This is a genomic window from Marinomonas sp. 63XJN7_7_ISO-PGPR-S23-202, from assembly GCF_056173505.1.
Genome location: NZ_CM149677.1, coordinates 692,059 through 807,401, shown reverse-complemented (window position 1 = coordinate 807,401; position 115,343 = coordinate 692,059). Strand labels below are relative to the sequence as shown.

Sequence of the window (115,343 nt, the reverse complement as noted above, 5' to 3'; positions counted from 1 at the left end):
AAAAGCAGATACCATAAACCCTTGGTACTCTTACCCTGCTGCTCGCAAACAAGGCCAATCAAGCCAAAGCAGCTCATTGCGATACATCGATGATCAATCTGTATTGGTCATCTGTTGTTAGTAATGGGTTGGCGTTAGCAGAGTGCAATTTGGTGCCAAAAGCACACTACAAACGAGGTGAACCATGAGCAAATCCGTTTTTTTCCACCACCTTAACGAACAACTTGAATCCCTTAAAAGCGATGGACTCTATAAAGAAGAGCGCGCACTGATTACACCACAAGCCAGTGAAATCACCACGAAAGACAACAAACCACTGATTAATTTATGCGCGAACAACTACCTAGGGTTAGCCAGCGACGAGATGGTCACTCAAGCCGCCCATCAAGCCCTTGATGATTTTGGTTACGGTATGGCCTCCGTTCGCTTTATCTGTGGCACACAAAATATCCATGAAGAATTGGAAAAAAGCCTAAGCGACTTTTTGCAAATGGAAGACACCATTTTGTACTCTTCTTGTTTTGATGCAAACGGTGGTCTTTTTGACACCTTGCTTAATAAAGACGACGCCGTCATCAGCGACGCTCTTAACCACGCCAGCATCATCGATGGCATTCGCCTGTGTAAGGCCAAACGCTACCGTTACGCTAATAACGATATGCAAGAGCTAGAAGCCAATTTACAACAGGCGGATAAAGATGGCGCTAAAACGAAACTGATTGTCACCGATGGGGTTTTCTCAATGGATGGCATCATTGCCAATTTACCCGCCATCTGCGACCTTGCTGATAAATACGATGCCTTAGTCATGGTTGATGACTCGCATGCAGTTGGCTTTTTAGGAGAAAATGGCCGAGGAAGCCACGAATATTGCGATGTTATGGGACGTGTCGACATCATTACGGGGACACTGGGCAAAGCCCTTGGCGGCGCATCTGGTGGCTACACAAGTGCTTCTAAGCCCATCGTAGAATGGTTACGTCAACGGTCACGCCCTTATCTGTTCTCTAACTCTCTGTCGCCCATTATCACGGCAACCACCTTAACCATTCTGGAATCCCTTAAGAAGGGTCAAGCGGCGCGCCAACAACTCAAAGACAACAGTGCTTATTTTCGCAAGAAAATGGGAAATTTGGGATTTACCTTAATTCCAGGTGACCATCCTATAATTCCTGTTATTCTCGGTGATGCGAAGCTTGCCACACAAATGGCAAACGCACTCTATAAAGAAGGCATCTACGTAACAGGCTTTTCTTACCCGGTTGTCCCTATGGGTAAAGCCAGAATTCGTACGCAAATGTCAGCTTCCTTGACCAAGGAACAGTTAAATCATGCCATTGACGCCTTTGCCAAAATTGGTCGTGATTTACATATTATTGAAGGACCCAAGCAATGAAAGTACTCGCCAAAACCCATGCTAAACAAGGCATCTGGATGTCAGAAGAGAACTATCCAGAATGTGGTCACAATGACGTCATCATCAAAATCCGTAAAACAGCCATTTGTGGAACGGACATGCATATTTATCACTGGGACGAGTGGGCACAAAAAACCATCCCAGTGCCGATGACTGTCGGCCATGAGTTTGTTGGTGAAATTGCGCAAATTGGCGAAGAAGTAACAGGCTTTACTATCGGTGACCGAGTCTCTGGAGAGGGCCATATTACTTGTGGACAATGCCGCAATTGCCGCGCAGGACGTCGTCATTTATGTCGTCAGACACAAGGCGTAGGCGTCAATCGTACTGGCGCTTTCGCTGAATATTTAGCCATTCCCGCCAGTAATGCCTTTAAGATTCCTAACAACATAAGTGATGATCTCGCTGCCATTTTTGACCCCTTTGGTAATGCGACACACACAGCCCTTTCCTTCGATTTAGTGGGGGAAGATGTGCTCATCACAGGTGCTGGCCCCATTGGTGCCATGGCCGCCGCCATTGCCAAACACTCGGGTGCCCGTAATGTTGTCATTACCGACGTCAATGATTATCGCCTTGAGCTTGCCCGAAAAATGGGCGCTACTCGAATTGTCAATGTCGCGAGAGACCCCCTACGCGATGTCATGATCGAGTTAGGCATGCTAGAAGGGTTCGATGTTGGCCTGGAAATGTCAGGCAACGGAATGGCTTTCCAATCCCTCCTTGAATGCATGAATCATGGAGGAAAGGTCGCCATGCTGGGTATTCCCAGTAAAGACACAAATGTCGATTGGAACCAAATCATTTTTAAAGGTTTGGTTATCAAAGGCATTTATGGACGAGAAATGTACGAAACCTGGTACAAAATGGTTGCCATGTTGCAATCTGGACTAGACCTTAGCCCAATTATTACCCACCAGTACAGTATTGAAGAGTTTCAACAAGGTTTTGATGCCATGGCGTCTGGCCAATCCGGAAAAGTCATTTTAAATTGGTGCTAACCCCCCACTTTAGTTGCGTCATTACGAACTTCGCGTTAGTTTAAACTTTTCAGACGCAACTAGAGTTTTCTCATGTTAGAAATCGGTACCCATGCGCACCCTTCACCTCATCAAGATGCGCTGTATATTTTATTGTTTAAAAACCAAGTATTGATTGAACAAGACCATCAATTTTTAGTCCCCTTTGATCACTTCCAGCCTGATAGCAGTATGCGAGCCATCTATTGCGGACAATGGAATCCACAAAGCAATGATCAAAGCAACCCAGAGAAGCAAGAGGCAACCAATCAAGATGTCTTTGTATGCCGCTTCGAAAACCGCCCCAGAGGCTTTACGGAAATAGATCTACGCGAACTACTGTTTATGCAGGATGAGGCCAACTACTTACTGTTAAGCCGCGCCCATCAACTCTCTACTTGGGACAGAGATCATCAATTCTGTGGTCGCTGTGGCACCCCCATGAACAACAAACACACGACGGAACACACCAAAATTTGTCCAAAGTGCAATCTCCGTCATTACCCTCGAATATCCCCTTGTATCATTGTTTCGGTGCGAAACGGCGACCATTTGCTTCTAGCCCGTGGCCCACACATGCCCAAAGAAAGATTCAGTAATATCGCAGGATTTGTTGAAGCAGGTGAAACGTTAGAGCAAGCCGTCGCCCGAGAAGTGCGAGAGGAAGTCGGCATTGAAGTCACCAACATACGCTATGTTAGCAGCCAGCCTTGGTCGTTTCCTCATCAAATGATGGTGGGCTTTTTTGCCGACTATGCTGGAGGCGAGCTCACCCCTGCCCCAGGCGAAATAGAAGAAGCGGCATGGTGGCACATTGATAGCCTCCCCAACACCCCAAACTTAGTCACTATATCAGGGCAAATTATTGCTCAACACGTAGCTCATATAAAAAACAGCCCCACCTAGCGGGCACGGATGCCAACAAAACATTTTTGGGCTGTCATTCGGAGCTAGAATTTTTATAACAAACCCCTATACTAGCTCGCCAACCAATCATCATCGCGAGCTTGTTTGTTTTGAATGAATTATTACAGACCATCGAAAGAACCGTGCGGCCACTGATCGGCTCAGGAAAAGTAGCCGATTATATTCCCGCCTTAGCCAATGTGAACCCGAATCAATTTGGTATCGCCGTTTACAGCAATGAAGGTGAATTATTTCAGGCAGGGCAAGCCAAAGTCGACTTTTCCATTCAGAGTATTTCCAAAGTCTTTAGCCTTACTCTTGCGATAAAACATCATGGCGAAGACATGTGGCAGAGAGTGGGTCGTGAACCCTCTGGCAATCCATTTAACTCCCTTGTACAGCTGGAATACGAAAGCGGTGTGCCACGTAATCCTTTCATCAACGCTGGCGCGCTGGTGGTATGCGATATGAATCAATCTCGTTTTGCCTCGCCTCACTACGCCATGCGTGAATACATCCGTCGCCTTGCAGGGAATCCTAAACTCAAATCCGATAAAGTCGTTGCCCGTTCCGAGTTTGAGTTTCGCTCACGCAACGCTTCCATGGCCTATTTAATGAAAGCTTTCGGTAACTTTGAAAACGACGTGGAAACGGTATTACACAATTACTTTAATAACTGTGCCATGCGCATGAACTGCATCGATCTGGCGAAAGCGTTTAGTTTCTTAGCCAATAAAGGCTACTGCCACCATAGTGGCGAACAAATCATCAGCGCCCGTGAGGCCAAGCATGTAAACAGTCTCCTTGCCACCAGCGGCTTATACGATGAAGCTGGCAACTTTGCTTATCGTGTGGGATTACCTGGAAAAAGTGGCGTCGGTGGTGGCATCATTGCCATTGTGCCGAATCGTTTTTCAGTATGCGTGTGGTCACCTGAGCTGAATAAATCCGGCAATTCTTTAGCGGGCATTGCCGCCCTTGAAGCTCTATCAGATCACATTGGCTGGTCTATTTTTGGCTAATCAACCAAAGAAATCACTGTCATTCCCCCATATAAATAAGAAAAGGGCCATCTGGCCCTTTTCTGTTACTGCATTATCACCGCTTAATTTGTGATGACTTTATAACAAGGAATATACTCACTTCCTGGCAATTTCATCCGTTGCTGGGCAACAAATGCTTGCAGCAGCGCATCCAGTTTTTCAAGTATCAGCTTATCCCCATGGATATGGAACGGCCCGTGCTCTTTAATGTAAGCCACACCTTGTGCTTTGACATTGCCAGCCACAATAGACGAGAAGGCTCGACGCAAATCCGCTGCCAATAAGTGGGTTTCTTGATTAAAGTTCAAACTCAAACCCAGCATATTTTCGTGGGTCGGCTCGAATGGGTGTTGAAACTCTTCCGGAATATGCAGCTTCCAATTGTAGTAAAACGCATCATGATGGGCTTTACGGTAATGACGTACTTCTTCCAAGCCTTGTTTCATGGCTCGCGCCACTTCGACCTCATCATCAATAATGATGCGGTATTTCTGTTGCGCGGCCGCCCCCAGCACATCACCAATAAAGGCATGAATCTGCTCGAAATAGTTGGCACTTTCTTTGGGGCCAGTAAACACCAATGGGAAGGGGACATCCGCATTTTTAGGATGCAATAAAATCCCTAAAATATACAGAATCTCTTCCGCTGTCCCTGCCCCACCAGGAAAGACGACAATACCGTGACCTGTTCGAACGAACGCCTCTAAGCGTTTTTCAATGTCGGGCATAATCACTAACTGATTAACTATCGGATTAGGAGATTCAGCGGCAATAATGCCAGGTTCAGTGAGTCCAAGATACACACCATTACGAATGCGTTGCTTAGAGTGAGCAATCGCTGCCCCCTTCATTGGGCCTTTCATCGCACCTGGGCCACAACCCGTACAAATATTCAGCTCTCTTAAGCCAAGCTCATGGCCGACGCGTTTGGTATAATCGTATTCATGACGGGCGATTGAGTGCCCACCCCAACAGACCACCATGTCTGGGCTTTGAATACGACGAAACACATTGGCATTACGTAACAATTCAAATACTACGTTGGTAATTTTATTCGAGCTCGCATTTTCAAGATTACGCGCTAAGTGATACTCATGGTAGGTAAAAATAATGTCACGTAACACACTAAACAGCATTTCTCGAACACTGCTGATCATCTTACCGTCAACAAATGCACTGCCTGGGGCATTCTTTAATTCCAGTTTAACGCCACGTTCTTGCTGAATAATATTAATTTCAAAGTCATTAAATTCCTTCATCACAGCTTCGGCATCGTCGGTATCACTACCACAATTCATAATGGCCAAAGCACAACGACGAAACAGTTCATGAAGCGAACCTGAATCTTCTGACATGCGAGAGATCTCATCTTGCGATAACATCTCTAATGCTCCTTTGGGAGCCACTAATGCATCTACGCGATCTTCATACTGCATGATCGCCCTCCTTAATTATTGGTATTGTTGTCATAATCGCTATGTTGTTGTCTTAATAGTTATATTGGTCACTGATGGGCACTTTATCAAGCACAAACAATAAACTAACCATTCACCATCAGTGTGAAGAGCTACGTAACGACTGATAATACAAAGATTGCATTTCAATTAAACGACTGTAGGTTCGGCGAAACTCAAACAATAACGAGCCGTTTTGATATAACCGATCAAGCGGCAAAGCCGCACTTAAATACAGCACCACCTGATGGTCATAACATTCATCCACAAGACTAATAAAGCGCCGTACCGCATCGTCATTGATCCCATAGGACACCACTCGCTCGCCTGTCGAGCCAGAACCCAACGCACTGTCTTCCGTCCCCCGCGCTTTAATATGCTCATAAGGCTCACTGCTCAAAGGGGGAATGCCTGACACCATCATAATAGGAAAGAGAGTGGCCAGCTCGATATAATCCAGCGAAGAGCGGGGTCCATCACATAAATCAAAAAAATCAAACCACGCCACATTCTGAGAAGCCTTCATAACCGGAATCTGGCGATGACACACTGTCAAAGGCTCCACCGTGATTGGCCCCTTGGATAAAGTGAAGAACGCCAACTCTAATGCACTGGTATCTTGCACAAAATACACGGGATCAATGCCCTTATGACGTAATCTGTGGTCTTCTTTTCCATTGAGGTTAACGCTTTGAAGTTGGCCATTCAGTCTTTTGACAACTGGCTCAAAACGCGCCGAATCCAGTAAGGTATCGAATAAATGATCAATGGCAATATTCGACGTAGCCACCAATACCACGCCCTCTTCAAACAAGGCATCCACTAAGCCACTCAGCAGCATGGCATCGCCCACATCAGACACAAAAAACTCATCAAAACACAACACCTTACATTCGTTCGCGAGCCTTTTCGCAATGCCTTTTAGCGGATTCGCCTGACCCGAAGCGAGGTTCAATTCGCGATGCAAACGCGACATAAAATGGTGAAAATGCAAACGTAGGCCAACCCCTTCAGGCAAGCAGTCGTAAAACAAGTCCATCAAAAAGGTTTTGCCACGTCCCACGTCTCCCCACATATAAACGCCTTTAGGAGAAGAAGATTGAGAAGCGGAAGTGAGTTGTTGGAACAAGGCATCAAGTAACACAAGCGCTTGACGCTGAGTAGCATCGTCAACAAACCCTTGTTGGCTTAAACGTGCTTTATATGATGAGAAAGGTGAAACCATTAAGACTGTCGCTACTCGTAAAAATATCCCATCATTTTCCCTTAGAAATTGATGTGGGTTCAAGCACCCACATCAGCTAATCACTATTTAGTATCCACTTAAACAACAATTTCTAAGGCTGTCTTTTTCCCAAGCGTCAAACGACACTCGCTACAACGTTGTAAAGGCCCCACCCTTTTTAATGGCCGCTTGGAAGCTGGTTTCCCCTTTCACCCGTTCAACAAACGCGGCAATATTAGGGTAAGCTGATAAGTCAGTTCGTGTACTAGCGGCCATCAGCGGAAAACTCATTTGAATATCGGCGGCACTCAACGTGTCCCCCGTAAACCAAATACGATCAGACAGGGTCTCTTCAATAAAATCCAACTGACCTTTTAGACGAGGAGAGATAAAGTTCTCCTGAACTTTACCACTTATTCCTTTGGCAACAGGTTTCACAAAAAATGGCATTGGACTTTTGGGTATCTTCATCATCACTAACTTCATGACCAACAGGGGCATCAACGAACCTTCGGCGAAATGAAGCCAATAACGGTAATCTAACAAGGCTTGCCCTTCGGTTGGCCTAAGGCGAGATTCACTATCATAACGATCCAGCAGATACTCAATAATCGCCCCAGACTCCGCCACGGTAAGCCCTTTATCGGTAATCACAGGAGATTTCCCTAACGGATGAATTTTCTTAAGCGCCTCAGGTGCTGCAGAGGTTTCCGGATCGCGCTTATACTCAATCACGTCATAATCTAACTTCAATTCCTCAAGCAACCATACGATGCGCTGTGAACGAGAGTTTTCCAAATGATGAACCGTTATCATGCAATCCCCTTCTGCCGTTTAAAGATAAAGCCTACAACAATACTAGGCTAATTACACATTATACGAAGCAAAATAGAAAACAGATGAATTGTCAAAAAGAAACATCATCAACGCCAGATCGGTCTACCACCGCCATAAACCAAAGTGTAAAACTTTCCAATAGTCGAATACTTTGCGTTATGGTTGTGCCTTTCACCATTGATAGACTCACCGATAGGACTGCATACGGCACATGAAAAAAAGCCTAAACTATATTCTAATAGCGCTGGCGAGTATCAGCTCAGCTCTGGTTCAAGCCCATTCCCCCAACAATGAAACACAAAGATACCAACCAACAACACACCAGCCTCACCAAGAAAAGGCCTTTTTTCAAGCGGTTGATAAACACTACCACTCACAGACAAAGCGCATCAACGCCATCAGTGCCAGCTTGCTGGGGTTACCTTATTTGGACAATGACACAGGTAAAGACAAAACCGTCAAACAAACGGGTAATCCTTTGTACCGCTTTAGCTCTTTCGACTGCATGACCTATGTAGAAGCCGTACTGGCTGGCGTGATGTCTCATTCCAAACAATCGTTCGGACCAAAGTTAGTCGATATCCGTTACAAACATGGAAAAGTGTCTTTTATTACCCGCAATCATTTCCCCAGCGCAGACTGGTTTCCCAATAACAAGGGCAAGTTAATCGAAGCGACTTATCGAGTCAGTGGCAAAGCCACCAAAATTGCCAGTGCCCTCATCAATAAACGTGCTTGGTACCATCATTTTACACTGGATAATATTCAAGATGGCGACCTTGACATCTCGCAACGGCAACACTTGTTGGCGAAACTGCGGCGAGAAAGCAATAAAATGCCAACCAAAATGGTCCACCTGCCTTATGTGCCTTTAACGGACTTGTTCGTTAAAACCACGTCACACCATATCAAGGTGAACACGGCTTTGTTAAAACGCATCCCCGATGGCAGTATTATCAGCATGGTCAGACCAAACTGGCCCATTAAAAACCGCATTGGCACCAATATGAATGTTTCCCATATGGGCTTTGCCATTCGTAAACAGGGTAAACTTTACCTCCGCGAAGCCAGTGAGATAAAGGGCAAAATAGTGGATGTGAACTTTGTGCAGTATCTTTATTACTATTACCGAGAAAGTAAAACACTAAAAGGCTTTAATGTTCATGTGCTGGCGCCTAAATACCACGTCTAGCACGCTCTCTAACGGTTTTGTGTTGTCATCCCTGTTTAGGAAATTGCCCTTCTCTAAACAGGGATTACTCTCTTATCTATTACACATGAAGCATTTTGGTGGCTACTTCTTCCAAGGTGTGTTTTTCCAGATTTGGCCCGCAATCTTATTTTGCTGCGTTGCTAAATTCTCATAAGCCTGACCGCTTGAATACACCACTGGTGTACCGCGTTCCGCCATGTCCTTACGAAAGCTAGGGTCTTTAGCCATCTTATCCAACGCTTTTTGCAATTTCACACGGATAGCTTCTGGCAAATTAGCCGGTGCAACAAGGCCTCGGTAAGAGCCCATTACTATATTCAAACCCAGTTCTTTAGCGGTCGGGATGTTAGGCGCTTGCGGTAATCGCTTATTAGACAAAACGGCTAAAATGCGTAATTGATCTTGGAAACCCACTACCTGGCTAAATGACATTGTCCCCATATCCACATGCCCCCCTATAATAGAGGTTCGCGCCATTGCGCCCCCTTTAAAAGGCACATGAATCAGTTTTACATGAGCGGCATTTTCAAATTGAATGGCGGAAAAGTGATCATTACCGCCTAAAGATGACAAACCAACGGTCATAGTGCCGTGTTTATCTTTTGCGACTTTAATCAGTTGTTTGACCGATGTGATGCCAGAGTCTTTTCTCACGACGAGCGTATTTGGATCAGAAACAAAATTAGCGAGCCAAGTGAAGCTTTTCTCATTGTAATGGGCCACTCGGTCGTAAGTTAATGCTAACGCCGCCGGTAAATTCATAGTACCTAGGGTGTAACCATCCGGATCGGCCGTCGCCACTTTGGTAAAACCAATTTGCCCCCCTGCGCCCGGATAATTTTTCACAATAACCGACGCTCCCTTCCCTAAAAATGGCTCTAAATGTGACGCAATCGTTCGTGCCATCACATCGGTACCACCACCAGCAGAATAGCCAACGATAATTTCAATTGGCTTTTGCGGATAATCTTCCGCAGCCGCCATTTGCGAAAACCAAGCACTTGAAACCACAAGCAATGACGTGAACGCAACTCTTAGTAATTTTTTCATGACTCACCTTTTATAGTTATTGTTTATATGACTAACAATATCGAGCACAAGACTGTTAGCGCCCGAATAAAGAATTGAAAACTCGACTCGTTTAACGCTTTAACCCAAGGATATTTGATAAACTCGCAGTGCATTTTGGCTAAAAACCTTCCTCCTTTCTTCGTCTGACCAAGACTCACTCGCTCGGTAAAATGCATTCCAAATAACCGCATACGAAAAACTGCCTTTATCCACGGGAAAGTTGCTTTCAAACAAGCAACGTGAGTGACCAAACAAATCGATGCAAGTATCGATATAAGGTTGAATGGTATGGGCGAGAGCCAATGATGTCGGTGGCAACGCTTGCTCAGAGAATCCCAACCCCATAATGGGCATGCCAAATCCACCCAGCTTGATGACCACATTTGGGCATTGCGCTAGATGGGATAAACTGTCTTGCCATGCTTGAAAATGAAGGGAACGATTTTGTGCGTACGGCCCCACCCCTAAAGGCCCACCAGCATGGTTAACCACCAGCGGCAAATCAGGAATTAACGTGGCAAGCGCCGTAACCTCTTCCAATTGAGATTGGTACACCCAAAGATCCAAAACGAGGTTACGTTTCGACAGTTCACGAGCGCCCTCTATAAAAGCCTTGCTTAAAATCAAACCTTCAGGTGCAGGGACTGGATTGGAGCGAACGGCGGGATCAGGGTGTGCCGCCACGGGTGTGCGAACCCCTTTGAATAACTTACCACCTGCTGACATCATGGCATCCAATACGGGGGCAACGTCTCGACCTAGTAACAAGTCCGCCCCTCCCACGATGGCCGCTGCTACCCGTGTTTTTCCATAGCAACCACTGCGTGCTTGTGCGGCGATACCACGCACAAACTCCACTTCACCAATGGGTTGTTCCGATGTCGGCCCATCGGCGCGATACATACTGCGACATTGAACAAACACTGACGCCACCACATTGTGCCCACTTTCACCGATGTCATCGGCGTACTCTTCCAGCAAATAGCGAAACCCTGCTCTGTCCCATAAATGATGATGGGCATCGACAATAGGCATGCCTTCTGTGAGTGCAGGTTCATTTACCAAATTAAGCCAATCCTTGCGAGGCTGCGGATTAGGCGATTCGACTTGTAGGGGCTGACGCCAAGGTTTTTCAGATTCAGTTGACATTGATCACCTCTTCTCTTCCCTTCTCGTGTCACAGCAATGACGGCTCAAAACCTAAAGGTCAAAACCGATACAACCTCTCTGGGTTATCACTTAAGCAAGCTAAAAACTGCTCTTGTGTCAGCGCTCGTGTCATAAAATCCAGCATATCGCTTGTCTTTGGCAAAGGCTCTGCCGTCATGACATGAGGCCAATCACTTCCCCAAAGACAACGTTCTGTGTATTGACTGGCAAGCGTTTCTACTAAGCCAAAAAGGTCTTGATATTGGCCCACTTGCTTACTGACTCTCGTAGGGGCCAGTTTTACCCAGATGCGACCACTGTCCAATAAGCGGCACAGCCCCTCAATGTCGGAAGTGCTATTTGGGTCACAATGCCCAAAATGGTCCAATACCAACTGTTGCCCCTGAGGTAATCCCTTTAGAAGCGCTTGCAGACGCGAGTATCGAGCCGGCTCGGTATTGAGTTCCACATGCCAATCGACTTCAGCCGCGCGGTTTGCCAATTGAGGAAGACGTTCTAAATCATTCAGTCCTAAGCGCGTTCTATCTTGAATACGCAACGCACGAACGCCGGCTTTGGCTAAGCTTTCTAAATCCTGAGTCTGCTCATCAATCATGGCCACCCCGCGCAGCTCAATGGCCTGTTGCGCGGTTAATGTGTCAACCAACCGAGAATTATCCACCCCATCCACAGACGCTTGAATGATCACCGCTCGCCCAATTTTGCCTAAACTCGCTTCCTCTAAATAATCATTTAGATCTTTCGCTGGCGGTACGTAACTTGCCCCAGCAGGCACAACTGAACGACTAAAAACGTGCATATGACTATCGCATAGAATTGGTTTCACACTATTTGCTCCCTGTCTTTGGACGACGTTTTACGAAATCGTACGCAATACTGGCAACGACACACAAAATCGTGATCACGATAAAGGTCATTGCAATCGAGGAATGGAAAAAAATCCCCACACTGCCATTACTGGTTAACAACGCCTGACGTAAGCTTTGCTCAAGGGGCTTACCCAATATCAAACCAATCAATAAAGGCGGTAAGGGAAAACCACTGCGACGCAATATAAACCCAACAAAACCCGCTCCTAACATCACCCACACATCGGTCAAACTGTTGTTCACAGAAAAGGCCCCCAGTAACGCCAGTATGATCACGCTTGGGAACAAATGACGTGGCTGAATGCGAATAACGTGTACCGCGACTTTAAACAGTAACAAACCGAATAAAATGGTAGGGATAGAAGATAAAATTAAGGCTTCAAATATGGCATACACTTCGACGCCATAGTCACGGAACAAAAATGGCCCAGGTGCAAGACCTTGTAACATAAAAGCCCCAAGAATTACCGCCGTCACTGCATCCCCTGGAATCCCTAATGCTAAAGTGGGGATTAATGCACCGCCCGTCACCGCGTTATTCGCCGCCTCCGGTGCCGCCACGCCTTCATCGGCGCCACGGCCAAAGGTCTCAGGCTTACGAGAACGAGAGCGAGCCAAGCTATAACTCATAAACGCCGGCACAGTGGAACCAATGCCAGGGAGAATCCCCACGAAGGTACCAATCAAAGACGACCATAATAAGGTGACACGCATACGCCACATGTCAACGAACCCCAGCTTGCTTGGTAATAATTCGGGAATCTCAGCCTTCTGCGCATCGGAATGTTTGCTCTTAAAAAGCTGTAAAAACACTTCCGACATGGCAAACAAACCGACCAAAACAGGGATCAGCTGCAAACCGTTTTCCATGGCGAAACTACCAAACGTGAAGCGAGGGGTGCCTTCTATGGGATCCAAACCAATAATGCCTGCAAAAATCCCCAATAACGCCATGATCGCGGCATCCAAACGCACACCACCGCCGAATAAGATGATGACTGTTAGGGCAAACACCATCAAAGTCGCCATTTCTGCAGGGCCGAAATCCAGCGCCATGGATGCCAGCGGCTGCGCTAACATCATCAGCACTAAACAGCTAAAAATATTACCCGCCACACTGGCGAAAAGTGCAATCCGTAAGGCTCGGCCCCCTTCTCCTCGGCGCGCCATAGCATAGCCATCTATCGCCGTTGCCGCAGAAGATGGCGTGCCCGGAACATTCAATAAAATAGCGGAAATCGATCCCCCAAAAATCGCACCTTGATACACCCCTAAAAGCAGGGTAATGGCAGGAATTGGCGCCATCGAAAAGGTAACGGGAATCAACAAAGCAATCGCCATTGTTGGCCCAAGGCCGGGAATGGCACCGATGATAATTCCAATCACAATGCCAGCCACTGCAGCGATAAGTACCCAGATATTCATCAGGGCATGAAAAGCATCCAAAAGCATTAAAAAGTCCCCACGTTGATCATCAAGGAAGCGGTATATTGAGGCCCTTGTGGGCACCCAATGAAACCAATGCCGCAACCAGTAGTGGCAGCCCTAAACAGAAAATAAGCTTACGCTCCCCTAACGCCAATGCCGTTACCGCTGCGGCAAAAAAGGCACCAGCAAGGAAGCCGATCGTTGGCATAAATCGTAACGCCAGTATCATAGCGATAACGACTAGGAAAACGCGGAACCAACTGCGTGGGCTTCCTATCGGCGTTTGCTGTTTACCGCGGCTAACAAGCAAGCGCAGCGCAGCACTGATGACAATCAGCCAAAGGATGATGCGAGGAAAAAAGCGCGCATCGAAGACAGAACTGCCAAAGCTATAAACTTCCACCTGAGCGTCAAGCACCCATAAACCCAAAGAAGCAAACACAACTAATAAAAGACACGTTAGTGTTGCCATACCAAAGTGTCTTTTGGTGATTTCATGCTGATTCATTAGTGATGACTCAACCTTTTAGCAACTTGACGATAATTCGCTAAATTGCGTTTGATGACCTGCTCCAACTCTTTGCCTGTCATATAGCGCACAGGCTGGTTCAATTTTGTCATGAATTGCTTAAATTCAGCGGACTTCACCACTTGCGTAAAGACCTTAGTCAACTTGTTGACGATGGCTTTATTGGTTCCTGCAGGAGCTAATAGACCAACCACAGATGGAAACTCTACGTCATAGCCTGCTTCTTTAAGTGTTGGGACATTTTTGAAATCAGGATCTCGACTACCATCCAACACAGCCAGCAAAGATAATTGCCCACCGTTTACTAGGTCTCGATAAGCTGGCACCAGTGCAACATCCACATGCCCCCCTAATAAAGCAGCTGTTGCTGACGCCGCACCATTAAATGGAACGTTGCGTAATTTTGCCCCGGTTTTAAGAGCAACCGATTCGAAAGATAAGTGTGGGCCACCCATAGCGCCCGCAGTGGCGAAGCTAATGGTTTTGCCCGATTTTGCGGCATCAATCAGCTCTTTCAAAGTGTGATATGGACTGCCCGCTTTCACTAACACGCCATGGTAAGGGCCAGAGTAGTTCAGTAAAGGAATGAAATCTTTAACCGGATCGTAGCCCACTGGCCGAACCGCTGGTGTCACAAATAATGGCGACGACGTGCTAGCAATTAATGTATAACCATCTGGCTTAGCTCGAGCAACCATACGCATTGCATTGGTACCGCTACCGCCGGGATGGTTTTCTACAACGACAGGCTGCCCCAATAAAGGCTCAGCCATTGACGCTAATTTGCGGGCAGAAATATCTGTGGTGCCACCAGCTCCATAGGGAACAACAATGGTCACAGGGCGAGTAGGGAAATCTTGCGCCAACGAGGTTAATGAGGTCAAACTCAAGACGCTCGCTACGGCAATGTGTTTCAAGCACTTTATATTTAAGCACTTTAGATTAAATAGATTCATTTTTATTATCCTGCATTCGCTATGTTATTTTTATTCACGCTTTCATCCGTGCAAGATTGGACTGCAAGGGTGGGATTTGTGATTATCAACGAATATAATCAATCAATTCCAATCGTTATTTTTTTATGATTCATAAATATGACTGATCAATTAGATTTACGAGACTTACTCTACTTTCAAACCATTGCCACTTTAGGTCATGTGGGAAAAGCGGCGGACCAACTGCATCGTACCCAACCCGCATTGACAGGCTGCATCCGTCGTATAGAGCGCACATTAGGAACCGCCGTTTTTGAGAAAGATGGGCGCAATATTCGTTTAACGCCTGCTGGTGAACTTTTGTTGGTCAGAGCGAAAAATATTCTCAGTAATGCCCAGGACATCATTAGAGAAATACGCGATTACGACAAAGGTCTTTCAGGGCATATTCGGCTTGGCGTGGTGCCGACCGCCGCACATCACCTACTTCTACCAATGACGCGCATCCTGACAAAAGACTTTCCCGATGTGCAGCTAAAAACCGTTATTGGCCAAACTGACCTTCTCTACGATCTACTCAATAAGCGCGAGTTAGACCTAGTAATCGGATTAAGTACAAGATTGGAAGAAGAATTCGAAGCCGTGCCTTTCTATCAAGACACCATGGTGGTTGTGGCGAACAGCGAACACCAGATTTTTAACGAAGCCATCAGCTTAAAAAAACTGCTCGATTATAAATGGGTTCTTGCGCCCACTTCCGTCGTCAGTAGACAATGGCTAGATCGAGCGTTTGAACTACAAGGTTTGACCAAACCCGATGTACAAATTGAAACCAACTTACTGCTTATGATCCCTTCCATGATCATGCAAACAGAGTTGCTAAGCTTTATTTCGCGACGCAACTTAGAAGCAGACGATGCGCAATCTACCACTAAACAGCTGAAAGAAGTGCCCGTTGAAGAGTTCAGAATGAAGCGACATTACAATGTTATCAATGTTAAAAAAGGCTATTTACCCCCTGTCGCCAGACGTTTACGCGAAATTCTGATCAAAGAAGGACGTAATATTTTTGAGAGTGGAAAAGCAAACTAAAGCAGTAAGTGACAAAAACCAGGCCCTTTCGCCTTTGAAAGAGCCTGACCGAATTATCGTTTTGTAATCACTTAGCCTTGATAGCCTGAGTACATAGGATGTCCACTGATGCCTAACGCGTCATCGAACGTGACTTTTAGAATGCTTCCTGTGTCCGACTCGGTAATAAAGAGGGTGCGCAGCCCTTCGCCACCAAACGCACAGTTGGTGGTGCCCAAGCCTTTGGGAGAACGGATCACCGCAATCGGTTGGCCAAGTGCGTCGTATACCCAGACTAAGCCCATGCCTGTTTGACAGACAACAACGCCATTTTGCGCCGTTAGAGCCAAGCCATCTGGACCAGCGCGACCACCATTGTATTGCAAGAAAAGCCCTGCCTTATTCACGCGACCACTTTGCGACAATGGCAAGCGCCACACGGCATTGGCGCGAGTCACTGCAAGATAAAGCACATGACTGTTTACATCCAACACCAAGCCATTTGGACTGGGCACCTTATCTATCAGGCAAGTTAGCACACCACTGTCTGGCTGCCAGCGGTAAACGCGTCCGGTTGGGTCTTGTAGACCCGTTTGCCCTTGATCGGTGAAATACAAAGCACCGTCCGACCCAAAGTGCAGATCATTACAGCCTTTGAAACCTTCCGAGTCGCAATCTTTCAATGCCGCTTCAACTTGGCCCGTTTGCGGATCCATCACCATAATGCCGTTCTGGAAATCCGCAATAAAAATGCGTCCATCTTGATGGATTTTTAAGCCATTGGGTTGACCATTGTATTCAGCCACTTGGCGTACCTTACCCGTCGGATCAGCACATAAAATGCGTCCAAACGGAATATCGACAAACCATAAATTGCCGTCTTTATCAAAAGAGGGTCCTTCGATAAAGCTATCAACCGCAACGCCCCGTTTATTTCGTTCAGCCCAGTAAGAACTGACATTCGGGCGGCGTAATTCATCAGGTAAAGAAGTGAATACTTCAGCATCTAACACAACAGGTTCTTTTGGAGGGTAAGTCATAGCATCAACTCATAGTCAAAGACGGTAAATACAAGGCAATTTGAGGAAACTCAATCAGTAAGAACAAGAAAGCAACGATGGCAATAAAGAAAGGCAAGGTGCCAAGCACGACATCTTCAACTTTGGCTTTTTCTGACGAACTGGCCACCACAAACAAAATCACGCCAAGTGGTGGTGTTAACTGACCAAGCTCCACCAAGATCACCACAAATACACCGAACCAAATCAGATCGATATGGAGCGCATTCAAAGCAGGGAAAATGATAGGCACAATAATGGCGATCATTCCTAAGCCTTCCATAAAACAGCCCAGAATGGCGAACACCACCATTACAATCAACAAGAAAACAAAGCGTGATACATTAGCGTCTTGCAAATAAGAGACTAACGTCTGTCCGACTTCCGACAAAGTCGTCGCGTAGGCAAAAATCATCGATGTGAAGACAATAAACAAGATATTGCCACTCATCTTAATGGTTCTAGCAATGGCGTTGCTCATCAGTTGTTTTGATAAACGGCCATAAATACCAGCAATCAGCATGGCCCCCACAACACCGACCGCACCCGCTTCAGTTGGTGTGGCGATCCCGCCGTAAATACTACCCAGTACAATACCGATGAGCAGTAAGAACGGTAATATGTCTAAACCTGCTTTACATAGCTCATTGAGCGTTAACTTGGTGTTGTCTACTGGCACCAGATTGGGCTGTAATTTGCAGCGAATAACAATTAAGGTAATGTAAAACAACGCAAGTACGACACCCGGCAACATCCCAGCTGAAAATAATTGCGCGATGGAGGTATCGGTAAAGGTTGAGTAGATAATCATAGTGATCGACGGAGGAATCAAAATGCCGAGCGTACCACCTGCGGCAAGCGACCCCGCGACCAAGCGAATGTTATAACCACGAGCCGCCAACTCAGGCAAGGCCACGGTCGACATAGCGGCTGCAGTTGGTGCACTGCCACCGGAAATCGCTGCAAAGATACCACTGCCCGCAATATTGGTATGTAACAATCCTCCCGGTAAGCGGCGCACAAAAGGCGAAACGCCGTTATAAAGCCGCGAACTTAATCCTGACCCCAACAAAATCTCCGCCATGAGAATAAACAACGGAATGGCCGCCAGGGTAAAACTGTTGGCAGAGCCCCAACTGACGAGGCCAAGCGCGCGCCAGCCGTGGAATCCTTGTAAGGCAAACAAGTAGACTAATCCAGCACTTGCCACCGCAAACTGAACCCACATGCCGCCCATAATCAGGCCGACTAAAAGACCAAAAATTAAAATGCCTTCCATTCTTAGCTGCCTTCTGTGTGACGAAAAATGTTAAGGATGTGCTCGATAAGAAAGAGCCCAATCACTGAAAAGCCAATGGGCATAACCAATTGTGGAATCCATAAAGGCGTTTTTAACACCGTCGGAGCAAACTTACCCCGGATAAAGGAGCTATCGACCAGCAGGCTTGTCTTCCAGATAAAAACCAGGCAAATCGCCAATCCAATCAGAGCAAAGAGCACACGTAAAATACGGCGTAATGACGAAGGAAAGGCATCGAAAATGACCTGTACCTTAAATAAAGAATCCGAGCGAACCGCTAGCGCTGCCCCAAAAAGCGTAATCGCAACGACCAAATAACCCGTTACTTCTTCGACAAAACCAAGGGAGGTACCGAAAACCGAACGTAAAAACACTTCCAGCACCACCAAGGAAACCAACACAACAAGCACACTATGAGCTAAAAACGTCACCACGGCAGCAAGCCAGTTGAAAAAAACATCAACAGGCTTGGTTGCACGGGTTACCGACTTTTCGGTATACATATTACTTACCTATCGCCTTTAGAACGATGTTCAATGCTTTGGTATATTCTGGACCATTTTCTTTCGCCCATTGTTTCCAGTATGGGCGCATCAGCTTACGGGCCTTCTTCAGATCGGCTTCTTTTGGCATATGAATAGCCATACCTTTCTTCTGCTGCAATTCCATCTGAGTTTTTTCGTCCACCAAGAAATCCGCTGTTATTTTTGGGCCTTCATCCGCCACTACTTTACGCAGAACAGACTGATCTTTTGCACTTAAACTATCAAAAGAATCCGTGTTGGCGATAATCATTGAATTGCCGTAGTTCACTGGGAAACGGTAGTTGCTGGATAGGAATTCGCTCCAATTTTTCGCACCACCAGCGCTGGCAGTTAATACACCATCGATCACACCGCGTTCCAATGCCGTTGGCACTTCACTACCCGATAAAGTAATGGGCAAGCCACCAAAAGCTTTCACGAAGTAACCTTGTTCAGGTGAGGTAACACGAATTTTTTTACCTTTTATATCGCTGAGCTTCGTCATGGGGAAGGTTGTGAAGAAAACTTGTTGCGGGTAGCGATACCCCCCTAATAGCACCACACCTTGTTTATCAAATGCTTTTTTAAGAATCGGTGTGATGGCTTTATAGGCTTTCTGCCATTCCGCATTATTTTCAATCAACATGGGCAGGTTCAGTACGCGCGCAATAGGCACGCTACCGGAAAAGAAAAAATCTGCCGCAAAATCCACATAACCTTCACCCACTGCTTGAGTAATATCAGAGGACTTAATTTGCAGCGTTTTCCCAAGGTGAAGCTGGATATTCAAATCGCCATCCGTTTCTTTCTTCACACGCTCGGTAATACGCTCCATCCCTTTCACCGCCGCCGTCGTTGGAACGGAAGAATAGGTATAGCCAGTCCAAGTGGTTGCTTGAGCGGATAAAGAACAAGCACACAACACAGTCGCTAATAATGTTTTGATTTTCATAATGATATCCATAGCATTTCGTTTATTGTTATTAAGTAAGATTGCTGCTCCTGAGACAATCTTCTAAAAAAAGAGAATGCAGACCTGTAGATGATAACCAGTCTACATTCTCAACCCTCACATCATGCGGATTGCTGACGACGAGATTTGCTTAAGCGACGTTTGATCATTGGCCCAACAATCACGGCAATGGTCAAAGCCACTAGCACCAAACTCGTTTTATTGGCAAACAACGCACTCCAGTGACCTTGGCCAATTAGTAGCGTTAATCGTAAGTTTTCTTCGGCAAAGCCACCCAGAATCAGCCCTAACACCACTGGCGGTAATGGAAATTCAAACTTATCCATGACATAGCCAATCAAGCCGAAACCAAACATTAAATACACATCAAACATTCGTTCGTTAATCGAGTAAACGCCGATAAACATCAGCACAATGATAATGGCGCCTAGTACTGGTCGAGGCAATTTCAAAAGGTGCGCAAAGGTGTTCGTTGCTAAAGCACCACCCAAGAAAATCAATAAGATAGCACCAAATAGGAACTGCCACATAAAACCAAAAACGATATTAGCATTATCACGGAACAGCATGGGACCGGGCTGTAATCCATGGATCAAAAGACCACCCAGCATTACCGCCGCTACCGCCGTTCCAGGGATTCCCAAAGTCAGTGCGGGAATCAAGGCGGATGCCGTATCTGCATTGTTTGCCGTCTCCGACGCCGCGACGCCTTCAGGCTCTCCATTACCCCAGTCTTCAGGGTTCTTACTGGCTCGACGCGCCTCGTTATAGGACATAAACGCCGCCATCGAACCACCCGCTCCCGGCAAAATGCCGATCAAGATACCAATTACAGAAGAACGAAGCCAGGTTTTCCAAAAGCCAAACATCTTGGGCAGGTTGCGTAATATGGATTCTGTTTTTAGCGCTTTACCAAGACCTTTCGCCTCCAGTGGCGTTTCCAGTAAATCGATAACGGGTGGCATAGCATAAAGACCCACCAACAAAATGACCATATTGATGCCATCCAACAGTTCGAGGTGGCCAAACGTAAAACGATCTTCACTGGTAATCGGATCGGCACCGACAATCGACACCAAAACACCGAAACAGGCGCTAATCAAACCTTTGATTGGGCTGTCGCCGAGCAAGAAAACAATGCTGCATAAGCCAAATACGGCAATCCAAAACACTTCAGCTGGACCAAATAACAAGGTGACTTTTGCCAAAGGCGGAGCTAGCAACATCAAGGCCAATGCACTGGCGATACCACCAAATGCAGAGGAAATCACCGCGACTTGCAAGGCAAAGCCGCCCTTGCCATTTTGTGCCATTGGATAACCATCAAAGGTGGTGGCAACTGCAGCAGGCGTGCCCGGAATGCGTAGTAAGACCGCCGGAATCGCACCACCATACATGGCGCCGTTATAAATTCCCGCCATTAAACCAAGTGCCACCAATGGGTGTAAACCAAAAGTAAATGGAATCAGCACCGAAATGGCCATGGTTGCACTTAAGCCTGGCATAGCCCCAACAGCAATCCCCGACAACACCCCAATAACAATTGCCAAGAAGTTGGTTAAGTTCAGAACATCTGGCAAAGAAGATAACAAATCAGTGTACATAGATAATCACTCTCACCAAATTGAACCCGTTGGAAAGCCTTTCGACATGGCTAAGCTAAAGACCACGTAAATCACGGCGACCACGATGACATCCGCCGCAATCAGCACTTTTACATTACGACAACCGAAGCAGTACGCGCACGTAGGCAGGAAAACGGCCGTCGATAAGTAGAAGCCCAGATAGTCCACGCTCAACATGAAGAGGAAAATGGATACCATGGCACCGACAACACGGTTGGGTGAGTTGATTTTGCTTTTACTAGGAGCTTTCTCCGTGCGCGCTTTTCTCAGCTCTTGGATCGCTAAGATCACCGTAAGCACCATCATGGCCACCAGCATAAACACTGGCAGCATGGCGGCTTTTTGACTCAATTTGGTCGCAGGAAAAAGAAGTGCAGCAGACGCTACAAACAAACATAATGAAATGATGATCGTCGGCCGAAACAATGAGATTGAGTTATTATTATTCATCATATGCCACTTAAAAATGAGTGAGATTTGGTGCGAGAAAACTCGCACCGCTTCGTTTTATTTCCAGGGAGTGGTTTCCCAGACCTTCTTCGCAAGATCGTAGACCACACCATTTAGTTGTCTAAAATCTTTCCCAATAGAAGGTTCAACTGGATTTGCTGTTGCTTTCATTTTGGCCAACATATCTGGATCGCTCGCCGCTCTTCTAAAAGCCATCAAGAGTTTTTCTTTCACGTCTTTCGGCAAATGGGCTGGTGCAACAAAGCCCCTCATGGCGGCATTAGTGAAATCAATCCCTTGCTCTTTAAAGGTTGGAACATTTGGCGCAAAAATAGAGCGTTTATCCTGCGCCACCCCGATCACATTCAACTCACCTTTAAAGGCCGCAATTTCCGACACGTTTAAAACGCCAGCCGCCACATGACCACCTAGAATCGCGGTACGTGCGGCGGAGGAGCCTTTGAAAGGAATGATAGTGTATTTGGTGTGCGTCATGTCTTCAAACTTAGTCAGAGCTAAGTGATCGTCCCCCCCCAAACTGGACATACCCACCGTGATGGAGCCAGGCGCCTTTTTCGCAGCGGCGATGAACTGTTTTAACGTTGTAATGCCCGTTTTTTTCGCGGTAACGAAAACATTTGGGTCACTGACAATGTTCGCCAAATAGGTAAAACTGTTCGCATTGTAATCCGCCTTACGGTCTAACGTACGCGCCATCATGCCTGGAAGGTTATAGGTCCCCAGCGTATAACCATCGGGTTTAGCGTGGGCAACTTCCGTGATACCAATTTGCCCACTGGCTCCAGGTACGTTTTTAATAACAATACTGGCACCGTTGCCTAGGTATTTTTCTAGGTAAGGGGCAACATTTCTTGCCATTACATCTGTACCACCGCCAGCAGAAAAACCAACAATCAAAGTGATCGGCTTGTCTGGATATTCAGCGAATGCAACACTTGTCGTTAGTAATAAAGCACCTGCAAGCGCAACTTTTTTCTTATAATTAAACATGCGTCTTCTCCTGTGACCTACTTTTATTAGGGACATCCCCTTGCGCCGACACCATATTGAAAAATATTTCCCAACATGGTGATGAACGACGGTAACAACCAAACCAAAGTCATGAGTGATTGCTAATTTGGTAACTTACAACCTTTCGCTAATAACGCCGCGTCCACCCAACTACGATCGTTGGTACGGTTTTTGATGGCTGCCATTTGTGTGACTTCTTTGTCTTGTTTTTCTAGCGTACTTTTTAGAATCTCTTCTGCGTGATCCAGCGGCACGGCCAATACCCCATCACAATCGCCGATCACGATGTCACCCGGCTCAATAATCATGCCATCGATACTCACTGGCACATTGATTTCCCCTGGGCCATCTTTGTACGGACCACGGTGATTCACCCCCGCTGCGAAGGTCGGCAAATTCGTTTCGACAAATGCATCAAGGTCGCGAATCGCACCATTCAAGACAAAACCCGCCACACCACGGTTTACCGCATGCGCCAGCATTAACTCGCCCATCAACGCATTGTTTAGATCGCCCCCCGCATCCACGACAATGACATCACCAGGTTCTGCCATATCGATCGCTTTATGTAGCATTAGGTTGTCCCCTGGGCGGGATTTCACCGTAATGGCAACCCCAATCAAAGCGCCAGAAGCGTGCATTGGTCGAAGGCGTGGGCCAGCGGAAAATACACGACTCATAGAGTCCGATACGTTTGCAACAGGAAGCCCTGTAAACGCCTTAATCAATTCTGCTGATGCTTTGCGCTTACGTTCTAAAATCTGAAAACCAATACCCATGACTTACTCTCCTTCCAATACAAACTGTGTTTGATCTGCTAACAATTGACGGTTGATAATGCGATGTGCTGGCAGCTTCTCTTGTTCAGCAATAGCAACGATGCCTGTCGCCGCGTCTTCGCTAACCCGCGTGCTGCCTTCTTTGGTCACACCACCGATGTGGGGCGTCACGACAATCGCATTTTCTTTAAGATAGGGATGATCAGCAGGTGGCGGCTCAACAGCGAAAGTATCTAAGCCTGCCCCGGCTAAATGACCGGATTGGATGGCCGCAACTAACGCCTCTTCGTCAATTAATCCACCACGAGCGGTATTCACGATATAACTGCCCTCAGGCATCTTGGCGATATTTTCGGCATTGATAATGGCGCGGGTTTGCTCTGTTAACGGACAATGCAAACTCAATACATGGCTGTTTGCTAACAGCTCATCAATGCTGTTGCAGCGTGTGACGTCATGCTTTGCAAACATGGCATCACTGGCATAAGGGTCATAAGCAAACAGGGTCAAACCGAAGCCTTTCGCCATACGAGCAGTCGCTTGCGCAATCGCTCCCATACCAAATAAGCCCATGCTTTTACCCGCAAGCTCTACACCAGAAAAGTTTGGTTTTTCCCAAAGACCAGCACGTAATCCCTGATCAAGGGGCAATACACGCTTCACTGCTGATAACATTAGGGCAATGGCGTGTTCCGCAACGGAAATGGCATTGGCACCTGAGGCCACAACGACGGGAATATTGCGTTCAGCAGCCGCGGCGATATCGATGTTATCGACACCGACACCATGTTTGGCAATGACTTTGAGATAAGGAAGGCCTGCGTCAAGAGTTTGCGCATCCAATCGACCCATTCGAGAAATGATGCCAACCGCTTTGGTCTCGCGTAGCAAGTTAGCGATTATTTCACTGTCCGCATAAGGCGGCGTGTGAATGGCGGTAAATCCTTTTTCGTCAAGAAATTTAGTGGCACTAGGCGCAAGGCTTGGGCCAGTAACTAGAATATTTTTTGTAGTCATATTGTTCTTATCATTATTTGTTAAAACACACCTTGTTGGCGACAATCCAATAAGGTTCAACGGATGACATGGATAACCACTAACTACCCTGTCGTATTGATAGGAAATAGACTACGAGATAGATTTTCTTTATGATAGCGAATTATATTTTACATTATATAAAGGAATTCTTTACAAAATGGACACGAGACAACTTAAATCATTGGTTGCAATCAAGAAATTCGGCACATTTGCGCAAGCTGCAACACAGGTTAATCTCACCCCAGCGGCCGTAGGACAACAAATTGCAGCATTAGAACAAGAGCTAGGCACCGAGTTGTTTGACCGTTCGACACGACCACCGACCTTCACCGTGCAAGGTCTGCAAGTGGTCGACATGGCTTGGCAAATTTTGCGTTTAGAAGAAGAAACCAAGCTCTCGCTTAAAGGCGATTTGATTTCTGGTACCTTATTAATCGGTTCCGTTCGCTCCAGCTCCATCAATTTGCTCCCGCAAGCTATGATTAAGATGAAGTCCAAATATCCAGAACTGAAAACCAGCTTGCGTATCGGTTTCTCATCTAACTTGGTTTACGACGTGTCGGCAGGACACTTAGATGCTGCCGTGATCGCTGAGCATGTCAGTATTCCTCAAAATCTCATATGGCAGCCTTTTTTAGACGAACCTTTGTGGATTGTCGCGCCTGAAAATTCCACGCTCACCTCACCAGAAGAAATGCTCAGAACTCAGCCCTTTATTCGCTTTAAAAGCGCCGTGCCGTTAGCCAATCTGATCGATACAGAGCTTTCAAAACAAGGGGTTAAAACCAATGATGTAGCAGAAATGGACACTATCAGTGCACTCATGACTTGTGTGCGAAATGGCCTTGGCATCTCGGTGGTGCCGCATATTTCCATACTCGAGCCAGAACTCACTCACTTGAAAAAATTGCCCTTTGGAGAACCTCAGCTCACTCGAAAAATCGGCATAGTGCAACGTATAAACAATCCAAGAAAAGCCATCATTGAAGAGCTACATAACTACATAGCACACCAATGTGGCAGCTATGGTATTTTTTCAAAATAAAGAAAAAGGATGGAGATATTGATAAAAATGCTCCCCCGAGGAGCGGCGAATTCTTTAGATTCATTAGCAATAAACGTTGACCAGTACAGCATGTTGAAAGGCCCGTCCCCACTTTATATTTTCAAAAACACCAGCAGTACCTCTGCGCTATCTTTTATTTCAATTAATTGAAATATATAGATTTTATTTGATAGATACCGCTTATCGATTGGTTGTTAATATCGATTGGAACCTGTTATAAGAATACGTTATCTTTCTCTCAAAGACGGTTTCTGTACCCCTTCTTTTCAGCGCCTTTTCTTCATTTCGCATGCCTAGCAACCATACGGTTTTATTAAAAAGCGATGGCTTGGTTATTGCGCTGTACAGAGATGGTCTAATGAATCAAACCTCTTCGGGAGTTAAGCATGAGTAACAGCGACAACATTAAAGAGTACTCTGGCCCTGCGGCAGGCTGGGGAGCGTTAAAAGGCGTTACCAAAGCTTGGGTAAGCAGCAAAAAACCGATCAAAAACCTCAGAGCCATGCTAAAAACCAACCAAAATCATGGTTTTGACTGTCCGGGGTGTGCTTGGGGTGACGTACCAGAAAACCACATGGTGAAATTCTGTGAAAACGGCGCCAAGGCAGTTAACTGGGAATCCACAGGCCGCTTAGTGACACCTGAGTTTTTTGCGAAGCACTCTGTCGCTGATCTTCTTAAGCAAAGTGATTATTGGCTTGAATATCAAGGCCGTATCACGCACCCGATGCATTACGATGCGCAAACCGATCATTATGTTGCCGTGAGTTGGGACGACGCTTTTGAGTTGGTTGCGAAACATCTAAACGACCTAGAGTCACCAAACCAAGCGGAGTTTTATACTTCTGGCCGCGCCTCCAACGAAGCCGCTTATATTTACCAGCTATTTGTTCGCGCGTTTGGCACCAATAACTTCCCTGACTGTTCTAACATGTGCCACGAAGCCAGCGGTCAAGGCATGAGCTCAACCATTGGGGTGGGCAAAGGCACCGTGGTATTTGATGATTTTGCCAAGGCCGATGCCATTTTTGTGATAGGACAAAACCCCGGAACCAATCATCCGCGTATGCTGGAACCCCTTCGTGAAGCGGTAGAACGCGGTGCGCAAGTGGTGTGTTTTAACCCTCTTAAAGAACGTGGACTTGAGCGTTTTCAGCATCCACAACGCCCTTTTGAGATGCTAAGCAATGGCAATGAGCCAACCAATACCGCCTATTTCCGACCTGCATTGGGGGGCGATATGGCCGCCATGCGAGGTATTGCGAAGCTCTTATTGCAATGGGAAAGAGAAGCGCAAGCGGCTGGCAAAGCCCCCATTTTTGATCATGATTTTCTTCAGCAACATACCACGGGGTTGGATGCCTACCTTGCAGAGGTTGATGCCACCTCATGGGCACATATTGTTGAACAGTCTGGATTGAGTATTAACGACATACAGCTCGCTGCTGATATGTATGTCCGCGCTGAACGCGTGATTATGTGTTGGGCAATGGGCGTGACACAACACAAGCACTCCGTTCCGACGGTTCAAGAAATCGTTAACCTACAATTATTGCGTGGCAATGTGGGCAAGCCTGGAGCTGGGTTATCTCCTGTTCGAGGCCACAGTAATGTTCAAGGTGACCGTACCATGGGCATCGATGAGCAACCACCGGAGTGGTTTTTAGACGCTATTGAGCAACGCTTTCAATTTAAGGTGCCCCGTCAGCACGGTCATAATGCGGTTCAGGCGATTCAAGCCATGGAAGAAAAGCGCGCGAAGGTCTTTATTGGCCTTGGTGGCAACTTTGCTCAGGCGACGCCCGATTCTCATCGAACCCATGCGGCCATGAAAAACTGCGATCTTACTGTTCAAATCAGTACCAAGCTCAATCGTTCCCATTTAATTACGGGCAAGGACGCATTGATTCTCCCATGTTTAGGTCGCACCGAGATTGACCGTCAAGCAGATGGGCAACAAGGCATTACCGTTGAAGACACTTTTTCTATGGTGCATATCTCTTTTGGTCAACTAAAACCTTGCTCAAAAGAACTGCGTTCTGAACCCGCTATTTTAGCGGGGATAGCGAAGGCCACCTTGGGAAACCACCCCGTCGATTGGGAGGATCTGATTGCCGATTACAGCCGAATTCGCGACCTTATCGCAGACACCATTCCAGGCTTTAAGGACTTCAATAAAAACCTGCAACAACCTGGCGGCTTTTATTTAGACAATGCCGCAGCAACGCGTCAGTGGCATACGCCAACAGGCAAAGCGCAATTTGCCGCCGCCCCATTGCCAAAACAACTGATAAACCAAGCCGTGACGGACAAAGGTGAAAAGCCAGACCTTATATTGCAAACACTACGCTCTCACGATCAATACAACACGACTTTATACGGACTTGATGATCGTTACCGTGGCGTCTTTGGTATGCGAGAGGTACTGTTTGTGAATGCTGAAGAAATTCGTCGCTTAGGTTTTCAATCTGGCGATAAAGTCGACATGATTTCTCTTTGGGAAGACGGAGTAGAACGCAAAGTAAAAGGCTTTGAATTGGTGGCATACGACATGCCAACCGGCCAAGCGGCGGCCTACTACCCAGAAACCAATCCATTGGTTCCGCTTGAAAGCTATGGGGATGGCACCTTTACGCCGACGTCAAAGTTTATTGCCATTAAATTACAGAAGTCTGAGCCAGATAACCTAATTGCCTCATACAAAAGTCACTGAGAGTCGTGATCAAGTAGAGGTTGCTGGGTAAAGAGTTCCGTCGCCTCTTTAAAACACTGTTCAGCAAGGGCGGACCTTGGCACGGATTTGCGAATAATCAGACCAATTTGAGAAGGCGAAAGGCCATTTTTTATAGGCTTTAATTTAAGATTGTCACTTAACGCTTCAATGCCTTCTTCCATCGGCATAATTGTGCAACATAATCCGGATGCCACCGCCTGAATAAGGTGGTAACTGGAGTCGCTCTCAAGAATCACATCGGGCGTTAAGTGCCGGTTGCGTAAGATATGGGTAATGGATTGACGAAAGCTCATTGTCGCATCCAGAAGACCCAGCGGCTTTTCTATCACCTCTTCCCATTCAACCTCTTCACTGTCAAATTGAAAAAACTCACCGGAATACATAAGGCCCATTTGGGTGATGCCAAGATCAATGATATCGAATTGCCCTTGATCCACTTCATCAATATAACAAATACCGAGATCCAATTGATTGCGCATCAGCTGATCGATGATGGCCTCTGAACTCAGCGATGAGAGCGAATAGGTCAGTTCTGGATAACGCTGAGACAAAGGCTTTAGCAAACGAGTGGGATCAAAACAGGAAAGAGGCACCATACCAATGGATAAATTACCAACCAATTTCCCTCGACAGTTTGCGGCTTCTGCCAATAAGCCATCGTGTGTGGCTAACAGGGTTTTTGCCCAAGCCAGAATGCGCAAACCTGGCTCTGAAAAACCTTCAAATCGGTGGCCTCGAACCACCAACTCCAGCCCCAACTCTTCCTCTAAATTACTGATTCTCATGGATAAGGTTGGCTGTGTGACATGACAAAGCTCGGCCGCTTTCCCAAAGTGTCTGGTTTGCTCAAGGGCTAATAAAAACTTCAGTTGCTTAATGTCCATGCGTCCGCTCTACTGGGATTGGATAGGTGTCGTCACTATTTGACCATAGTAACGTAAAAATTGGATGTTATTGGTTTATTTTGCCACTTAATAGCATCATTGATTTTGACTTTCTTAAAATATCTTGGATTTCTTGCCTCCTCTGGCATATTGCTGTGTGAACAATATGCCTTTATGACGTTTATGCCACCTTGTCGTACAAAAACAGCCCTCGCATAGAAAGCTTAGTTCTAAGTATTTTTAATTGAAATCAATAGCTTAAACCCTATTAACACTCACTTGGTTACGTCGTATGGCTTCCGGTAACCAAAGGTTTAAGCGCATTAGCAATTCGTGTTCAGGAATGCCACATAGGCTGGCAATGGCGGTCCAATTTACCTCGCCTGTCGTCTGAAAAACTTTGATAATAGATGCCTGCCAAGATTCAAGGCGAACAACATTAACGCGATAGTGCTCACGAAATACCAATAGCGCTTGGGATTCTAACGCAGGTTTGTCTGGCTTGCTTCGCTTACCTTCTGGGCTAGCACCATCATCACTATTGTCTTGCTGTGCAAGATAGCTTTCGACTTGTTGTAGATAAGTCAGTAGATCAAAGTCTACCTCGACCAGTTGGCTGGTTTCAGGCAGGGAAAGATTGGGCCAAGTCATAATCTGAAACCCTAGCCCTCCTACAGCCAAATCTTCTTGGCCCTGTGCTCGAATACTTGTGGCTTGGGCACGTTCCAGCTGGGCTAACTGCTCTGGCAATGCCAAATAGAGAGCCATTTGTTCTGGCATATTGGCTTGCTCTGGCGTTGGACGTGTGTCCCTTAAAAAAGCGGCGAAGTGTGCGCCAAGATCGTAAAGGCTATAGTGCCGAGACGGCATTTGTTGCAAATAGCCCAACGCAAACATTCGAAACACGTCATCCCCTAGATAAACATGCAACGCGGGGAATTCCACTTGCATGCATTCTAGTAAACGCAAGCGATAGCCCGTTTGATACACGCTTAAACGTTCTTCCACTGGAAAGGTTTGTGAACCGTTAATCCACTGTGAGGAATTCACGTCAGGTCGTCCCTGTAAGATTTGTCGAAACAACCATTGCTGCTGTTGTTGCAAAGTGGCCTGGGCTGACTGTAGAGCCTCTTTGGCTTTATGATTCTTGGTCATTTCACGGCCTCACGGTTTACAACATCAAGGTGAGATCGCTCAAGATGAGCAGCAATAGAAGTCGATAGAGCATTACTGTCTTGTGTACAGACCCGTTGCGGCATTCGGCCTTGTAACGCTTCTTTCGCCAGATTTAATTCTGCAACTAACTCTGGGAACGAAGGAATATTAGCATCCCATTCAAGTAAGGTTGTGACGTGGCTACCACGCGCTTTGATAAACGCCTCATACAATTGCCAAACCGGTGTTGGAACAGGCTGATCATGGGTATCAATCATATGTGTGCCACAGTCTGATGGCCCTGCTAAATGGCATTGAACCACTGACTGTAATGGGATTCCAGCTAGGTATTCATAAGGATCAAAGCCAAGGTTAAAGCCACTAACATAGATATTATTCAAGTCCAACAGGAGCTGACATCCCGTTTGCTTAACGAGCTCTGACAAGAAATCCCATTCGCTATAATCGTTCTGGGCAAACTCAAGATAGCTACTTGGGTTCTCCAATACCATGGGCCGCTCTAGTATCTCTTGTGCTTGATGAACCTTGTGTACCACATGCTCAAGACTTTCATGGGTTAGGGGCATGGGTAATAAATCATGGGTGTTCACTCCCATGATTCCGGTCCAACATAAATGATCGGAAATCCACTCTGGTTGTAGCGTTTGGGACAAGGCTTTCACCTTATTTAAGTAATCGAGATTCAGTGGATCCGTTGAGCCAATCGATAAAGATACTCCATGTAGCACAATCGGGTAATGTTCACGCAGCTTAAACAGCAATTGCCGAGCATAACCGCCATGATCCAGTATGTTTTCCGTAATGGCTTCAAAAAAATCAACTCTCGTCTGCGCTGGCAATAGGTTCCGTTCTAACCAAGCAAAATGACATGACCGTAACCCCACTCCATAACCCAACGACTCTTGAGTAGCGACATTATCAAACGCGACTCCCTCTCCATTGGTCATATAACACCTCCACACTATAACCTCGCCAAATGTAATGCCATTTCCGTTTGCCAAATAACAAGCGGTTCTTAACGAACCGCTTTCGCCATCTGGCAGTACAACGGGCGCATAGCCCTCAATCAGGTTGAAGGAGGGAATACCAAACGTAAATCAGACACTTCAGGTTTCGGCTCTGGTGTCTTGCTTGGATCTTCTGCTGCAAGCGCTTTGGCGTATGCTTCCCAAGCGATATCGTACACACCTTCACCCCGTTTAAAGGATACGGTTTCCTCTTCTTTACAGGGTTCAAGCGTTTCAGGGTTGAATGTGAACACCGCCATTTCACCGTCTTCTGGATAAAGCTGAGAAGCTGAAATGGGTACTGCACAACCTCCTTGCGCTCCACAAGCATTATCAGCTGGAGCAGAGTACAAAGTAGAGTCCGTATTGCCAGACCCCGTTTTGATTTTCACACCACCACAGCCACCGCCGCTGTTACCAACTTTTTGTACGAAGCCACAACCTCCTTCGCTTTTGCATTGGTTCGAACCACGGCAGGTATGAAACACTTCTTTTGAAGCACACTGGCTTAAATCCGTATCTGGCTGTGGCATTAACGCCATGCCCTGACAGGCATGGTAAAGATAAGGTGGCTTATCTTTCAGACGCTCTTTTTCACCAATACGATGGTATTCTCCCAAGCTAAGATCCGGCGCTTTACCAAAGATCGCCCAGCAAATAGACACGCGATCACCTGAGCCAGACATAGAAGGGAATGGAAATTCCCCTTTTGGATTAGTCCAGTAGGTGTTGAGCACAGTAGTGATTCCGGCGATCGCGCCAGCTGCCACACGGCTCATTTCTTCAAAGTTTAATTTGCGTTTAACCTTATCTGGTGTATTCATGTTATTTAAGGCATTAGCAACAGCCTCTGCACTTGGAATGGCGTCTTTAAGGGGGTTATTTTCGAAATCAGGCGTCGCTAGGTCACTTGCTTTCCAAGTATTGCCTGCTTTGTGCCAGTCTGCCCATGTGGTGATCTTGCCCCTATTCATCAGCTCTTTCACTTCCGTAAAGCGCTCATAATGGTCTTTACTAGCATTGCTATAACGTGCTTCAGCGCTGGCTGATATTGGTAATTGTTTACCGTCTTCCCCGTACTGTATGTACCCTGCTCGTAACGCACACAAATCTGGCTGATAGTCTTTTTCAACACTGCGTAGCATGCCCGGTACAGACTTATACATAGGTGTTGGCTCAATCTTCATGGTTGAGCCTTCACCCTGATCAGTAATGGCATTCATCATTTGGAAGATTTGTAGCTTAGCTTCTTCGGCGCTGATACCCGCGTCTAAACGAGTTTTCAGTTTAGGAAATTCAGCTAATGGATGACCTGTGCCTTCTGTATTAAATAGATCCTGCTGTACTGAGTCAGGATTAAAGACTAAATCAAACAAGTGAACCGTCTGATCTTCACGGACAAACCGTTCTTCTATTTCAATGCTTTCTTCGCCTTGGCCATCAATATCAATAGTAATTGACAGCTTCTCTTCGAACTCACTAATGTCATAACTTATATTCAGATAAGCGGCAAGGCATTCATACATGGCTGCTATCGAGCCAAACATGGGCAAATTGGCTTCCGTCGATATTACTTTCCAGTCTTTAAACGGAACATTGTCCATCACACCACCTGCCCGCGTAGCGATATATTTGTCTCTGGCATCAAGCTTAATCTTGGCAGCCAGCTCGTCTGCATCTTGCTCAATCGCCAGCGCCAAGTTAATACTGTTCTCATCAAGACCACCTAACTTGACCTTAATTTTGCTGTATATAGGGTTATCTAAGTCAGTCAGATCAAGAATATGTGGAATGGTTGTTTTATCTGGGCCATAGCAAGTCCAGCCATTATTCTTGTTAACCAGCAAAGGCGAGGTAAATACCGGATGTAATTTATCACCACTGGTATAGCGACTAGTAAGAGCATAGTTCTTTTTTAACTTTTTGTTATTGCCTAGAGCACTGCAAATGTTAGAGGCCAATTGCAAATGCAGCATTTCTTGAATAAAAACGCTGAAGTACAAGTTACAGGCCTTTTCGTTCTCCGTTGTCGGGTTTGGCGCTGGTGTAATCCCCGGCCAACGACGGCCATAGTAAAGTGGTTTTTGGCCTTCTGGTGGTTTTTCCGTGATGCTATGCATTCCCTGAATGGAATACATAGTCGTCATATACAAAGGGATGGTAAATAACTCCACATTCACTGCGGCTTGAGCCAAACAGTGTAACGCGTTCATATCAGCTAAAATATGCTTTGGGTTTCGCTTTGTGATATTAGGGTTATGTTTCAAATGCGCCGCTGCCAGACGTTGAAATTCCATTATATCTCTCCTCTATGATGTTAATGGGCCTGTCTTGTTTACCAAATGAAGAGCTAGATAACCGCTTAACTAACTCCACTCAACTAGAAGATGGTATACAGAACCTTTTCGACCATAGAGCAATCTGCCTTCACTTACAGTGTCACTTTGGTATCAGATGCAAAGCACACGGAGATCGTCATGGGGAAATTCATGGTCATCTTGCCTAAGAAGATCGTATAGAGCAGACTTTTTTCGCTGAGATCAGCCGTTTGGGGAGGTACTTGATTCTCTTTATTTGGACTTAAAGAAAAGAAGTGATTATTCAGAGGGGTGACTAAAATATCATAGTGTATTTTAGTCCTAATAAGTAAATAGACAAATTACGTAGACATATCGTGTATCAAGGCCACGGGGTTAACAAAATGACAGACTAAAAAATTTTTATATTTCAAATAGATAGAAAAAAAATAAGATGGTACGCCCGAGAGGATTTGAACCTTTTTAAAGTCGCTAGTAGTGAGTAACAATGAGCAGTAACCAGCACTATTAAAGGGCTAAAGCTTACCTAAATGATCATTACGGCTCTTTGTTACTCAATTTTGTAGTCACGATGTAGGCACTAATGACTGTCGATCAACGCTTAGTTAGGCATAAAACGTTTCCACTGTAAGCAACACTTGCATAGCCATCTTTGTTCAGAACTTGTGGCTCGAAGTGATCAACTAGCACTGCCCCCTTTTTCAAACCATTATCCTTGAAGAACTTATAGCAAATGTTAAAGAAATCTCTTTTTGCAACGCTAAGTGACTCTATATAAAAACCTTCATGTGTTGCTATCGGGGTTGTAGTTCCACTTTTTTTTATCAAATAGAGATCTCCAGCCCAATTAAATCCAGATTTTGCTTCAATGTATTTCACCTTAAACTCGTCAAAGATCTTTGGCCAATAATCCATAATCGAGCCTTTAACCATATACAAAAATTCAACGTCTGGCCCCTTACTTTTCATCTCACTGTTAGTGGAATTTTCAGCAGAAATGGACGTAAGGGGAAACACCATGAAGTAAAGACATATTGGAAGATTTATTAAAGCCTTTTGAAAAGACATATCAATTCCTTTTTGATAATAATTTGAAAGATATTAGATTCTCACAATACAAACTAAGGATCAATTGGATGGAAAGCTATGATTATGGATACCTAAATGACTCCTTGCTTCTAGATGAATCTCTGATTGTTAAGGAATACATAGGAGTGTCAGAAAAAGAACTTTCAAATGCACTCGTGGTTTATCGTGAATATTACATTCGTACAATCCCAGACATTAGAGAGCAAGTTAGAAATGTTAACAACAAAATAAGTTGAATGGCTACAAATACGTTTGCGCAACTCTTGCAATTGAAGCAAGCTGCTTTATATCTAGATGAAATAGTCATTGATTATCCTATATTCGAGTTTGCTAATCGAATAGATCCCAATTCATATGCTATGAATTCTTACCTTGGCTTAAACCCTACTACTAAGCGAACATAAAAAAGCCCTTGGTGAGAGGGCTTTTGATGGACCCTGTAACAGATTCTGTGTAACTGCCATTTAGTTAAGGTGCTTTTCGAGACGCTCCTCGAACTCAATAATAAATCGACTCATTGCTTGGCGCCAGTTCTGAATTGGCATCGTCCATTTCTTACTGGCTTCTTTAATGGCAAGGTATACCATTTTCCTCGCAGAATCATCGCTTGGGAAGACTTTACGTTTTTTAATGGCTCTACGGATAACACTGTTCAGGGACTCAATCGCATTCGTTGTGTAGATCGCTTTTCGGATATCGTCAGGGTAATTAAACAACGTATTGAGGTGATGCCAGTGATTGCGCCATGATTTGGTAATTTGCGGGTATTGATCGTCCCAGATGTCGCCGAAACGATCTAACTCTAGCAAGGCTTCTTCTTCCGTTGCGGAGCGGTAAACTTGCTTTAAATCCGCCGTCACTGCTTTATAGTCTTTCCATGATACATATTTCAATGAGTTGCGTACCATGTGTACGATGCACAGTTGGATGTTAGTTTGTGGGAAAACAGCATTGATGGCTTCTGGGAAGCCTTTTAGACCATCAACACAAGCGATGAGAATATCTTCTACGCCGCGCTGCTGAAGCTCAGTGAGGACGTTGAGCCAGAACTTCGCACCTTCGTTCTCCGCAATCCACATGCCCATGAGTTCTTTATGACCTTCAGTGTTGATACCGAGTGCCAAGAAGATCGATTTATTGATGACGCGTTTATCTTGGCGGATTTTCAACACAATACAATCAAGATACACAATGGGGTAGATGGCATCCAAAGGGCGTGCTTGCCATTCAGTCACTTGCTCAATGACCGCATTGGTAACGCGTGATACCAGTGTTGGAGATATCTCGGCACCATACCATTCATCGAAGGCATTGACGATGTCTCGGGTACTCATGCCTTGCGCATAGAGCCACAGGATTTTATCGTCCATAGAAGTGAATCGGGATTGGTGTTTTTTGACCAGCTTGGGTTCAAAAGAGCCTTCTCGGTCACGAGGCGTATCCAGTTCAAACTCACCATCTTCCGTCTTAATACGCTTGCTATTCTTGCCATTACGACTATTGGTTGAGGTGGACTTTTGATGTCTCTCGTAACCCAGATGGTCATCCATTTCTGCATTCAATGCCGCTTCAACGGTAATCTTCTTCAGCATTTGGCTAAATTCGTTGAGATCCTCAGGCGTTTTAATTCCCTTGGCGGCTTCTTTTGCGAACGCTTCAAGTTCTTTTTTGTTCATTTGCATCTACCTATCCTTAATTCTTAATAGAATATGTTGTGGTAGGCAGTTACACAAAATTAGTTACAGTCTCCTTTTGATGGTGAAGTAAAGCAACCGTTTAGGCAAAAGAAACTTCCATTTTTCTGCCTAGTGCTTTGGCGGCTCTTTCAAGCGTGCTCATTTTTGTCTCGTGGCGTAGGTCTAACATATATTTGATGTTTTGCTTTTTAACATCAATGAGTCGTGCTAGATCCGCTCGCGTTACATGTTGCTCTACCATTAAGTTAAGTAGCAACACCTTTGCCCATGTTGTAGCTGGTACCTCTACATAATCTTCACCTTTAACGGCAGATGGTAACGGAATGGCTCGCTCGTCATCGAAGTAGAATTCAAACGCTGTTACCAGTGCGTCCAGTGCTTCGGCTAATGCATCTTCGGGATCATCCCCACATGTTAATGCTTCGGGTATATCTGCGAATGAGACGGAAAAGCCGCCATTATCTTCAACTGTAAGCGTTACTGGATATTTCATATTTCACCTTTATTTTACTCTTTTTATTCATCTTATCTTTCAACGTGTTTACACTTTTACATCGTCATCTATCTAGTTAAATTCATTTCAAACCAATGCTCTCTTACCCCAGACCACTGCGTGGCAGGGGCAAGAGAGCATTGTCTTAGAGCACTGTCGTTTTAATAAAGACCATCAATTCTTTCTGACCTTTCTCAACGCTTTCTGAGCGAAAAAGAGCGCCGAGTAGCGGAATATTCATTAGTCCAGGGACTCCAGTTACCGACTTTCTAGCTTCATCTGAAATTAATCCACCTAGAGCAACCGTTTCCCCATCTGAAACTCGTGCCATGGTCGAAATGGATCGTTTGTTGGTGATGATATCTCGTGCTTGAGCGCTGCTGGTCACGCTAGAAGATTCTTGTGTGATTCTAAGAATAACCTCACCAGAGCCTAATACATGAGGCGTTACAGCAAGGCTAACACCAACATCTCGACGTTCTATGGATTCTGTTTGTACGCCGCCATCGGTTGTTTGTGTGGATACGAGAAAAGGGACATTCTGACCAACCGAGATTTGGCCTAGCTCCCGATCCATAACCAAGATGTTAGGCGTAGACAGGATTTTAGTTTTCTCATTATTAACAAGGGCGGAAATAAGGCCTGTCATGCTTCCACCTGATCCAAGTAGTGCATATCCTCCAAGAGATAGAGAACCTAAATCGCTTGGTTGAGACGAGTTCGTGGTCGATTGCACAGCAAAGCCATTTTTAGATAATGACGATCCTAAATTGACTCCTAATGCTTTTCTGTCTGATATATCCGTTTCAAGAATGATTGCCTGAATCATTACTTGCTTCACATCTACATCGATTTTAGATACAAGGTCATCTAAATAGGCAAGTTGCTTTTTCGTGGCAATAACCAATAACGAGTTAGAGCCTACCAGTGGATCGACAGAGTGGCGCGATACAACAACATTAGCCGTGTCACTCTTTTTGTCATCAGAGCTTTTAGCTTCTGCCGAACTAGCCGCTAACAATATGGTATTAAACAACTCTACTACCTTTGTGTTTCTCAGATTCTTTAAGGTGTAGACCTTAGCATCAAGTATTGGCAGGTCGATTTGAACACTTGTATCAATTGTTACAACAAGGTCATTATTTTCTTCTTTTACACTATAACCATTTGCCGCCATGACCTTTTTGAAAAGCGGAATCACATCTTGATCATCTAATTTGCTGACATTGATAGAAATGTCCCCTTCCACGCCTTTCCCTAGGATGACGTTTTGATGCGTTTGATCTGCTACCCATTCAGAAAAGTCACTAAGTGGTGAATGCTTAATCACAAACGGATCAAGCGGATAAGCTTGAGCAGCAGAGCATGCGAATAAGAAGCTAATTACAATAAATCGAAACATAGTCGTCTCCTTTTGTAATCAAGGCTTCGCATGCACCTCTCGACTTCACAACATAGCCTTTTTGCCTTAGCAAATCGGCCGTTTGGTTTTTGCCTTCTGAGTCTCTAAATTGGTAGTTTGATAGCTTATTCGGTAGATTGGAGTACCCCGTTATTGCCCAGCCTAAGAACTGCTCTTTTAAGGGCTTTTTGACTTCCACTACATTTACCGTTTTAGGTTGAAGGTCTCCTTTGTTTACAAAGATTTCTAAGACCGCAAAGCAAGATAGAACGCCAAGTGCAAAGAAGGTGACGCGCGACCATTTCCGAAAATAGATTTTGGATATACGCATAATGTTCCTAATGGTTTTAGGGACGGAATAGCGTCCGTGAGTGTAATAAGGGGGAAGAACGGTGTAGACACCATGTTCATAATGATCAGTGAACATCTGTTTAGTGTCGTAACAGGCATACAGAGAAGTGCCGACTGTTACCCATGTATCTACTTTGATTGCGGTGGGTGAGTCACCATAGCGAATAATGCCTAAGTGGACTTTGGGGAGTGGCATCTTTCCACCTGTTACAATTTTGAAAATTGTGCCAATGAATGGGAGTGTAGCCCTGTCTGTCCGACGACAGTAAACAACATGCTCAGCCAAGGCTAAACGAGCTTGCTTATCCACTAGGCTTAAATCCTGAATAATGAATATGACATCCCAGCCTTTTTTTCTGGCATGTAGAAGCCAGTTAATGACGGATTGCCGACCTTTATCAGCCCATGTTCTAGAGTTAAACCAAGTGCCGCATTCATCTAGTACGAGAAGTCCATTTAGACTTTCGTCATAGGACTTGTTCCCAATTCCAATAGCTTCTAAATCTAAGATTTCAGGTTTATCTGGCACTCGATAAAGGCGAGTGTTTTTCTTGTCTCTACCAAGCATATTTTTAAGGTTGATATCCAGATTGGTTGCCACTGGAAGACCTTTATTAAGCCTATCTCTAATGCGGCCAACAGAAACTAGACTTTTGCCTGCACCAAGCTTTCCAGTTACAAAATAGATTGCCATCTTGCTCCCCTTAATGACCTGATGAGTAGTATTCGATAAAACGTACCTGCCAGCGCCAAACCCATTTAATGGTGTGTGCGGCTATTAGTGCAGACATACAAGCTGGGGCATTATCAGGAACAACAAGACTTATAGCCTGTTCATAGAACGGTGGGGCGACTAGCACGAGGCTTGCAATCAGTCCCTTGATAGTTGTAATCATGCCTATCGTGAGAGCAGCAATTGAAGCAATGACACCTAGCTGTGTGGCTGTTCTTGCCGTAAACCATTTCGCAATGAAGGCAATGCAATTTCCAAACATAGTCGCAAAAAATGTTGCTAATGCAGGCAGTCTTAACAAAGAGCCAACAGCGGAAATTAAAGGTAGTAAAAATGACATGCTAAGCTCCCTCGCTCTTAGGTGATGCAGTTGAAAGGACTATTCCAATGAGACTTTGAATGGTGTAAATCGCGATTAGAAAGCCAAAAATCCTTTTAAACTTGTCTGAGAACTCACAGCTAATAGTGAAACTGTAGGGCTTTGATGGATCACCGAAGACAATCGGAATGCATTCCTTGGGCTGTGGAATAATGTTTAAAATTGGATCAAACAGACCATCTAGGACACTGCTATCTAAGGGAGAGGAATCTTGAATAGAAGTGACTTCGCCCTTAACACTTTCTAAGGCTTTATCATTTTCGTCATTGAATAAGCTTTGCAGTGTGTCCATTACATTAGTGATGAAACCACTGGATATACCATGTTCCCCTTCACAGCTTTTAGGGTCTGTATTCGGATCACAGGGCTTAAGATTATCTAGCTTAGAAGATATGTCTGAAAGCTGGCCTGATAAGACTGCATTTCCTGACACGATAGATTGATTCGCCTTATTAACCGAATCGATTACGCCATTAGAACCATCTGCAACGGTGTTGGAAATATCAGAGGCGGATTGATTAATAGAATCTATAATATTGCCTGATCCATTGTCGGCTTCATTCCCTTGTTGAATGGCTGTTTTGATATCAGTCAGAGTACTATCTAAATCGGATTGAGCCTTGTTAATTGCGTCAATCGTTCTATCAGTATTTGAACTAGCTGAACTGATACTGTCACGAACAGCCCTTTCGACATTACCAAAATCGCCCCTTAACTCAGAACCAATTGCTGAGGCTAATGAGGAAAGATCAGCATTGCCAGAAGTGGTTGTCTCTGGGCTCTGAGGGTCATTGTATTCATTGCCATCCGCGTTCCCGCCATTATCTGGATGGTCAGGGGAGCTAGGATCAATTGTGCTGCAAGAGAAATCAAAGCTGGTCGGATCTCGATAGTTGAAATTAAAGACTGAGGGACTATCGGAACAGCTAGCTTGGCTTTTGGCATACTGATAGCAGGTATCATAATCACTACACACACCAACAGATACAGGGCAATAGCCAGTCGCTTTAACATAAGTACCAGCATTGCATTGTTTAGGCGTTGGTCTATCGCAATTATCCTCATATCCATAAACGTTAGGAGGATAGCCATCAGAACAAAGTTCAACAGGCGGTTGATAGCCAGCTTGGCATACATCAAGTGAAGAGGATGATGTACAGGCCGACTTAACAATGTTCCAAGAACTATAAGTCGAACCGCTTGAGCGATAGCAAGTCATTTTATAAGCAACAGGATCACCGAAAGCAGTCAAGCCATATGTTGCACAATAGCCCGAACCAACTTGCGTTTTAATTAGTTCCGCAACGACTTGAGGTGTTGAACCCTCTTGATTACTCCATTTCCAGTAATATCCAGCAACAGGTGATTCATCTGCATACGCGTTTATAGCGGTTAGAAAAGCTAACACTACGACACACTTAAGCATTCGTTGAAAGGAAGAAAATAACATTGCGAATCCTTCTTTAAGCTTAAAAAAAGAGGAGGCAATGCCTCCCCTATCCATAGGAAATTCCAAATGGATTAGCTCGCTTTGTTAGTGAATTTCTTCACAAGTTTAATGATGATACCGGGGACAAGTACGGCACCTAGAAGAGCATAAGCAGCAGTCGAAACATCACTCACCGAAGCTGTTACAGAATCAAAAGCGGCTTGTGCAGCTTCTGGAAGTGCGGCATTAGCAGTAGAAATCGATGCAGCAACAACTACAGCGCCAAAAAGAAGTTTTGTTTTTTTATCATTTATTTTCATGATGTAGATACCTCAAGTAGTTTTTTGAAATACAAGATTGTTGAGCCAAACGCCCATCCTAGGGCGTAGGCAGTAATTAGGGACGAGATAACAAATTGTGTATCAGTCATCGTTGACCCCCTTTGATTGCACCAAGCCCGAAAGCAATTACGAGCGAGGCACAAAACCCTAAAAGCCAGAGTTGGTCATACTGATCAGAGGACATGACTAACTGGCCTTTTGAATTGGTGCTGATTTGTTATAGGGAACTAGATCAAGCTGAAAAGGGTTCAGCTCAAGGTTCTTATAGCGCCCGATTTGAAACGTCGATAAGGCCAAGGTGTATTCGCCAATAGGCTTCGCTTCGGCGGGGTTGCGAAGAGGAATTTCGATCTCTTGAGGGAATGCCCCACCCATATCGGCGTACGCCACCTGATAGTAACGAGCACCGTTTTTGGTATTACGAGTAAGTGCGCCATGATGACCTTCAATGATTGAAATTTTTAACATCTGATATCTCCATTATTTTCGTTTGTGTGTACTGCGTAGAGTTATTGAAACAAGTCCAAGGCTCCAGACTTCGTCTGTCGCAATGGCGCTCTTTGCCGCGCGGGCAGAACCCCACTCTTCGAAAACAAGTTTTCATCAGAATGCGGTTTTGAAATTTGTGTGTGGCCTATGTCATAAGTGTTTTGTTTACAGATCTCGGATATAAGATCGACAACACCAGTCATAATTTTCTGGCGAGCAATTTTGATTTCTTCAGTATCTTTTATTTCCCAAAAGTTGATTCGGCTAAGAACGGTCATACCTGCGTACAGCACACCAATGACTCTATCTTTCGCATCGTCACCGTATCTTGTTTTAAGGACTGGAATGATTTCACCAGTGTCTTTGTTTAGCTTGTTGCCTTTACCATAGGCAATGGAAACCACCTGTTCTTTTCTAGGAACAAATGGACCACCCATAGCGATAACAAATGCAGCCCAATCACCATCGGCAGCAGCTTGTCTAATCGTTTCCAAATGTCCTTCTTGCTCTCCTAATCGTCTGAATTCTCTATATAGCTGCACGCTAGTCACTCCTAGTCTTTGAAACTGTCTAATGCCGTTATCTCTTGCCCATGTTTCTATTTTTTCAGCACTTTCATATGGGTTTGTTTGATGCCAATCTTTATGTGTTTCGGTCATGTGAATTTGGTTGTCGATCATGTAACCATCTACGTTTTTGCATATATATTTGATGACATAGCCAACAGCTGAATACTCAAGGCCTGTTTCAGGGTTAACACCTTCTTTGATTCGTTCAAAAGTAATGCGGCGCTCACTTGCTCCTTTTTCATCAGGATCAGTACGAAGTGCGTATTCCGTTAGAATTTCTTTTAAACGCTCATAGTCATCAGGGAATATAAAAAGAAGTAGGTGCCAGTGAGGCGTTCCATCGTGATGTGGTTCAGGGACTCGAAGGCCAAAATATTGGATGTTGTTTCGTTTAAGCTTGGCTGAGGCAGGTTGCCAAAATTTCTTAAGCAAATAGTTATGGCCGTCTTTTGGGGTCGATCCATCCCACTTAGGATTAGGAATGACTTTAATGACCTTCCCTTTTTTATCAGTAATTTTGGTCATACGGTGCATCGCTGAATGCAAAGTAGGAGTGATGAAAACCGCCATCATTCCCAATGATTTCGCTAAAACCTCTTGACCTTTAGTGGTAACAATTAGCTCTGTACGTCGATGTTTAGGGTTAGATGTTGATCGGTCAGAAAGATCTAAAAGAGTAGCTTCGTAGCCATCTTGATTTACTGCAATCTGGCTTTCTAAATAGGCTTTGTTGTTGGCTTTACGCTGCTTATGCCTTTTAAGGGATAAATCTGATGAATAAGGTGAGCGTAAATAATGAACTTGACGAAGCTCTCTACAAACGTTTTGAAGGGTGATTTTTTGCAATGAGAGAAGCTTGCGCTTCCAAATGCGATAATCTAGAAAGCGATTAAGGATTGGCTCTAGTTCAAGATCGTCAAAATCAAATTCAAGATTGTATTGAGCAGCCAGCTTGTAACAATAATCTACCACAAAGGCATGATTGGCCGGATTATAAACTTTTGCTTGTCGGCATTTATTAGAAAGCGCTTTGGACAGGTCTTGAAGGGATTCGGGAGACGCGCATAAGCTGAAACCGTTGACTGTTAGCTTTTTATCAAGCTCTAGAAAACGTCGATTGGCTTTAACGTACCCTTGGTTTTTCGCTATATCTTCATACTCAGCACGAAGCGCAGAAGCTAATGCCAAGTGCTTTGAAATGATCTTGTCACGAAATTTAATACATTCTTTGGTACCAAACAAGTCAATCGTAGACGAAGCCTTATTACTACCATCATGCCCCGTGAATGATTTATCACCAAACATAGGTTTTTTGAGCTTGTATAAGGTCGCTTTAGGCGCGACAAATTGCAAATGACTCGCAGAATGAGCTAACATTAACGTGTTCCTTTTTTCGCGATTTGGGACAAATTCAGGCTAGAAACATTGCCGTGTTTCTTTCCTATGAGGTCGTACTCGATTGCCGTCGGGTATGGCCTTTTTAATGTTCTGAAATCATCTCTTGCATTAGCTTTGCTACGTTAACCATTCGCCTTTTTCCTACTTTAACAGTTGGTATATAGCCGTTTCTGATCCAACTTCTAATAACATCTTCCGTTAAGCCCGTCAGTACAGAAAAGCGTTCCTGAGACATAATCGGAGACATAACAACTAGCATGTTATTTGTGATCATTAACTTCACCTTTACCAAGAAACAGCCTTTCCAGATCGAAATCTAAACCATCTACGCTATCAACAAGTAATCGACATAACTCCATAGTGAGGGCTACCCCTTGCACTTGATTAAGAGCTTTTTTCTTAGCAGCTTTTCTTAAAATTTTGGCATGCCGTTCAAAAAATTCTGCTTCTGTATTTGACAGTATGATTTGCATTTTCTACTTCCCATAAGCATTGACGAGACCGAATGTAATAGCTCAATATGCGGCTGTCAATAGCACGTAAGCTATTGATTTGTATGCATAATATGTACATACATTAAAATTATTAGCTGTGCATACAACTATGTAAGCAACTGAAATGCTTCAAAATTTTTCGAGCTTGTGAACGGTAAACTTACAAAACGATTAACGTAAATCTCGAAATTTACGCACAAAAAAAATTAAAAATATTTTGCTGGTTAGGAGAGATCTCGTGACGATCAAGAAAGACTCAAGCAACAAATGGCTTGTTGATGTTTACCCAAATGGACGAAACGGAAAGCGAGTTAGAAAGAAATTTGATACTCGTATAGAAGCTCAACGCTTTGAAAAATACGTACTCAATAAGTCATTTAATGATAAAGAATGGAATCCCACGAAAGAAGACAATCGTACACTAAGAGAGCTAATTGATTTTTGGTATGACAGTCACGGTAAGTTTTTGAAAGGTGCGTTACCACGGAGAAGAACTCTTCTGAACATTGACCAAAGACTAGGCTTTCCGATTGCCAAGAAAATTGATCCATCACACTATTTAGCTGAGCGCGCAGAAAGGATTGAAGCAGGTGTGACACCTAAAACTTGCAACAATGAACTAGGTTACTTAAATGCAGTTTTTAATGAATTAGAACGAACAGGTACCATTGCCTACCCCAATCCTCTTAAATCTATAAGGCCAATTAAAATAAGTGAAAAGGAGCTTAGCTGGCTTACTTCAGCTCAAATTGAAGAGCTTCTGTCTACATTAGACAATATAGGAAATGAACATGTTAGTTTGATAACTCGTATTTGCCTATCTACTGGCGCTAGATGGGGAGAAGCTGAAGGACTTAAAGCCCAAAACATTAGAAATGGTCAAGTTGAGTTTACTGATACTAAAAGTCGCAAGAACCGCTCTATTCCAGTAAGCAATGAACTATTTAAACAACTCGAAGAGCACATGAGAACTCATGGTAGATTCTTTGACTGTATCAAATCTTTTCGGAAATACCTCAAAACAACCAGTATCAAGCTACCTCAAGGTCAGTCATCACATGTTCTTAGACACACTTTTGCAAGCCATTTCATGATGAATGGTGGAAACATACTAACGCTACAGAAAATTCTTGGCCACTCTACAATCATCATGACAATGAGATATGCCCATTTAGCACCTGAGCATTTACAAGATGCGAAAAAGTTCAATCCAATAGCAAAAAAGCCCTCTTAATTAGAGGGCTTTTTGGTGTGACAATCTAAAATTAGCGAGGTAATGATCGCTTATGTTTACATACGGTCTCATCTCGTCCATTACGACGACGAGTATATGAGCATACATCAACAACTTTTGGTCCAGCCATGCTGATTCCTCCGGTAAAGGTGGAAGGATCGTATTTGCATTCACTCAAAACCAGTGCTACTCTCTGTTTACCACAACTTTGAATTGCATTGTTTTTGAGATTTACGAGGGGATCCTTGTAACCCCATAAATAATCTATTTAATTATAAAAGAAGGCCGCTTAATTAAGTGGCTTTTTTTTGTCTCTTATTTTTTTAAATTTATACTGCGCAGCCATTTTACTTACACCAAATAAGTGCATCGCGACGTGTATATTCATATCATCACTAATCAGCCTAGAATCCATAAGCAATTCACTTGCAAACGTATCTGCTTGCCACTCACTATCTTCAAAGGTTTTATGTTCTGTAGCCCCTCTAGCAAAAGTTACTGGAGATTGACCTTTATGAAGATATAAGTGACCTAATTCATGGGCAAGAGTAAATCGACAATGACCATCGCCATCACAAGCAGCATTATAAATCCCTTCTCGAATCTGAATGCACCCTGTATCAGGATTTGTTTGCGCTTCAACAGAAAGTGCATTATCTTCAACTACTTCAAAGCTAAGCTTCTCTTCACACTGTAAAAATTCATACAATTCACAAACGTTCAAATATGGCTTTTTAAGCCCTAGTTCATCCCTCAAACGTCGAGCTAAGGTTTGGATACTTTTTGCATTTCTAGGCTTAACTTTTGTGCCACTATTCCGTTTATGCATATGTAATCATCTCTCCAATAAATCCATAAATGCTTTCTTTTTTTCATCAGTCATTGATTGGTAACTTCTTGCAAAACTTGATACCAGCCTACGGTCTACTTCTGTAGCTTGGGTTAAATCAATTTTTTCCTGCGTTTTAGATATATCAGCCAAGCTTCTAATTTTTTCTAATTCTTCTTCGCTTAAGCTATATGCAGCACCTATTGAAGAAATTAATGAATCAGACACATTTTTTTTGCCTAATTCAACAGATGATAAATAAGCAGAACTAACACCCAAAGTGTCGGCCATCGCTTTTAAAATCACTCCATGATCAATTCTGAGTTTTCTCACGAACTTGCCAAATGGTGTGACCTTCATATTTTTCTCCTTGTAATCCCGCAATTTAAAGGTGTAAGGAATGCCAATTAAAAGCACACTCAATCACCTTACACCATAATGATAACCTCTATACAATATAAAATCAACCTTAAAAAGGTTTATTTTGTATTTTTTTACTGCCTTATTTTTTTCGTTACTGGAAAATAATTCTCCACTTAACGATATAGATAACAGTGTTAACAGATAAAATTAATGCTGTGTAGGCATAATGTAGGAAAGAGAGTTTTTATGAGGAATAAGATAGACAAAAAAGCCAAATAAAACAATAACTTATGAATATATGAAATGGTACGCCCGAGAGGATTTGAACCTCCGGCCTTCGCCTCCGGAGAGGGAAACAACTATACTGTAAACACTACATTTTTTATTTATTTTCTATATAGAACAATGAATTAGAACACCCTGTGTCACTGTAGATCACTCTACATAATTCTAATGATGTCCCAAAATTGTCCCAATTTCAATCTGTTTAAAAGACTGGCCAAGGTCCTCATAAAAGCCTCATAGCAGAAAAATCTCAATAAAATGATCTAAACCAAGCTAGTAGGATATCATTTGTAGAGCAGAACAAACGCATAGATGAACGTTTTTTAATCAGCTGAAACGCTTATAATGACCAATCAATGGTATATTCTCGGTAGAAATAGGTTACTAACAGTCAGCCAAGAAGGCTCAATGTATTGCTATGGGATCAAAAAAACGATATTTTCTTAACTAAATAAGAATATTTATTATACAAATTATGCTCATGTGTTTACCCTGATCTGAAGAGGCTTTTCTTATTAGAACTGAATGGGGAAAGTGAAAGGAGTGACTAATAAAACAATTAGGAATGATCAAGTAGATTTCACAGATATAATAAAGTGGTAAAAAGATCTACCACAGTCAATGAAACCTTATTCAAGCAATTTGAATAGAGTTATAGGCTATATGCTTGTATCAAGTTTAAATAAAAGCCGATCATATACACATTTTTAGACACTTATTTGCAAGCTACCTCATAACAATTAGAGGCAATGCGCTAATACGATAAAAATACTTGGTACGGCCATATAGCTTTCTATTCTTTAGCAGTGAAAATTTTATAGAATACACAGCTATAAATCATACTTACTTAATGCTATCTCTAAAAAACTCACAATATCAGAGATTTTCTTGTTATGTTTTTCATGCATACAATCATTTTTATAATCAAATTTCAATACCGATATTAAAAAAGATCTAGTTCCTACAAGTTTATTTTTAAGCTGATTATTTGCATACTTTACTAGAAATTTATCCTTATTAGGATATTTCAACTCCACCCTTCGAATATCTTCATCATAAATTTTTTTTAAGATAATTTCTGGTTTTTCATCAATCCTTAAGAAGTAACACAACTTAGCATATTTCTTTAATATTTTATTTGACAGCCTAAATTCTCCTTTAGAATCTTGTGAAAGAGTGAAAAAATTAGGCTTTAAAGCGGTTGTATCTATAGTGTAACCATTCAAAGACAAAATATATCTAGATTTTATAGTTTTTTTATTATTTAACTTTAATCCTAGAAGTGATATATAATATGAAATCTCTGAAACAAACTTATCATTATGTATCATACTTTTACTTGAAGAAAAAAGCATATCATCAGCATATCGAGTATATTTCACATTCAATCTTTCACACTCCTTCTGAATTAATATATCAATCCGTCTAAATAAAATATTAGAAAGTGCCGGAGAACTAGGAAACCCCATAGGAAGAATTTTTTTATTTCGAATTGATTTATTTTTATGACTATCTGAAACATTAAATGTGAGAACATTAAAAGCTATCTGATAAGGGGATAATATTTCCTTATTATTAGATTCAGGGAAGATAGATTTTAGAGTTAACTCTATTTCATTTTGAGGTATTGAATGGAAAAATTTTTTAATATCAAGTCTTAAAAAATATTCACTATTTAAATGAGGTTGAAATAAGTCTAAATAGCTACAACCTTTTTTAAAACCAACCGAGCAAAAATTAGTTGGAATTTTTGACAAAATTAGTGAGGTTATTTTTTGATTGATTCTATAATGAGAAGACAAAGGATTTATTGAAAAAACATCATTATCAAGAAAACAAAATTCTCTAACATCTTGTTTAATTGACTTATAAGAGTTTTTTTTATTAGAAAGAATAGCTTGATTAAAATAATTTACACTAATTTCATTCATATTAATGCTTCGACCTGATACAAAGAGCAAAATTACACCAGAGGTGTCGTATAGCGTAATAATATTAACAACTATAATAACGGCAACTAGTAGCTAAGGGGCTATATCAATACAAAGTATTGAAGGGAAGGTCTTTGCCATTCGAGTACTAGACTCCCCCATACCTATCAGGCCGAAGCCGCATTATAATATCATATAAATCGCTAAAATAAAATGAAAATACATTATTAAAGTCTTTTCCAACTTGAATAGACTCATCTTCAATTTCTTTTAAGCAAAAATTTAAATATTCTGTTGCCCACCCATTAGATTTATCAAATGGAGAATGTCTGAATATTTTCTTATCAACAAGTTCATATAAAAAAGCTGAAGTATCACTTACTTTATGAGAAACATTTGATTTATTTTGTTTCCCGCAGGCACTACAAGGAGAATTCTTCTTACTCTTATTTTTTTCGATAATATATTGAGAAAATTCTTTTTTCATTGTAAGCATATCGGTCTTACCGCCTATATATACACGTATATAGTTTAGTAAAACATCCTTATTATATATATTAATTTCATTTATCCGCCCTATCGCCTCTTCGGAATATACCACTTTATCTTTCAACCATTTAAGAAAAAGCACTAAAGATTTTTCATTAACTAAAACCTCTTCGAAAGTAGTCTTATTTATAATAGTATTTTTTGTTTTTAAATAATGATTAATTACACTTATAAAATATTTATGATCTAATGAGGATTTTTGTCTTTTTATATCGGCTAAGAAATCCTTTCCAATATTAGCTCTCATATAACTCAAATTCTTAGTTAATTGTCTATATTTTTCATTATACCCCATATTGTACTTTCGCTCTTCTTTTAATAAAAAAGCCAAACTAAGATTGTCGATTGTTGATAATTCACTTTTCAATAATGGAGTTATATATACTTTCCCATTTTTAATAGAGGACTTATAGCTCAGGGCTTTATCTGCGTCATAAAGATAAAGAAAAGGGGTTGTAGAATTGATTTGAAATGGATTAACCTGTTTTCCATTCTTAGCATCTGCGCATTTATAAACATCAGTCTCTTTTAGTATGGGAAATTTTCTTCTTAGCTCTCTATTACCAAAAACTTCCAGCTCTGTCTCCCCCTCAACGAAGAGGATAAATTTACTAAAAAACAGTCTCGCCTCATTGTCATTAAATCTATTCAAAACCGATTCTGTATTTTTATTTGAATATAATTTTTTATTTATAGTTTTTCCGTCTTTTTTTCTAAATGAAAATATAGATTGATTAGTTCTAAAAGATCTTATTATTTCTTTAACTATATTAGGAGAATGCGTATTGAAAATAATAGTTGATCGTCTATTGGAAATATCAGATTTTGCCCCATATGACTCATAAATTTCTGAAATCAATTCTTCAGACATTTTAGGGTGAAGACCTATTTCAGGCTCATCAACAATAACCAATGGATTTATAAACTCCCTTTTAGATATTTCTATAATTACTTTTAAATATTTTCTGAGATAATGAAAAGTATTAGTGCCATCAGATTGAATTGAAAGTTCACTATCATCAATACTAAACTTATCTCCATCAAGGCCGGATTTTATATACGTCAATATTTTTTCTTTTGAATTACTATGCTTAGTATTTAACACTGAGTTTAACTGATCAATATAGTTTTTATATTGTCCATCTTGCTCACCATTACCAAACTTTTCATCAAAGAAATTTATAACATCATTTGTGTCAATATTGGAAAGCTTAAATGGTTTTAAGCTAGATATAACGTTCCATATGTCATTCCACTCATGCAAATTCATATGCCTTGGTTCTATATGAAAAAATGGAAAGATATATAAAATAACACGCCTTACCTCATCATTTGAACCCTGCCAAACAACCTTATTATCACTGTGAATTTTTAGTGTTAACTTAATTTTATTATCTGAACTAACCAATTCATTATCAGAAGAACTAAATATTTTTAAAATATATCTAAAAAAACCATTAGTATTTGAAGCTTTAGCGATCGATATAATTCTAGAAACATCAAAAACTATAGATATAATTCCATAAGAAGAATAGTTGCTATGTAAAGATGGAGGAAGTTTTCTTTCGTCCTTACCTAACGAATTATAAAAAAAACTCACACATTTCATAAAATTAGATTTACCGGCATTGTTAGTGCCTAGAATACAATTGACATCTTTAAAACCATCTATTTCAAAGTTATCAAAGCTTAGTATATTTCTAATTTCTATAGATTCAATAGACACTAAAGCCATCCTAAATATTTTAGAGATATTTCACATTATTAAATTTTTTTATAATTATATTTATAAAACCAAAGCTAAAGCAGACACACTAAAGTTAAAGCTATAACTATCGAGTACTGAGTAAACATAAACGCCTACAATTAAAATTGATTGAGATTCTAACAGCTATTTAATAAAAATTTTCAATTGAATATATGAAAAATTAAGACACAATTTTTAACTATAGATCGCCACATATGGTTTTCATGATGCCTAAAAAGCAAAAAAAATTCAACATAATAATATTTAATACTCTATATTACTACCCACTATTTCCTTCCTAGCTAAACTAATAACTCACCTTAAATCTATCATCTAAAGAAAATGACGATATAAATTCAGATAAGTATTGTTGCTCTATGTATGCTTCTTCTGAATCAATGCTGTGTAGTAACGAATTCATCTTACGAAATGCAATTGCATTTTTAACGGATTCAGTGATATCAACATCAAACGCCCATGCAACGAACGGAATATCATGGATGTCTCTAAAATATTCTAAAACATCTAAAATATAACTGCTCATTGCTGTGCTGATACCAAAGAGTCGTACTTCTGTGTGACCTGCGGCGAGCACTAAAGGCAAAATTTCATCAGCAAAGCCTTGTTCCTCTCTAGTATCATAAAGGCGTTTACCAAGCCCAATAAACCAAGTTGATAGGTCTTTCTGAGACTCTAGAGCATCGCTTCGCTCCATTAGTGTAGGAAGACCTTTCTCATGACACAGTCGGTCAAATTCATTAAGAAATAGACTATAGATATCTCGTAGTCGCCCTGATTCCATGATTTCTAGCAATGATCTAGGACCCTTTTTAAAATCCTCTTCTGTGACTCCATACTTTTGCTTCACTAGTGACAAGTAAATCGTTGGAACTTTTTTACCATTTTTATAACTTGCCCATTGAGATGAAGTATTACTACTCTCACCTGAAAATGACTCGGCTAACTTTTTGTTATTACGGCATTTTGATACTTTAAATACTTTTTTATACCAAAATCGTGTACGTAATTCATCCAAGCCTTTTCTCATATTGAACTGTTTCCTATGCTTTTGGTTCATTTAATAAATAATTATTTAGATTATAGTTATATAAATACATAAAACAACATATGAGTTACTATAAATGACACAAGAATATATATTATTAAAAAGTAATGAATTAGCTAATTTACTGAGAACAAGCCCAGGTTACATAAGAAATCAGATATATCTTGGAAACGAAGGCAGCACAATACCTTATAGTATAAAACTGGGAAAAAGGCGATTTTGGATTTATGAAGAAGTTAAAAAATGGCTAAAAGAAAAACAAGAAGATAACAAAAATTAATATTTATTACCAAATATTAATATTTGGAAAAATATATTTCATGAGCAATATCTGTCTTGGGCTTGGGTTTTTCTAAGAGCTTGCTCTTAGCCGCGCGTGTATGGAACATACACATAGTCGGTCACTATGTGTATGTTCCATACTACATTATTACTTATTGAAAATGAAAAAGGATAATTAGTTTAAGCGTGCGGAAGTTTTTTATTTTCTGTACTCTGTTCCAGATAAAAATCCAGAGGTAGAAAAAATAGGCCAGATTATAAATCCGGCCTATTTCAATTATTGTGACTTCATCAATTTTGACAATTCTTCTAAAAAGTCATCAACAGTTATTTTTTTATCATGATCCTTATTTGATAAATCATCAAAAATTGAACTATCTATCTTTTCGCATGACAAATCATTAACGGAAAATGATTTATCTTTTGAATCTCCGCCATCTTTATTAGATAGTTCTAAAGTAAGTTTCTTACGTAATTCCATTAATTCGTTGCAAACGTACTTATATTGACATAAAGTATTATTATCTTTCATAATTTTGAAAAGATCATCTATGAGAAATCGATACTCAGCATGTAGCTTATTATAGTATGTATGATCTATCTCAAAATAATCTAACTGCTTCAAATATTGATCTCTAGCAGAAATCAAAGGAAAGTATTCGCGCGGGGTAATATTCATAATGTTTTCACTCTCTCTATTTTATTGTTTTTATATTTTTTTAGATAAATAATAATTTCTTTTAAATTTGCAAAGCTACTAGTAAAATTTTTCAACAATGAAACAAAAGCTTGCTCTTTCTTTTTTAGCTGTGCATCACGTTTATTTAGTTCTTTATTAATTTTTTTGACTAGTAACAATGCTGACTCGATACGTTTATTTTCTATTTCTGCTGACGCTAAACGTTTAGAAGCTTCTTGTTCGATCTTCCATTCTTTCCTCGTCAACCTGCGTCTTTTGGGGCCATCTCTTGTAAGTCCACACTGACTAGCAACATTTGAATAATAATCATCTTGAAATGCTCTCATAGCTTCACTATAAGCTCTCAATTTGATTTTAGCGCTAGACTTATAACCAACTACACTCCTAGCATAAATACCGTCATGAACTTGCCCAATATCTAATCGTCCATTTTCATCTAAATTAGGAACTAGCATGAAATGACAATGCCAGAATGGTTCATCCGAGTGCACAACTACAGACTTTAGTTGATCTCCATATTTTTTCGAAAGAAACTCAATAGTGAGTTTTAACCAATTTTGTAGTTCCTGATTTTCAAATGAAATTTCATCTGTTCGCGCGGGATATGAAGCAACTCCAGCTACAAGCATTAGACCATCTTTTCTAAATTTTCGATTTAAATTATCTTTAGCTATATCTGCTTGATCTTCAGCAGATTTAAGCACTTTCCAAGGGTCTATACCGTGAACTAGAATTGGTTCTTTGATTTGCTTGATATGAGGGCATGCGTCTGTGCTTCTCATTAACTCTTTAAGCATACCTTTAGAACTTTGTCTTTTATTTTTTCGGCTAGGAACACGAGAGTAAGCTTCAATATGAATAAACTGATATCCCGACATAATCCTCTCTCCTGATTCATTCAACACAATATAATATAATTATAACAAATGAATTCTGAGATAGATAATATAAGAATTTATATAAATATCGAATTTATATCAAACTTAATATAATAGAGAGAACAAAAAAAACACTAACAACATATATGACAATAGTTTTTTAAAAAATCTTATATAAATAAAAATATAAATCCATTTCAAATGTATTTTTTAATTAATTTCATATTTATAAAAACAAAATAACCAGATAAATAATATCGAAATTTTTAATTAATTAATTCATAATTCTTACATTATTTTATGCTACCCTTTAACTAATATCTGGCATTGAAATCAAAAAGATATCTTAAAAAAACCATCCTATAAAAATCTTAAAAACAGAAAAAACCCACAAAAACATTAAAATAAACCACAGACTGGATCTTTCGCGAAGCGGAAAAAAAAAGAAATGTTTTTTTGAAATCAATAAAAAAACCAAAAAACCGTTTTTTTTATCCCCCTCCTTCGCAATCAATTAAAGCTTTTGGCTAAAATTAATGCTATCAAACGAGTTGTTGATAGTTGGCTTGGTTTTATCCTGCACACCATTACGGCTTTCACTGGACTAACCTTACTCACTACTACGGGTTCATCTGCCACCCTTAAACACAGTTTAGGTCTGACTGAGTATGGACTTTGCGCTATTTTGCACGCTTCCCCACCTAAGCTGCCGAAGCAGGTTCACTTGCACTGTGTACTGTTAACTTCCTATCGCTTCCTTCAGACCCGCCAACAACTTTCTCGCTTAAGAGCGCCTACTCTTGGATTCTCTTACCCCAGTCGGGGTGAGACAGGTTTCTTTCAACCTGATGGGTTTGCCAGCTTCGCTGGGCAAACAAAAAGGGCTCATTCAAAATTGAACAAGCCCTTTTTTATTAGCGATAACAGCAACTAGTAAGTCATAGACGCATAAAGCCCGTACGTATTTCTATCAATGATTGGAGCAACGACGAGGTTTCTAACACTCTTTCCCATACCAGTAATGACATATTGAACACCCACGGCTAGAGCAGCTCCTGCTGCGACATCGCGCCAGTAATGATATTCACCATGAACACGTGAATAACCCACGTATGAAGCAGCGGCATAAGCTGGCACACCATACGTCCAACCATAGCGCATCTGCAAAAATGCAGCACCTTGAAACGCCGCAGAGGTATGCCCTGATGGAAATGAGTTGTTGTCCATACCGTTTGGTCGCCTTTCACTCACGGCTAATTTTAGTGAATGTGTAGCCACTGACGTCCACAAAGCACCCTCTGCCCATTCGGATGTTCCATCATAATCATTTTTGATCAGTGAAATCATTCCCGCCATTAGTGGAATCCCTATTTGAAGATTATCTCCTGCGCGAACAATGCTGTCATCAGCATGAACTACACTTACATAAGAAACAGGAAATACTAGTAAAGAGATCTTAGATATAGTCTTAAAACCATTAAAAATGATGTTTTTTCTATTTTTGTTGAATTTTAGGCGCAAAAATCCGCCCCAGCTGGTATCAGCAGGGTTACATGAAGAAAGCATTCTAGTTACCTTGTAAGGTTGAATTAATTAGATTTTGAATATCACTTGGTCAGTGTTGTGAAATCATATCTGTGAAATCATTGAAGATCAACAAATGATTTCACAAGATGATTTCACAAGCCATTCAAAATTATTTTCGTTTACCTATATAGGGAGCAATAATGACAAAAGAATGGTTTACAGCAGCAGAACTTGCCGGACTCGATGGTATGCCTACGCACGCAACAAACGTGACGCGAAAAGCAAGGATTGGAAGCTGGCAATATAGAAAAGTTAAAGGATTGAAAGGCTTAAATTTTGAGTATCACGCGAGTAGCTTACCCAAAAAAACTCAAGAGGCATTAAGGTTAGAAGGCGTAACCAAAACAGTGGAAGTTGAAAGAAACGATTCAGATATGGTTACTATTCAAATTTATTCAGCAAAAGCTAAAACGTGGAATAAAGCCAAGTCAGTAGCTTATGTGATGCTACCTGAGCGCTTTTTACCTAAAGGTCTAACAGAGCAAGAGCTCAGTCAGATTTTTGCTCTTGAAGTCTTAGATAATACAATGAAACCAACTATAAGTTTGGGTGAAGTTGTACTAGTATCAAAGAGCACGAGTAAGACAGTATCAACAGGTCTTTTTGTCATAGAGACTAGTACAGAAGTTACTATAAGACGTTTAAAACCTAACGTGGCAGCTACACAGATCAAAGTGTGCTGTGATTCTGACAAGTTTGATGATGAAGTTTTGAGACGGGAAGAGTTTAATACTTCGATTCGGATCATAGGTAAAATTATTGGCTCTTTAGTGAAGCCAGTTCATTAAAATATAGCTCGAAAGACGTTTTTAAACAGCCTTTCGAGTTATTCGCCTTATATTAATTTGACGACACCTAATTTATAAAATTGTCTTATAATAAGCCTTAATCAGTATCCAACGCGAGCAAGTTATTCACTATCTTCATGGTTTCTTGGCTGACAGTTATAACTCGTTGTAGCAGTTCCAGTGGGTGTTTTGGGTTGTTCATGGTCTCAATTGCCCAATCGTTAGCATCCTAACTCACAGGTGAGAATACTCCCACATGAGTGCCGAAATTAATGATCAGAAGGAATGGGGGTAGTAGGTAGCTCTGAAATTATTAACTAGCCGAACCGTCCGAAGTAAAAAACGGACTGCTAGATCTTCAAAGCGTTTCTTTTATCAAGTGCTTGCTAAGACGTCTATAGTGAAGAATACTGGGTGGGGATAGATTGATTTGTCGAATCATTATGCTCTTCACTTCTGTATTAATACTCCCTTTGAAGGTATAGTTCTATCAATTTTAATAGAAAGAAATGTTATATATGGCAACGCAAGCTTTAGTAAACCCAGAACTCTTGAGTTGGGCTAGATATCGTTCTGGCTTAAGTGATAGTGCGCTTGCAAAGAAGCTAAATGTTAAAATCGAGCGTATTGCACAATGGGAACTTGGAGAGGCAAAACCGACATTTAAGCAAGCACAAAGCATTGCTAAGTATACTCATACGCCTTTTGGCTTTCTATTTTTACCTAAACCTCCAAAAGAAGACCCCTTACCTATACCTGATTTAAGAACTGTTGAGCGTCGTGAGGTAGAGCAACCAAGCCCTGAATTACGCGATATAATTACTCAAGTTCTAAAAAAACAGGAGTGGTACAAGGACTACCTTATCTCTAATGAATTGGGATCTAACCCATATGTCGGCTCCATAACTCTAAAAACGCCAATAAACAAAGCTGTTTCTTTAATGCGAGAAGCGCTAGGCGTCGCCGTCCCGATACGTGGAACATGGGACGATTATCAACGAGACCTGATTCAAGGTTCTGAGAATGCAGGAATTTTGGTTATGAGAAGTGGCATTGTGGGAAACAATACACACAGAAAACTTCAAGTTTCTGAGTTTAGAGGATTCGCGATTACTGATGAGTTTGCTCCAGTAGTTTTCATCAACAGCGCTGACGCACCTCCAGCACGACTTTTTACTCTTATTCATGAGCTAGCACACATTTGGCTAGGTAGCAGTGGCATATCTAATTTAGAGCCCTCCAACTCAACTGAAGAAAAATACTGTAATCAAGTTGCTGGTGAATTCCTTGTCCCTGAGAGTAATCTTGTTGAAATGTGGAGCGAGGTAGAATCTATAGCTACAAACTGTGCGACTATTGCCTCTAGGTTTCATGTTAGTAAACTAGTTGTTGCAAGGCGTGCTGCTGACGCTGGAGTTATATCCAGAGTTGCTTACTCCGATTTTTATAGGGCTGAACTCGAAGCTTTCCGAAACAAAGAAGGCGTTGGTGGAGACTTCTACAGAAGTGCTGGTGCTAAGAATAGTATATTGATGTCTCAAGCCGTTATTTCTGAAGCTCGAAGTGGAAGACTGTTATTAAGAGATGCAGGCCGCTTACTGGGAGTATCTCCAAGCGCTCTAAAAACGTACGCGAGTAAAATGTCACTATGAAGTACCTTTTAGACGCAAATACCTTTATTGAAGCCAAAGGCAGATACTACAGCATGACTATTTGCCCAGCTTATTGGCAATGGCTGCTTCAAGCTCATGAAAAGCAAGAGATTGAGAGTATTAAAATGGTCAAAAATGAGCTAGAAAATGGCAATGATGAGTTAGCGCAGTGGGTAAAAGATAATTCACAAATTTTCATCTCTGAATCAGATGCAGCAATTCAAACTTGCTTTGCCACGCAGGTCGCACCTACCGTTTATAGTATGACCCACATGAAAGATGGTACTCACGCTGAATTCATGTCAGGTGCAGACCCTTGGCTTATTGCTACAGCTATGGCCACAGGAGCAACAATTGTGACTCAAGAAGTCTATAAACCAGACATAAAGAAGAAAATTCATATTCCAAATGTCTGTGAAATTCTGGGAGTACATTACATGAATACCTTTGAAATGCTACATGATCTTCAAGCAGAATTTGTTTTGCCTGTTGCATAAATTCCATCGATGTACTTGTGACCTTATAACATTTCGACAACTAGCTAACCTAAAATGCTTATCTGTCGTGACGTTTTTAAAATCAATTTACTTTTGTGTTACTAATCAATCTTTATAAGTAAAGTAACTAACGTAGTTTTGCCCCTAAATACGGGTTAAGAATAAAAAACTCGTTCAGTTTTAACAATTCCAAATAACTATAAGCACCGCCCGTCAAAGTGCTTTCTAAAATGCGCGACATTCAAGGCTTCGCCTGTGGTACATTTTACCAGTTTATTGGTTGTATACTTTGAAGCTTGTGACCAGATGTTGTCGCTTAGCTACTTAAAGAATAATATCTTCGGATTGTAGCGTCTATGTCGATGGTTTGGATAATGGTTACTTTGTATTAAACAGATTATATGACGTCGAATGTGTAGGAAGGAAAGTAGCCGAAAGCGCCATCGGTCTTGTGCTAAAAACAAACTAAGTTATTAAATAGTATTAAAATCGTTGTTACTCGAACCATCTAGTCGTTGTCTCTTGTTATATTCCGTTGATAACACACCGGCATAAAATAATTTATTGTATAAAATATCAATTCTATGTTAGGAGAATTTTAATGTCATTTCTGAAAGATAATTTAGAACAATTACAATCTAAAGCTAAAGAGAGGACTGTGAAAACACAAACAATTGAATATGATCTAGAAACAATAGTAAAAAAAATAAGCAAAAAAATCATAAAGCTAAATCCTGACTATCAAAGAAAACATCGTTGGACCAATGAAGCATCTTCAAAATTAATTGAAAGCCTTATATTGAATATCCCTGTTCCTTTTATATATATTTCTCAAGATGTTGATGTTGATGATGAGATTGACGATGGTATTTCTAGATTTTCTGTTATTGATGGCCAACAAAGATTAACAGCTATTTATAATTTCTTTAATAATAAGTATCAGCTTAGTGATTTAGAAGTTCTTACACCGCTCAATGGTTGCTATTATAAAGACCTTCCACCTTTCCTTATTCGAAGACTAGAAGAAAGAGCTATTCGCTGCCTAAGAATTGATTCAACAATAGACCAACAAGTTAAATACGATATTTTTGAGCGTCTAAATTCAGGTTCTGTAAAGCTAGAACCACAAGAATTAAGAAATGCAACATGTCGCGGTCCATTTAAAGAACTAATAAAAGTATTATCAAAGGACAAGATTTTTTTAAACAATGCGAACTTATCAAAAGACAGTAAGCGTATTATAAAAATGGAAGATGAAGAACTTGTATTACGATATTTCGCTGTCACTTACAAAGATGGATATAAAGAATATAAGGGAGGATTTAAAAAATACCTTACAGACAAAATGATTCAATTCAATAAACTTTCACATAAAGAGCTTAAAGAATTTAAAGATGAGTTTGAAGGTGTAATGCTTCTTTTAAACCATTCAATTGGAGACCTTCCATTCTCAAAATATCGATATATTAACAACAATCTTGAACGAATGTCTAAATATAATGTATCTGTCTTTGATGCAATAATATGTCTAGGAAAAAAAGCTTACTTAGAAGAAAAAACCCTCAGCAAAAATAAAACTCTAGGTTTATTTAAAAATAAAGATTTTTTTAATGCTTGTGAAGGCAGTGTTAATGATGTAAGTAAAATTACTACTCGTATTAAAATAGCTTTGGAAACACTCTAAATGGCAACATTCATCAATAGCTACACTATTCAAATTGAAGAGCAATGGAAGGAAGTTAACCTATTAATTGATAAAGCTCAACATTTTATTGAAAGTGATGTGGATTTTCATAATGCTTTATGTCGTTCAGCTTCGATTTTAATAGTTTCACATTTAGAAGGTTTTATAAAAGATTTGGTCAAGAACTTAGTTCGAGATTTAAACCAAAATAAAAAATATAACGACCTCCCAATAGCTATAAAACGTAACTATTGTAAAAAATACTTGGGCTTTGACGCTTCAAAGTTTAATAATTATGATATTTTGATTGACGAAATGGTTCTTGAATTTTCACAATATGAGGACTTCAAAATAAGTCATGAAGCATTCTTATTTGATAAAAATAGAAATCCAAAACCAGAGTCAATTAAAAAAGTACTAGAAAGATTAGGTATACAAAATATTTTTAAGCTATTGCATAATTCACTTTTTGATAAATGTTTTGAATCAGGAAATAAAACAACACATTTACTAAAACGAATAAAATTAATTGTTAAGTTAAGCACTAACAAATACCCATATAAAACCAACCTGGCACAATTCAAACTTTCTCCTGAGAATTATGGCAACTCTAGAACTTTGTGGGAAACATATCTAGACGACATTAATACTATCAGGCATTCAATTGTTCACGGAAATTCATTTTCCAACAACGTAACAACCAATCAATTAAAGGAAAGACAAGAACAAGCATATATTCTTCAGCTGGCAATTATTTACTGTTTATGTAACAAATCCTCTTAGATATATAATATGAATAAATACCTTTTCATTTCACTTAATCCGCTTTTTATTAATATTATTCAAAACCCCAAAGAATCATAACAAATTAGCGTACTAATCAACGCAAAAAAACGTCTAATCCTCTCCTTTAAAAAAAGAGGATTCATAACCACTGCCAATTCATCGGTAGCATAAAGCGACCTAAAGCCTCCAACCAAAAAACATTAATTCTTTACCCTATCACGCTATCAAAATTAATCTTTTCAACTAAGTTTTCAGCTTTTAAGTGTGTGTAGTTACGCAGCATTCTCAGGTCTTTGTGACCCGTTATTGAGCTCACTTCCATGATGTCCAATCCCTTCTCAAAAAAACGTGAGGTCGCTTCATGACGAAGGTCATGAAACCATAAGTCTTTGATGCTCGCGCTATCACAAACGCGACGAAATGCTTTAGTTATTGAGTCTGCTTGTATATCAAAAACACGACCATTGAGATTTCTTGGCAACCTTAACAAGACATTTAGAGCGATATTCGACAATGGGATTTCTCTGTCTTCACCATTTTTTGTGTCGACCAGAAAAGCGGTCGATTTTTTAAGGTCTATGTTTTGCCAGCGCAGGCGCTGAATCTCACCACGTCTTGCACCAGTCTCAAGAGCAAGCTTTATAATTGATTCAATAAATCCACCGTACCTACAAGCGCTTTCTAAAAGTACAGTTTCTTCGTCATTAATAAGCCTACGATTTCTTGAACTTCCTTTCGGCGGCAGCTTCACTGAATCTACAGGGTTTCCTCGCGGTAAATGTATATCCCACTCAGTAAGTGCTAATTTTAAGATACGTCCCAGTAATGAAATATCCTTTCGTACTGTATCGCCTTTTACGTACTCAAGTCGCTCGTCTCTGAACTCTCTTACCATTGCTGGCGTTAGCGCAATTAAGAAAAGATGACCAAATTCTACGTTTAAACGCTTAATTCTAGAGTTATGATCGGCAATAGATTTTTTCTTCGGCACTTCTTCATCCAAGTATCGCTCAAAAATGCTATTTAGTGTTGTTGTCTCTGCTACAGATAAGGAAACATAGCTTCCTTTATCCATCTCAGACTCAACGTCCCTAGCCCAGCGTTGGGCGGCTGCTTTGGTGGGAAATGTCTTTGAAACAGTCGAAAAACCTTTCTTTCTGACTTTAGCTTGCCACTGCTTGTCGTTTCTTTTTGTTATTGTCGCCATGTCTAAAATTCCTCTTCCATCGTCAAGAGAAAAGATGCTGTGTGCACAAATTCGCTTAGACGTGCTTTGTCTAACAACAAGGATGAAGAAATTAGTAAACTGAATCGATGAACCATTTTTAGACAAAACAGTTCATTTTTTTGAAAGACGAAATTTAGACGCATGAAAGAGCCCTCATAAAAAGTTTTTTAGGAGGTGTCCCAATTTTGTCCCATGAAGAAAAAATGTGATGTGCCGACCTAAAGAAAAATAAAGTTTATTTTCTTATAAAGTCAGTAAATACGTGGGTTACAGGGTTAGTGGCCATTATTAAAATGGTACGCCCGAGAGGATTCGAACCTCCGGCCTTCGCCTCCGGAGGGCGACGCTCTATCCAGCTGAGCTACGGGCGCATTGCGTGGGCTTGTGACCCCTGAAAGGGAGTAGCCGCGATGTAATTTTGAGTGGCTATTCTAAAGGAAAATGCTCAATTTTCCAGTACTTAAAGCAATAAACCACAGAGATTCGCTGTTTTTTATTGCTTTATTACCGCATGGCTACATAGGTAACCGTTAGATCCACACTGCCACTAGCCGATTTTATGCAATTCTGTCACATCAAATTGTGCGATGATCGTTTTGGTGGCTTCTAAAAAGGTCTTGATGTGGTCTGTTTCCATATGTTCCAACCAAACGTCACGATTAGCCCAGCGCTCGAAATAGACAAAACCATCTGGGTTTGTGTTGCTTTGATGAAGGTCGTATTGTAAGCAACCCTCTTCTGCTCGGGTCGGTTTAAGGAGCGCTTCTAACGCTTTTTGCAAATCCTCCCCTTTACCTGAGTGAGCTGTAATATTAGCAACGAGAACGAGTTCAGAAGTCATGTTGTTTCCTTGTCTTAATAACGTGTTATAAAAGTAGAGCCCTTTGAAGAGTCATCACACTTCATTGTGACGCTTTACAAAGTGTCTCTAGTCAAAAAATAAAAGACGTACATCATAGCAAATCAAAAAAGGCGCGAGTATCCACTCTGCTTTATGTTTTAATAAATGTAACGTGTTTAAGACTGATTTGATAAGGATTCATTGTGACTTTTTCTATCACTACCTATATGAAACGCTGCTTTGCTCTTAGCGTCACTTGTTTCGCTCTGATGATGGCTTCCCAAGCGAGCGCAATCACCACTAAACAATTAGACGCGATCGCGCAAAGAATCGAACCTGTGGGCGTTGTGTGTATAGAAGGGCAGGTTTGCGGTGCTGAGCAGACAAAAGCCATCACCGTTGCAGACAATAAAACCAGCACATCCTCTCTCAAAGCAGAAGCGGAAGCCGCTTATAGCGGACGAGCTCCACAAAACATTTATAATCGTTACTGTATTGCCTGCCACGCTTCAGGGGCCGCTGGTGCTCCACGCCTCGGTAATGCCAAAGAATGGCAACCTCATATCGCCAAAGGTATGGACACCATGTTAAAAAACGTCATTCACGGCATTGGCGCTATGCCGCCTAAGGGTATTTGCTCCGATTGCACTGACGAAGAGCTAAAACATACCATTCAATATATGGTCGATCATAGCCAATAGCGGCTTGTACTCTGGTCTATTCTAAAGAGAGACGCTCGTTAGCATCTCTCTTTTTCGTTCATCAAGTAATAATCCAGCAAGCGATTTTTGGCTTAAAATACAACGTTCGATTAAGAGTTCAGCATTGCTTTAAGAGCCGATAGAGAGGCTTTCCCACGCTCTTTTTTAACGCTTTCCGCTTCATCGCCACGCCCTTCCCAGACTAAGTCCTCTTCTGGAAGTTCGTCTAGGAATCGACTGGGCAAACAGTCAATTTCTTCACCATATTGACGACGTTTCGCTGCCAGAGTAATACACAAGGTGCGTTTTGCCCGGGTGATGCCCACATAAGCTAAGCGACGCTCTTCTTCGATATCATCGTTTTCAATGCTATTGCGATGGGGTAATAGCTCCTCTTCACAACCAATCAAAAAGACGTGTGGATATTCTAGCCCTTTGGAGGCATGGAGTGTAAGAAGCTGGACTTTATCTTCGTCTTCTTCCTCTTCTTGTCGCTCCAGCATATCAATTAATAATAGCTTGCTAATGGCTTGATCTAACCCAGCCGTTTCGTCTTCTTCCCATGCGGACTCCATCATTCTTTGAATAGATTCGAGCAAGAAACGGACGTTTTCAATGCGCCGTTCCGCCATTTTGGTGGAGCTAGATTGCTCTTGAATCCAACTATAATAGTCCATATCGAAGATCATTTGTTCGATAATGGGTACGGGGGACGCTCCCTCAAGACGCTGGCGTAAGGTCGACATCCAATGATGAAAGTCCTGTAGGCTTTTTAACGGACGACCAGACACAGACTCTTCAAGCTCACGGTAACTCGATGCTTCAAATAAGCTGATATTTCGCTGAGTGGCCAAGTTGCCCACTTTTTCCAAGGTGGCTGGCCCAATCTCACGACGAGGTAAGTTTACAATACGCAAAAAAGCGTTATCGTCATCGGGGTTCACCAATAAGCGTAGGTAGCCCATCAAATCTTTGATCTCAGCACGGGAGAAGAAGGAAGTTCCGCCGTTCATTTTATAAGGGATACGATAGGCTTGAAGTTTAATCTCGATTAAGCGAGCCTGATGGTTTCCTCGATACAAAATGGCAAAATCTCGATAAGGGATCTCATGACGTAGGTGACGAGACTGAATTTCAGCCGCCACCCGTTCCGCTTCCGCGTCTTCGTTTCGTGTGACCATCACGCGAATAGGGTCGCCCTCTCCCAAATCACTCCAAAGGGCCTTATCATAAATATGAGGGTTATTGGCAATCAGGGTATTAGCGGCTTTTAGAATGGTCTTAGTTGAACGATAATTTTGCTCAAGCTTAACCAGTTTCAAGTTTGGATAGTCGGTTGATAAGCGTTCAAGGTTTTCTGGTCGTGCGCCCCGCCAGGCGTAAATGGATTGGTCATCGTCCCCCACTAAGGTGAAACAGCGACGAAATCCGGCTAATAAACGAATCAATTCATACTGACTGGCATTGGTATCTTGGCACTCATCCACCAGCAAATAACGCACTTTTCTCTGCCATTTATCTCGCAATGCTTCATCAGCCATCAACAAACTCACAGGGAGCAGGATCAAATCATCAAAATCCACAGCATTGTAGGCTCGCAAATAGCGTTGATATTGTGCATACACCTGCGCTGCGAGCAGAAACTCTTCCGTGTCGGCATTCGTGATGGCTTCTTGCGGGGTGGTTAAGTCGTTTTTCCAATTCGAAACTGTACTTTGGCAATACGCGGCGGAGTCGGTTTGGCCACTAAACTCTTTATCAAGAATCTCCTTAATCAAGCTTAACGAGTCTTGCGCGTCAAATAGTGTGAAGCCTTCTTTAAGCCCTGCTTTGCGATACTCTTTGCGAAGAATGTTCAAGCCAAGTGTATGGAAAGTCGAAATACTTAAACCTCGGCTTTCTTGTTTGGACAACATCCCCACGACACGCTCTTTCATTTCACGGGCGGCTTTATTCGTAAAGGTGACGGCAATAATACTATTGGCTTTAAAACCACAGGTTTGGATCAGATAAGCAATTTTCGTCGTAATAACGCTCGTTTTACCGGAACCGGCACCAGCCAACACCAGCAAAGGACCATCGATCATTTTTACAGCGTCTAGCTGTCGCTCGTTCAGATTTCTCAAACGCTGGGATATGGATGGAAGGGATTCACTCATGACACACTCTGGCTTAACGGCGTTAACATTTCAGTGCTAAGTGTACCTGACTCTGACGGTTCTCGCACAAGCTTCCTATCGCTATTTTATGCGTTTTCTTATTGAGAGCACATCCACAGCCTGATCCACAGAGGATGCGTTAGGGCAAGTATCGCTAGCCACATCAGTTCGCCCCCAATAACTGGCTAATAAAGAACCAGAAATATTGTGCCAAATACTAAACACGGTACCAGGAAGCGCCGCAATTGGTGTAAAAAACTTAAACGCGAGTGTTACCGCTAAAGCAGAATTTTGTAAGCCAACTTCAAAGGCTATGGTACGGCATACCCGTTTATCAAAACCAAGCAAATACGCAACCCAATACCCTAGCCCGAGCCCTATGCCATTATGGAGGATGACAGCAGCAACGACAGTAGGGCCAACTAAGGCCAAACGAGACACACTTGCCGATACCACAATCGCAATGATCAACATAATCGCGATCATAGAAACATAAGGCAAAAGTGGCTCAGCCTTACGAACGGCTTTATAAAACAAGGTATTAATCAATACCCCCGCTGTCACGGGCAACAAAATGATTTTTAACACATACAAAAAATTCGAAACCGTTGGAATGTGGACACTTTGTTCGACCATAAACGACATCAAAAGAGGCGTTAATACGACACTCAATAAAGTGGTGATTGCCGTCATAGAAATGGACAAGGCCACATCCCCTTTCGCTAAATAGCACATCACAGCCGAAGAGGTGCCGCCAGCGACACTGCCCACTAGTAACATGCCGATGGTGAGAGCTTGACCAAAGCCAAAGCAGTAGGCCGTTAAAAACGCCACAAATGGCATAATCAAAAATTGCAGTAAGACACCAACCAGCAACGCTTCACGACTCTTTAAGACTTTTTTAAAATCCTCAAGTGTCAGCGTTAAACCCATAGCCAACATAACTAAGGTTAGTAAAGAGACAATCTCGTCTTCAAAACCACTAAACCAAGCCGGTTTATAAAACGCTACTACGCTGAGCAACACAGCCCATACAGGAAAAAGTCGCAGAAACACTATCTATCTCTCCATACAAAACGATATTTGCTTTGGCGTCAGATAATAAATTCGACATTGCCATGCATTAACAAGTAGCCTATAAGAACACGAATTGTAACGAAATGATAACAACTCTGAGCAAAAATTAATCCAGCTCAGTAAAAAGCGTTTTTCTCATCGCAAATCCGCCCTCAACCACACTATGAAGACACCACCGCACTCAAGGTTTTCTCCATTTTGCGATAACTCAACGACTCCATTAAGTGGGCACGGGTGACTGGCGAGTCACTCAAATCTGCTAGCGTCAGCGCCACTTTTAAAACACGATGATAAGCGCGAGCTGAGAGCTTTAATGTTTCCAACGCTTGCTGCATAAACTGTTTGTCCTCGTCGCTCAATGCGCAGATGGCTTCTAGCTGGCGGCCACTCAACAAGGCATTTTGCACACCTTGTCTCTCCCGCTGCCTAGCGACGGCTCTTTCTACGCGCTGTCGAACACTTTCACTACTTTCCCCTTCTTCTTGGGCGTTAACCAAAACCCCCGATGGCAGAGGCGGCACTTCCACATGCAAATCAATACGATCTAAAAACGGAGCAGACAGTTTCTTTAAGTATTTTTGACTGGCACTGGACTGATAATAGTTTTGCTCACCGCTGTAGGCTTCATTACTGGCATTCATAGCGGCCACCAACTGAAAACGTGCCGGGTAGGTTACTTGACCACGGGCACGGGAAATATGCACTTCCCCGTTTTCTAATGGTTCACGAAGCACCTCAAGTACTTTTCGATCAAATTCTGGCAGCTCATCAAGAAATAATACGCCGCAATGTGCTAGCGACGCCTCTCCCGGTTTCGGTATTGACCCTCCGCCCACCAGAGCGGCGGCAGAACTCGAATGATGAGGCGAGCGAAAGGGCCGCTCCCCCCAATGCCACTCGGCCCCCATTTTTCGTCCAGCAACCGATTGAACTGAAGCAACCGCCAATGCCTCTTCTTCAATCATGGCCGGCATAATGCCAGGTAAGCGGGACGCCAACATGGTTTTACCTGTCCCTGGCGGCCCAATAAACAGTAAATTGTGGCGTCCTGCCGCCGCCACTTCTAGGGCTCGACGAGCTTGATATTGGCCTTTTACATCCTTCATGTCCTTATGATCTAAAGCCAGAGGCTCTGGCGGCGCAGGTACACAATCAGGTAAACGGGCATGTTTTAGCAAGTGAGCGGTCACTTGCGTGAGATGATTGGCATGAACCGCATCCCCTTCTACCAGAGCCGCCTCTTGTTGGTTTTCTGAGGGCAACACCAATTGTCGGTTCGCTTGATGACACGCAATAGCAGAAGGTAATAATCCTGAGACGCCTCTTAACTCACCGGACAGCGCCAATTCACCAATAAATTCGTAATCACGATAATTAACTTCTTCCAACTGCCCCGACGCCGCTAGCACACTAATCGCAATGGCAAGGTCATACCGCCCCCCTTCTTTGGGCAAATCAGCTGGTGCAAGATTAATGGTGACGCGCCGTGTCGGCCATTCGAAATGACTGTTAATGATGGCGCTACGCACACGATCTTTCGCTTCACGAACGGCAGCTTCTGGTAAACCAACAATGTTTAGAGAAGGCAACCCATTGGAAATATGGGTTTCTACGGTAACAAGAGGGGAGGCAACACCAACACGGGCGCGGCCATATATTGTGGCTAAACTCACGATCACTCCTTGATCTCGTTATTCTTTATGTAAACTCAACCTCTTTTTTGTCACGATAAGCATCCGAATTTCGCGCTCCTGCGTATCGAATAGAACACGAGACAATAATGAAGGCATGCAAGCATCTATGAATCAAATTAATCCCAAAAAGCTACTTTTATCAAAGTGGACATCCACATCGCCACAACAGAAAGAAAAGCATTTTCTTGTCACAGAGCTTATAAGAGACGACCAAGAGATCATCACGCAATGCGTCATCGAGGCCGTCCTCACTCATACACAGTACACAATTCCATGGCAGGATCTCAAGTCACCTGACCATTGGAAACAAGGCTGGCAATAACCCCACCAATACATTACGCGTCTTTTGTATCTGCTTTGTCTCCATCAGTCTTGTTTTCATCAGACTTGTCTGTGGATTTCTCTTGAGTCGCCTCAGCTTTAGGGGCGGCCTTCTTCGCGGGTGCTCTTTTAGTTGTGGTTCTTTTTGCGGGCTCTTTTTTAGCGGGTGCCGCTGCGGCCTTTTCCAATTCTTCAATACGAGCCTCTAGTGCAACTAAACGTTCTCGATATTTCGCCAGCATGGCAGACTGTAGTTCAAAGTCTTCGCGCGTTACCAAATCCATTTTTTTCAATGTGTTACGTGCAACCTGGTCTAACTGAGCGCGAATTTCTTCTTTGGGTAACTTCCCTAAAGTCTCAGCTGCTTGCTCAAGTCCACTACCCAGTTGCTTAATAAATTGATCAATCATTTCGCCATCTCCCCTTTTGTTTGCTGTGCATATATAAGTAAGTAAAATCTAGACAAACTAACAATAACATGACTCAGTGGCATTCTCTAAGAAGAAGCCGCCAAGAAAGCCAAACCACACCTTATTCATCCAATACTCTTTCCAAGAATGGCCTCTTTTCCTGTCTAAAAGTATAAAGATCATAAGACAAAGCGTCTCAAAGTTATCCTTTTATGACATAGAAAATTTACAAAGCACACAATCCATCAAACCGGGCATGCCTAGTTTTTGTGCAGCCCCACTCCTTCTTTTAAACCATAAACGAGCAGCAGTAGCGATAAGCGCTTTCGTCAGTCTCAAACCATTAGCGATATTCATCATTAAGAGCAAGGAGATAGTCAAATTCCTTTAAAATAGGTTCTACTCCAACTCAACCAACGCACCAGCACAAAGCACAAACACCGTGTCACACCCACCTAATTTGCACCAAAAAAGAGCAAAAATTATCTGATTGCTTGCTTATTTTCTTTACAATCCCTACAAAACCTTGACCATTCCGACTGATGTCATTTGTGGCACGCATATTGAATAGAGAGACTTACCTGCAACACGACACTAAGCCAGACTTTTTAAAGGAGATATGTGGATATGAAGCTTATCACTGCCATCATCAAGCCATTCAAACTCGATGATGTTCGAGAAGCCCTTTCAGAAATCGGAGTGCAAGGCATTACCGTGACAGAAGTAAAAGGATTCGGACGTCAAAAAGGCCACACCGAACTTTATCGTGGCGCAGAGTACGTTGTGGACTTTCTACCAAAAGTGAAAATCGAGCTTGCCATAGCCGACGATATGAAGGACCAAGTGGTGGAAGCCATTTCAAATGCAGCCAATACCGGCAAAATCGGCGACGGTAAAATCTTTATCGTTAACCTTGAGCAAGCCGTACGTATTCGTACAGGCGAGACTGGCGAAGACGCAGTCTGATCCACGATCGACTCTTATAAGCCTTTAAGGGGGGCGAAAAATGCAAAACAATATTTTCGAATTACAATATGCCATGGATACCTTTTACTTCCTTGTGATGGGTGCTTTGGTTATGTGGATGGCAGCGGGGTTTGCCATGCTAGAAGCGGGACTTGTCCGCTCTAAAAACACCACAGAAATCCTTACTAAAAACGTCGCTTTGTACGCCATTGCTTGTATCATGTATATGGTCTGCGGTTATGCCATTATGTATGGTGGCACTTGGTTCTTATCTGGCATTCAGTTAGATGGTGCCAGCAGTGCCGATACATTGGTCAGCACCGTGCTGGCGGAATCCGCTAAAGCGGGCTTCGATGGCGGCTCGGTCTATGCCGATGCCTCTGACTTCTTCTTCCAAGTTGTGTTTGTTGCTACGGCCATGTCCATTGTCTCCGGTGCCGTTGCAGAACGTATGAAGCTTTGGTCTTTCCTCGTCTTTGCCGTTGTAATGACAGGCTTCATTTACCCTATGGAAGGTAACTGGACATGGGGCGGTGGCTCTGTATTCGGTATGTATAGCCTTGGTGACCTTGGTTTCTCTGACTTTGCAGGTTCTGGTATCGTCCACTTAGCAGGCGCGTCTGCGGCATTGGCTGGCGTACTTGTACTGGGCTCTCGTAAAGGAAAATACGGTCCAAATGGCGAAGTTCGCGCCATTCCTGGTGCAAACCTACCACTGGCGACACTGGGTACCTTCATCCTTTGGATGGGTTGGTTCGGTTTCAATGGTGGCTCTGTGCTGAAGCTTGGTGATATCGTCAGTGCTAACTCCGTTGCTGTAGTATTCTTAAATACCAATGCCGCTGCTGCGGGTGGTGCTGTCGCCGCTCTATTGCTCGCTCGTATTTTGTTCGGAAAAGCGGATCTCACCATGTTGTTGAACGGCGCATTGGCAGGCTTGGTGGCCATCACGGCTGAACCTTCAACCCCTTCTGCTATTGGTGCCACACTCATTGGTGTTGTTGGTGGTCTCCTAGTCGTTATTGCCATCCTGACGCTAGACAAACTGAAAATAGACGATCCAGTAGGTGCCATCTCTGTTCACGGTGTGGTGGGTCTTTGGGGTCTATTAGCTGTGCCTCTAACAAACACAGGCACAACCTTCTTTGGCCAAATCGCTGGTGCAGTGACTATCTTTGTCTGGGTGTTTGTCACTAGTTTGATCGTTTGGTTGATCATCAAAGCCATCATGGGCGTTCGCGTCTCTGAAGAAGAAGAGTACGAAGGTGTTGATTTGTCTGAATGTGGTATGGAAGCTTACCCTGAATTCGCCAAAAACTAACACGTTCAGCTAGCTCTCTTTTTCACTGATTTGCTACTGCTCATACAAAACCTCGCCTCGGCGGGGTTTTCTTTTTTAGGGAATAAAAGCAGAATTAACGCTTTATAAAGTGACATTCATCCACATAACAGTAAGACTTGTCCAAAAGACACCATAGAGGCCATTATGCTTGAAGATATGCATTTAAAAATCCGTAATATAGAACATACGGATTACGAACAAGTAAAAGAACTGATGGACCAAGTCTATAACGACATCGGTGGGGCTTGGTCTGAGCACACCATTAGTAAACTCATTAACGACTTTCCTGAGGGACAAATTTGTCTTGAAGACCATGGGGATATCGTTGGTATCGCGCTCTCGGTTCAAGTGAGCTACCAACGTTTTAGTAACCCCCATACCTACGAAGACCTTATCGGAAAGAAAGAAACCATTCTCAATGATCGTAACGGCGATGCCATGTACGGTTTGGATGTATTAATTCATCCAGAATATCGTGGTTTCCGACTAGGACGTCGCTTATACGAGGCACGTAAAGAACTGTGCCGCCAACATAACTTGCGAGCGATCCTCGCGGGTGGTCGTATCCCGACCTATCACGAACATTCTGATGAGATGACCCCCGCAGAATACTTAGAAGCCGTCAGCGATCGTAAAATTTACGATCCGATTTTATCTTTCCAACTCTCTAACGATTTTCAAGTAACACGCTTATTAAAAAGCTACTTGCCTGAAGATGAGAAATCGGAGGGGTATGCGACGCTGCTTGAATGGAAAAACATCTTTTACGAACCAGAAACAACCGTCATTAAATCCCGTAAAACCCAAGTTCGTATTGGCGCGGTACAATGGCAAATGCGTGAGGTAGCAAATGTTGAAGAGCTACTCAAGCAAGTGGAATATTTTATTGATGCGTTATCGAGCTATAAAAGTGATTTCGCCCTTTTCCCTGAATTTTTCAATGCGCCCTTAATGGGGTTAAGCCCTGATCAAACCAATCAGACCGAGGCGGTACGCTTTCTTGCAAGCTTTACCGAGCTGTTTCTCACGGAAATGTCGCAAATGGCGGTCAGCTATAACATCAATATCATCACCGGCTCCATGCCCGTGATTGAAGAGGATGATTTATACAATGTGAGTTACTTGTGCCGCCGCGATGGCACCATTGAAGAACAAGGTAAAATCCATATTACGCCACACGAACGCCGCGATTGGGTTATCCAAGGAGACAATGAACTGCGCGTATTTGACACCGATGCAGGGCGTATCGGCATTTTGATTTGTTATGATGTGGAATTCCCTGAATTGGGCCGTTTACTGGCTGAGCAAGATATGGACATTTTGTTTGTGCCCTTTTGGACGGATACCAAGAACGGCTATCTACGTGTGCGCAATTGTGCTCAAGCCCGCGCAATTGAAAACGAATGCTATGTGGTGATTTGCGGTAGCTGCGGCAATTTGCCACAAGTCGAAAATCTGGATGTGCAATACTCCCAAGGGGCGGTTTTTTCCCCATCCGACTTCTCCTATCCACACGATGCGGTCATGGCGGAAACCACCCCGAATACCGAAATGCTGATGTTCTCTGATTTGGACTTGGACAAACTCAAACAAACCCGCAGCGAAGGGTCAGTAAACAACCTGAAAGATCGACGTTTGGATCTGTACTCCATTCAATGGAAAGGGAATAAGGATTTAGATTTGGGTTAGAATCGGCTATTACCCATAGTAAACTAAATATGTCATCCCTAGATCATGGCCTTTTTAAGGCCATGATATTTTTTAAAGACAGAAGACCCATTATGGCCAAAGCAAAAACAGCCTTTGTATGTAACGAATGTGGCGCAGACTACGCAAAATGGCAGGGACAGTGCCAAGCCTGTGGCGCGTGGAATTCCTTGTCGGAAATCAAACTCACCTCAGGCAAGACATCTGCCCGCGTTTCTGCCAGTCAAGACCCACGCTATCAAGGATATGCCGGATCTATTACGGGCATTCAGGATCTATCCGAAGTCGATTTAGGGGATGTACCTCGCTTTAGTTCAGGGGCAAGCGAGTTTGATCGGGTACTCGGCGGCGGACTCGTTCCTGGTGGTGTCGTACTGATTGGCGGCCATCCAGGCGCTGGGAAAAGCACCCTGTTATTACAAACCATGTGTTGGCTGGCGCAACAACAAAGCGCCCTTTATATCACGGGGGAAGAATCCTTACAGCAAGTGGCTATGCGAGCTCAACGGCTAGGTTTGCCAACCAAAAATCTAAAAATGCTTTCTGAAACCAATGTTGAAAGTATCCTAACCATCGCCCAACAAGTTAAACCGAAAGTCATGGTCATTGACTCTATTCAGGTCATGCACTTAGATGGAGTGGAATCGGCTCCAGGCAGCATCTCACAGGTACGCGAAAGTGCCGCTGTACTCACTAGGTTCGCCAAACAAACCCAAACCGCAGTCTTGCTTGTTGGACACGTTACCAAAGATGGTTCACTGGCCGGCCCAAAAGTGCTTGAACACATGGTAGATTGCTCGGTGTTATTGGAAGGATCGGAAGACTCTCGCTTTCGCACCTTACGCGGCATGAAAAACCGCTTTGGCGCGATTAATGAACTGGGGGTATTTGCCATGCTGGAAAATGGCTTACGAGAAGTCAAAAACCCAAGTTCTATTTTCTTAAATCGCAGCAATCATCCTGCTGCGGGCAGTCTGGTGATGGTCGTTTGGGAAGGCACTCGCCCGTTACTCGTTGAACTGCAAGCCTTGGTAGATGACTCCGCACTGGGTAATCCACGGCGAGTCACTGTAGGGTTTGATCATAATCGTCTGGCAATGCTACTGGCCGTCCTACACAAACACGGGGGGTTACTGACGGCTGATCAAGATGTCTATTTAAACGTCGTCGGTGGCGTTAAGGTATTAGAAACCAGTGCCGACTTAGCGGCCATTGCAGCCGTGGTATCAAGCTTTCGAAACCAGATATTACCCCATGATTTGGTCGTCCTTGGTGAAGTAGGCTTGTCCGGTGAGATTCGTCCTGTTCCGTCAGGGCAAGAACGCATCAGTGAAGCCGCCAAACATGGCTTTACCAAGGCAGTTGTTCCTAAAGCCAACTGCCCTAAGAAGCCCATTGAAGGGATGAAGGTGATTGGTGTGGATCGGCTATCGGAAGCACTCGATGCGATTTTTGATCGCTAACGGTAGATGGGACAGAAAGCAGGGTTAATAGAAGGGTTCTTGCGTTAACTCAAATAATTCGGCCTCGACTGGGGGTTCGCCCCCCTGATCTTCGATTATCTCTTCATCCATACCATAGGGTAAGGCTTTTTCAGAATGCTGATTAAGCCGTTCTTCTCGGGCTCGAAGTAAACGTTGGCGGCGCTGTTTACAGCGCTCCAAAATAATAAACCGTGCCTCATTTGATAAAGAAAACCATTCAAAGCGTTCTTCACGGCTACGCAAGCAGCCTTTACAAAACCCTTTAGCACTGTTCACACAGATACCACGGCAGGGGCTTTCAATGGTAAAAAGCTCAATCTGTTCCATTTCCCCTCCGTCTTACTTTTATCAAAAATCAATTTCCACCTTAAGAAAGCATAGCTTATTCGGTAATCAGTTTGTAATCGTACATCTCTTCTGGAGAGAGAAAATATACCCGATCCGCTGGTGCCGCCTTTAGAGAAAACCAATAAAAACGTTCGGGTACCCCCATAGACAAATAAAAATTGATGTAGGTCGCATTGATGGAATCACTCACATCGGTATTTTTAGGCAATTTACCCGACTCATCAATCCACGTATGCACCCCCACGCCGGCGCCCGCCCCAATGGTTCTTTTTACCCCACCTAAAAACAAATCCACTCCACCGGAGAGTACATAACCAGTTCGAGCAATATGAGTATTCAAACCAAGAGAGCGAATCAAGCGGGCACTTTCCATAACAGCTTCTTCATCGTCCGTGCCGGGGATATCGACCAGAACCAAATCCGTCACATTGGGGTGCTTGCGTATCATATTTTTCAGCTGTTCGGTTAGATTCCTACCAAGAATACCGGATAGATAGGCTTTGTTACCGCTCACATAAATTCGTAAAGGGTCTTTAGCGGCAACATCATCAATATGTGATGGTTCTGAGGCACAACTGGTCAATAAAAACACCGCACACAGCATGAGGGTTCTCGCCAGTACCACAAAAGGGGTCTGATTATTCTTATCCATAGTCATTCAACCAGCTCTTCTAATAATCTACGCTTACAGACAACACTTTTGGCTGACAATAAGTGTTCTTCTAGGCACTATACCACTGATTTTTTCAATAGTAGAATCCCGCCCTTCATCTTATATAAGACATAAAAAAATGGCCGCGACAAATGCGCGACCATTTTTCATACAGGATCATCGATAAATCAATTAAGACGGAAAGGCGAAACTCTTGCCTTCTCTCACGCCTGCAGAAGGCCAGCGCTGGGTGATGGTTTTTCGTTTGGTATAAAAACGTACTCCATCCGGACCATAGGCATGCAGATCCCCAAATAACGAACGCTTCCATCCGCCGAAGCTGTGGTACGCCACGGGAACAGGAAGAGGCACATTGATCCCCACCATCCCCACTTCAATGTGATCAGAAAAGTAACGGGCCGCTTCCCCATCGCGAGTAAAGATACAAGTGCCATTGCCATACTCATGGTCGTTGATCAACTGCATCGCTTCTTCCATGGTCTCCACCCGCACAACTTGTAACACCGGACCAAAAATTTCTTGCTGATAACTTTCCATTTCAGCCGTCACGTTGTCTATTAGCGTTGCCCCCACAAAGAAGCCATTTTCATAGCCTTTAACAACCGTTTGACGACCATCAACCACCACCTTAGCTCCTTGCTCTTCGGCACTGGTGATCAGGCCAACGACTTTATCTTTATGCTCTTTGGTAATGACAGGGCCAAAGTCGTTTTTCGCATCGGAATACTCGCCTACTTTTAAAGGCGCCATGGCCGCCGACATTTTTTCGATCAACGCATCCCCAGCCGCTTTACCAACGGTGACCGCAACAGACAATGCCATACAACGCTCACCAGAGGAACCAAAGGCCGCCCCCAGCAACTGGCTGACGACGTTATCCATATCGGCATCCGGCATCACAATGGCGTGGTTTTTCGCACCACCCAATGCCTGACAGCGTTTGCCATGTTTAGAGGCAGTTTGATAAATGTATTCGGCAATCGGTGTAGAACCCACAAAGCTCACCGCTTTCACACGCTTGTCTTCCAGCAAGGTGTCTACCGCCACTTTGTCACCATTAACCACATTAAACACCCCGGCGGGCAAGCCGGCCTCATGTAATAGCTCGGCAAGTAGCAGTGCGGCACTTGGGTCCCGTTCGGAAGGTTTTAATACAAAGGTATTGCCACACACAATGGCCATGGGGAACATCCAAAGCGGCACCATGGCAGGAAAGTTAAAGGGAGTGATCCCCGCGACAACGCCTAATGGCTGAAACTCGCTCCAGGAATCGATGCTTGGGCCAACATTTTTACTGTATTCCCCTTTTAATAACTCTGGCGCGCCACAGGCGTATTCCACGTTCTCAATACCACGTTGTAATTCTCCAGCCGCATCGTGGCAAATTTTACCGTGTTCACCACCCACTAATTCCCCGATACGATCGGCGTTTTCCTCTAACAAGGTTTTATAGCGAAACATAATACGCGCACGTTTCATTGGCGGGGTGTTGCGCCATTCAGGGTAGGCAGCTTGAGCAGCAGCGATGGCTTCTTCCACTGTCTCCTTAGGAGCAATGGCGACTTTTTTTGTCACTTCGCCTGTTGCGGGATTGAACACATCTTGCGTGCGCGAAGATTCTTGAGATGGCTTGCCACCAATCAAATGCCCTATGGTTTCCATGAATACTCCAAATAGTTATTTTCATATGGATGTCACAAAGACGGACAAATAAAGATAAGCCGCCCTAATATTGACATTACTATGCCAAGAGACTTAGATTAAAAAAAGTTGAATTTATTAACCCTTAGATAACGCTTTACTTAACTAATCAGAGGTCTTCACCATCATGAGTAAGCTGCAAGGACAAGTGAGTGACGCCGACTTACGCATTTTGCGGATCTTTAAAACGGTGGTGGAATGCGGTGGTTTCTCAGCGGCAGAGGTTGATTTAAACATCAGTCGAGCCGCTATTAGTATTGCCATATCGGATTTAGAGACACGGCTTGGCTTTCGCCTATGCCAACGCGGACGCTCTGGGTTCTCGTTAACCAATGAAGGCAGCCAAGTCTATGAGCATACCCTACAACTCTTATCTTCTTTAGAGAATTTTCGTACTCAGATCAACGCTCTCCACCAGCATTTGCAAGGTGAGCTCAATATTGGCATTACCGATAATCTGGTCACACTCCCTTACACTCGAATTACGCACTCTTTGGCGGCACTTAAAGACAAAGGCCCACAAGTCACCATTAATATTCGCATGATTCCACCAACCGATGTGGAACGCGGTGTGCTCGATGGTAAGTTGCATGTCGGCATTGTGCCCAATTTAAAAATTCTAAGTGGATTAGACTATCGGGATTTATACGAAGAAACCTCTCAACTGTATTGCAGTAATACCCACCCACTGTTTAGGCAAGCAGACAGTGAGATCAGTATAGATAGGCTGAAAGAGTACGATGCCGTCTTACCTGCCTACGCCCAAACACCCGAGATTAAAACCCAACACCAACCGCTAAAAGCCAGTGCGACCGCAACAGACCGAGAAGGCATCGCCTTTTTGATTCTGACTGGCCGCTACATTGGCTTTTTACCTGACCATGTAGCAGAGCGTTGGACCGGAGATGAACGTATCGACGGCCGCATGAGAGCTATCTTACCTCAAGCATGTCAATACGTGACGCGCTTCTCTGCCATTACCCGCAAAGGGGCCCGTGCTAACCTAGTGCTAGAAACTTTTTTAGAAGAATTAGATAAAACACGCTGAGACCATTGCCAGACTGTCTTGCTTTCGCTCACGACGTTGTGCAAAGGCCTCACGTTAATGCTCTTCTTTCGCCCTAAAGGCCCGTCTGTGTATCTTGTTGATTGAACCAACAGCCCATTTTTGCACCACGCCCACCAGATATTCTCCTTTAGAATATCTTTAATATATATTTTAAAATTCATAATGATAGCCTAGAGATATAAAATACAAGCATTAACTAACCTTATTTATTACACCATCTTGGCAATTAACCTTAATTATAAGCAATATTGCGCTCAGATTTTATTATGTCTTTACGGAGAAATGTATGACGCACCAACGCAATAAACTATGCGCTCTTAGCATCATGCTAGCCACAACGGTTTTATTAACCGCTTGCTCAGATCAAAATAAGCAAGAGTCGATGACGCAAAATGTCACTCAGCCAGTTAAGCTTATGACGATTGATGCAAGCCAAGTGGTGAATATTCGCCGTTTTCCTGCGGAGTTAAAAGCAAGTAAAGAAGCAAACTTAGCCTTTCGTGTTGGGGGTCAACTCACCGCCATCCACGTAGTGGCAGGTCAGCGGGTAAAAAAAGGCGAATTGCTCGCGGCATTAGACCCTAAAGACTATAAGTTAAAAGTAGAATTAGCCAAAGCCAATCAACAATTAGCGCAAGTACAGTTTGATCGCATTCAAACCATGCTTAAACGCAATGCCACCAGCAAATCTCAATTTGATGAAAGCAAAGCCAATCTTGCACAAGCCAATAACGCGCTAGAAACCGCCAAAAACCAACTAAGTTACACTCGCTTGTACGCGCCATTTGACGGAGTGATTAGTTCGACTTCAACCAAAAACTTTCAGTATGTGAATGCCACCCAAACCATCTTACACATCCAAAACATCGACCATTTAGACGTGCAATTTCAAATACCGGAGAATTTGGTCACGGGTATTAAATCCACCCGTACAGGTTATCAACCAACGGTCATTTTAGATACGCCCCCTTATACCGCGTTCAAAGGGGTCTATAAAGAACACAACACTCAGCCCGATATTTCCACCATGGCTTACGATGTCACCTTGCATTTACTACGCAATGGCAACGACTCACAAACCCTATTGCCTGGTATGACCGCTAATGTGGAATTGGACCTTAACAAACTACACGGCACCGTCAGTCATATTGTGGTCCCCGTCGAAGCGGTGCTACGCCGTGAAAATACACAAACAGGTAACGCAGATAGCATTGTCTGGGTTTATCACCAAGACAAGCAATCTCTCGAAGCAAGAAAAGTGACCTTAGGCACATTACAAGATGACAAAATAGAAATCACCTCAGGATTACAGCCAAAGGAACAGATCGTAGTCGCTGGTGTAAATGACCTCACACCCGACATGAAAGTCAGACCTTTGATCCGTGAGCGAGGTCTATAGTGAACATTGCAGCCTACTTTATAGAGAAAAAAGTCACCAGTTGGATGGTGACGCTGATTTTATTGATTGGGGGCGCCATTGCGTTCACCAATCTTGGCCAATTGGAAGACCCTGAGTTTACCATCAAGGACGCCTTAATCATCACCACCTACCCTGGTGCCTCACCGGAACAAGTGGAGGAAGAAGTCACGTACCCTATTGAGCAGGAATTACAAACACTGCCTTATGTGGATAAGATTACCTCTACTTCTAAAGCGGGTTATTCAAAGGTTCAATTAACCATAAAAGATCAATATCGCGCAAAAGAACTTAAGCAGATTTGGGACGAAGTACGTAAAAAAATTCGCGATCTCTCAGGAAGTTTTCCCAAGGGTGTCAGTTCGCCAATGGTGTTAGACGATTTTGGTGATGTATACGGTGTATTACTAGCCGTCCACGGCGACGGCTATCACTATAAAGATCTGAAAAATTACGTTGATTATATCAAGCGCGAACTGGTTCTAGTGGACGGTGTCGCAAAAGTGGCCATCGCTGGTGATCAAAAAGAACAAGTCACTATTGAAATATCGCGGGCCAAAATGGCGAATATGGGCATTGCCCCAAGCCAGCTTGAAAGCCTCTTGGCCAATCAAAATATTGTGTCCAATGCTGGTCGCGTCAAAGTAGGCAGTGAGTACATTCGTATTAGCCCAACGGGGGAATTCAAAGACATTACTGAGCTAGAAAACCTGATTGTTGGTAAGCCAATTGATGGCAAACTGATTCGTTTAAGCGACATCGCGACCATTAAACGGGAATATGTTACTCCCAAAAAGCAAATTGTCGATTTCAATGGCGCACCGTCTTTGCTACTCGGTATTTCATTCGCGGCGAACGTCAATGTTGTGGATGTGGGTGAACGATTAGAAAAACGCCTTGATGAATTAAAATACCAGCAACCTGTGGGAATTCATCTGGACCCCATCTACTTTCAATCGAAAGAAGTGAAGCACTCGGTTTCTAACTTTTTACTTAACTTAGTAGAAGCGGTCGCTATTGTTATTCTGGTCCTATTGATTTTTATGGGCGTTCGCTCTGGTATTTTAATCGGTCTCATTCTACTACTGACCATCCTTGGCACCTTTATTGTCATGGACTATTTCAAAATCAACCTACAAAGGATTTCCCTCGGAGGGTTAATTATTGCACTAGGGATGCTGGTGGATAACGCCATCGTCGTGACCGAAGGCGTGCTCATTGGGCTCAAACGCGGTATGACCAAAGTGGAAGCCGCCAGCGCGGTAGTCAAGCAAACAAAATGGCCCCTACTGGGTGCAACCGTCATTGCCATCACCGCCTTTGCTCCGATTGGTTTGTCGCCAGACGCAGTCGGTGAATTTGTCGGTTCTTTGTTCTATGTATTACTAATATCTCTGCTACTAAGCTGGATCACGGCCATTACACTAACACCATTCTTTTGCGACCTCTTTTTCACAGAAAGTCGCACGGCAGGAACCGACGCTGCTGGAGAAGATCCATACAAAGGCATTATCTTCGATGCTTATAAATGGCTATTGGATAAAGCCATGCATTTTCGTTGGATGACAGTTATTACGCTTGTTCTCTTCCTGTTAATAGCAGGCTGGGCATTCCAGTTTGTCAAACAGTCCTTTTTCCCTCCCTCAACAACCCCTATGTTCTTTATGGATATTCAAATGCCAGAAGGAACACATATTGATAATACCTATGCCAAAGTACGGGAAATAGAAGCCTCCTTGAGAAAGGATAAACGCATTGATTATGTGGCAACCACAACAGGCCAAGGTGCCTTGCGATTCATGCTGACTTATACGGCTAAACAAGAAAATAGCAGCTATGCGCAATTTATTATTCGCACTAAAACGCGGGAAGACATCCCTGTATTATTAGCCGAGCTGCATAAAAAAATGCATGATGAATACCCTGAGCTAGAAGTCAAACTGCAACGGCTTCAGTTGGCCCCTTCAAAGGATGCCAAAATTGAAGCCCGCATCAGTGGGCCAGATCCTAAAGTGCTGCGTCAGATCAGTGAAAAAATCAAAAACATTTACCGTCAAGATGGGGGATTAGAGAGCATTAAAGACGACTGGCGCCAACCAGTAAAAGTGTTACGTCCTATCTTTGATGACGCACAAGCTCGTCGTTTAGGGATTTCCAAAAACGATTTGGATAAAGTGCTACTCACCAACTTTTCTGGTTCGAGAATTGGTTTGTATCGAGAAGGCACAGATTTGTTGCCCATTATGCAAAAAGCCCCTAAAAATGAACGTCGCTCCATTGACCAGATACGGGATCTGCAAATTTACAGTCCGTCATCCGGTGCCTACGTCACCCTGTCAACGGTCGTTTCTGGCTTTGAAACGGTGTGGGAAAATCCTATTATCGAGCGTCGTGATCGTAAAAGAACCATTACCGTGATGGCCGACCCTAATATTTTAGGTGGCGAAATGGCCATGTCTGTCTTCTCTCGCATTCGTGGCCCAGTGGAAGCCATCAAATTGCCCACTGGCTATTCCCTAGAATGGGGTGGTGAGTACGAAAGCAGTCGAGACGCGCAAAAGAACATCTTTAAAGCGCTTCCCATGGGATATCTCTTTATGTTTATTATAACCGTCTTGCTGTTTAACTCCGTAAGGGTGCCACTAACTATCTGGTTCTGCGTTCCCTTAGCATTAATCGGAGTATCAACAGGTTTACTGGTGATGAACGCACCTTTTAGCTTCATGGCCTTACTTGGCTTCTTAAGCCTGTCAGGCATGGTCGTCAAAAATGGTATTGTCTTAGCCGATCAGATCAACTATGAAATTAACCAAGGCACTGAATTATATGAGGCAGTCTTCATCTCGGCTGTCAGCCGTGTACGCCCAGTTTGTATGGCGGCGGTAACAACAATCCTTGGGATGGTGCCATTGTTATTCGATGACTTCTTTAAAAGTATGGCGGTAGTCATCTCCTTTGGCCTTGGTTTTGCCACCATATTGACCTTGATTGCAGTACCTATTTTTTATTCATTGATGTTCAAAGTAACCTATCGTAAACGTAGCGAATTCGAGGGCAGCAAATAATAAAAGAAGTAAGCACGACAAAATACAAGTCACATACATGGTCAGGCAACCCTGATCATTTCGAATAAGAAGATTGATTATGAATACATACGAAATAGCAAAACTCGACATTAAACTCCTTATCGCCTTTGTCACTATTTTAGAAAAAGGCAGCGTGTCCAAAGCTGCGGAAGAGCTCAACATGACTCAACCGGCTCTCAGTAAAAACCTGCAACGTCTTCGGGAGATTTTCCACGACCAACTGTTTATTCGTCAAGCTTATGGCTTAATGCCAACCGCACGAGCGAACGAACTAGCAGACTTGGTCTATCCAATTATTCGTTCGCTCCAAGAGCTGATATTGCCGTCCCAACTTGATCTATCCAAACTGGATCGACGCTTCAGATTAACGATTGATGAAGGGGACTTGGAGATATTTATCGACCCCCTGTTGGCTTATCTTCAACAAGAAGCACCTGAGGTTCAGATGAGTATCAATGCTTGGAACGACTCCTATTTGGACCCCATTATTGACGGTAAAGTCGATTTAGGCATCATGCACATTAAACACACGCCCAGTTCCGTACGAAGCAAACTCGTCGGCTACATGGAAACCTGCATCATCATCAGCGATGGACATCCTTTATATAAGGTGGATCAACCAACATTCGATGATCTAATCCAGCACAGAGTCGTCACTCATCATATGAAACCCTATAGAGGCCACTCATTTGAAAGCATTGAACCTAAACTCAGACAGCAGGGTTACAACGTTAAAACGCACCTAGAAACAGACAGCTTAATGGCCGCTTTACGCGCCGTGAAACAGGGTATGGCTCTTGTCACAACGCGTTCAGTGGGCGAGTTATGCCTAAACCTTATGAACGCCAATAAACATTTTCACCCCATCAGACTCTTACCAATACCAGAGAAAATAATTGATCTGGATGAGTTTAAAGGACGACACCCAATCCATATTTTTTGGCATGAACACTTTCATAACGATCTAGCTCATCGCTGGCTGCGAGAAAAGATCATTGAACTGATGCGTAATTCGCCCTGGATGAAACAAGAATGACCTAATGCATCCGATGTTTTTCTAACCATATCAAAAAGAAAGCTCGCTTTGTTATCGCTCAGTACGAAGCCATTCAAAACGAGGAATACTTTCGCCATTGATTTCCACACTTTCTACGAACATGCTCAGCGGACGAGCCCACCAACCAAATTCACCATACAAGGCCTGATAGACAACCAACGCTTCTTCTGTTTCACTGTGTTTTACCACACGCTCAACCCAATATTCCGCTCCTTTGTAATGACGATAGACACCAAATCTCATACATCTCTCTCCCACTTTTATTAAATATCGACCTAAAAATACCATTTACCACAACATCGTGTCGCTATTTAAAAACTTTATCTCTATTTAAGTCATCTCACATAAGGAATAATAACTATCTGTCGTTTAATCTTTGCTAGACTTTAACATAAAGCAATCTAGTGACACTGTATCAGAAGGTGTTGTATGTATCTTGTTCGACCTGTCGATTTTGGAGATCTTCCTGCCTTAGAGCGCATGGCAAAAGAAGCGGGCATTGGCATGACAAATTTTCCAGCCAATCGCGAACGCCTTAATGACAAAATCGCCTCATCACGTCGTTCCTTACAAACAGATGTGGTTCAGCCAGGGGATGAATCCTATTTATTTGTGCTGATCGACACCACCACGGATGAGATTGTGGGCACCTGTGGCATGGAAGCGATGGTCGGCATCGAGACTCCTTTTTACAGTTATCGCATCGACGAAGTAGTGCATGCCTCCCCACAGTTGCAAATTCATAATCGTATTTCGGCATTATTTCTTTGTCACGATTACAGTGGCACCAGTCGTTTAATGTCACTGATTGTTGATAAAGCCCACCAAAACCGTGAAGCGCTGTCTCTTTTATCACGCTCCCGCCTGCTTTTTTTAGCCCGGCATCCAGAGCGTTTTACCAAGCGACTTTTCGTTGAATTACGGGGAGAAAGCGACCGCAATGGCTATTCGCCTTTTTGGGATGCTCTTGGAAAACACTTCTTCACCATGGACTTTAAAAAAGCCGACTATCTTTCAGGGGTGAGCAACAAACATTTTATTGCCGATTTAATGCCTCGCTACCCTATTTATGTACCGACCTTGCCTGAAAGTGCGCAAGAAGTAATTGGTGTGTTACACGAAGAATCAGAAAAAAGCACGGACGTTTTGCTGGAAGAAGGTTTTGCCTTCAGAGGATATGTGGATATTTTTGATGCGGGTCCAACACTAGAGGCGCGAACAGAAAACCTAACCACCATTAGTCAACAGCGCATGGGCAAAGCTTTGACCCAACCGAATTCACTAAAAGGCGACTTACATTTAATCAGCGCAGGGCATCTGGAAGACTTTCGAGTCACTGTTGCACCCGCTGAGCCACAAGTGGCAGGGCTTGCTATTGATAAGAAGACACAAGAACAGCTCAGTATTTCATCGGGCAGCCGCATTCAATGGGTTGCATTGTAAAAATCAACAAAATGATTGAAAAATGATCTATACAGATTTATTAGGCCAAAAGCCCAGCAAATCGCAACTCAGACACGTTATTTCAGAGGATTTTCTATTATGATGGTGATACGTCCCATTCATCAAGATGACCTATCGTCACTCTATCGTTTAGCCGAAAAAACAGGTATAGGATTTACCTCATTAATTGCCGATGAAGAGAGTTTGCAGCGTAAAATTAACAAAGCAACAGGCTCATTTAACAAAGACGTCATTGATAAACCAAATGATGAAGACTACCTCATGGTGCTCGAAGACATGGACACAGGTGACATTGTGGGGACGACAGGCCTATTAGGCGCGGTTGGCTTAGATGAACCTTTCTACAGTTACCACTTAGGTACCATCACCCATTCGTCAAGAGAGCTGGGAGTGCATAACATTATGCCAACCTTAGTTCTCAATAATGACTTCACCGGATTTAGCGAAATCTGCACCTTATTTTTAGAAGAAGATTATCGACATTCCAAAAATGGCCAGTTGCTGTCTAAATCTCGCTTTATGTTTTTGGCACAATTCCCAGAGCGCTTTACCGATAAAATTTTCGCTGAGATGCGAGGTATTTGCGATGAAAATGGCGTGTCGCCTCTGTGGGAAAGCCTTGGCCGTCACTTTTTCTCCATCGATTTTGAGCGGGCCGACGAACTCACCGCCCTTGGTAGCAAACAGTTTATTGCTGAGCTGATGCCAAACAACCCAGTCTATGTGAATTTACTTACACCAGAAGCTCGAAATGTACTGGGTAAAGTCCACAAAAATACCGTGCCTGCTCGTCATCTACTTGAACAAGAAGGTTTTCGCTACGAGAACTATGTGGATATTTTTGATGGTGGCCCAACATTGGAAGCCCGTGTTCGAGATATTCGTGCTGTACGAGATAGCCGTTTGTACCTTGCGACTATCGGTGAGGTAAAAGACGCTGGCACAGGCATTTATTATTTGGTCTCCAATGTCAAACTAGTGGACTACCGCTGTATTTTAATCCAGCGCCCCACACCACCCCATGGCGGTATCGTATTAACCGAAGAGGAAGCAAAGCATTTATTGGTCGAACCAAAAGATCCAGTCCGCGTGGTTGAGTTATCGCCACATGGCGGCTATTAGCCACAGCAAAAACAGATTGACCAATAACGATACAATGAGACCTTTTTTATATCAAGGAGCCACTCCTATGAAACAAGCACATTACATCAACGGACAATGGACGAAAGGCGAAGGGGCTTTATTACGCTCAATTGACCCGGCCGATGCGAGCCTCGTATGGGAAGCCCATAGCGCGACAGCCAACCAGATTGATGATGCGATCAAGGCGGCTCGTCAGGCATTCCCTACCTGGGCAAATCGTCCTATAAGTGAACGTCTAGCCATCATCGATGCGTTTGCCAGTCTGGTAAAAACACACAGTGAAGACATTGCGACATTGATTAGCCGTGAAACGGGCAAACCCATTTGGGAAACCCGAACCGAAGCTGCAGCAATGGTTGGTAAAGTGGCCATCTCTAAGCAAGCTTATGAGGAACGCACTGGCGAGAAAACCACCTCCATGCCAGGAGCAACAGCCCGTTTGCGGCATCGCCCCCATGGTGTGGTCGCAGTATTTGGTCCTTACAACTTTCCAGGGCACCTACCTAATGGTCACATTGTCCCTGCCCTCATTGCTGGTAATACCATCGTTTTCAAGCCGAGCGAACAAGCACCAGCCACATCGGATCTGATTGTTCAGCTCTGGGAAAAAGCCGGCTTACCAGCGGGAGTTCTCAACCTTGTCCAAGGGGAACGTGATACAGGGGTAGCATTAGCCAATCATTCAGGGATCGATGGTTTATTTTTCACAGGTAGCCCACAAGTCGGCCATATTCTTCATAAAGGCTTTGCGGGTCATCCGGGAAAAATATTAGCCCTTGAGATGGGTGGCAATAACCCCCTACTTGTTTCAGACAAAATCAGCGACCAACGTGCTGCGGTGCATGAAATACTCCAATCCGCCTTTATTTCAGCGGGACAGCGCTGTACCTGCGCGCGTCGCCTTTTATTACCAAAGAGCGCCACTGGTGATGCCATTCTTGAGCAATTGATCACCGCCACCAAAGTCCTATTGATCGACCGTTACGATGCAGAACAGCAACCTTTTATGGGACCAATTGTCTCCTCACAAGCGGCGGATGGTTTGATGCAAGCCTATAATAAATTAGTCAAACTCGGGGCCGTATCTTTGCTTGACATGACACGAGGAGATAGCCATACAGGATTTGTTACACCCGGCATTATTGACGCCACCAATATACAAGATACTCTACCGGATCAAGAATACTTTGGTCCGTTACTCACGGTCATCCGTTATGACTCATTAGACGACGCCATGACGATTGCCAATAACACACAATTTGGCTTGTCTGCTGGTATCTTGTCTGACGATAAAAGCGAATACGAGTGGTTTCTACAGCATAGCCGAGCAGGCATCATTAATTGGAATCGTCAAACCACCGGCGCCTCCAGTAATGCCCCCTTTGGTGGAACAGGTGCCAGTGGCAACCATAGAGCAAGTGCTTACTACGCAGCAGACTATTGTGCGTACCCTGTTGCCAGCATAGAGGCTGATAGCTTAGCAATGCCGGAAAAACTCGCTTTTGGTATCACTCTTTAAAACAACAGTTCTCTAAATAATAGGTTTTTAAAAATGAATGATTACCCCGTAATCATTCAACACCGCTTAATAACGACTTGTTGAGGTCATGATGAATAAGGCGACAGAAGCAAATTTTGATGGTTTAGTGGGCCCAACCCACAATTACAGCGGCCTGTCTTTTGGCAATGTCGCCTCGTTTAGCAACTCAGCCAAACCATCCAACCCAAAAGCCGCTGCCAAACAGGGCTTAATCAAAATGAAAGCCCTTGCGGACATGGGCTTCCTGCAGGGCGTCCTCGCTCCCCATGAGCGCCCTCATATCTCCACATTGCGAAAGCTTGGCTTTACGGGAAGCGATGCGGCTATTTTAGAAAAAGCCGCTAAACAAGCGCCTAAATTACTGGCTGCTGTTAGCTCAGCGTCCTGTATGTGGACCGCCAATGCCGCTACCGTCTCACCCAGTGGCGACACACAAGATGGCAAAGTGCATTTCACCCCAGCGAATTTAGTGAATAAATTCCATCGATCCATCGAACACGAAACCACCGGGGCAATTTTACAAGCCACCTTTAGCAACGAACAATATTTCGTCCATCACCCCGCGCTGCCAAGTGTGGATCATTTTGGCGACGAAGGGGCCGCCAACCACACCCGTTTTTGCCATGACTACGGCGAACAAGGAATAGAGTTTTTTGTTTATGGAATGGAAGCTTTTAACCACGCGGCGCCCAAACCCGCTAAGTTTCCTGCTCGCCATACCTTAGAAGCCTCTCAAGCCATCGCTCGCCTGCACGGTTTGCATAAAAACGGGTTAACCACAAACCAGGTCGTCTATGCCCAACAAAATCCAGATGTGATAGATGCAGGGGTTTTTCATAACGACGTGATTGCTGTAGGGAATCGTAACGCGCATTTTTATCACCAAGAAGCTTTTCTTGATAGTGCCAAAATGAAACAGGATTTATTAAGCGCGTGGGAAGATCGAGCCTCGAAATTTCATTTGATTGAAGTACCGAGTAGCGCCGTCTCAGTAGAAGATTGTATTCAATCCTATCTATTCAATAGTCAATTACTCAGCCGTGGCGAAAACGACATGGTATTAGTTGTCCCTGGGGAATGTGAAAGCAACTCAGCCGTATGGGCTTATCTTAATGAGTTAGTAAGCAGTCACCAATCACCAATCAAAGAAGTCAAAGTCTTTGATTTAAAACAAAGCATGAGCAACGGCGGAGGACCTGCGTGCTTGCGCCTACGGGTTGCCTTAACCCAAGCCGAACAAGCAGCCGTCAATCCCGCCACATTAATTACGGATACTCTGTTTGCAACATTAAATAACTGGGTAGAGAAACACTATCGAGACGAACTGAACGAAAAAGACCTAGCTGACCCACAACTCTTAATCGAAAGCAGAACCGCACTGGATGAGCTGACAAAGATTCTAGCGCTCGGCTCGGTGTACGATTTTCAGCACTAGTAGATGGCTTTAACCATTGATAGCATGTAGGTCGTGGCTTTAGCCCGACAGTGTCGACATAAATACGCGACCTACAAGATCATATTAAGAGTAACAATACTAGTTTTTATCACTCTTATACTCGTAATTGTAGTAACCGTAACTATTACCCGCTTTCTTCTCTACTGCGTTGAGAATAAAGCCTTTCACATCCACACCAACTTGTTCAAAACGTCGATAAGAGACTTCAATTTCTTTCAAGGTATTTTGGTTAAAACGGCCAACCATCAAGGTTGTGCCGGCAAAAGCGCCTATAATACTGGCATCGGTTACCGCAAGAATCGGCGGTGTATCGATCAGCACAAGATCGTAGTTTGCTGAAGCCCATTCACAAAATGTCCTAAATCGTTGGTGCATCAATAACTCAGAAGGGTTGGGCGGAACTTGCCCCTTCACGACAAGATGCAGATTCTCTATTTCGGTATCACGGACCACTTCATGTTCTTGCTTTTTACCACTTAAAAAATCCGATAATCCATTTTCACTGGTAAGCCCAAACTGTTTATGCAAATAACCTTTACGCATATCCCCGTCGACCAGCAAGACTTTTTGCCCTGTTTTTGCTGCAACAGCGGCAAAGTTAGAACAAATAAACGACTTACCAATGCTTGGCGCTGGCCCAGTAATCATGACAATATTGTTTTTTGCTTCCAGCATGGCAAAGTGAAGACTGGTTCGTAATCCTCGCAGTGCCTCCACAGACAAATCCGTTGGACTCGCTTCAGCCAGCAGTATGTCTTTCACATGAAGCTCTTTGCTCTTCAGTCGTTTTCTTTGCTGCTTAAACATAAGCTTATCAGACAACTTCTCTTGCGCGTCAGACTTAGGAACGCTGGCATACACAGGCAAACCTAGGGTCTCAATTTCTTCAGCGCTTTGTATCCCCTTATGCAACGCCATTCGAACTAAAGTTATACCAACAGATAACATCAAGCCCAACAGCATGGACAATACGACAATCAAAGGTTTTTTAGGCTTAATTGGACCAGGGTAAGCTTGGGCGGTATCTAAAATGCGTACATTGCCAATGGTACCCGCCTTCACCACACTCAACTCTTGAATTTTATTTAATAGACGAATATAGATTTCTTGGTTAATTTCGACATCACGCTTCATATTCAGAATAACACGTTGTGTTTGTGGCATCTTCTGAATTTTTTTATTTAACTTGGCTTTCTCCTTTAGCAAGGTTTCGCGGTTTTGCAGCAAGGATTTATAGGCAGGGTAATCTTTTGTATACAACTTACTCATTTCATTTTCTTTAAAGGTTAAGTCATTAAGTTGCGACTCAAGCTCCACCATTGAGTGTAAGGTACCTTTTGCCTCTAGACTTAAATCGATTGAGTCATTTTTTTCGCGATAATCATTCAGTTTATTTTCAGCGTCATCTAGTTTTTTTCTGACCGTTGGCAAATGCTTACGCAAGAACACCAAGCTCTGCTCGGCTTCTTCCGAGTTTCTATCAACATTTTGTAAAAAATAGTTTCGACTTATATCATCCAAGATCGCAGTTAATTGGGCTTTATGCTCGCCTGTAATCGATAAGGTCAAAATGCCCGTTTTTTGCCCTTCTTCAGTAACAGATAATACTTTCGAAAGCGACTCAATTGCCGAAAAACCAGTGATTTTTGTTAATGTGAAGCGATCTCCTTTATGGGCATCCAACGCATCCACTCGGATTGTATACGGCCCCTGTTTCACAAGTTGACCCACAGCACCCGATAAAATCACTTTGCCATCAAAAGATAAGGCATAGTTTCGCCCGGTTGAATCAAGTACCGATAATTCAAAATTCTCTCCAACTCTATCAGCAGGCACCTCAAAACGGCTCACCTCTGCTGTAATTTGATGGTGAGACAAGCGCGCGATGCCTTTACCAACAATAGGGAAATAAATCGGTTGAACCACAATATTTAAGTGCAGCTTCTCGACGGTTTTCTTTAAAATGGTGCGAGACTTAATAATAGCAATTTCAGCTGCAGATGAGTCGCCACCATCTAATGACCCAGAGAGTCCCCCCAAATCTCCCAGCAAAGAAGATACGCCAGTATTTTTTGGCTCAACTTGAATTAGCGCATTAGCTTTATAAATAGGAGTAGACAATAAAGCAAACGCCACTCCACCCGATATAAACAAGCAGGTGACCAAGAGGATAAACCAACGGGCATCCAGCAGAGCACCAAACAGTTTAGTTAAATCAATCTCATCGCTTTCTTTGTTTGTCGTACCCGAAATAGACTGCAGACTCATCAATGAAGACCTTTTCTTTAATAACGCACTCTCAGAAAAATGGACGTTATGAATGTTTAATCAAAATACCAGCAAATTAAGAGGACAATTTTTTTGCCCAAGCTTCAGCAGATAAAGACAAAGACTTAAAGGTTTCATCAAAAAACGCTTCACTTTTATGATAGGGGTCAGCAATATCAGACTGATCCAACCATTGGCTAAATAACATGGCTTTCCCTCTAGACTCAGGCGATAACTGAGTCAACCACTCTAAATGCTGTTTTTCCATCACCAAAATCAAATCAGATTCTAGACACAAAGAAGGGGTCAGCTGTCTCGCTTTATGTTCGCTGAACAGCAAACCATGCTCTTTGGCCACACTCAATGCCATAGAGTCAGCAGAGTGCCCTGATAAACCACTTTTATCCACAGCTAGCCCAGCCGAAGAAATGTGTTTGTCTGGTAGCAACTGTCTTAATAATGCTTCTCCAGTGGGTGAACGACAGATATTCCCGACACAAACCACTAATATTTTATTAAACACGCGAGATATCCTTTTAAACATTAGAAACTGTGTTAAGGCGCACTGTTATAGCCGTTGATAGTGGGCAATAACAAACTGATAACACGATTCCATCGAGCAATCGGAGCAGCTGTTACATACACAATATCATAGGGCTTTAGCTCAAATTCAGTACCAATCACTAGCGCGGCAGCATCTTTAATATTCAACTGATAGATATCAGCAATGCCTTTTGACTTGCCCTTAGTGCTACGAATAACGAACACCCCTGTGGCATCGGCCGATAATTCATTAATGCCACCCACACTACTTAAAGCTTCGGTTAGGCTCATCCCTGCACGGTCAATCTTTAACAACTTAGGATCATTCACATCTCCCATGACAAAGACTTTTTGCGAGTCGTTACGCGGCACATGCACAATATCACCTGCCTGTAATAAGTGGTTCTGCATGAGATCGCCACGTTGCATCAGAGCATAAAGCGACACAGCTTCCTCTTTACCATCATGGGTAATGGTCACATGACGCCAATCTGCGTCTTTAGACAAGCCACCTGCGTTGTTAATCGCATCCAACAACGTTAAGGGAATATTAGTGATAGGTTGCTGCCCTGGTTTATCTATCGCTCCCGTGACATAAACCTTTTGTGAACGAAAGGCCGCCACTCTAACGTCGACTTGGGGGTTTTCAATATATTTAGCCAGTCTGTGAGTAATTTCTTGGCGAATTTCCCTGACCGTTTTGCCTTGAACGAAGACCTTACCAATAAAAGGATAAAAAATGGAGCCATCCGAATGAACAGAGTTTCCAGACTCGGCTGAACTACGATAGGAACCTGCAGGAATCGTCAACTCAGGGTGGTTCCAAACGGTCACATTCAGCACATCCCCCGGCCCAACTTTGTATTCGTATTTGGCGAGGGCCGCATTCAGCTGAGGATTCGCTTCGGCTTTGGGCAACACAGGTTGAAATTTAGCAATGCTTTGCGCCGTTAGCGGGTACACACTGACTAAGTCGGACAATTTATCGGATGTTTTAACACCATTGTCATTAACAATACGTTTGTCGCTGATACTAAGCTGAGAACCAGGGATCGTACAACCCGTTAAGACAATGGGTAGCAAGGCGACTAATAGAATTTTTTTCAGGACCATATTTCAATATTTACTCATTCAATCGTCCACCAAGAAAGACCAGATAGCTTATGGTATTTTAGAAATCAGGCCCATAAAAAATAAAGCATACAACACGCAAATAAAGCATACAACACGCAAATAAAGCATACAACACGCAGTATTATCCATACTCTTTAAACATTAAGCAACGAGGCATTCAAATCGAAATTTGTAAATTTTACAAGAGCTCACCGCAAAGTGCTTACAATGTAATCAAATCTCCCCTAAAATGGTTCTCGATATCTGCTTAGTTAGGCCGATATCAACATCGATGTTAGTTAATAAGGAAATCCTATGAAAAAACTTACTTTAGCAATGATCATTGCTCTGAGTGCAACGGGGCAAGTGTACGCACAAGATGCCGGAACAAATTCCGGCGGCGCCACAGTAAATAGTGGTGGTTCCGTTTCAGGTGCTGGCGGTGCTGGCGCTGGCGGTGCTGGTACTACAGGCGGTGGTGCTCTTGGTGGTGCCGTTGGTGGTGGTGCTGTTGGTGGTGGTGCCGCTGGTGCCGCTGCCGGAACGTTTGGAGTCGGTGCCGCTGCGGCGGCTGCAGGCGTGGCCGCTGCGGCAGCGGCTGGTGTAGCGATTACTTCTATCTCAGAAACTAATAACAACAACACAACAGGTACAGCTGGAACAGTTGGAACTGTTAACTAAAAGCATAGTGGCACTAGCTTCTATTCTATTTAAATAATGTTCCACTGAAACCATAGACCTCGCTGTTTGAGCACCGGACTCAAACAGTGGGTCTTTTTTTATTTACTAGGAAGTTACTCTTTATATGAATCGATATAGGTTAAGCCACCGTAGTATCGCCTACCTATTACCTACACTATTCGTGTTGCCCCTACTATTAACTGGTTGCGCTCAGGCATTTCGAGACAATATAGCAACCGTGAAAGCGGCTTGGGATGCCAATACCAATGCGCAAATCTCGAGTGAAAAAATTCGTCAACTCCCTTATGCAAGCATCTTCCTTAGAGTGAACAATGGCCCAAGAGCATTCGTTGTCGCCGCCTTTGCTGACACAGATAAAGAAAGCCATAATACTCAATTAACTTGGCTCTCAACAGACAATATCATGATCGTTACAGAGAAGGGACGTATCGTTAAGACGCTGGGGTTCAAAAGCGATAATTTAGCCAATCTTAGCATCAATACGCCTAACACCGGAAAATTATCCTACAACACCATCCATAATGAATGGAACGCCACCTACGACTGGCAGCCCAACTTCCGGTACAATTTCATTGCCCAAGTGAAACAAAAAAACCTAGGCTACGAAACGCTGACCACCCCACTCTGGCAAGAAAAAACACACCATATTGAAGAAACAGTCACCATCCCAAGACTTAATGTTTCATTTAAAAACGAGTTTTGGGTGAATAAACACAATAAAGTGGTGAAAACCATTCAGTATCTTGGCCCTAATATGAACAAGTTAGAGATCACCTTTATCAAGCCCTACAATATCAAGCCTTAAATTAAGACCAAAAGGGACTTAGCCCGTGGACATATTGCGAACGAAAATAAATACTGTGAGACTTTCCATCCTGGCTGTAGCACTGACCTTATCGTCTTTCGCCTTTGCAGCCCAAAACCAAGTGGAAAGCCCCAAAAGCACCAACCAAATCACTCTTGTGGAAACGGCCACAACATTTCACTACTCCACACCACCACGTTTATCCACAGCATTAGCCGAGGCCCTGCATACCCTAACTTACAATCCCTATTACTTAGGAGCAGCATTAGTAGACGAAAACCAACAGCAAAACTTTATACGTTTTAAACAAAACGTAATGGATCAACTGGCAATAGCAAAAACTTTTTCGACCGAAAAAATGCGCTCGCAATTAGAGCACACTGAATTTGCAAAAAAGGAAACACTCCCTTTAGACTACGATATTGTCAGAGTTTTCCCAAGAAAAAACCCTTTATTAAAGGGTCACTTTAAGCTTTATCTGCCGAAAAGGCCCCACGATATTATGGTGTATGGAGCGATTCAAAGTACCACCCCTCTTTACTTAACACTACAAGATGGTTCATCTTTGCAAGCCTACTTGCCTGAGATCCCTTTTTATAACGTCGCGATGAATACCGCTATTTGGGTCATCGAACCGGATCAAACCATTGACCGAATTCAAAACATCCATCAACAAAAACAACCGACTTATCTCGCCCCCGGGGCCATTATTTATATAGCGTCTAATGAAATCCCTGAACAACTCAACCGAAATATTGTGACACTTTTGCAAAATCGTCTGGAGAAGTAATGCTGTACCCTCGATTTATTCTCATTTCTCTTATCGCTTGCTCCAGTCTTGTTCATGCCAGTAACGAGAAACAACCACCTCTGCACGCGCCCTTTGCACTGCCGCCCTTTAAACCAACTCAGATGGATTTTGGTGGCGTGGGGTTAATGCAAATGCCCACTGGGCGAATGGCGAAGGATGGCGAGTTTAACGCAGGTTATTCCCATAACGACGACTATGACTTCTACACCTTATCGATACAATTGATGCCTTGGTTAGAAAGCACCATTCGCTACACTCAAGTATCCGATGTACTTTACAGTAATGATCCGCAATTTAGCGGCAACACAAAGTACACGGATAAAGGCATCGACCTTAAATTAAGATTGTTGAAAGAAAGCCAATACATACCAGAAACCTCTTTAGGCTTTCGTGATATAGGCGGTACAGGCTTATTTGATGGGGAGTTTCTGGCTGCTACTAAGCGTCTACCAACCAATCGCTTTGGGCAATTTGACTTTACCCTTGGGCTAGGTTGGGGGTATTTGGGAAGAAGAAATAATATCAAAAACCCCTTTTGCACTCTATCTAGCCGCTTCTGCCAACGCAGCAATCAATTTAGCGGACATGGCGGAGAAATCGATTATAAACGCTTTTTCCATGGCGATACGGCTCTGTTCGGCGGCATAGAGTACCAAACACCTTATGAACCTCTTAGACTAAAACTAGAATACGATAGCAATAACTACCGTCAGGATTTCGCGGCAACGCACGGTAACGCCAACCTGACACCAAGCACCCCTTGGAACATCGGCGCGGTTTACGCAGTAAACGACTTTACCAATCTTAAATTAAGCTATGAGCGCGGCAATACCTTAACGTTAGGGATTAACCTACACACAAACTTTAATGATCAACCATCAATATGGAAAGCCACTCCCGTCCCAGCACTGACCAACAACCATCCAATCAAGCTTGCGGATGTCAATTGGAAAAAGCTAGACAGCAACTTATCCAAAGTTGCTGGTTATCAGAATAGCGAATTTTATCATCATGGTGACACGGTCACCGTTGTAGCCCATCAAACACAATACCGTGATCGCAATCTGGCCCATGAGCGAGCGGCAGCTGTGCTCGCTAATGCTTTACCAACAAAAATTAAACAATACGATGTAATCGAGCAAGATCAGCACATCCCTCTAACTGGCACACAAATCAATGCGGATAAATATAAAGCCGTTGCCAATGTAAGCTATATCAATGCCAATATAAAAGACGCCACGCAAGCTATTAATATCAACAAAGCCACACTGAAATCTAAACCCCTATACGATGGACAATCCGCTTTTCAATATGGCTTTGGGCCTCATTTGGAACAATCTTTTGGTAGCCCAGAAACCTTCTATTTATACAGTTTAGATTTGGATGGCTACGCATCTTACTGGTTGAATCCCCATCTGCAGTTGTCTAGTTCACTCAGTTTTCATGTTCTCAACAATTACAACAAATTTAACTTTTTAAATCTCAACGATGGGACGAATAACTACCGAGTCAGAAGCTTGGTTCGTGCCTATATGGATAAAGACACCTCCATTAGCAACCTTCAGCTCACTTGGTTTGAAAAATACCATTCGAACTGGTATCAACAAGTTTACGCGGGCTATCTTGAAACCATGTTTGCCGGGGTTGGTAGCGAAGTATTATACCGCCAGCCGAACGCCAACTGGGCCATTGGTGCTGATTTGAACTTTGTCTCTCAGCGTGACCCTAATACCACATTCGGTATTTATAATGATGTCCATGGCTATGGGCAGAACACAAAAGTATTGGTAAAAAAACCAACAGGCCATCTTTCCGTCTATTACGAACCTCGCTGGAAATCTCTAGACAACCTGCTCCTTCGTGTTGATGTTGGCCAATTCTTAGCACAGGATTTTGGGACTAGAGTGGATATCTCCAGACAGTTTAAAACAGGCATTATTGTAGGGGCTTTCGCCGCTAAAACGACCATGTCAGCAAAAGACTATGGCGAAGGAAGTTTTACCAAAGGATTCTATATATCCATTCCGTTTGACTTAATGTCTATCCACCCAACAACAGAAAGAGGAACCTTGCCATGGCAACCGCTGACTCGTGATGGTGGTCAGATGCTAGCCAAACGTTATAGTCTATTTAGTATTACCGATCCTGTCTCCCCATGGTTCGGCCGACCAAACAGCGTAGGCAAAAGCGAATAATATAGGGAAGGACTAAGAGAAAAACGGGAATAGATTGGATACGAAAGCATTTCTGCTCATCTCAAAAGGATGATCAGAAATGCTCACCGTTCTCGTAATAATCGTTGCCATTCAAGTCATGAAATAGCACCGTAATATCTTGACCGCCGTCAACCAATGGACGCACTAGGTCCTCAATAAACAGAGCGACTTTCGCTTTAACCTCGTCACCACGATCAAACCACAGGATGTCAAAAAAGGGATAAGATGGGGACGCACCACCTGCTACTAGGTAGGTCACCGCTTGATATTCTAAGGCAAAGTGGGAATTGGGCGTATCGGTTATTTCTGACAAGCTTTCAATCAAAATATCAGCAATCGACTCCAGCTCATCAAGCGGTATTCCTCTGACACGAATATGTGGCATTTTCTATTCTCCTTATTCGCTCACACGCTATGATGATATTGGTTTGTGATGATAAGAGCGAAGTGCTACCTATACTACTTCCCTGCACTATTGTTCTCCGTATTATCGGCTTGTTTACCGGTATCATCGTCATCCACATACTGAAAAGATCGAGAGGCCAGCACTTTTCCATCTTTCACAACTTGAGCCGTCCATGTGCCTTCAAAACCAGGTAGTAACCGTTTACTCGACCAAACTCGCCAACGATCCCCACCAATATCAAACGGAATGTCCGCCATCACCTGCCCATCAAGTAACCAGCGATGACTAACCGTACTGCCATTCATTCCGCGTAAATCGGTAAAAAAATACACTTTTTGAATGCCACTGTAGTCAACTTTCACCGTATTACCAATGTTATCAACTGGCTCACGATCAATCACATCGCTCGCGAAAACAGCCCGAGCTACCTCACCAGAGGTCGGTGCAGGTGTCGATTCCGTCGATGCGGAAGCCGCCATAGAGAAGACAACAATACTTGTTAATAAAACCGTATTTAAAACGCGTAACATAATGCGTCCTTATCGATCAAAGCGAAAACAACGTCTCTTCTAGACACATTGTTGTTTTCTTAGAAATAGGAACAATATTAGATTAGAGAATCATCCCATTAAAAGAAGTGAGACTTCCGTCGTTTTTTGTAACCCCACTCACTTTCTACCTCAATAAATCTAACCAAACAACGCAGTAATAAACAAAACTTTTTATGATATTTACAATTCCATAGAGCCAAAGTATTTACCACAAGGGCCCAAACGCATACTCACAACAACCCAAGTGTATGAACTTCGGCTCTAGCATCTAAATAAATCAAAAATATTGAAACGTAAAATTTTATTAACTTTGGCGATCAGCCAAGGGGGTTGAAAAGGTATATTCCATATCCCAGGGAAAGCGAATCCAAGTGTCTTGACTCACTTCTGTGATAAAGGTATCCACAAGAGGTTTACCGGCAGGCTTGGCATAAATGGTTGCAAAATGCGCCTTCGGTAACATCTCGCGGACTTTTGCCGCTGTCCGCCCCGTATCCACCAAGTCATCGACTAAAATGTAACCTTCGCCATCGCCTTCCACCCCTTTAAGCACTTGAAGCTCACCTTGCTCCATTGCCGCGCCACCCTTTTCGGATTGGTAGCTAATAACGCAAATAGTATCGATCAAACGGATGTCCATTTCACGACATAAAATGGCGGCAGGCACCAGCCCACCTCGAGTAATCGCAATAATGCCTTTCCATGGCCCTTGCTCTAACAAACGCCATGACAAGGCTCGTGCATTACGGTGAAGCTCTTCCCAAGAAACAGGGAAATCTTTTGAATACGGGATCATGGCCGATTAAGCTCCTAATAATTAAGTTAGAGCGAGGATTTTAGCGGCATTGCTAACCCTGCTGCAACTAAAGTTACCCGGTCGGTTAGTTTTGCAAGTTTTTGGTTGAGAACGCCTGCTTCATCGGCAAAACGACGCGCCATTGCGTTTATTGGCATAATACCTAAACCGACTTCACTCGAAACAATCACAAGCTCTCCTTGAAATGCAGCAACTGCATCAAGAAAAGCCGTCGTCTCTTGCTCAAAGCGCTCTTCGTCTTCAAGACACAATAAGTTTGTTAGCCACAGTGTTATGCACTCCACAATCACCGTCTGACCAGACTTGCTCAACGAGATCAATGAACTTGCCAAGGCAATCGGCTCTTCAATCAATTGCCAGTCACTGGGTCGGTTCTGTTGATGAGCTAACACGCGAGCGGCCATTTCCTCATCCCTAATCTGCGATGTGGCAATATAACAAACAGGATCGCCAGATTGTGCGACCTGCTGTTGGGCAAAGGCACTTTTCCCACTACGAACGCCTCCTAGGACTAAGTGCTTCATGCGAGCTCTCTCCCTCCAGCTTTTTTTAATAGCCCAACCAAAGCATGATTTAACGGGGCCATTTCATGCATAGCGGGCAAGGCTACACGAATCCAACCGTCACCTAATCGCGTATGAACCCCTACCTGATGCAGCATACTAAAAGCAAATTCAGCGGCCTCTTTGCTCTCAAGCCTCCAAGTAAAAAATAATGGCGTGATCATACACTCTTGGGAGTCAAATACCGTATGCAACTTTGGCATAATTCGATCAATAAACACTTTCTGTCGATCCGCTAAAGACAGCAATGCTTTCTCTTGCCATGACACGTCCTTTAAGGCCTGCTCCACCAGCCATAAACTGGGTGTCGCTACAGGCCAAGGGCCCAATAAGTTTCGCAATGTACTTTGCCAAGATGTTGCACAAAACACAAAACCGACTCTCGCCCCCGCCAATCCAAAAAATTTGCCAACAGAACGCAAAACAAACAATGACTCGCTCTTCACCCCCCCTTCTAATTCATTCAGCACACTCAAATGCGACACTGGATCGACAAAGGCCTCATCTATCACAAGGTGCCCCTCTAACTGCTCAGCTCGAGACACAAGCGCTTTTATGAGAGCATCCTCCACCATAGCCCCTGTCGGATTATTGGGCTGTATGATCACCGCGACAGACCACTCCATCTCAAGCAGTTCGTTAAGCGCATCATAAAATACCAACTCATAACCCCACTTTTGCCAAGCAAAAGCGTGTTCTTGATAACCAATACGCGGCACACAGGCCCGTTTTTTCGCCTGTTGATAAGACAAAAACAAAGGTAACGACTCAATAATATGCTGAGAACCAGCGCCAATGGCGATTGGCCTAATACCATAAAAACAAGTCGCCTGATCGAACAAAGCAGCTTGATCAGGTAGCTCCTGCCATAAAATGCGATCAATTTCTGGTACTGGCCATGGCTCGCGATTACAGGCAGAAGACAAATCCAACCACTCAAGAGCGTCATTTCCGACCTTTCGCTGCCAATGCTGCAAGTCTCCACCGTGCTTTGGGGGGACTTGATCTAATTGCGCAGCCTTCACATCATCAAACATACAACCAACACCCACAAATACACACCTTTATCGATCAAACGAATGGCTTTATTCAAATCCGTCGCAACCGGGTCTCGACCTTCACCCAATTCCGGACGCGATTCAAGCTTACCAAAATAAGGGGCTGCCCCACCCAGTTTAACCCCTAACGCCCCGGCACCAGCCGCCATCACAGGGCCCGCATTAGGACTTTTCCAAGAGCTAGCCTGTTCTTGGTAACAGCGCCATGCGGAACCAAATTGCCCACAGAGACCGTAGGTCAATACAACCAATCGTGCTGGGATATAATTCATCACATCGTCGAAGCGTGCAGCAAACCAGCCAAAATGCAAAAGAGTATCGGTTTTATACCCCCACATGGCATCCAAAGTATTGGCAAGACGATAGAGTAACGCACCTGGCACACCCAACACCAAGAACCAAAAGATAGGCGCAAAAATCGCGTCGCTACCATTCTCTAAGACGGACTCAATACTCGCCTTAGCCACTTGCGTTTCATTTAATTGGTTGGTATCACGACTCACTATGCGACTCACTCCATGGCGAGCTTGAAGCAAATCCCCTCTGCTTAAAGGCTCAACAATCGCCAGAGCATGTTCACGCAAACTCTGCCAACCGATGGAAAAATACAACACCATAATGGACAATAAAGTGGTCAACCAATCGGGCAAGATAGACATAAGAACCAATAACACAATCAGTAAGGGAAATACCGCACAGCACCAAGCTACCGCGCCTGCCTGGCGTTGACGAGTAGCAGCATCTGTTAAAGACAACTGTAGCCCTCTTTGGCAAATATCGACCCAGCGCCCAAATGCAACCAAGGGATGCCATTTTTTAGGCTCTCCCACTAAGCGATCAAGCAACAACGCCACCACCAGCATGCCCGATGTGGATGCCAATAAATCAAACACAGAGTATAAAAAAGAAGTCATCATGTATCATTCTATGATAAGAAGTTTCATATTAAAAAAAGTGTGCCTTGTAAAAAGGTAAGAGTAAAAAAGACACCGATCCAGTAGAATTCTAGCATCTTATTGATTTTAAGCGTGATCACTTCCATGGCAAATTTCCATTTAATGGTACAAGGCACCACTTCCGATGCAGGGAAAAGCACCCTTGTCACGGCATTATGCCGCTTATTGGCCCGACGAGGCCTATCTGTTGCCCCCTTCAAGCCACAAAATATGGCACTAAACAGCGCGGTGACCCGAGAAGGCCACGAAATTGGTCGTGCTCAAGCCGTTCAGGCTTATGCGGCTGGCATCGAGCCCCATGTAGATATGAACCCGATCTTACTCAAACCCAATACGGATACGGGGGCTCAGGTAATCATCCAGGGTAAAGCCATTGGTAATATGAACGCGGTGGGCTATCACCAATACAAGCATGTCGCCAAACAAGCTGCCTTAGACTCCTACTATCGCCTCGCTGAACAGTACGACGCCATTATTATTGAAGGGGCTGGCAGCCCAGCAGAAATCAACCTTCGCGATCACGATATTGCTAATATGGGCTTTGCCGAAGCCGTCGACTGCCCAGTAATTATCATTGCGGATATTGATAAAGGTGGGGTCTTTGCTCATCTTGTGGGCACCCTAGACCTATTAAGCCAAAGTGAGCAAGATAGAGTCATTGGCTTTGTCATTAATCGCTTTCGAGGAGACATTAGCTTACTACAGCCTGGTCTGGACTGGCTGGAACAACGAACAGGCAAACCCGTACTGGGTGTATTGCCTTACCTAAAAGGTTTTTATCTAGAATCGGAAGACGCAGTGGCTCACAGCCCAATAAAAGAACACCACACAACCAAACTAAACGTTGTGATCCCCATTATGCCTCGCACCAGCAATCATACGGATTGGGATGCATTAAAACTTCATCCAGAAGTACAAGTCACATTGGTCAAAGAAAACAACCCCATCCCTCCCGCCGACCTGGTAATTATTCCTGGTAGCAAAAGTGTTCAAAGCGACCTCGCCTTTTTACGACAACAAGGCTGGCCAGATTATTTACAAAAACACCTACGCTATGGTGGTAAACTCATGGGGATTTGTGGAGGGTTTCAAATGCTAGGGGAAAACATCTACGATCCCTATGGTTTGGAAAATGAGCACCAAGACACAGAATCCATGGGGCTGGGCTATATTCCCATGAAAACCAGACTCGAAAAAGAAAAACAGCTAAAACAACAAACAGGCAAACTCATCGCTTTAGATGAAAAAACAGCTGTCAGAGGTTACGAAATCCATTGTGGTAATTCGCAATTTCATCACCCCACCACTCCGCTGATCGAACTAGAAAATGGACAATCCGACGGCTTCATATCACAAGATAAAGCTATCATTGGTACCTATCTGCATGGTATTTTCGATCACCCAGAAGCGCTCAATAGACTGCTGGCGTGGGCAGGGCTAAACCCAAAAGTCGGCTTTAACTATGATCATTACCGTAATGCGGAAATAAATCGATTGGCAGACAACACAGAATTACAACTGGACTTAGATAGCCTGATTAAGAGATGTAAGCACTTCAGACAATAAAAATAGCCTATACAAGATATAATCACTGAAGAATAATGCAAGGGCGAATATTTTGCGCTATGATCCGTGCTTTTTGAAAGCACAGTAACGCTGCTCCCTGATGGAATTAAAGCAATTCATGACACGACTCGACCATACACAGCAAGGAAGCCACCTTGCCATCATAGGTTTTATTTTGGCATGCCTGTATGCCTTAACCAAAGTTCACGCCCCAGACATATTAACAAACGCCGTCGGCTTGCCAATGGTATTGCTTGGTTTTTTTGCTATCTACCGATACGGTAAAGATCTGAATGTCAAAATCCCCATGCTGCTTTTGTTAGCCTCAGTCATTATTCCTCTATTAAGTTGGTACTTTGCTCATCTTGCCCACCCGAAGTGGGTCGATCCTTATCCCAAATTAGATAGGCTCTCCCGTATTTTTATGTTCATTCCCATTGCTTGGTGGCTAAAAGACTCGCCAAAGAAAGTGTTTTTATTTTGGGGACTAGCTAGCCTAACGGTACTCGCTTCGCCATGGCTAGGTGGCGGAGGCTGGCATGAAATAGTGAGAGGCTGGCATGGCGGAAGAGTCGATTTTCACCTTAGAAATGCAGGACATACCAGTTTATTCTTTGGTTTTATTTTAATCGGACTTATTTGTTTCGCTCCTAGACTATATTACTGGAAAAAATACTCTTTAGTTCTGTGTGCGCCTTGCTTGTTATTTTGTCTTTTTACCATGATTGCCGCGCAAACAAGAGCTGCTTGGTTAGCACTCATTGTCAGTATAACCATCTCGTTTTTATACTTCCTTCTATCCCCAAAAAATAAAAACAAAAGTAAAATCAATAAAAAAATGTTCGCTATACTGACCACAATAATCTTCCTTGTGGGAGCAGTAACTTATAAGACAATGGGAGCAGTCGTCGAACATAGATCCACCGCTGAATCTTCTATCATCGAAAAGATACTATCAGGGAACTTAAAAGACATTCCTTATTCAAGTGTGGGGGTTCGCATCCATTTATGGGAAGCCGCCTTAACCAAAATTAAAGAACAGCCATTACTTGGCTGGGGTAATAGAGGTCAATCAATCGCTATAGATAAAAATAACTGGATACCAGAATATATCAAGCTGGATTTTGGACATCTCCATAACTCTTATTTATCTATTCTGACTGACTATGGCTTTATTGGTCTTGCGTTTTACTTTCTCTGGCTTGGCTGGATACTAACAAAAATGCTGAAAGCGGTATCAAAAGGCTTGTTAAGACAGGATGTTGGCTATTTTACATTGGCAGCTCTATGCTTTTGGAGTATTGCGAATTTATTCGAGTCCTATCTTTTCTTCTGGACGGGTGCTTTTTGTCTACAGGTTATTTTTGGCGGTCTGCTTGGGCTGATATGGCATGCACAAATTCAAGAAAATAAACAAAACGCTGAAACTCCTTTAACCCCTCCCTAACCCTCCCTAACCCTCCCCTTAAATAAGGGGAGGGAACCATCGACTCCTCTCACTTACCAGGTGAACTGGGAACTGTCTAAATCCACCGTGGAGTTAAGCTACTTCTCTTGGAGAGGCAATACGCTTACCTTGGTAACGCTTTAATACAACACGGAAACGCCAGATCAAAATCACTGCTAAAAGACTCAGCCCCGCAGCCAACCCAAGATAGAAGCCACGCACGGTTAATACCTTTGCCCAAGGGCTATAATGTGACAGCCAATACCCTAACGGCATACTCAAGCCAAATAAGGATACGCCAAAAGCAATCATCGAAGAGCGCGTGTCACGAAAACCTCTTAGCGCCCCAGTAAACACCGTTTGCAGCATATCTGGCAATTGATAGCAGGAAGAAATCAGCAAAATACTGGCTGCTAATACCACAACATCCTGATTATTCGTGTATAAATACGGAATAGCTGCGCGGAATGTTTGGGTCAAAACAAAGCAAAGACCCACATAAACGACCCCCAGCGTCACAATCACTCTCATACGACGCTTTACTCCAGCAACGCCTTCTTTCGACATTGCCTTAGCCACGACAATAGCCGTCACGGCACTCATGGCCATCATAGGGGTAAATAAGAAAGAAGTATAAGACATTACGACTTGACCCGCGCCAAGCGCCACCTCACCAAAAGAAGCAATCAGCCAAGTCATTGACGAAAACAACCCAACTTCAAACGCAAACGCCAACCCCGCTGGCACGCCGACCCCCAACAAGATAGAAAACTGACGGGTATAACGCCAAACCAAACGAGTAAATAAAGGACGTTTATTCAAAAAACGGTCGTAAACCACAAAGCTTAGAACTGATAAATACAGGGACAAGCAAGAAGCAATAGCAGCCCCTCTCGCCCCCATGGCTGGAAAACCTAAATGACCAAAAATAAGCACATAGTTAAAACACACATTCAGAATCAAACCAATACTGGCAATCAGCAGTGGCAAAACAGGACGCCCAGCCGCTTCAAATAAATTTTTATAGGATGTCATCAAGGCCAGCATAGGCAAAGCAGGGGCAAAAAGATGCAAATAGGCCATTGATACCTCACGAGTTTCTCCCGGAGGGGCCATTATTCCCGCTAAATGAGGCAAAAAAAATACAGTAATCAAACTCGCAACAACCCCTAAACAGACCGACAGGCCAACAGCTTGTGACATATACAAATTCACTAACTTAGGCTGACGGCCGTGCAGATGCCTCGTCACTAAGGGGGTAATACCAAAAGTCACGCCAATCAAAAAGCAACCAACAGGTAGCCATAAACTTGAAGCAAGCCCAACAGCAGCTAGATGCGATGCACTATAATGCCCAAGCATCACCGTATCCACCACACTAATGGAAAGCTCTAATGTCATGGTGAGCACCATGGGAAATAATAAATGCAAAATTTCTTTTAACACAGGAAAACGCTTAACCACAGATCACCGCCGATTATCATTAAGGCGCTTATAAGAACACCCTACAGGCCTATTTTGACTTAGCCAAAAATAAAGGCGCTAATCTAACACTAAGCCGCAAGTATTGCATCGTTGCGGATCGAAGTTTATCCCTGTAGGTCGGGATTCATCCCAACAAAAGAATAGGCCCAGATTCATCCAACAAAGACCAGCAACAGCCGTTTCTCCTTGCTCTTAACAACTAAGCGCGACAAAATACCCCGTTTAAAATCAACATCTTGTTTTTTAAAGCCTATTTAGGACGATATCTCTATGGCCATTCTGACAACCTTATTACCCTTATTAGCAGCTTTGCTGATCGGCTATTGGATAGATATTAGATTTTTCAACGCAAAACGAGTGGCAAAAGGTCTCAATCAACTCGTCTACCTAATATTAGGACTTATTGGCTTTAGCATTGGTGCGTTAGACAACTTAACAGAAAAGCTTCTGATTGCAGGTTATCAAGCCTTTATCTTAGTTATTTTAGTCTCTAGTTTTAACTTGATTGCTTTGTATTTCAGCGGCCTAAAGCTTGATTCTCACTATGAAAACAACAGAGCTACCCTCCCTCAAGCAAGTAAATGGCAGGCCATAAAAGACGCCATCATCACGTTAACATGTGTTTTTGCGGGGATTGCAGCAGGTTTTATAGGAAAACACTGGTTCACAGGTGTTGATGAACTCGTCACGGCTCTTCTTTATATTTTACTATTTCTAATCGGTTGTCAGCTTCGTCAAGGAAACTACCGCTTAAGAAAACTCTTTCTCAATCGCCAGGGTCTAATTATTGCGAGTGTCACCATCGCAAGCACACTGCTTGCAGGCTGGGTTAGCACCCTACTGCTCCATATTAACTGGCACCAAGGACTGGCTGTTGTCTCTGGGTTTGGTTGGTACAGCTTATCAGGCATTCTGATCACAGGGCTTGGCGATCCCGTATTAGGTACGACCGCATTTTTATTAGACCTAAGCCGAGAAATTCTAGCGTTAATGTTGATTCCTTTTCTCGCTAAATGGAACAGCCACTTATCCGTTGGCTATTCTGGCGCCACCGCGATGGACTTTACCCTCCCTATGTTAGGAAAATTCCACGGCCCGCAAATCATTCCCGTTTGTATAGCCAGTGGTTTTATCATGAGCATCCTTGTTCCCATACTTATTCCCATTTTTATAGGCAGCTAGCTCCTGCCTGTAATAGGCCCACCCCAACTTTGTATTTCCCATTAAAAAAGCAAATACTGCTCAACCTAACGATAAGACAACAGCCGAAAATCTCGTGCTAAAGCAAGAGAGGTTTAAATAATTGTCAATTTATTGTCAACATCAATTGTAAAGTCAACGGGATAAGCAAACAGCGTCATGCTTTTGTAAAACCCATTGTCGTACAAGACATGAGCAGATTATTCTCGAAACACGTTTTGTGCTTTGTCGATTCAATTATCTTTTAGCAAAACAAGGTGTACAGGTGAAGGGGTCGCTTTGGGAACGATTCTAGCTTAACATTGGCGTTACACCCCATGGTTATGTTAGAAACGTACTATCGGATCTGGATTGACCAAGCACAAGGCGCATTATTCACACTTGGTTTTGCCTTCTTGCTATGCTACTAAGTCAATCTATGCTAAAAAGTCAATGCTCGATAAAGCGACATGCAAATCTAATCCGTGGCTAGGTCAAACATCACCCAAGCTTTAGAAGCAAGTGATAAACAAACAATTAAATGGAACGCTTTTTTATGAAAAAAACACTCATTGCGGCGCTGGTTATGTCTTCTGTTTCTTTCGCGTACGCAGACAATAACGCAACCACTATTACGACAAAAGAACAGAAACTGGGCTACAGCATAGGCAATATGTTTGGTAGCCGAATGACTCAAGATTTTAAAGATCTAGACATGAAAGCCTTTTTTGAGGGTTTCAAAGACGGTTACGATGGTAAAAAAGGACAGATGACCAAGCAAGAAATTGCTGCCACCATCCAAGCCTTCCAGAAAGAGCAGATGGAAAAAGCACAGAAAGAGAAAGAGAAAATCGCAGCCGAAGACAAAGCGAAATCAGAAGCTTGGTTGAAAAAAATCGCTAAAGAGAAAGGTGTGAAAAAAACCAAAGACGGCCTGCTTTATAAGGTGATTAAGGAAGGGAAAGGCCCACATCCCAAAGCCACCGACACAGTCAAAGTGGATTACCAAGGCAGCTTAATGAATGGCAAAGTCTTTGATAGTTCCTACAAACGCGGCGAACCAATTACCTTCCCTCTTAACCAAGTCATCCCTGGCTGGACAGAAGGTCTTCAACTTATGAGAGTCGGTTCCAAATACGAACTGTACATCCCAGCAGACCTTGCTTATGGTCCAGGTGGCACAGGCCCTATCCCACCTAATGCAGCGCTTAAGTTTGTGGTTGAGCTTCATGCTATAGTGAAACCAGAAGCCAAAAAAGATGGTAGTAAAAAAGCGGACGAGAAGAAAGGGAGCTAAGTAAATAAGGGCTAACTTTCATCTGATTCATAAAGCCACTTTTTTTCAAGAAAGTGGCTTTTTTACTTAAGCATATAACATCTGCCCCAAATACAATTTTATTTCATAAATACTTTTAACCTTAAGCAACTGTGGTAGTATTCAGAGCACTAGGAAAGTTATGTTTTGGACTTAAAAAGTGATTACGAAATCAACACTAAAAGAATGCGGGACGTCTATAGGCTTTACGTTAAAAATTTTAGACGCAATTGCAATAGTATCTGCAGGCGTATTGAGCCATTTTTGGCGATTTGATCAGTTAACTATAGCGGCGTTTTTCAAGGTAGTTGTCACCTAAAATAATTAAGCAGCGTCTTTGTGTTGCTCTGGATTTAATTCCACATCATCTATTGGCTGCCAGTTTCTTTCTGCTTTTGACCAACGCTCAGGGCGCTCTTTCCTTTTTTGCTGATACAAGTTCGCTCGCTTTGCCAATATCACTTTATCAAGCCCAGCATGTCTTTGGCTGGGCGTAACAAACCGGATCCGACTATGGAGATGCTCATTGTTGTACCAAGACACGAACTCTTTTATCCACTCTCGCGCTTCTTCTAGGGTTTTAAACCCCTCTAACGGCCATCTAGGGTGATATTTCACCGTTCTAAACAGCGATTCTGAGTACGGGTTGTCGTTATTCACCCTTGGTCGACTCCGAGAGGTCACAACACCAAGATCATACATTTTCGCTCTCATCGTTAAGCTCTTCATGGGCGCACCGTTATCTGAATGTAAGACGATGTCGTTTTTAAAGCATTTTTCCGCCCAGACACTGCGCTCCAATAAATCGGCGGCATGCTCTCCCGTTTCTTGATGATGCACTTCCCAACCCACTATTTTTCGACTGTAAATATCTTCTATCATGTACAGGTAGTAATGCAGACCAATCACCATGGTTGGCAAATAGCTAATATCCCAACTCCACACCTCATTGGCTTTTTTAGCCGTGTAGCTCGTGGGCTTTTTATGGACATTCCTTGGTGCTGCTTTTCCTCTGTGATGGAGCATATTTTCCGCTTTTAAGAGACGATAAAAGCTGGATTCTGAGGCAATATACTCACCTCTATCGGCCAATATAGGCACGATTTGGCTGGGTGGTAACGAAGCAAACTCGTCACGGTTGCAGACCTCAATTATCGTCTGCCGTTCTACCTCGCTCAATTTGTTCGCTGGGGCGGGCCTTGTCGATGTGACTCTTCTATCCTCCCCAATAGAACCTTCACTACACCAACGCTGTAACGTCCTGGCCGATAATCCAATCACCTCGCAGGCAGGCTCTTGCCGTGCACCGGACTCGACCGCATGACGGATCCACTGCGAATACTTTTGCCTATCGGCCAGCGTGATTAGCTGTCCTCTTTTTCCTCCCAATAGGCATCGAACTTTTTTCCCAGCACAAGTAACGCTGCACTTTCTGCTAACGCTTTCTCTTTTCTTCTCAGTTCTCGCTCTAACTCTTTAATGCGTTTTTTATCCGACTGTTGCTCAGCCGTGGTCTTTTTCTTCTCTTTCACTGTATTCCCAGCAATACAAGCTTGTTTCCACTGTTTTACTTGCTCAGGGTACAGGCCTTTCACACGGCAATGCTCATTAAGCTCCGCTTCAGACAAAACGGCGGTTTCAAGTACGACAGCAAACTTTTCTTCATTTGACCACTTATCTGATGAACTCACTTTTGACTCGCTAAATCCTGATGTGTTGAATTGCTTTTGCCAACTATACAGGGTAGAGAGCTTAATGCCTTCCTGTTCTGCAAACTCACGTCTCGACAACTGGCTTTGGTAGAGCTTCTGTAAGATGGCTTCTTTAAAGGCACTTGAATGTCTTTGGTAATCCACTGGTTTTCACTTACCGTCCCCTGTCTGTTTTACAATATCAAATGAGGCGACAACTATCCTGACACAGGGGGGTATCGGGCAATCCAATCATGCATACTTTTGTAACTAACGCCAAGTCGCTCAGCCTCTTCTGCAATCTTATAGCCCCGCTCAGTGACTTGTTTAACGGCTTCAATTTTGAACTCATCGGTATAACGTTTTTCACTCATAATTCACCTCATTTTTACCTATTATTATATAGCTATGAGATGTCTACAAAAGTGGGTCCATACCATGGCTCTTTATTGACACAAGTATTGTTAAAACTCATCGAGATGAAGCAAGTGTTAAAGCGCCGTTTGAGCAAGCTATAGGAAAAAGTCGAAGCTGTAACTCGACAAAAATACATTTAGCGGTAGATAGTGGCGGCCTTCCTGTCTATTTTGAGTTATCCGGTGGCCAAGTACACGATGTGTCCTTGATATCAGCGTCACCGGAAGCAAAGATCGTGGTGGCTGACAAAGGGTACGATAACCAAACATTAAGAGCAAGTATTCAGCACATAAGCACCCAACATATCGTACCAAGAAATGTAATAGTAAGCAAGGAAATGAGGATGTGGACTGGTGTTTATATCGTTATCGTCACTTGGTTGAAAATGCGTTTCTAAAAAGCAAAAAGTATCGTGCGATTGCGACACGGTGTGATAAATTAGCTAGGAATTACCAAAGTGTTGTTGTATTGGCCTTTACGCTGATGTGGCTACCCATGTGGATTGATTGAAATATGTACATAAAAAATCAACACGGTCTAGATTGAAAACCTGACATAAAAAAACAGCAGAAAATGCTATGGGCTTTTTGAGGACAATCTAGCGCAGATCTCATCGTGGAGCGAGGCGAAGCCTAATAACGACTCCGAATACATTAGCGCAAACCAACCTCGTTATCGAAAATATCATTTGCAATAACGAGGCGGACCATACATTTTTAATGAATGAGCCAATTGTTTCCAGAGCGCACCGCCATTATAGGTTGGAATAATAACAGTGACAGACATTATGATAATTTATCCAGCACATAATTAAGGCTATTTAACCAGTTGGGAGTAGTTACTCCCAATCGCGAAAGCTCAGCAGTATCCATAACTGAAAATGCTGGCCGCTTTGCCGGAGTTGGATATTTCTCCGAAGATATAGCAGAGAGACAAATTAGTTGATCAAGTATACCTTTCCTTTGCGCCAAAATAAAAATAGACCTAGCAAACCCATGCCAACTTGTGGCTAAATCACCACAATAGTGATAGATCCCCCACTCTAGACTGCCTTGCAGTTGATATTGTTCACATAAAAACTGAATTGTCACAGCAATATCGCCAGCATACGTTGGACAACCATACTGATCCGCCACCACACTTAGTGCATCTCGCTCTTTAGCAAGACGAAGCATAGTTTTAACAAAATTATTACCGTATTCGCTAAATACCCACGAAGTACGTAAAATAATATATTTATTACACTCCTCAGTTATAGCACACTCCCCTGCAAGTTTAGAGGCACCATAAACTCCTTGAGGGTTTGTGGCATCAGTCGCTTTATAGGGTGTAATACCACTTCCATCAAATACATAATCTGTCGAAACATGTATCAGAGGAATATCAAGCTTATTAGCCTGCTCAACAAGATACTTAACACCTTGTTCATTAACACAGAAAGCAAGTGCAGCTTCAGACTCCGCTTTATCGACTGCCGTATAAGCTGATGCATTAACAATAATATCTGGAGCTACTTCCTTAAAACGATCGAAAACCTGCTGCTTATTAGTTATATTCAATTCATTTGAATCAAATGCAAATAACTCGTAATCAGGTATTGCTTTCATAACATCTTGGAAACAACGTCCTAATTGACCATTCTTTCCAACTAAAAGAACTCTCATGATTTACCTTTATAAATGCTCAAATTTTAAACCCATTTGGTCTTTTGGAGACAGTATAGGATTCTCAATTAAAGGCCAATCTATTCCAACAGTAGGATCGTTCCAAATAAGACACCCTTCATCACTGGGATCATAATAGTCTGTACATTTATACTCAAAATCAGCCGACTCAGAAAGCACAACAAAACCATGAGCTAAGCCTGGTGGTACCCAAAATTGTCGCTTATTGGCTTCACTTAAAATAACACCAGCCCACTTACCATAGGTAGGGGAGCCTTTTCGGATATCAACAGCCACATCAAAAACTTCGCCACGAACAACCCGAACGAGCTTCCCTTGCGGCTTTGTTTTTTGGAAATGAAGGCCTCGTAAAACATTTTTAGTGGAACGAGAATGATTATCTTGAACAAAAGATAAAGTTATTCCTGCCATATCTTCATAACGAGAGGCTTGGAATGTCTCCAAGAAGAACCCTCTATCATCCCCAAAAATCTGCGGATCAATAATAACAACATCATTGACATTAGTCTGAGTTACAATCATTTGTTAAAACCTATTATTTATAGCCATCAGCAACTTTAAGAAGATATTGTCCATAGCCTGTTTTCTTTAGCGCTTGACCTGATTCAATAAGTTTTTCTTTATCTATCCACCCTTGCCGGTAAGCAATTTCTTCAAGACAGGCAATTTTAAGCCCTTGTCTATGCTCTACTGTTTGCACAAATTGCCCCGCCTCTAATAACGAATCATGCGTTCCTGTATCCAGCCAAGCAAAACCTCGTCCCAATAAGGATACATGAAGATCTCCGCGACTTAGATAAGCTAAATTAACATCGGTAATTTCTAGCTCTCCTCTTTCAGAGGGCTTAATATACTTAGCTATGTCTACAACATCGTTATCATAGAAATATAAACCTGTTACAGCATAATTGGACTTAGGGGAAGACGGCTTTTCTTCTATAGACTTCGCTTTACCGGTATTGTCAAAATCCACTACGCCAAAACGCTCAGG

Annotated in this window: 107 protein-coding genes, 1 tRNA gene and 1 pseudogene (2 of these 109 only partly in view); 41 read left to right on the top strand and 68 right to left on the bottom strand. The window is 43.1% G+C overall.

Annotation, left to right across the window (positions count from 1 at the left end; genetic code table 11):
- The 5 genes from AC0VYG_RS03690 to glsB all read left to right on the top strand — a co-directional run.
- Window positions 1–121, top strand: partial view of a hypothetical protein gene (locus AC0VYG_RS03690; protein ID WP_475431003.1) — the 3' portion only. 59 nt of this gene lie to the left of the window's left edge; 121 of the gene's 180 nt are visible here — the last part of the coding sequence; its start codon lies off the left edge, out of view; its stop codon occupies window positions 119–121.
- Window positions 122–184: 63 nt separating this feature from the next.
- The gene (locus tag AC0VYG_RS03685; protein ID WP_475431002.1) at window positions 185–1,396 is read left to right on the top strand and encodes a glycine C-acetyltransferase; all 1,212 of its coding nucleotides are present in this window, start codon (window positions 185–187) and stop codon (window positions 1,394–1,396) included.
- Window positions 1,393–2,418, top strand: coding sequence for an L-threonine 3-dehydrogenase (gene tdh / locus AC0VYG_RS03680; protein WP_475431001.1), 1,026 nt, complete (start codon window positions 1,393–1,395; stop codon window positions 2,416–2,418). Before AC0VYG_RS03685 ends, tdh begins: the two co-directional genes overlap by 4 nt.
- Window positions 2,419–2,490: 72 nt before the next feature.
- Window positions 2,491–3,342, top strand: coding sequence for an NAD(+) diphosphatase (gene nudC / locus AC0VYG_RS03675; RefSeq protein WP_475431000.1), 852 nt, complete (start codon window positions 2,491–2,493; stop codon window positions 3,340–3,342).
- Between the two features lie 110 nt (window positions 3,343–3,452).
- Window positions 3,453–4,364: a glutaminase B gene (gene glsB, locus AC0VYG_RS03670; protein WP_475430999.1), complete on the top strand. Its 912-nt coding sequence runs from the start codon at window positions 3,453–3,455 to the stop codon at window positions 4,362–4,364.
- Between the two features lie 83 nt (window positions 4,365–4,447).
- Here the strand turns inward: glsB and ppnN are convergent, their stop codons facing one another.
- From ppnN to AC0VYG_RS03655, 3 genes are all read right to left on the bottom strand, one after another.
- Window positions 4,448–5,821, bottom strand: coding sequence for a nucleotide 5'-monophosphate nucleosidase PpnN (gene ppnN / locus AC0VYG_RS03665; RefSeq protein ID WP_475430998.1), 1,374 nt, complete (start codon window positions 5,819–5,821; stop codon window positions 4,448–4,450).
- Between the two features lie 118 nt (window positions 5,822–5,939).
- On the bottom strand, window positions 5,940–7,064 hold the full coding sequence (zapE, locus tag AC0VYG_RS03660) for a cell division protein ZapE (RefSeq protein WP_475430997.1): 1,125 nt from the start codon (window positions 7,062–7,064) through the stop codon (window positions 5,940–5,942).
- Between the two features lie 150 nt (window positions 7,065–7,214).
- The gene (locus AC0VYG_RS03655) at window positions 7,215–7,880 is read right to left on the bottom strand and encodes a glutathione S-transferase (protein ID WP_475430996.1); all 666 of its coding nucleotides are present in this window, start codon (window positions 7,878–7,880) and stop codon (window positions 7,215–7,217) included.
- A gap of 232 nt (window positions 7,881–8,112) precedes the next feature.
- Between AC0VYG_RS03655 and AC0VYG_RS03650 the strand changes: the two genes are divergently transcribed.
- Complete coding sequence (locus tag AC0VYG_RS03650) at window positions 8,113–9,093, top strand: N-acetylmuramoyl-L-alanine amidase-like domain-containing protein (RefSeq protein WP_475430995.1); 981 nt, start codon at window positions 8,113–8,115, stop codon at window positions 9,091–9,093.
- Between the two features lie 102 nt (window positions 9,094–9,195).
- Here AC0VYG_RS03650 and AC0VYG_RS03645 read toward each other — a convergent pair whose 3' ends face one another.
- The 6 genes from AC0VYG_RS03645 to AC0VYG_RS03620 all read right to left on the bottom strand — a co-directional run bounded on the left by AC0VYG_RS03645 (window position 9,196) and on the right by AC0VYG_RS03620 (window position 15,137).
- On the bottom strand, window positions 9,196–10,164 hold the full coding sequence (locus AC0VYG_RS03645; protein ID WP_475430994.1) for a Bug family tripartite tricarboxylate transporter substrate binding protein: 969 nt from the start codon (window positions 10,162–10,164) through the stop codon (window positions 9,196–9,198).
- A gap of 99 nt (window positions 10,165–10,263) precedes the next feature.
- Window positions 10,264–11,334, bottom strand: a complete 1,071-nt coding sequence (locus AC0VYG_RS03640; protein ID WP_475430993.1) for an amidohydrolase family protein — start codon at window positions 11,332–11,334, stop codon at window positions 10,264–10,266.
- A gap of 58 nt (window positions 11,335–11,392) precedes the next feature.
- On the bottom strand, window positions 11,393–12,181 hold the full coding sequence (locus tag AC0VYG_RS03635) for an amidohydrolase family protein (protein WP_475430992.1): 789 nt from the start codon (window positions 12,179–12,181) through the stop codon (window positions 11,393–11,395).
- Between the two features lies 1 nt (window position 12,182).
- Window positions 12,183–13,676 (bottom strand): tripartite tricarboxylate transporter permease, encoded by a 1,494-nt coding sequence (locus AC0VYG_RS03630; RefSeq protein WP_475430991.1) that lies wholly within the window; start codon window positions 13,674–13,676, stop codon window positions 12,183–12,185.
- A 22-nt stretch (window positions 13,677–13,698) separates the two neighbouring features.
- Window positions 13,699–14,124, bottom strand: a complete 426-nt coding sequence (locus tag AC0VYG_RS03625; protein ID WP_475430990.1) for a tripartite tricarboxylate transporter TctB family protein — start codon at window positions 14,122–14,124, stop codon at window positions 13,699–13,701.
- A 35-nt stretch (window positions 14,125–14,159) separates the two neighbouring features.
- Window positions 14,160–15,137, bottom strand: a complete 978-nt coding sequence (locus AC0VYG_RS03620; RefSeq protein WP_475430989.1) for a Bug family tripartite tricarboxylate transporter substrate binding protein — start codon at window positions 15,135–15,137, stop codon at window positions 14,160–14,162.
- A 138-nt stretch (window positions 15,138–15,275) separates the two neighbouring features.
- Here AC0VYG_RS03620 and AC0VYG_RS03615 point away from each other — a divergent pair, with 138 nt between their 5' ends.
- A complete protein-coding gene (locus AC0VYG_RS03615; protein WP_475430988.1) occupies window positions 15,276–16,208 on the top strand; it encodes a LysR family transcriptional regulator in 933 nt (310 codons plus the stop codon).
- Between the two features lie 71 nt (window positions 16,209–16,279).
- On the opposite strand, the gene AC0VYG_RS03610 is transcribed toward AC0VYG_RS03615, so the two are convergent.
- The 9 genes from AC0VYG_RS03610 to AC0VYG_RS03570 form a co-directional block, all read right to left on the bottom strand.
- A complete protein-coding gene (locus AC0VYG_RS03610) occupies window positions 16,280–17,227 on the bottom strand; it encodes an SMP-30/gluconolactonase/LRE family protein (RefSeq protein ID WP_475430987.1) in 948 nt (315 codons plus the stop codon).
- 4 nt (window positions 17,228–17,231) lie between these two features.
- The gene (locus tag AC0VYG_RS03605) at window positions 17,232–18,524 is read right to left on the bottom strand and encodes a TRAP transporter large permease (RefSeq protein ID WP_475430986.1); all 1,293 of its coding nucleotides are present in this window, start codon (window positions 18,522–18,524) and stop codon (window positions 17,232–17,234) included.
- A gap of 2 nt (window positions 18,525–18,526) precedes the next feature.
- Window positions 18,527–19,048: a TRAP transporter small permease gene (locus AC0VYG_RS03600; protein WP_475430985.1), complete on the bottom strand. Its 522-nt coding sequence runs from the start codon at window positions 19,046–19,048 to the stop codon at window positions 18,527–18,529.
- 1 nt (window position 19,049) lies between these two features.
- A complete protein-coding gene (gene dctP, locus AC0VYG_RS03595) occupies window positions 19,050–20,021 on the bottom strand; it encodes a TRAP transporter substrate-binding protein DctP (RefSeq protein WP_475430984.1) in 972 nt (323 codons plus the stop codon).
- Between the two features lie 122 nt (window positions 20,022–20,143).
- Window positions 20,144–21,646 (bottom strand): tripartite tricarboxylate transporter permease, encoded by a 1,503-nt coding sequence (locus tag AC0VYG_RS03590; protein WP_475430983.1) that lies wholly within the window; start codon window positions 21,644–21,646, stop codon window positions 20,144–20,146.
- A 12-nt stretch (window positions 21,647–21,658) separates the two neighbouring features.
- On the bottom strand, window positions 21,659–22,120 hold the full coding sequence (locus AC0VYG_RS03585; RefSeq protein WP_475430982.1) for a tripartite tricarboxylate transporter TctB family protein: 462 nt from the start codon (window positions 22,118–22,120) through the stop codon (window positions 21,659–21,661).
- A 54-nt stretch (window positions 22,121–22,174) separates the two neighbouring features.
- Window positions 22,175–23,128 (bottom strand): Bug family tripartite tricarboxylate transporter substrate binding protein, encoded by a 954-nt coding sequence (locus tag AC0VYG_RS03580; protein ID WP_475430981.1) that lies wholly within the window; start codon window positions 23,126–23,128, stop codon window positions 22,175–22,177.
- Between the two features lie 122 nt (window positions 23,129–23,250).
- On the bottom strand, window positions 23,251–23,928 hold the full coding sequence (locus AC0VYG_RS03575; RefSeq protein ID WP_475430980.1) for an RraA family protein: 678 nt from the start codon (window positions 23,926–23,928) through the stop codon (window positions 23,251–23,253).
- A 3-nt stretch (window positions 23,929–23,931) separates the two neighbouring features.
- Window positions 23,932–24,945, bottom strand: a complete 1,014-nt coding sequence (locus AC0VYG_RS03570) for a hydroxyacid dehydrogenase (RefSeq protein ID WP_475430979.1) — start codon at window positions 24,943–24,945, stop codon at window positions 23,932–23,934.
- Window positions 24,946–25,123: 178 nt separating this feature from the next.
- On the opposite strand from AC0VYG_RS03570, the gene AC0VYG_RS03565 reads away from it, so the two are divergent.
- Window positions 25,124–26,011: a LysR family transcriptional regulator gene (locus tag AC0VYG_RS03565; protein ID WP_475430977.1), complete on the top strand. Its 888-nt coding sequence runs from the start codon at window positions 25,124–25,126 to the stop codon at window positions 26,009–26,011.
- Window positions 26,012–26,418: 407 nt separating this feature from the next.
- Window positions 26,419–28,746, top strand: a complete 2,328-nt coding sequence (locus AC0VYG_RS03560; RefSeq protein ID WP_475430976.1) for an FdhF/YdeP family oxidoreductase — start codon at window positions 26,419–26,421, stop codon at window positions 28,744–28,746.
- Here the strand turns inward: AC0VYG_RS03560 and AC0VYG_RS03555 are convergent.
- The 5 genes from AC0VYG_RS03555 to AC0VYG_RS03535 form a co-directional block, all read right to left on the bottom strand.
- Window positions 28,740–29,651: a LysR family transcriptional regulator gene (locus tag AC0VYG_RS03555; protein WP_475430975.1), complete on the bottom strand. Its 912-nt coding sequence runs from the start codon at window positions 29,649–29,651 to the stop codon at window positions 28,740–28,742. The two genes, AC0VYG_RS03560 and AC0VYG_RS03555, sit on opposite strands and share 7 nt — an antisense overlap.
- Before the next feature lie 258 nt (window positions 29,652–29,909).
- Window positions 29,910–30,806 carry an HvfC/BufC N-terminal domain-containing protein gene (locus tag AC0VYG_RS03550; protein ID WP_475430974.1) on the bottom strand — a complete coding sequence of 299 codons (897 nt, stop codon included), beginning with the start codon at window positions 30,804–30,806 and terminating at the stop codon, window positions 29,910–29,912.
- Window positions 30,803–31,774: an MNIO family bufferin maturase gene (bufB, locus tag AC0VYG_RS03545; protein WP_475430973.1), complete on the bottom strand. Its 972-nt coding sequence runs from the start codon at window positions 31,772–31,774 to the stop codon at window positions 30,803–30,805. Before bufB ends, AC0VYG_RS03550 begins: the two co-directional genes overlap by 4 nt.
- Window positions 31,775–31,893: 119 nt before the next feature.
- Window positions 31,894–34,131 carry a ferritin-like domain-containing protein gene (locus AC0VYG_RS03540; protein WP_475430972.1) on the bottom strand — a complete coding sequence of 746 codons (2,238 nt, stop codon included), beginning with the start codon at window positions 34,129–34,131 and terminating at the stop codon, window positions 31,894–31,896.
- Window positions 34,132–34,746: 615 nt separating this feature from the next.
- On the bottom strand, window positions 34,747–35,220 hold the full coding sequence (locus AC0VYG_RS03535) for a hypothetical protein (RefSeq protein WP_475430971.1): 474 nt from the start codon (window positions 35,218–35,220) through the stop codon (window positions 34,747–34,749).
- 68 nt (window positions 35,221–35,288) lie between these two features.
- Here AC0VYG_RS03535 and AC0VYG_RS03530 point away from each other — a divergent pair, with 68 nt between their 5' ends.
- On the top strand, window positions 35,289–35,477 hold the full coding sequence (locus tag AC0VYG_RS03530) for a hypothetical protein (RefSeq protein ID WP_475449894.1): 189 nt from the start codon (window positions 35,289–35,291) through the stop codon (window positions 35,475–35,477).
- Window positions 35,478–35,705: 228 nt separating this feature from the next.
- Here AC0VYG_RS03530 and AC0VYG_RS03525 read toward each other — a convergent pair whose 3' ends face one another.
- The 11 genes from AC0VYG_RS03525 to AC0VYG_RS03475 all read right to left on the bottom strand — a co-directional run bounded on the left by AC0VYG_RS03525 (window position 35,706) and on the right by AC0VYG_RS03475 (window position 44,995).
- Window positions 35,706–36,917, bottom strand: coding sequence for an IS256 family transposase (locus tag AC0VYG_RS03525; RefSeq protein ID WP_475432512.1), 1,212 nt, complete (start codon window positions 36,915–36,917; stop codon window positions 35,706–35,708).
- Window positions 36,918–37,017: 100 nt separating this feature from the next.
- A complete protein-coding gene (locus AC0VYG_RS03520) occupies window positions 37,018–37,431 on the bottom strand; it encodes a type II toxin-antitoxin system HicB family antitoxin (RefSeq protein WP_475430970.1) in 414 nt (137 codons plus the stop codon).
- A 145-nt stretch (window positions 37,432–37,576) separates the two neighbouring features.
- A complete protein-coding gene (locus tag AC0VYG_RS03515; protein WP_475430969.1) occupies window positions 37,577–38,833 on the bottom strand; it encodes a hypothetical protein in 1,257 nt (418 codons plus the stop codon).
- Complete coding sequence (locus tag AC0VYG_RS03510; RefSeq protein WP_475430967.1) at window positions 38,811–39,878, bottom strand: zonular occludens toxin domain-containing protein; 1,068 nt, start codon at window positions 39,876–39,878, stop codon at window positions 38,811–38,813. The genes AC0VYG_RS03515 and AC0VYG_RS03510 overlap by 23 nt, the downstream gene beginning before the upstream one ends.
- 10 nt (window positions 39,879–39,888) lie before the next feature.
- Window positions 39,889–40,257 carry a DUF5455 family protein gene (locus tag AC0VYG_RS03505; RefSeq protein ID WP_475430966.1) on the bottom strand — a complete coding sequence of 123 codons (369 nt, stop codon included), beginning with the start codon at window positions 40,255–40,257 and terminating at the stop codon, window positions 39,889–39,891.
- 1 nt (window position 40,258) lies between these two features.
- Window positions 40,259–41,800, bottom strand: coding sequence for a hypothetical protein (locus AC0VYG_RS03500; protein WP_475430965.1), 1,542 nt, complete (start codon window positions 41,798–41,800; stop codon window positions 40,259–40,261).
- A gap of 17 nt (window positions 41,801–41,817) precedes the next feature.
- The gene (locus AC0VYG_RS03495; protein ID WP_475430964.1) at window positions 41,818–42,045 is read right to left on the bottom strand and encodes a major coat protein; all 228 of its coding nucleotides are present in this window, start codon (window positions 42,043–42,045) and stop codon (window positions 41,818–41,820) included.
- A gap of 106 nt (window positions 42,046–42,151) precedes the next feature.
- Window positions 42,152–42,250, bottom strand: a complete 99-nt coding sequence (locus AC0VYG_RS03490) for a tail virion protein G7P-2 (protein ID WP_475430963.1) — start codon at window positions 42,248–42,250, stop codon at window positions 42,152–42,154.
- A gap of 2 nt (window positions 42,251–42,252) precedes the next feature.
- A complete protein-coding gene (locus AC0VYG_RS03485) occupies window positions 42,253–42,534 on the bottom strand; it encodes a single-stranded DNA-binding protein (protein WP_475430962.1) in 282 nt (93 codons plus the stop codon).
- Window positions 42,535–42,575: 41 nt separating this feature from the next.
- Window positions 42,576–44,429, bottom strand: coding sequence for a replication endonuclease (locus AC0VYG_RS03480; protein WP_475430961.1), 1,854 nt, complete (start codon window positions 44,427–44,429; stop codon window positions 42,576–42,578).
- A 353-nt stretch (window positions 44,430–44,782) separates the two neighbouring features.
- Window positions 44,783–44,995 (bottom strand): hypothetical protein, encoded by a 213-nt coding sequence (locus tag AC0VYG_RS03475; RefSeq protein ID WP_475430960.1) that lies wholly within the window; start codon window positions 44,993–44,995, stop codon window positions 44,783–44,785.
- A gap of 259 nt (window positions 44,996–45,254) precedes the next feature.
- On the opposite strand from AC0VYG_RS03475, the gene AC0VYG_RS03470 reads away from it, so the two are divergent.
- On the top strand, window positions 45,255–46,250 hold the full coding sequence (locus AC0VYG_RS03470) for a phage integrase (protein WP_475430959.1): 996 nt from the start codon (window positions 45,255–45,257) through the stop codon (window positions 46,248–46,250).
- 289 nt (window positions 46,251–46,539) lie between these two features.
- Here AC0VYG_RS03470 and AC0VYG_RS03465 read toward each other — a convergent pair whose 3' ends face one another.
- The 5 genes from AC0VYG_RS03465 to AC0VYG_RS03445 form a co-directional block, all read right to left on the bottom strand.
- Window positions 46,540–47,079 (bottom strand): ImmA/IrrE family metallo-endopeptidase, encoded by a 540-nt coding sequence (locus AC0VYG_RS03465; protein ID WP_475430958.1) that lies wholly within the window; start codon window positions 47,077–47,079, stop codon window positions 46,540–46,542.
- 6 nt (window positions 47,080–47,085) lie between these two features.
- On the bottom strand, window positions 47,086–47,439 hold the full coding sequence (locus AC0VYG_RS03460; RefSeq protein WP_475430957.1) for a helix-turn-helix domain-containing protein: 354 nt from the start codon (window positions 47,437–47,439) through the stop codon (window positions 47,086–47,088).
- Window positions 47,440–48,557: 1,118 nt separating this feature from the next.
- The gene (locus AC0VYG_RS03455) at window positions 48,558–49,658 is read right to left on the bottom strand and encodes a reverse transcriptase family protein (protein ID WP_475430956.1); all 1,101 of its coding nucleotides are present in this window, start codon (window positions 49,656–49,658) and stop codon (window positions 48,558–48,560) included.
- 148 nt (window positions 49,659–49,806) lie between these two features.
- Window positions 49,807–51,933: a retron Eco8 family effector endonuclease gene (locus AC0VYG_RS03450; RefSeq protein ID WP_475430955.1), complete on the bottom strand. Its 2,127-nt coding sequence runs from the start codon at window positions 51,931–51,933 to the stop codon at window positions 49,807–49,809.
- 328 nt (window positions 51,934–52,261) lie between these two features.
- Complete coding sequence (locus AC0VYG_RS03445) at window positions 52,262–53,002, bottom strand: hypothetical protein (protein ID WP_475430954.1); 741 nt, start codon at window positions 53,000–53,002, stop codon at window positions 52,262–52,264.
- A 94-nt stretch (window positions 53,003–53,096) separates the two neighbouring features.
- Here AC0VYG_RS03445 and AC0VYG_RS03440 point away from each other — a divergent pair, with 94 nt between their 5' ends.
- Entirely contained in the window at window positions 53,097–53,300 is a 204-nt protein-coding gene (locus AC0VYG_RS03440) for a hypothetical protein (RefSeq protein ID WP_475430953.1), read from the top strand.
- A gap of 279 nt (window positions 53,301–53,579) precedes the next feature.
- Here the strand turns inward: AC0VYG_RS03440 and AC0VYG_RS03435 are convergent, their stop codons facing one another.
- The 3 genes from AC0VYG_RS03435 to AC0VYG_RS03425 all read right to left on the bottom strand — a co-directional run bounded on the left by AC0VYG_RS03435 (window position 53,580) and on the right by AC0VYG_RS03425 (window position 56,446).
- Window positions 53,580–53,981, bottom strand: a complete 402-nt coding sequence (locus tag AC0VYG_RS03435) for a hypothetical protein (RefSeq protein WP_475430952.1) — start codon at window positions 53,979–53,981, stop codon at window positions 53,580–53,582.
- Complete coding sequence (locus tag AC0VYG_RS03430) at window positions 53,978–54,880, bottom strand: plasmid recombination protein (RefSeq protein ID WP_475430951.1); 903 nt, start codon at window positions 54,878–54,880, stop codon at window positions 53,978–53,980. The genes AC0VYG_RS03435 and AC0VYG_RS03430 overlap by 4 nt, the downstream gene beginning before the upstream one ends.
- A 930-nt stretch (window positions 54,881–55,810) precedes the next feature.
- Window positions 55,811–56,446, bottom strand: a complete 636-nt coding sequence (locus AC0VYG_RS03425; protein ID WP_475430950.1) for a phosphatase PAP2 family protein — start codon at window positions 56,444–56,446, stop codon at window positions 55,811–55,813.
- 161 nt (window positions 56,447–56,607) lie between these two features.
- Here AC0VYG_RS03425 and AC0VYG_RS03420 point away from each other — a divergent pair, with 161 nt between their 5' ends.
- The 5 genes from AC0VYG_RS03420 (at window position 56,608) to AC0VYG_RS03400 (ending at window position 61,871) form a co-directional block, all read left to right on the top strand.
- A complete protein-coding gene (locus AC0VYG_RS03420; protein WP_475430949.1) occupies window positions 56,608–57,255 on the top strand; it encodes a helix-turn-helix domain-containing protein in 648 nt (215 codons plus the stop codon).
- 518 nt (window positions 57,256–57,773) lie between these two features.
- On the top strand, window positions 57,774–58,907 hold the full coding sequence (locus AC0VYG_RS03415; RefSeq protein ID WP_475430948.1) for an ImmA/IrrE family metallo-endopeptidase: 1,134 nt from the start codon (window positions 57,774–57,776) through the stop codon (window positions 58,905–58,907).
- Entirely contained in the window at window positions 58,904–59,404 is a 501-nt protein-coding gene (locus tag AC0VYG_RS03410) for a DUF4411 family protein (protein ID WP_475430947.1), read from the top strand. Before AC0VYG_RS03415 ends, AC0VYG_RS03410 begins: the two co-directional genes overlap by 4 nt.
- A 601-nt stretch (window positions 59,405–60,005) precedes the next feature.
- Window positions 60,006–61,088, top strand: a complete 1,083-nt coding sequence (locus tag AC0VYG_RS03405; protein WP_475430946.1) for a GmrSD restriction endonuclease domain-containing protein — start codon at window positions 60,006–60,008, stop codon at window positions 61,086–61,088.
- Window positions 61,089–61,871 (top strand): HEPN domain-containing protein, encoded by a 783-nt coding sequence (locus AC0VYG_RS03400; protein ID WP_475430945.1) that lies wholly within the window; start codon window positions 61,089–61,091, stop codon window positions 61,869–61,871. It abuts the gene before it with no gap.
- A 211-nt stretch (window positions 61,872–62,082) separates the two neighbouring features.
- Here the strand turns inward: AC0VYG_RS03400 and AC0VYG_RS03395 are convergent, their stop codons facing one another.
- From AC0VYG_RS03395 to AC0VYG_RS03385, 3 genes are all read right to left on the bottom strand, one after another.
- On the bottom strand, window positions 62,083–63,081 hold the full coding sequence (locus AC0VYG_RS03395; protein ID WP_475430944.1) for a tyrosine-type recombinase/integrase: 999 nt from the start codon (window positions 63,079–63,081) through the stop codon (window positions 62,083–62,085).
- A gap of 315 nt (window positions 63,082–63,396) precedes the next feature.
- A tRNA-Arg gene (locus AC0VYG_RS03390) sits at window positions 63,397–63,473 on the bottom strand.
- Between the two features lie 176 nt (window positions 63,474–63,649).
- Window positions 63,650–63,943, bottom strand: a complete 294-nt coding sequence (locus tag AC0VYG_RS03385) for a putative quinol monooxygenase (RefSeq protein WP_475430943.1) — start codon at window positions 63,941–63,943, stop codon at window positions 63,650–63,652.
- A 203-nt stretch (window positions 63,944–64,146) separates the two neighbouring features.
- On the opposite strand from AC0VYG_RS03385, the gene AC0VYG_RS03380 reads away from it, so the two are divergent.
- Window positions 64,147–64,644, top strand: a complete 498-nt coding sequence (locus AC0VYG_RS03380) for a c-type cytochrome (RefSeq protein WP_475430942.1) — start codon at window positions 64,147–64,149, stop codon at window positions 64,642–64,644.
- 110 nt (window positions 64,645–64,754) lie between these two features.
- Here AC0VYG_RS03380 and rep read toward each other — a convergent pair whose 3' ends face one another.
- From rep to AC0VYG_RS03365, 3 genes are all read right to left on the bottom strand, one after another.
- Window positions 64,755–66,803, bottom strand: coding sequence for a DNA helicase Rep (gene rep, locus AC0VYG_RS03375; RefSeq protein WP_475430941.1), 2,049 nt, complete (start codon window positions 66,801–66,803; stop codon window positions 64,755–64,757).
- A gap of 81 nt (window positions 66,804–66,884) precedes the next feature.
- A complete protein-coding gene (locus AC0VYG_RS03370) occupies window positions 66,885–67,859 on the bottom strand; it encodes a bile acid:sodium symporter family protein (protein ID WP_475430940.1) in 975 nt (324 codons plus the stop codon).
- A 182-nt stretch (window positions 67,860–68,041) separates the two neighbouring features.
- Entirely contained in the window at window positions 68,042–69,553 is a 1,512-nt protein-coding gene (locus AC0VYG_RS03365; protein WP_475430939.1) for a YifB family Mg chelatase-like AAA ATPase, read from the bottom strand.
- Between the two features lie 115 nt (window positions 69,554–69,668).
- Here AC0VYG_RS03365 and AC0VYG_RS03360 point away from each other — a divergent pair, with 115 nt between their 5' ends.
- Window positions 69,669–69,896, top strand: a complete 228-nt coding sequence (locus tag AC0VYG_RS03360) for a TIGR02450 family Trp-rich protein (RefSeq protein ID WP_475430937.1) — start codon at window positions 69,669–69,671, stop codon at window positions 69,894–69,896.
- A gap of 13 nt (window positions 69,897–69,909) precedes the next feature.
- Here the strand turns inward: AC0VYG_RS03360 and AC0VYG_RS03355 are convergent, their stop codons facing one another.
- On the bottom strand, window positions 69,910–70,305 hold the full coding sequence (locus AC0VYG_RS03355) for an accessory factor UbiK family protein (RefSeq protein WP_475430936.1): 396 nt from the start codon (window positions 70,303–70,305) through the stop codon (window positions 69,910–69,912).
- Window positions 70,306–70,932: 627 nt separating this feature from the next.
- Between AC0VYG_RS03355 and glnK the strand changes: the two genes are divergently transcribed.
- The 4 genes from glnK to radA all read left to right on the top strand — a co-directional run bounded on the left by glnK (window position 70,933) and on the right by radA (window position 75,783).
- Window positions 70,933–71,271, top strand: coding sequence for a P-II family nitrogen regulator (glnK, locus tag AC0VYG_RS03350; RefSeq protein WP_067012896.1), 339 nt, complete (start codon window positions 70,933–70,935; stop codon window positions 71,269–71,271).
- Window positions 71,272–71,311: 40 nt separating this feature from the next.
- Window positions 71,312–72,592: an ammonium transporter gene (locus AC0VYG_RS03345; protein WP_475430935.1), complete on the top strand. Its 1,281-nt coding sequence runs from the start codon at window positions 71,312–71,314 to the stop codon at window positions 72,590–72,592.
- 162 nt (window positions 72,593–72,754) lie between these two features.
- The gene (locus AC0VYG_RS03340) at window positions 72,755–74,302 is read left to right on the top strand and encodes a GNAT family N-acetyltransferase (RefSeq protein WP_475432518.1); all 1,548 of its coding nucleotides are present in this window, start codon (window positions 72,755–72,757) and stop codon (window positions 74,300–74,302) included.
- A 92-nt stretch (window positions 74,303–74,394) separates the two neighbouring features.
- Window positions 74,395–75,783: a DNA repair protein RadA gene (radA, locus tag AC0VYG_RS03335; protein WP_475430934.1), complete on the top strand. Its 1,389-nt coding sequence runs from the start codon at window positions 74,395–74,397 to the stop codon at window positions 75,781–75,783.
- A 24-nt stretch (window positions 75,784–75,807) separates the two neighbouring features.
- On the opposite strand, the gene AC0VYG_RS03330 is transcribed toward radA, so the two are convergent.
- From AC0VYG_RS03330 to AC0VYG_RS03320, 3 genes are all read right to left on the bottom strand, one after another.
- A complete protein-coding gene (locus AC0VYG_RS03330) occupies window positions 75,808–76,131 on the bottom strand; it encodes a DUF1289 domain-containing protein (RefSeq protein WP_475430933.1) in 324 nt (107 codons plus the stop codon).
- Window positions 76,132–76,186: 55 nt separating this feature from the next.
- Window positions 76,187–76,810, bottom strand: coding sequence for a COG3904 family protein (locus AC0VYG_RS03325; RefSeq protein WP_475430932.1), 624 nt, complete (start codon window positions 76,808–76,810; stop codon window positions 76,187–76,189).
- 186 nt (window positions 76,811–76,996) lie between these two features.
- Window positions 76,997–78,487 carry a CoA-acylating methylmalonate-semialdehyde dehydrogenase gene (locus AC0VYG_RS03320; protein WP_475430931.1) on the bottom strand — a complete coding sequence of 497 codons (1,491 nt, stop codon included), beginning with the start codon at window positions 78,485–78,487 and terminating at the stop codon, window positions 76,997–76,999.
- Window positions 78,488–78,653: 166 nt separating this feature from the next.
- Between AC0VYG_RS03320 and AC0VYG_RS03315 the strand changes: the two genes are divergently transcribed.
- From AC0VYG_RS03315 to AC0VYG_RS03300, 4 genes are all read left to right on the top strand, one after another.
- Complete coding sequence (locus tag AC0VYG_RS03315; RefSeq protein ID WP_475430930.1) at window positions 78,654–79,574, top strand: LysR family transcriptional regulator; 921 nt, start codon at window positions 78,654–78,656, stop codon at window positions 79,572–79,574.
- A 307-nt stretch (window positions 79,575–79,881) separates the two neighbouring features.
- On the top strand, window positions 79,882–80,994 hold the full coding sequence (locus AC0VYG_RS03310) for an efflux RND transporter periplasmic adaptor subunit (protein WP_475430929.1): 1,113 nt from the start codon (window positions 79,882–79,884) through the stop codon (window positions 80,992–80,994).
- On the top strand, window positions 80,994–84,077 hold the full coding sequence (locus AC0VYG_RS03305) for an efflux RND transporter permease subunit (RefSeq protein ID WP_475430928.1): 3,084 nt from the start codon (window positions 80,994–80,996) through the stop codon (window positions 84,075–84,077). Before AC0VYG_RS03310 ends, AC0VYG_RS03305 begins: the two co-directional genes overlap by 1 nt.
- Window positions 84,078–84,156: 79 nt before the next feature.
- Window positions 84,157–85,134, top strand: a complete 978-nt coding sequence (locus AC0VYG_RS03300) for a LysR family transcriptional regulator (protein WP_475430927.1) — start codon at window positions 84,157–84,159, stop codon at window positions 85,132–85,134.
- Between the two features lie 51 nt (window positions 85,135–85,185).
- Here the strand turns inward: AC0VYG_RS03300 and AC0VYG_RS03295 are convergent, their stop codons facing one another.
- A complete protein-coding gene (locus AC0VYG_RS03295) occupies window positions 85,186–85,398 on the bottom strand; it encodes a DUF1653 domain-containing protein (RefSeq protein ID WP_475430925.1) in 213 nt (70 codons plus the stop codon).
- A 186-nt stretch (window positions 85,399–85,584) separates the two neighbouring features.
- Between AC0VYG_RS03295 and AC0VYG_RS03290 the strand changes: the two genes are divergently transcribed.
- The 4 genes from AC0VYG_RS03290 to astB all read left to right on the top strand — a co-directional run bounded on the left by AC0VYG_RS03290 (window position 85,585) and on the right by astB (window position 90,737).
- On the top strand, window positions 85,585–86,598 hold the full coding sequence (locus AC0VYG_RS03290; RefSeq protein ID WP_475430924.1) for an arginine N-succinyltransferase: 1,014 nt from the start codon (window positions 85,585–85,587) through the stop codon (window positions 86,596–86,598).
- 99 nt (window positions 86,599–86,697) lie between these two features.
- Entirely contained in the window at window positions 86,698–87,741 is a 1,044-nt protein-coding gene (gene astA, locus AC0VYG_RS03285; protein ID WP_475430923.1) for an arginine N-succinyltransferase, read from the top strand.
- A 67-nt stretch (window positions 87,742–87,808) separates the two neighbouring features.
- Window positions 87,809–89,281 (top strand): succinylglutamate-semialdehyde dehydrogenase, encoded by a 1,473-nt coding sequence (gene astD, locus AC0VYG_RS03280; RefSeq protein ID WP_475430922.1) that lies wholly within the window; start codon window positions 87,809–87,811, stop codon window positions 89,279–89,281.
- Between the two features lie 91 nt (window positions 89,282–89,372).
- On the top strand, window positions 89,373–90,737 hold the full coding sequence (gene astB, locus AC0VYG_RS03275) for an N-succinylarginine dihydrolase (protein WP_475432517.1): 1,365 nt from the start codon (window positions 89,373–89,375) through the stop codon (window positions 90,735–90,737).
- 99 nt (window positions 90,738–90,836) lie between these two features.
- Here astB and AC0VYG_RS03270 read toward each other — a convergent pair whose 3' ends face one another.
- From AC0VYG_RS03270 to AC0VYG_RS03260, 3 genes are all read right to left on the bottom strand, one after another.
- Window positions 90,837–93,026 carry a polysaccharide biosynthesis tyrosine autokinase gene (locus tag AC0VYG_RS03270; protein WP_475430921.1) on the bottom strand — a complete coding sequence of 730 codons (2,190 nt, stop codon included), beginning with the start codon at window positions 93,024–93,026 and terminating at the stop codon, window positions 90,837–90,839.
- Window positions 93,027–93,102: 76 nt separating this feature from the next.
- Window positions 93,103–93,549: a low molecular weight protein-tyrosine-phosphatase gene (locus tag AC0VYG_RS03265; protein ID WP_475430920.1), complete on the bottom strand. Its 447-nt coding sequence runs from the start codon at window positions 93,547–93,549 to the stop codon at window positions 93,103–93,105.
- 32 nt (window positions 93,550–93,581) lie between these two features.
- Window positions 93,582–94,682 (bottom strand): polysaccharide export protein, encoded by a 1,101-nt coding sequence (locus AC0VYG_RS03260; protein WP_475430919.1) that lies wholly within the window; start codon window positions 94,680–94,682, stop codon window positions 93,582–93,584.
- A 315-nt stretch (window positions 94,683–94,997) separates the two neighbouring features.
- Here AC0VYG_RS03260 and AC0VYG_RS03255 point away from each other — a divergent pair, with 315 nt between their 5' ends.
- The 4 genes from AC0VYG_RS03255 (at window position 94,998) to AC0VYG_RS03240 (ending at window position 99,195) form a co-directional block, all read left to right on the top strand.
- Window positions 94,998–95,363, top strand: coding sequence for a hypothetical protein (locus AC0VYG_RS03255; protein WP_475430918.1), 366 nt, complete (start codon window positions 94,998–95,000; stop codon window positions 95,361–95,363).
- A gap of 124 nt (window positions 95,364–95,487) precedes the next feature.
- Window positions 95,488–96,189 (top strand): YjbF family lipoprotein, encoded by a 702-nt coding sequence (locus tag AC0VYG_RS03250; protein WP_475430917.1) that lies wholly within the window; start codon window positions 95,488–95,490, stop codon window positions 96,187–96,189.
- 55 nt (window positions 96,190–96,244) lie between these two features.
- A complete protein-coding gene (locus AC0VYG_RS03245) occupies window positions 96,245–96,979 on the top strand; it encodes a capsule biosynthesis GfcC D2 domain-containing protein (protein ID WP_475430916.1) in 735 nt (244 codons plus the stop codon).
- A complete protein-coding gene (locus AC0VYG_RS03240; protein WP_475430915.1) occupies window positions 96,979–99,195 on the top strand; it encodes a YjbH domain-containing protein in 2,217 nt (738 codons plus the stop codon). The genes AC0VYG_RS03245 and AC0VYG_RS03240 overlap by 1 nt, the downstream gene beginning before the upstream one ends.
- A 73-nt stretch (window positions 99,196–99,268) precedes the next feature.
- On the opposite strand, the gene AC0VYG_RS03235 is transcribed toward AC0VYG_RS03240, so the two are convergent.
- From AC0VYG_RS03235 to cbiB, 6 genes are all read right to left on the bottom strand, one after another.
- Window positions 99,269–99,601, bottom strand: a complete 333-nt coding sequence (locus AC0VYG_RS03235; protein ID WP_475430914.1) for a DUF1904 family protein — start codon at window positions 99,599–99,601, stop codon at window positions 99,269–99,271.
- A gap of 74 nt (window positions 99,602–99,675) precedes the next feature.
- On the bottom strand, window positions 99,676–100,152 hold the full coding sequence (locus AC0VYG_RS03230) for a DUF2914 domain-containing protein (protein WP_475449893.1): 477 nt from the start codon (window positions 100,150–100,152) through the stop codon (window positions 99,676–99,678).
- A gap of 325 nt (window positions 100,153–100,477) precedes the next feature.
- Window positions 100,478–100,969 (bottom strand): xanthine phosphoribosyltransferase, encoded by a 492-nt coding sequence (gpt, locus tag AC0VYG_RS03225; protein WP_475430912.1) that lies wholly within the window; start codon window positions 100,967–100,969, stop codon window positions 100,478–100,480.
- A gap of 26 nt (window positions 100,970–100,995) precedes the next feature.
- The gene (gene cobU, locus AC0VYG_RS03220) at window positions 100,996–101,514 is read right to left on the bottom strand and encodes a bifunctional adenosylcobinamide kinase/adenosylcobinamide-phosphate guanylyltransferase (RefSeq protein ID WP_475430911.1); all 519 of its coding nucleotides are present in this window, start codon (window positions 101,512–101,514) and stop codon (window positions 100,996–100,998) included.
- Window positions 101,511–102,605 carry an aminotransferase class I/II-fold pyridoxal phosphate-dependent enzyme gene (locus tag AC0VYG_RS03215; RefSeq protein ID WP_475449892.1) on the bottom strand — a complete coding sequence of 365 codons (1,095 nt, stop codon included), beginning with the start codon at window positions 102,603–102,605 and terminating at the stop codon, window positions 101,511–101,513. Before AC0VYG_RS03215 ends, cobU begins: the two co-directional genes overlap by 4 nt.
- On the bottom strand, window positions 102,575–103,528 hold the full coding sequence (gene cbiB, locus AC0VYG_RS03210) for an adenosylcobinamide-phosphate synthase CbiB (RefSeq protein WP_475430909.1): 954 nt from the start codon (window positions 103,526–103,528) through the stop codon (window positions 102,575–102,577). Before cbiB ends, AC0VYG_RS03215 begins: the two co-directional genes overlap by 31 nt.
- Before the next feature lie 123 nt (window positions 103,529–103,651).
- On the opposite strand from cbiB, the gene AC0VYG_RS03205 reads away from it, so the two are divergent.
- Together AC0VYG_RS03205 and AC0VYG_RS03200 are read left to right on the top strand one after the other, a co-directional pair.
- Entirely contained in the window at window positions 103,652–105,133 is a 1,482-nt protein-coding gene (locus tag AC0VYG_RS03205) for a cobyric acid synthase (RefSeq protein WP_475430908.1), read from the top strand.
- Between the two features lie 244 nt (window positions 105,134–105,377).
- Window positions 105,378–106,580 (top strand): O-antigen ligase family protein, encoded by a 1,203-nt coding sequence (locus AC0VYG_RS03200; RefSeq protein ID WP_475430907.1) that lies wholly within the window; start codon window positions 105,378–105,380, stop codon window positions 106,578–106,580.
- Between the two features lie 93 nt (window positions 106,581–106,673).
- Here AC0VYG_RS03200 and AC0VYG_RS03195 read toward each other — a convergent pair whose 3' ends face one another.
- Complete coding sequence (locus tag AC0VYG_RS03195) at window positions 106,674–107,993, bottom strand: MATE family efflux transporter (RefSeq protein WP_475432516.1); 1,320 nt, start codon at window positions 107,991–107,993, stop codon at window positions 106,674–106,676.
- A 342-nt stretch (window positions 107,994–108,335) separates the two neighbouring features.
- Here AC0VYG_RS03195 and AC0VYG_RS03190 point away from each other — a divergent pair, with 342 nt between their 5' ends.
- The gene (locus tag AC0VYG_RS03190) at window positions 108,336–109,247 is read left to right on the top strand and encodes a LysO family transporter (RefSeq protein WP_475430906.1); all 912 of its coding nucleotides are present in this window, start codon (window positions 108,336–108,338) and stop codon (window positions 109,245–109,247) included.
- A 553-nt stretch (window positions 109,248–109,800) separates the two neighbouring features.
- Entirely contained in the window at window positions 109,801–110,541 is a 741-nt protein-coding gene (locus AC0VYG_RS03185; RefSeq protein WP_475430905.1) for an FKBP-type peptidyl-prolyl cis-trans isomerase, read from the top strand.
- A 342-nt stretch (window positions 110,542–110,883) separates the two neighbouring features.
- On the opposite strand, the gene AC0VYG_RS03180 is transcribed toward AC0VYG_RS03185, so the two are convergent.
- Window positions 110,884–112,415, bottom strand: a protein-coding gene (locus AC0VYG_RS03180) for an IS3 family transposase (protein ID WP_475430903.1) whose coding sequence is annotated in 2 segments (ribosomal slippage) — window positions 110,884–111,971 and window positions 111,971–112,415 — 1,533 coding nt in all. Because the reading frame shifts where the segments join, the coding sequence is not laid out codon by codon here.
- A 71-nt stretch (window positions 112,416–112,486) separates the two neighbouring features.
- Window positions 112,487–112,624, bottom strand: a pseudogene (locus tag AC0VYG_RS03175) (transposase); the annotation flags it as partial.
- Window positions 112,625–112,683: 59 nt separating this feature from the next.
- Between AC0VYG_RS03175 and AC0VYG_RS03170 the strand changes: the two are divergent.
- Window positions 112,684–113,064 (top strand): transposase, encoded by a 381-nt coding sequence (locus tag AC0VYG_RS03170; RefSeq protein ID WP_475432515.1) that lies wholly within the window; start codon window positions 112,684–112,686, stop codon window positions 113,062–113,064.
- Window positions 113,013–113,177 carry a hypothetical protein gene (locus tag AC0VYG_RS03165; RefSeq protein ID WP_475430902.1) on the top strand — a complete coding sequence of 55 codons (165 nt, stop codon included), beginning with the start codon at window positions 113,013–113,015 and terminating at the stop codon, window positions 113,175–113,177. Before AC0VYG_RS03170 ends, AC0VYG_RS03165 begins: the two co-directional genes overlap by 52 nt.
- Before the next feature lie 275 nt (window positions 113,178–113,452).
- On the opposite strand, the gene rfbD is transcribed toward AC0VYG_RS03165, so the two are convergent.
- The 3 genes in view from rfbD to rfbA are tightly spaced (at most 13 nt apart) and all read right to left on the bottom strand, a layout consistent with a single transcriptional unit that may run on beyond the window.
- On the bottom strand, window positions 113,453–114,331 hold the full coding sequence (gene rfbD, locus AC0VYG_RS03160; protein WP_475430901.1) for a dTDP-4-dehydrorhamnose reductase: 879 nt from the start codon (window positions 114,329–114,331) through the stop codon (window positions 113,453–113,455).
- Window positions 114,332–114,340: 9 nt separating this feature from the next.
- Entirely contained in the window at window positions 114,341–114,874 is a 534-nt protein-coding gene (gene rfbC / locus AC0VYG_RS03155; protein WP_475430900.1) for a dTDP-4-dehydrorhamnose 3,5-epimerase, read from the bottom strand.
- A 13-nt stretch (window positions 114,875–114,887) separates the two neighbouring features.
- Window positions 114,888–115,343, bottom strand: the 3' portion of a protein-coding gene (gene rfbA / locus AC0VYG_RS03150) for a glucose-1-phosphate thymidylyltransferase RfbA (RefSeq protein ID WP_475430899.1). It continues 429 nt past the right edge of the window; the window shows 456 of its 885 coding nt (coding positions 430–885); the start codon falls outside the window, past its right edge; the stop codon is at window positions 114,888–114,890.

What these genes read in the sequence shown, in the direction of transcription:
- AC0VYG_RS03685 (WP_475431002.1), top strand. Translation starts at nt 185, where the DNA reads ATGAGCAAATCCGTTTTTTTCCACCACCTTAACGAACAACTTGAATCC.
- tdh (WP_475431001.1), top strand. Translation starts at nt 1,393, where the DNA reads ATGAAAGTACTCGCCAAAACCCATGCTAAACAAGGCATCTGGATGTCA.
- nudC (WP_475431000.1), top strand. Translation starts at nt 2,491, where the DNA reads ATGTTAGAAATCGGTACCCATGCGCACCCTTCACCTCATCAAGATGCG.
- ppnN (WP_475430998.1), bottom strand. Translation starts at nt 5,821, where the DNA reads ATGCAGTATGAAGATCGCGTAGATGCATTAGTGGCTCCCAAAGGAGCA.
- zapE (WP_475430997.1), bottom strand. Translation starts at nt 7,064, where the DNA reads ATGGTTTCACCTTTCTCATCATATAAAGCACGTTTAAGCCAACAAGGG.
- AC0VYG_RS03655 (WP_475430996.1), bottom strand. Translation starts at nt 7,880, where the DNA reads ATGATAACGGTTCATCATTTGGAAAACTCTCGTTCACAGCGCATCGTA.
- AC0VYG_RS03650 (WP_475430995.1), top strand. Translation starts at nt 8,113, where the DNA reads ATGAAAAAAAGCCTAAACTATATTCTAATAGCGCTGGCGAGTATCAGC.
- AC0VYG_RS03645 (WP_475430994.1), bottom strand. Translation starts at nt 10,164, where the DNA reads ATGAAAAAATTACTAAGAGTTGCGTTCACGTCATTGCTTGTGGTTTCA.
- AC0VYG_RS03640 (WP_475430993.1), bottom strand. Translation starts at nt 11,334, where the DNA reads ATGTCAACTGAATCTGAAAAACCTTGGCGTCAGCCCCTACAAGTCGAA.
- AC0VYG_RS03630 (WP_475430991.1), bottom strand. Translation starts at nt 13,676, where the DNA reads ATGCTTTTGGATGCTTTTCATGCCCTGATGAATATCTGGGTACTTATC.
- AC0VYG_RS03625 (WP_475430990.1), bottom strand. Translation starts at nt 14,124, where the DNA reads ATGGCAACACTAACGTGTCTTTTATTAGTTGTGTTTGCTTCTTTGGGT.
- AC0VYG_RS03620 (WP_475430989.1), bottom strand. Translation starts at nt 15,137, where the DNA reads ATGAATCTATTTAATCTAAAGTGCTTAAATATAAAGTGCTTGAAACAC.
- AC0VYG_RS03615 (WP_475430988.1), top strand. Translation starts at nt 15,276, where the DNA reads ATGACTGATCAATTAGATTTACGAGACTTACTCTACTTTCAAACCATT.
- AC0VYG_RS03610 (WP_475430987.1), bottom strand. Translation starts at nt 17,227, where the DNA reads ATGACTTACCCTCCAAAAGAACCTGTTGTGTTAGATGCTGAAGTATTC.
- AC0VYG_RS03605 (WP_475430986.1), bottom strand. Translation starts at nt 18,524, where the DNA reads ATGGAAGGCATTTTAATTTTTGGTCTTTTAGTCGGCCTGATTATGGGC.
- AC0VYG_RS03600 (WP_475430985.1), bottom strand. Translation starts at nt 19,048, where the DNA reads ATGTATACCGAAAAGTCGGTAACCCGTGCAACCAAGCCTGTTGATGTT.
- dctP (WP_475430984.1), bottom strand. Translation starts at nt 20,021, where the DNA reads ATGAAAATCAAAACATTATTAGCGACTGTGTTGTGTGCTTGTTCTTTA.
- AC0VYG_RS03590 (WP_475430983.1), bottom strand. Translation starts at nt 21,646, where the DNA reads ATGTACACTGATTTGTTATCTTCTTTGCCAGATGTTCTGAACTTAACC.
- AC0VYG_RS03585 (WP_475430982.1), bottom strand. Translation starts at nt 22,120, where the DNA reads ATGATGAATAATAATAACTCAATCTCATTGTTTCGGCCGACGATCATC.
- AC0VYG_RS03580 (WP_475430981.1), bottom strand. Translation starts at nt 23,128, where the DNA reads ATGTTTAATTATAAGAAAAAAGTTGCGCTTGCAGGTGCTTTATTACTA.
- AC0VYG_RS03575 (WP_475430980.1), bottom strand. Translation starts at nt 23,928, where the DNA reads ATGGGTATTGGTTTTCAGATTTTAGAACGTAAGCGCAAAGCATCAGCA.
- AC0VYG_RS03570 (WP_475430979.1), bottom strand. Translation starts at nt 24,945, where the DNA reads ATGACTACAAAAAATATTCTAGTTACTGGCCCAAGCCTTGCGCCTAGT.
- AC0VYG_RS03565 (WP_475430977.1), top strand. Translation starts at nt 25,124, where the DNA reads ATGGACACGAGACAACTTAAATCATTGGTTGCAATCAAGAAATTCGGC.
- AC0VYG_RS03560 (WP_475430976.1), top strand. Translation starts at nt 26,419, where the DNA reads ATGAGTAACAGCGACAACATTAAAGAGTACTCTGGCCCTGCGGCAGGC.
- AC0VYG_RS03555 (WP_475430975.1), bottom strand. Translation starts at nt 29,651, where the DNA reads ATGGACATTAAGCAACTGAAGTTTTTATTAGCCCTTGAGCAAACCAGA.
- AC0VYG_RS03550 (WP_475430974.1), bottom strand. Translation starts at nt 30,806, where the DNA reads ATGACCAAGAATCATAAAGCCAAAGAGGCTCTACAGTCAGCCCAGGCC.
- bufB (WP_475430973.1), bottom strand. Translation starts at nt 31,774, where the DNA reads ATGACCAATGGAGAGGGAGTCGCGTTTGATAATGTCGCTACTCAAGAG.
- AC0VYG_RS03540 (WP_475430972.1), bottom strand. Translation starts at nt 34,131, where the DNA reads ATGGAATTTCAACGTCTGGCAGCGGCGCATTTGAAACATAACCCTAAT.
- AC0VYG_RS03535 (WP_475430971.1), bottom strand. Translation starts at nt 35,220, where the DNA reads ATGTCTTTTCAAAAGGCTTTAATAAATCTTCCAATATGTCTTTACTTC.
- AC0VYG_RS03530 (WP_475449894.1), top strand. Translation starts at nt 35,289, where the DNA reads ATGGAAAGCTATGATTATGGATACCTAAATGACTCCTTGCTTCTAGAT.
- AC0VYG_RS03525 (WP_475432512.1), bottom strand. Translation starts at nt 36,917, where the DNA reads ATGAACAAAAAAGAACTTGAAGCGTTCGCAAAAGAAGCCGCCAAGGGA.
- AC0VYG_RS03520 (WP_475430970.1), bottom strand. Translation starts at nt 37,431, where the DNA reads ATGAAATATCCAGTAACGCTTACAGTTGAAGATAATGGCGGCTTTTCC.
- AC0VYG_RS03515 (WP_475430969.1), bottom strand. Translation starts at nt 38,833, where the DNA reads ATGTTTCGATTTATTGTAATTAGCTTCTTATTCGCATGCTCTGCTGCT.
- AC0VYG_RS03510 (WP_475430967.1), bottom strand. Translation starts at nt 39,878, where the DNA reads ATGGCAATCTATTTTGTAACTGGAAAGCTTGGTGCAGGCAAAAGTCTA.
- AC0VYG_RS03505 (WP_475430966.1), bottom strand. Translation starts at nt 40,257, where the DNA reads ATGTCATTTTTACTACCTTTAATTTCCGCTGTTGGCTCTTTGTTAAGA.
- AC0VYG_RS03500 (WP_475430965.1), bottom strand. Translation starts at nt 41,800, where the DNA reads ATGGATAGGGGAGGCATTGCCTCCTCTTTTTTTAAGCTTAAAGAAGGA.
- AC0VYG_RS03495 (WP_475430964.1), bottom strand. Translation starts at nt 42,045, where the DNA reads ATGAAAATAAATGATAAAAAAACAAAACTTCTTTTTGGCGCTGTAGTT.
- AC0VYG_RS03490 (WP_475430963.1), bottom strand. Translation starts at nt 42,250, where the DNA reads ATGTCCTCTGATCAGTATGACCAACTCTGGCTTTTAGGGTTTTGTGCC.
- AC0VYG_RS03485 (WP_475430962.1), bottom strand. Translation starts at nt 42,534, where the DNA reads ATGTTAAAAATTTCAATCATTGAAGGTCATCATGGCGCACTTACTCGT.
- AC0VYG_RS03480 (WP_475430961.1), bottom strand. Translation starts at nt 44,429, where the DNA reads ATGTTTGGTGATAAATCATTCACGGGGCATGATGGTAGTAATAAGGCT.
- AC0VYG_RS03475 (WP_475430960.1), bottom strand. Translation starts at nt 44,995, where the DNA reads ATGCAAATCATACTGTCAAATACAGAAGCAGAATTTTTTGAACGGCAT.
- AC0VYG_RS03465 (WP_475430958.1), bottom strand. Translation starts at nt 47,079, where the DNA reads ATGCATAAACGGAATAGTGGCACAAAAGTTAAGCCTAGAAATGCAAAA.
- AC0VYG_RS03460 (WP_475430957.1), bottom strand. Translation starts at nt 47,439, where the DNA reads ATGAAGGTCACACCATTTGGCAAGTTCGTGAGAAAACTCAGAATTGAT.
- AC0VYG_RS03455 (WP_475430956.1), bottom strand. Translation starts at nt 49,658, where the DNA reads ATGAATGAAATTAGTGTAAATTATTTTAATCAAGCTATTCTTTCTAAT.
- AC0VYG_RS03445 (WP_475430954.1), bottom strand. Translation starts at nt 53,002, where the DNA reads ATGAGAAAAGGCTTGGATGAATTACGTACACGATTTTGGTATAAAAAA.
- AC0VYG_RS03440 (WP_475430953.1), top strand. Translation starts at nt 53,097, where the DNA reads ATGACACAAGAATATATATTATTAAAAAGTAATGAATTAGCTAATTTA.
- AC0VYG_RS03435 (WP_475430952.1), bottom strand. Translation starts at nt 53,981, where the DNA reads ATGAATATTACCCCGCGCGAATACTTTCCTTTGATTTCTGCTAGAGAT.
- AC0VYG_RS03430 (WP_475430951.1), bottom strand. Translation starts at nt 54,880, where the DNA reads ATGTCGGGATATCAGTTTATTCATATTGAAGCTTACTCTCGTGTTCCT.
- AC0VYG_RS03425 (WP_475430950.1), bottom strand. Translation starts at nt 56,446, where the DNA reads ATGCTTTCTTCATGTAACCCTGCTGATACCAGCTGGGGCGGATTTTTG.
- AC0VYG_RS03420 (WP_475430949.1), top strand. Translation starts at nt 56,608, where the DNA reads ATGACAAAAGAATGGTTTACAGCAGCAGAACTTGCCGGACTCGATGGT.
- AC0VYG_RS03415 (WP_475430948.1), top strand. Translation starts at nt 57,774, where the DNA reads ATGGCAACGCAAGCTTTAGTAAACCCAGAACTCTTGAGTTGGGCTAGA.
- AC0VYG_RS03410 (WP_475430947.1), top strand. Translation starts at nt 58,904, where the DNA reads ATGAAGTACCTTTTAGACGCAAATACCTTTATTGAAGCCAAAGGCAGA.
- AC0VYG_RS03405 (WP_475430946.1), top strand. Translation starts at nt 60,006, where the DNA reads ATGTCATTTCTGAAAGATAATTTAGAACAATTACAATCTAAAGCTAAA.
- AC0VYG_RS03400 (WP_475430945.1), top strand. Translation starts at nt 61,089, where the DNA reads ATGGCAACATTCATCAATAGCTACACTATTCAAATTGAAGAGCAATGG.
- AC0VYG_RS03395 (WP_475430944.1), bottom strand. Translation starts at nt 63,081, where the DNA reads ATGGCGACAATAACAAAAAGAAACGACAAGCAGTGGCAAGCTAAAGTC.
- AC0VYG_RS03385 (WP_475430943.1), bottom strand. Translation starts at nt 63,943, where the DNA reads ATGACTTCTGAACTCGTTCTCGTTGCTAATATTACAGCTCACTCAGGT.
- rep (WP_475430941.1), bottom strand. Translation starts at nt 66,803, where the DNA reads ATGAGTGAATCCCTTCCATCCATATCCCAGCGTTTGAGAAATCTGAAC.
- AC0VYG_RS03360 (WP_475430937.1), top strand. Translation starts at nt 69,669, where the DNA reads ATGCAAGCATCTATGAATCAAATTAATCCCAAAAAGCTACTTTTATCA.
- AC0VYG_RS03355 (WP_475430936.1), bottom strand. Translation starts at nt 70,305, where the DNA reads ATGATTGATCAATTTATTAAGCAACTGGGTAGTGGACTTGAGCAAGCA.
- glnK (WP_067012896.1), top strand. Translation starts at nt 70,933, where the DNA reads ATGAAGCTTATCACTGCCATCATCAAGCCATTCAAACTCGATGATGTT.
- AC0VYG_RS03345 (WP_475430935.1), top strand. Translation starts at nt 71,312, where the DNA reads ATGCAAAACAATATTTTCGAATTACAATATGCCATGGATACCTTTTAC.
- radA (WP_475430934.1), top strand. Translation starts at nt 74,395, where the DNA reads ATGGCCAAAGCAAAAACAGCCTTTGTATGTAACGAATGTGGCGCAGAC.
- AC0VYG_RS03330 (WP_475430933.1), bottom strand. Translation starts at nt 76,131, where the DNA reads ATGGAACAGATTGAGCTTTTTACCATTGAAAGCCCCTGCCGTGGTATC.
- AC0VYG_RS03325 (WP_475430932.1), bottom strand. Translation starts at nt 76,810, where the DNA reads ATGACTATGGATAAGAATAATCAGACCCCTTTTGTGGTACTGGCGAGA.
- AC0VYG_RS03320 (WP_475430931.1), bottom strand. Translation starts at nt 78,487, where the DNA reads ATGGAAACCATAGGGCATTTGATTGGTGGCAAGCCATCTCAAGAATCT.
- AC0VYG_RS03315 (WP_475430930.1), top strand. Translation starts at nt 78,654, where the DNA reads ATGAGTAAGCTGCAAGGACAAGTGAGTGACGCCGACTTACGCATTTTG.
- AC0VYG_RS03310 (WP_475430929.1), top strand. Translation starts at nt 79,882, where the DNA reads ATGACGCACCAACGCAATAAACTATGCGCTCTTAGCATCATGCTAGCC.
- AC0VYG_RS03300 (WP_475430927.1), top strand. Translation starts at nt 84,157, where the DNA reads ATGAATACATACGAAATAGCAAAACTCGACATTAAACTCCTTATCGCC.
- AC0VYG_RS03295 (WP_475430925.1), bottom strand. Translation starts at nt 85,398, where the DNA reads ATGAGATTTGGTGTCTATCGTCATTACAAAGGAGCGGAATATTGGGTT.
- AC0VYG_RS03290 (WP_475430924.1), top strand. Translation starts at nt 85,585, where the DNA reads ATGTATCTTGTTCGACCTGTCGATTTTGGAGATCTTCCTGCCTTAGAG.
- astA (WP_475430923.1), top strand. Translation starts at nt 86,698, where the DNA reads ATGATGGTGATACGTCCCATTCATCAAGATGACCTATCGTCACTCTAT.
- astD (WP_475430922.1), top strand. Translation starts at nt 87,809, where the DNA reads ATGAAACAAGCACATTACATCAACGGACAATGGACGAAAGGCGAAGGG.
- astB (WP_475432517.1), top strand. Translation starts at nt 89,373, where the DNA reads ATGAATAAGGCGACAGAAGCAAATTTTGATGGTTTAGTGGGCCCAACC.
- AC0VYG_RS03270 (WP_475430921.1), bottom strand. Translation starts at nt 93,026, where the DNA reads ATGAGTCTGCAGTCTATTTCGGGTACGACAAACAAAGAAAGCGATGAG.
- AC0VYG_RS03260 (WP_475430919.1), bottom strand. Translation starts at nt 94,682, where the DNA reads ATGGTCCTGAAAAAAATTCTATTAGTCGCCTTGCTACCCATTGTCTTA.
- AC0VYG_RS03255 (WP_475430918.1), top strand. Translation starts at nt 94,998, where the DNA reads ATGAAAAAACTTACTTTAGCAATGATCATTGCTCTGAGTGCAACGGGG.
- AC0VYG_RS03250 (WP_475430917.1), top strand. Translation starts at nt 95,488, where the DNA reads ATGAATCGATATAGGTTAAGCCACCGTAGTATCGCCTACCTATTACCT.
- AC0VYG_RS03240 (WP_475430915.1), top strand. Translation starts at nt 96,979, where the DNA reads ATGCTGTACCCTCGATTTATTCTCATTTCTCTTATCGCTTGCTCCAGT.
- AC0VYG_RS03235 (WP_475430914.1), bottom strand. Translation starts at nt 99,601, where the DNA reads ATGCCACATATTCGTGTCAGAGGAATACCGCTTGATGAGCTGGAGTCG.
- AC0VYG_RS03230 (WP_475449893.1), bottom strand. Translation starts at nt 100,152, where the DNA reads ATGTTACGCGTTTTAAATACGGTTTTATTAACAAGTATTGTTGTCTTC.
- gpt (WP_475430912.1), bottom strand. Translation starts at nt 100,969, where the DNA reads ATGATCCCGTATTCAAAAGATTTCCCTGTTTCTTGGGAAGAGCTTCAC.
- cobU (WP_475430911.1), bottom strand. Translation starts at nt 101,514, where the DNA reads ATGAAGCACTTAGTCCTAGGAGGCGTTCGTAGTGGGAAAAGTGCCTTT.
- cbiB (WP_475430909.1), bottom strand. Translation starts at nt 103,528, where the DNA reads ATGATGACTTCTTTTTTATACTCTGTGTTTGATTTATTGGCATCCACA.
- AC0VYG_RS03205 (WP_475430908.1), top strand. Translation starts at nt 103,652, where the DNA reads ATGGCAAATTTCCATTTAATGGTACAAGGCACCACTTCCGATGCAGGG.
- AC0VYG_RS03200 (WP_475430907.1), top strand. Translation starts at nt 105,378, where the DNA reads ATGGTATTGCTTGGTTTTTTTGCTATCTACCGATACGGTAAAGATCTG.
- AC0VYG_RS03195 (WP_475432516.1), bottom strand. Translation starts at nt 107,993, where the DNA reads ATGGTGCTCACCATGACATTAGAGCTTTCCATTAGTGTGGTGGATACG.
- AC0VYG_RS03190 (WP_475430906.1), top strand. Translation starts at nt 108,336, where the DNA reads ATGGCCATTCTGACAACCTTATTACCCTTATTAGCAGCTTTGCTGATC.
- AC0VYG_RS03185 (WP_475430905.1), top strand. Translation starts at nt 109,801, where the DNA reads ATGAAAAAAACACTCATTGCGGCGCTGGTTATGTCTTCTGTTTCTTTC.
- rfbD (WP_475430901.1), bottom strand. Translation starts at nt 114,331, where the DNA reads ATGAGAGTTCTTTTAGTTGGAAAGAATGGTCAATTAGGACGTTGTTTC.
- rfbC (WP_475430900.1), bottom strand. Translation starts at nt 114,874, where the DNA reads ATGATTGTAACTCAGACTAATGTCAATGATGTTGTTATTATTGATCCG.